Origin of the sequence: Hallella colorans (assembly GCF_003096815.1) — a bacterium.
Taxonomy (GTDB): domain Bacteria; phylum Bacteroidota; class Bacteroidia; order Bacteroidales; family Bacteroidaceae; genus Prevotella; species Prevotella colorans.
Window position 1 is genome coordinate 1 of the sequence record NZ_QENY01000009.1, and the last position, 114,500, is coordinate 114,500.

The 114,500-nt window shown below is 45.2% G+C and carries 84 protein-coding genes, 3 tRNA genes and 5 pseudogenes; 51 read left to right on the plus strand and 41 right to left on the minus strand.

All coding sequences use genetic code 11. The annotated features are described in order from the left end of the window. Positions 1 to 197: 197 nt before the first annotated feature. Together C7379_RS12925 and C7379_RS13195 are read right to left on the minus strand one after the other, a co-directional pair. Positions 198 to 413 (minus strand): annotated as a pseudogene (locus C7379_RS12925) (IS1380 family transposase); the annotation flags it as partial. 10 nt (positions 414 to 423) lie between these two features. After that, positions 424 to 609: pseudogene (locus C7379_RS13195) on the minus strand (IS1380 family transposase); the annotation flags it as partial. 1,174 nt (positions 610 to 1,783) lie between these two features. Between C7379_RS13195 and C7379_RS05765 the strand changes: the two are divergent. From C7379_RS05765 to mnmE, 3 genes are read left to right on the plus strand one after another with little or no spacing between them, the layout of a single operon-like run. Beyond that, on the plus strand, positions 1,784 to 2,935 hold the full coding sequence (locus tag C7379_RS05765; RefSeq protein ID WP_133241874.1) for an OmpH family outer membrane protein: 1,152 nt from the start codon (positions 1,784 to 1,786) through the stop codon (positions 2,933 to 2,935). Positions 2,936 to 2,982: 47 nt separating this feature from the next. Continuing rightward, a complete protein-coding gene (locus tag C7379_RS05770; protein ID WP_116616425.1) occupies positions 2,983 to 3,855 on the plus strand; it encodes a nucleoside phosphorylase in 873 nt (290 codons plus the stop codon). A gap of 28 nt (positions 3,856 to 3,883) precedes the next feature. Beyond that, entirely contained in the window at positions 3,884 to 5,290 is a 1,407-nt protein-coding gene (gene mnmE, locus C7379_RS05775; protein WP_116616426.1) for a tRNA uridine-5-carboxymethylaminomethyl(34) synthesis GTPase MnmE, read from the plus strand. A 249-nt stretch (positions 5,291 to 5,539) separates the two neighbouring features. Here the strand turns inward: mnmE and C7379_RS05780 are convergent, their stop codons facing one another. From C7379_RS05780 to C7379_RS05800, 5 genes are all read right to left on the minus strand, one after another. Beyond that, positions 5,540 to 7,114 (minus strand): Rne/Rng family ribonuclease, encoded by a 1,575-nt coding sequence (locus tag C7379_RS05780; protein WP_116616427.1) that lies wholly within the window; start codon positions 7,112 to 7,114, stop codon positions 5,540 to 5,542. A 211-nt stretch (positions 7,115 to 7,325) separates the two neighbouring features. Then, complete coding sequence (locus C7379_RS05785; protein ID WP_419185305.1) at positions 7,326 to 7,712, minus strand: HU family DNA-binding protein; 387 nt, start codon at positions 7,710 to 7,712, stop codon at positions 7,326 to 7,328. A 139-nt stretch (positions 7,713 to 7,851) separates the two neighbouring features. Next, positions 7,852 to 7,925: transfer RNA gene (locus C7379_RS05790), tRNA-Arg, on the minus strand. A gap of 30 nt (positions 7,926 to 7,955) precedes the next feature. Beyond that, positions 7,956 to 8,029 (minus strand) — tRNA-Arg (locus tag C7379_RS05795). Between the two features lie 80 nt (positions 8,030 to 8,109). Further along, positions 8,110 to 8,733 (minus strand): OmpH/Skp family outer membrane protein, encoded by a 624-nt coding sequence (locus C7379_RS05800; protein WP_116616428.1) that lies wholly within the window; start codon positions 8,731 to 8,733, stop codon positions 8,110 to 8,112. A 345-nt stretch (positions 8,734 to 9,078) separates the two neighbouring features. On the opposite strand from C7379_RS05800, the gene C7379_RS05810 reads away from it, so the two are divergent. Continuing rightward, a complete protein-coding gene (locus C7379_RS05810) occupies positions 9,079 to 10,536 on the plus strand; it encodes an aminoacyl-histidine dipeptidase (RefSeq protein ID WP_116616430.1) in 1,458 nt (485 codons plus the stop codon). A 5-nt stretch (positions 10,537 to 10,541) separates the two neighbouring features. Then, positions 10,542 to 10,907 (plus strand): hypothetical protein, encoded by a 366-nt coding sequence (locus C7379_RS05815; protein WP_133241875.1) that lies wholly within the window; start codon positions 10,542 to 10,544, stop codon positions 10,905 to 10,907. A gap of 264 nt (positions 10,908 to 11,171) precedes the next feature. Here the strand turns inward: C7379_RS05815 and hisC are convergent, their stop codons facing one another. Then, positions 11,172 to 12,206, minus strand: coding sequence for a histidinol-phosphate transaminase (hisC, locus tag C7379_RS05820; protein WP_116616432.1), 1,035 nt, complete (start codon positions 12,204 to 12,206; stop codon positions 11,172 to 11,174). A gap of 231 nt (positions 12,207 to 12,437) precedes the next feature. On the opposite strand from hisC, the gene C7379_RS05825 reads away from it, so the two are divergent. Next, entirely contained in the window at positions 12,438 to 13,610 is a 1,173-nt protein-coding gene (locus C7379_RS05825) for an MltF family protein (protein WP_116616433.1), read from the plus strand. Between the two features lie 95 nt (positions 13,611 to 13,705). Here the strand turns inward: C7379_RS05825 and C7379_RS05830 are convergent, their stop codons facing one another. The 6 genes from C7379_RS05830 to C7379_RS05855 form a co-directional block, all read right to left on the minus strand. Next, positions 13,706 to 14,794 (minus strand): ABC transporter permease, encoded by a 1,089-nt coding sequence (locus C7379_RS05830; protein ID WP_116616434.1) that lies wholly within the window; start codon positions 14,792 to 14,794, stop codon positions 13,706 to 13,708. After that, on the minus strand, positions 14,791 to 15,885 hold the full coding sequence (locus C7379_RS05835; protein WP_116616435.1) for an ABC transporter permease: 1,095 nt from the start codon (positions 15,883 to 15,885) through the stop codon (positions 14,791 to 14,793). Before C7379_RS05835 ends, C7379_RS05830 begins: the two co-directional genes overlap by 4 nt. 15 nt (positions 15,886 to 15,900) lie before the next feature. Then, positions 15,901 to 17,370: an ATP-binding cassette domain-containing protein gene (locus tag C7379_RS05840; RefSeq protein ID WP_116616436.1), complete on the minus strand. Its 1,470-nt coding sequence runs from the start codon at positions 17,368 to 17,370 to the stop codon at positions 15,901 to 15,903. Positions 17,371 to 17,376: 6 nt separating this feature from the next. Continuing rightward, positions 17,377 to 18,270 carry an HlyD family secretion protein gene (locus tag C7379_RS05845; RefSeq protein ID WP_116616437.1) on the minus strand — a complete coding sequence of 298 codons (894 nt, stop codon included), beginning with the start codon at positions 18,268 to 18,270 and terminating at the stop codon, positions 17,377 to 17,379. A gap of 1 nt (position 18,271) precedes the next feature. Further along, positions 18,272 to 19,519 (minus strand): TolC family protein, encoded by a 1,248-nt coding sequence (locus C7379_RS05850; protein WP_116616438.1) that lies wholly within the window; start codon positions 19,517 to 19,519, stop codon positions 18,272 to 18,274. A gap of 867 nt (positions 19,520 to 20,386) precedes the next feature. Beyond that, positions 20,387 to 21,226 (minus strand): hypothetical protein, encoded by an 840-nt coding sequence (locus C7379_RS05855; RefSeq protein ID WP_116616439.1) that lies wholly within the window; start codon positions 21,224 to 21,226, stop codon positions 20,387 to 20,389. A gap of 183 nt (positions 21,227 to 21,409) precedes the next feature. Here C7379_RS05855 and C7379_RS05860 point away from each other — a divergent pair, with 183 nt between their 5' ends. From C7379_RS05860 to rplT, 6 genes are all read left to right on the plus strand, one after another. Beyond that, positions 21,410 to 21,988, plus strand: a complete 579-nt coding sequence (locus C7379_RS05860) for a hypothetical protein (RefSeq protein ID WP_116616440.1) — start codon at positions 21,410 to 21,412, stop codon at positions 21,986 to 21,988. A gap of 6 nt (positions 21,989 to 21,994) precedes the next feature. Then, entirely contained in the window at positions 21,995 to 22,816 is an 822-nt protein-coding gene (locus C7379_RS05865) for a tetratricopeptide repeat protein (protein WP_116616441.1), read from the plus strand. Between the two features lie 204 nt (positions 22,817 to 23,020). Next, entirely contained in the window at positions 23,021 to 24,079 is a 1,059-nt protein-coding gene (locus tag C7379_RS05870; RefSeq protein WP_116616442.1) for a bifunctional 3-deoxy-7-phosphoheptulonate synthase/chorismate mutase type II, read from the plus strand. A gap of 401 nt (positions 24,080 to 24,480) precedes the next feature. Then, complete coding sequence (gene infC, locus C7379_RS05875; protein ID WP_116616443.1) at positions 24,481 to 25,182, plus strand: translation initiation factor IF-3; 702 nt, start codon at positions 24,481 to 24,483, stop codon at positions 25,180 to 25,182. A gap of 79 nt (positions 25,183 to 25,261) precedes the next feature. Beyond that, the gene (rpmI, locus tag C7379_RS05880) at positions 25,262 to 25,459 is read left to right on the plus strand and encodes a 50S ribosomal protein L35 (RefSeq protein WP_116616444.1); all 198 of its coding nucleotides are present in this window, start codon (positions 25,262 to 25,264) and stop codon (positions 25,457 to 25,459) included. A gap of 39 nt (positions 25,460 to 25,498) precedes the next feature. After that, complete coding sequence (gene rplT, locus C7379_RS05885; protein ID WP_116616445.1) at positions 25,499 to 25,843, plus strand: 50S ribosomal protein L20; 345 nt, start codon at positions 25,499 to 25,501, stop codon at positions 25,841 to 25,843. A 197-nt stretch (positions 25,844 to 26,040) separates the two neighbouring features. Here rplT and C7379_RS05890 read toward each other — a convergent pair whose 3' ends face one another. The 3 genes from C7379_RS05890 to C7379_RS05900 all read right to left on the minus strand — a co-directional run bounded on the left by C7379_RS05890 (position 26,041) and on the right by C7379_RS05900 (position 35,120). Further along, positions 26,041 to 28,572 carry an ATP-dependent Clp protease ATP-binding subunit gene (locus C7379_RS05890; protein ID WP_116616446.1) on the minus strand — a complete coding sequence of 844 codons (2,532 nt, stop codon included), beginning with the start codon at positions 28,570 to 28,572 and terminating at the stop codon, positions 26,041 to 26,043. 136 nt (positions 28,573 to 28,708) lie between these two features. Beyond that, on the minus strand, positions 28,709 to 31,669 hold the full coding sequence (locus C7379_RS05895; RefSeq protein ID WP_116616501.1) for a PD-(D/E)XK nuclease family protein: 2,961 nt from the start codon (positions 31,667 to 31,669) through the stop codon (positions 28,709 to 28,711). Positions 31,670 to 31,751: 82 nt separating this feature from the next. Next, complete coding sequence (locus tag C7379_RS05900) at positions 31,752 to 35,120, minus strand: UvrD-helicase domain-containing protein (RefSeq protein WP_116616447.1); 3,369 nt, start codon at positions 35,118 to 35,120, stop codon at positions 31,752 to 31,754. 27 nt (positions 35,121 to 35,147) lie between these two features. Between C7379_RS05900 and C7379_RS12835 the strand changes: the two genes are divergently transcribed. The 5 genes from C7379_RS12835 to C7379_RS05925 all read left to right on the plus strand — a co-directional run bounded on the left by C7379_RS12835 (position 35,148) and on the right by C7379_RS05925 (position 40,109). After that, a complete protein-coding gene (locus C7379_RS12835) occupies positions 35,148 to 35,324 on the plus strand; it encodes a hypothetical protein (protein ID WP_207773401.1) in 177 nt (58 codons plus the stop codon). A 571-nt stretch (positions 35,325 to 35,895) separates the two neighbouring features. Continuing rightward, positions 35,896 to 36,843, plus strand: a complete 948-nt coding sequence (ftsY, locus tag C7379_RS05910) for a signal recognition particle-docking protein FtsY (RefSeq protein ID WP_036892119.1) — start codon at positions 35,896 to 35,898, stop codon at positions 36,841 to 36,843. A 4-nt stretch (positions 36,844 to 36,847) separates the two neighbouring features. Continuing rightward, positions 36,848 to 38,179, plus strand: a complete 1,332-nt coding sequence (gene rimO / locus C7379_RS05915) for a 30S ribosomal protein S12 methylthiotransferase RimO (protein ID WP_116616449.1) — start codon at positions 36,848 to 36,850, stop codon at positions 38,177 to 38,179. Then, complete coding sequence (locus C7379_RS05920; RefSeq protein WP_116616450.1) at positions 38,176 to 38,454, plus strand: HU family DNA-binding protein; 279 nt, start codon at positions 38,176 to 38,178, stop codon at positions 38,452 to 38,454. The genes rimO and C7379_RS05920 overlap by 4 nt, the downstream gene beginning before the upstream one ends. Before the next feature lie 14 nt (positions 38,455 to 38,468). After that, complete coding sequence (locus tag C7379_RS05925; protein ID WP_116616451.1) at positions 38,469 to 40,109, plus strand: HU family DNA-binding protein; 1,641 nt, start codon at positions 38,469 to 38,471, stop codon at positions 40,107 to 40,109. 102 nt (positions 40,110 to 40,211) lie between these two features. Here C7379_RS05925 and prmA read toward each other — a convergent pair whose 3' ends face one another. After that, complete coding sequence (gene prmA, locus C7379_RS05930; RefSeq protein WP_116616452.1) at positions 40,212 to 41,072, minus strand: 50S ribosomal protein L11 methyltransferase; 861 nt, start codon at positions 41,070 to 41,072, stop codon at positions 40,212 to 40,214. A 177-nt stretch (positions 41,073 to 41,249) separates the two neighbouring features. Here prmA and C7379_RS05935 point away from each other — a divergent pair, with 177 nt between their 5' ends. The 3 genes from C7379_RS05935 to C7379_RS05945 all read left to right on the plus strand — a co-directional run bounded on the left by C7379_RS05935 (position 41,250) and on the right by C7379_RS05945 (position 45,474). Next, on the plus strand, positions 41,250 to 42,227 hold the full coding sequence (locus tag C7379_RS05935) for a hypothetical protein (RefSeq protein WP_116616453.1): 978 nt from the start codon (positions 41,250 to 41,252) through the stop codon (positions 42,225 to 42,227). A gap of 34 nt (positions 42,228 to 42,261) precedes the next feature. Continuing rightward, positions 42,262 to 43,821, plus strand: a complete 1,560-nt coding sequence (locus tag C7379_RS05940) for an OmpP1/FadL family transporter (RefSeq protein ID WP_116616454.1) — start codon at positions 42,262 to 42,264, stop codon at positions 43,819 to 43,821. A 165-nt stretch (positions 43,822 to 43,986) separates the two neighbouring features. Further along, positions 43,987 to 45,474 (plus strand): glycoside hydrolase family 10-like protein, encoded by a 1,488-nt coding sequence (locus C7379_RS05945; protein WP_116616455.1) that lies wholly within the window; start codon positions 43,987 to 43,989, stop codon positions 45,472 to 45,474. Positions 45,475 to 45,533: 59 nt separating this feature from the next. Here C7379_RS05945 and C7379_RS05950 read toward each other — a convergent pair whose 3' ends face one another. Then, the gene (locus C7379_RS05950; RefSeq protein ID WP_243406726.1) at positions 45,534 to 47,528 is read right to left on the minus strand and encodes a DUF5686 family protein; all 1,995 of its coding nucleotides are present in this window, start codon (positions 47,526 to 47,528) and stop codon (positions 45,534 to 45,536) included. 260 nt (positions 47,529 to 47,788) lie between these two features. Next, positions 47,789 to 49,270, minus strand: a complete 1,482-nt coding sequence (gene proS, locus C7379_RS05955) for a proline--tRNA ligase (RefSeq protein WP_116616457.1) — start codon at positions 49,268 to 49,270, stop codon at positions 47,789 to 47,791. 191 nt (positions 49,271 to 49,461) lie between these two features. Between proS and C7379_RS05960 the strand changes: the two genes are divergently transcribed. The 3 genes from C7379_RS05960 to C7379_RS05970 all read left to right on the plus strand — a co-directional run bounded on the left by C7379_RS05960 (position 49,462) and on the right by C7379_RS05970 (position 53,569). Beyond that, on the plus strand, positions 49,462 to 50,130 hold the full coding sequence (locus C7379_RS05960; RefSeq protein WP_116616458.1) for an OmpA family protein: 669 nt from the start codon (positions 49,462 to 49,464) through the stop codon (positions 50,128 to 50,130). 63 nt (positions 50,131 to 50,193) lie between these two features. Further along, on the plus strand, positions 50,194 to 50,913 hold the full coding sequence (gene mtgA, locus C7379_RS05965) for a monofunctional biosynthetic peptidoglycan transglycosylase (RefSeq protein WP_116616502.1): 720 nt from the start codon (positions 50,194 to 50,196) through the stop codon (positions 50,911 to 50,913). A gap of 139 nt (positions 50,914 to 51,052) precedes the next feature. Next, positions 51,053 to 53,569, plus strand: a complete 2,517-nt coding sequence (locus C7379_RS05970) for an ATP-dependent helicase (RefSeq protein WP_116616459.1) — start codon at positions 51,053 to 51,055, stop codon at positions 53,567 to 53,569. 212 nt (positions 53,570 to 53,781) lie between these two features. Here the strand turns inward: C7379_RS05970 and C7379_RS05975 are convergent, their stop codons facing one another. From C7379_RS05975 to C7379_RS13200, 4 genes and pseudogenes are all read right to left on the minus strand, one after another. Then, entirely contained in the window at positions 53,782 to 54,486 is a 705-nt protein-coding gene (locus tag C7379_RS05975; RefSeq protein ID WP_116616460.1) for a phosphatase PAP2 family protein, read from the minus strand. Then, complete coding sequence (locus C7379_RS05980; protein ID WP_311438073.1) at positions 54,486 to 56,159, minus strand: LTA synthase family protein; 1,674 nt, start codon at positions 56,157 to 56,159, stop codon at positions 54,486 to 54,488. Before C7379_RS05980 ends, C7379_RS05975 begins: the two co-directional genes overlap by 1 nt. A gap of 176 nt (positions 56,160 to 56,335) precedes the next feature. Beyond that, the gene (locus tag C7379_RS05985; RefSeq protein ID WP_116616462.1) at positions 56,336 to 56,971 is read right to left on the minus strand and encodes a WG repeat-containing protein; all 636 of its coding nucleotides are present in this window, start codon (positions 56,969 to 56,971) and stop codon (positions 56,336 to 56,338) included. 540 nt (positions 56,972 to 57,511) lie between these two features. Beyond that, a pseudogene (locus tag C7379_RS13200) lies at positions 57,512 to 57,625 on the minus strand (transposase); the annotation flags it as partial. 154 nt (positions 57,626 to 57,779) lie between these two features. Here C7379_RS13200 and ettA point away from each other — a divergent pair. The 4 genes from ettA to C7379_RS13085 all read left to right on the plus strand — a co-directional run bounded on the left by ettA (position 57,780) and on the right by C7379_RS13085 (position 62,864). Next, positions 57,780 to 59,477 carry an energy-dependent translational throttle protein EttA gene (ettA, locus tag C7379_RS05995; RefSeq protein ID WP_116616463.1) on the plus strand — a complete coding sequence of 566 codons (1,698 nt, stop codon included), beginning with the start codon at positions 57,780 to 57,782 and terminating at the stop codon, positions 59,475 to 59,477. 335 nt (positions 59,478 to 59,812) lie between these two features. Further along, a complete protein-coding gene (locus tag C7379_RS06000) occupies positions 59,813 to 61,477 on the plus strand; it encodes an AMP-binding protein (RefSeq protein ID WP_116616464.1) in 1,665 nt (554 codons plus the stop codon). Between the two features lie 760 nt (positions 61,478 to 62,237). Continuing rightward, a tRNA-Met gene (locus C7379_RS06010) sits at positions 62,238 to 62,313 on the plus strand. Between the two features lie 419 nt (positions 62,314 to 62,732). Beyond that, a complete protein-coding gene (locus C7379_RS13085) occupies positions 62,733 to 62,864 on the plus strand; it encodes a hypothetical protein (RefSeq protein WP_262500759.1) in 132 nt (43 codons plus the stop codon). Positions 62,865 to 62,922: 58 nt separating this feature from the next. Here C7379_RS13085 and C7379_RS06015 read toward each other — a convergent pair whose 3' ends face one another. Next, positions 62,923 to 63,861, minus strand: a complete 939-nt coding sequence (locus C7379_RS06015; protein ID WP_116616465.1) for a ribose-phosphate pyrophosphokinase — start codon at positions 63,859 to 63,861, stop codon at positions 62,923 to 62,925. Between the two features lie 171 nt (positions 63,862 to 64,032). On the opposite strand from C7379_RS06015, the gene nspC reads away from it, so the two are divergent. From nspC to C7379_RS06035, 3 genes are all read left to right on the plus strand, one after another. After that, positions 64,033 to 65,214 (plus strand): carboxynorspermidine decarboxylase, encoded by a 1,182-nt coding sequence (gene nspC / locus C7379_RS06020; protein WP_116616466.1) that lies wholly within the window; start codon positions 64,033 to 64,035, stop codon positions 65,212 to 65,214. A gap of 172 nt (positions 65,215 to 65,386) precedes the next feature. After that, positions 65,387 to 66,679 carry a serine--tRNA ligase gene (gene serS / locus C7379_RS06025; RefSeq protein ID WP_116616467.1) on the plus strand — a complete coding sequence of 431 codons (1,293 nt, stop codon included), beginning with the start codon at positions 65,387 to 65,389 and terminating at the stop codon, positions 66,677 to 66,679. Between the two features lie 375 nt (positions 66,680 to 67,054). Next, positions 67,055 to 69,448 (plus strand): bifunctional dihydroorotate dehydrogenase B NAD binding subunit/NADPH-dependent glutamate synthase, encoded by a 2,394-nt coding sequence (locus C7379_RS06035; RefSeq protein ID WP_116616469.1) that lies wholly within the window; start codon positions 67,055 to 67,057, stop codon positions 69,446 to 69,448. Positions 69,449 to 69,606: 158 nt separating this feature from the next. Here the strand turns inward: C7379_RS06035 and C7379_RS06040 are convergent, their stop codons facing one another. The 5 genes from C7379_RS06040 to C7379_RS06060 form a co-directional block, all read right to left on the minus strand. Then, positions 69,607 to 70,059 (minus strand): YqaA family protein, encoded by a 453-nt coding sequence (locus C7379_RS06040; protein ID WP_116616470.1) that lies wholly within the window; start codon positions 70,057 to 70,059, stop codon positions 69,607 to 69,609. Continuing rightward, positions 70,032 to 70,973 carry a hypothetical protein gene (locus C7379_RS06045; RefSeq protein ID WP_116616471.1) on the minus strand — a complete coding sequence of 314 codons (942 nt, stop codon included), beginning with the start codon at positions 70,971 to 70,973 and terminating at the stop codon, positions 70,032 to 70,034. Before C7379_RS06045 ends, C7379_RS06040 begins: the two co-directional genes overlap by 28 nt. 190 nt (positions 70,974 to 71,163) lie before the next feature. Then, positions 71,164 to 72,432, minus strand: coding sequence for a phosphoribosylamine--glycine ligase (gene purD / locus C7379_RS06050; protein ID WP_116616472.1), 1,269 nt, complete (start codon positions 72,430 to 72,432; stop codon positions 71,164 to 71,166). A 130-nt stretch (positions 72,433 to 72,562) separates the two neighbouring features. Beyond that, on the minus strand, positions 72,563 to 74,773 hold the full coding sequence (locus C7379_RS06055; protein ID WP_116616473.1) for a S9 family peptidase: 2,211 nt from the start codon (positions 74,771 to 74,773) through the stop codon (positions 72,563 to 72,565). Further along, positions 74,760 to 76,376, minus strand: a complete 1,617-nt coding sequence (locus tag C7379_RS06060) for a THUMP domain-containing class I SAM-dependent RNA methyltransferase (RefSeq protein ID WP_116616474.1) — start codon at positions 76,374 to 76,376, stop codon at positions 74,760 to 74,762. The genes C7379_RS06055 and C7379_RS06060 overlap by 14 nt, the downstream gene beginning before the upstream one ends. 951 nt (positions 76,377 to 77,327) lie before the next feature. Between C7379_RS06060 and rd the strand changes: the two genes are divergently transcribed. Further along, complete coding sequence (rd, locus tag C7379_RS06065) at positions 77,328 to 77,489, plus strand: rubredoxin (RefSeq protein WP_081935274.1); 162 nt, start codon at positions 77,328 to 77,330, stop codon at positions 77,487 to 77,489. Positions 77,490 to 77,690: 201 nt separating this feature from the next. Here rd and C7379_RS06070 read toward each other — a convergent pair whose 3' ends face one another. From C7379_RS06070 to eno, 5 genes are all read right to left on the minus strand, one after another. Continuing rightward, positions 77,691 to 78,881 (minus strand): FprA family A-type flavoprotein, encoded by a 1,191-nt coding sequence (locus C7379_RS06070; protein ID WP_116616475.1) that lies wholly within the window; start codon positions 78,879 to 78,881, stop codon positions 77,691 to 77,693. Between the two features lie 35 nt (positions 78,882 to 78,916). Beyond that, positions 78,917 to 79,516: an NADPH-dependent FMN reductase gene (locus C7379_RS06075; protein ID WP_243406727.1), complete on the minus strand. Its 600-nt coding sequence runs from the start codon at positions 79,514 to 79,516 to the stop codon at positions 78,917 to 78,919. Positions 79,517 to 79,681: 165 nt separating this feature from the next. After that, positions 79,682 to 80,248, minus strand: coding sequence for a glucosaminidase domain-containing protein (locus C7379_RS06080; protein WP_116616477.1), 567 nt, complete (start codon positions 80,246 to 80,248; stop codon positions 79,682 to 79,684). 92 nt (positions 80,249 to 80,340) lie between these two features. Further along, entirely contained in the window at positions 80,341 to 81,456 is a 1,116-nt protein-coding gene (locus tag C7379_RS06085; protein ID WP_116616478.1) for an HAD-IA family hydrolase, read from the minus strand. 231 nt (positions 81,457 to 81,687) lie between these two features. Beyond that, entirely contained in the window at positions 81,688 to 82,998 is a 1,311-nt protein-coding gene (gene eno / locus C7379_RS06090) for a phosphopyruvate hydratase (RefSeq protein ID WP_116616479.1), read from the minus strand. Positions 82,999 to 83,277: 279 nt separating this feature from the next. On the opposite strand from eno, the gene C7379_RS06095 reads away from it, so the two are divergent. Then, the gene (locus C7379_RS06095) at positions 83,278 to 84,564 is read left to right on the plus strand and encodes a histidine-type phosphatase (RefSeq protein WP_116616480.1); all 1,287 of its coding nucleotides are present in this window, start codon (positions 83,278 to 83,280) and stop codon (positions 84,562 to 84,564) included. Continuing rightward, positions 84,561 to 85,520: a DNA/RNA non-specific endonuclease gene (locus tag C7379_RS06100; protein ID WP_243406728.1), complete on the plus strand. Its 960-nt coding sequence runs from the start codon at positions 84,561 to 84,563 to the stop codon at positions 85,518 to 85,520. The genes C7379_RS06095 and C7379_RS06100 overlap by 4 nt, the downstream gene beginning before the upstream one ends. Position 85,521: 1 nt before the next feature. Here the strand turns inward: C7379_RS06100 and C7379_RS06105 are convergent, their stop codons facing one another. From C7379_RS06105 to C7379_RS06115, 3 genes are all read right to left on the minus strand, one after another. After that, the gene (locus C7379_RS06105; RefSeq protein ID WP_116616504.1) at positions 85,522 to 86,211 is read right to left on the minus strand and encodes a tetratricopeptide repeat protein; all 690 of its coding nucleotides are present in this window, start codon (positions 86,209 to 86,211) and stop codon (positions 85,522 to 85,524) included. A 74-nt stretch (positions 86,212 to 86,285) separates the two neighbouring features. Continuing rightward, positions 86,286 to 89,090, minus strand: a complete 2,805-nt coding sequence (gene uvrA, locus C7379_RS06110) for an excinuclease ABC subunit UvrA (protein WP_116616505.1) — start codon at positions 89,088 to 89,090, stop codon at positions 86,286 to 86,288. Between the two features lie 209 nt (positions 89,091 to 89,299). Further along, positions 89,300 to 90,028 carry a T9SS type B sorting domain-containing protein gene (locus C7379_RS06115; RefSeq protein WP_116616481.1) on the minus strand — a complete coding sequence of 243 codons (729 nt, stop codon included), beginning with the start codon at positions 90,026 to 90,028 and terminating at the stop codon, positions 89,300 to 89,302. A gap of 1,221 nt (positions 90,029 to 91,249) precedes the next feature. Here C7379_RS06115 and rpsF point away from each other — a divergent pair. The 5 genes and pseudogenes from rpsF (at position 91,250) to C7379_RS06145 (ending at position 95,830) form a co-directional block, all read left to right on the plus strand. Further along, positions 91,250 to 91,594, plus strand: coding sequence for a 30S ribosomal protein S6 (gene rpsF, locus C7379_RS06125; protein ID WP_036892713.1), 345 nt, complete (start codon positions 91,250 to 91,252; stop codon positions 91,592 to 91,594). A 2-nt stretch (positions 91,595 to 91,596) separates the two neighbouring features. Beyond that, a complete protein-coding gene (gene rpsR / locus C7379_RS06130) occupies positions 91,597 to 91,869 on the plus strand; it encodes a 30S ribosomal protein S18 (RefSeq protein WP_116616506.1) in 273 nt (90 codons plus the stop codon). A 15-nt stretch (positions 91,870 to 91,884) separates the two neighbouring features. Next, positions 91,885 to 92,466 (plus strand): 50S ribosomal protein L9, encoded by a 582-nt coding sequence (rplI, locus tag C7379_RS06135; protein ID WP_116616483.1) that lies wholly within the window; start codon positions 91,885 to 91,887, stop codon positions 92,464 to 92,466. Between the two features lie 233 nt (positions 92,467 to 92,699). Then, positions 92,700 to 93,587 (plus strand): ACP S-malonyltransferase, encoded by an 888-nt coding sequence (gene fabD, locus C7379_RS06140; protein ID WP_116616484.1) that lies wholly within the window; start codon positions 92,700 to 92,702, stop codon positions 93,585 to 93,587. A 92-nt stretch (positions 93,588 to 93,679) separates the two neighbouring features. Further along, positions 93,680 to 95,830 (plus strand): annotated as a pseudogene (locus C7379_RS06145) (alpha-amylase family glycosyl hydrolase). 204 nt (positions 95,831 to 96,034) lie between these two features. Here the strand turns inward: C7379_RS06145 and C7379_RS06155 are convergent. Then, complete coding sequence (locus C7379_RS06155) at positions 96,035 to 96,763, minus strand: SDR family NAD(P)-dependent oxidoreductase (protein ID WP_116616508.1); 729 nt, start codon at positions 96,761 to 96,763, stop codon at positions 96,035 to 96,037. 114 nt (positions 96,764 to 96,877) lie between these two features. Here C7379_RS06155 and sppA point away from each other — a divergent pair, with 114 nt between their 5' ends. The 9 genes and pseudogenes from sppA to C7379_RS06195 all read left to right on the plus strand — a co-directional run bounded on the left by sppA (position 96,878) and on the right by C7379_RS06195 (position 106,460). Beyond that, positions 96,878 to 98,644, plus strand: a complete 1,767-nt coding sequence (sppA, locus tag C7379_RS06160) for a signal peptide peptidase SppA (RefSeq protein ID WP_116616486.1) — start codon at positions 96,878 to 96,880, stop codon at positions 98,642 to 98,644. Positions 98,645 to 98,859: 215 nt separating this feature from the next. Then, positions 98,860 to 100,059: a tetraacyldisaccharide 4'-kinase gene (gene lpxK / locus C7379_RS06165; protein WP_116616487.1), complete on the plus strand. Its 1,200-nt coding sequence runs from the start codon at positions 98,860 to 98,862 to the stop codon at positions 100,057 to 100,059. After that, a complete protein-coding gene (locus C7379_RS06170) occupies positions 99,944 to 100,753 on the plus strand; it encodes a purine-nucleoside phosphorylase (protein ID WP_116616488.1) in 810 nt (269 codons plus the stop codon). Before lpxK ends, C7379_RS06170 begins: the two co-directional genes overlap by 116 nt. 114 nt (positions 100,754 to 100,867) lie before the next feature. Continuing rightward, a complete protein-coding gene (gene thiL, locus C7379_RS06175) occupies positions 100,868 to 101,980 on the plus strand; it encodes a thiamine-phosphate kinase (RefSeq protein ID WP_116616489.1) in 1,113 nt (370 codons plus the stop codon). A gap of 89 nt (positions 101,981 to 102,069) precedes the next feature. Then, a complete protein-coding gene (locus C7379_RS06180) occupies positions 102,070 to 102,273 on the plus strand; it encodes a hypothetical protein (protein ID WP_116616490.1) in 204 nt (67 codons plus the stop codon). A gap of 67 nt (positions 102,274 to 102,340) precedes the next feature. Beyond that, positions 102,341 to 102,505, plus strand: a pseudogene (locus C7379_RS13205) (IS256 family transposase); the annotation flags it as partial. Positions 102,506 to 102,890: 385 nt separating this feature from the next. Beyond that, positions 102,891 to 104,945, plus strand: coding sequence for a molecular chaperone HtpG (gene htpG, locus C7379_RS06185; RefSeq protein ID WP_116616491.1), 2,055 nt, complete (start codon positions 102,891 to 102,893; stop codon positions 104,943 to 104,945). Positions 104,946 to 105,095: 150 nt separating this feature from the next. Next, on the plus strand, positions 105,096 to 105,746 hold the full coding sequence (gene nth, locus C7379_RS06190; RefSeq protein WP_116616492.1) for an endonuclease III: 651 nt from the start codon (positions 105,096 to 105,098) through the stop codon (positions 105,744 to 105,746). Positions 105,747 to 105,749: 3 nt separating this feature from the next. Further along, positions 105,750 to 106,460 (plus strand): DUF2461 domain-containing protein, encoded by a 711-nt coding sequence (locus C7379_RS06195; RefSeq protein WP_116616493.1) that lies wholly within the window; start codon positions 105,750 to 105,752, stop codon positions 106,458 to 106,460. 3 nt (positions 106,461 to 106,463) lie between these two features. On the opposite strand, the gene C7379_RS06200 is transcribed toward C7379_RS06195, so the two are convergent. Together C7379_RS06200 and C7379_RS06205 are read right to left on the minus strand one after the other, a co-directional pair. Next, positions 106,464 to 107,708 carry a clostripain-related cysteine peptidase gene (locus C7379_RS06200; RefSeq protein WP_116616494.1) on the minus strand — a complete coding sequence of 415 codons (1,245 nt, stop codon included), beginning with the start codon at positions 107,706 to 107,708 and terminating at the stop codon, positions 106,464 to 106,466. A 1-nt stretch (position 107,709) separates the two neighbouring features. Next, positions 107,710 to 110,403, minus strand: a complete 2,694-nt coding sequence (locus C7379_RS06205) for a valine--tRNA ligase (RefSeq protein WP_116616495.1) — start codon at positions 110,401 to 110,403, stop codon at positions 107,710 to 107,712. Positions 110,404 to 110,522: 119 nt separating this feature from the next. On the opposite strand from C7379_RS06205, the gene mazG reads away from it, so the two are divergent. The 4 genes from mazG to C7379_RS12840 all read left to right on the plus strand — a co-directional run bounded on the left by mazG (position 110,523) and on the right by C7379_RS12840 (position 113,862). Further along, positions 110,523 to 111,419 (plus strand): nucleoside triphosphate pyrophosphohydrolase, encoded by an 897-nt coding sequence (gene mazG, locus C7379_RS06210; RefSeq protein ID WP_207773402.1) that lies wholly within the window; start codon positions 110,523 to 110,525, stop codon positions 111,417 to 111,419. After that, positions 111,416 to 111,997 carry a lipocalin-like domain-containing protein gene (locus C7379_RS06215; protein WP_116616497.1) on the plus strand — a complete coding sequence of 194 codons (582 nt, stop codon included), beginning with the start codon at positions 111,416 to 111,418 and terminating at the stop codon, positions 111,995 to 111,997. The genes mazG and C7379_RS06215 overlap by 4 nt, the downstream gene beginning before the upstream one ends. 25 nt (positions 111,998 to 112,022) lie before the next feature. Next, a complete protein-coding gene (locus tag C7379_RS06220) occupies positions 112,023 to 112,937 on the plus strand; it encodes a ribonuclease Z (protein ID WP_116616498.1) in 915 nt (304 codons plus the stop codon). Between the two features lie 709 nt (positions 112,938 to 113,646). Next, positions 113,647 to 113,862 carry a hypothetical protein gene (locus tag C7379_RS12840; protein ID WP_133241876.1) on the plus strand — a complete coding sequence of 72 codons (216 nt, stop codon included), beginning with the start codon at positions 113,647 to 113,649 and terminating at the stop codon, positions 113,860 to 113,862. Positions 113,863 to 114,500 lie beyond the last annotated feature (638 nt).

A 114,500-nucleotide genomic window follows, 5' to 3' on the forward strand; every position in this document is an offset into this window, starting at 1 on the left:
ATGGTTAGAAACCGCAAAACATTCACCCCTGAATATAAAATCTCAGCATAAATTGAAAATAATGGTCAAAACATTTGGATATTAACATAGAAAGCAGATAATTTGAACTTGAAGCCCCCACTTCTGCCTACAATATCCTCTTACTCCACAATGTGACTTGAGGCAATACACAATATCATTCCCATAAGTTGTAGGCATTATCCAAAATCAGTCTGGAAAACATCTGCGTAAGCATTATTACAGGTATAGATATTCAGCACATACCGCTTTGATGTCCTGATCCACTTGGCTGGTACAGAGATATACCTGAAGACAAACGCTTTTATGCGACTTGTTGCATTGAGTCCGAACTTCTTTACGTCAAGTCTTTGAATAATGGCCTTGTAAAAGTTACGGATTATACCGACTATCAAATCGCCAATAACCGCCACAGAAGTAGATACTCATGAGAGAACGGATGATTTCGCTGTACTGATAACCGAACGATCCACACCTTAGACCGAGGGTTGAGTCGATTACAGATGATAATGTGGAGTCAACTTGCTCCATGATTGAAAATAATCCCCCAAAAGGAGTGAGTCTCTCAGATTTAATTTGTATCTTCGCCATGTCTATCGTCGGATTCTCTTGTTTTTTTTTGCAACACTAAGATAAGTGAAAATTCTGACATGGCAAAATCCTGAGCAACTTTTTGTTGCTCAGGTACTTAAAAAGTTTAATTTATAATAGTGTTACGGAATTAAGGTTTACAAATACAAATTTTATAAATGCCTTACTTGCTCTTAGTACTATAAAGAGAATGCTGCAAAGAAAACCGCACACTGCACTTACGCTTAAATTTCATGTTGCAATGTATGGAAAGTAAAAAAATAATCTTACTTTTGCAAATAGTTTGAGACATGCGTTTTCACTCTATTAAAACAATACGATAATGCAAAATAACAAGCTACAGGCATACCACACGCACCATCACCATCACAGACATGGTGCAAGAACATTTAATGAGCGACAAACATCCGCGAAAAAAAGAAGGGCAATACTATCCAAGGTACTGTTTGCTACCGGATGCGTTATTGCCACTGCGATTGTCATAGCCGTTTTTTGGCTCTACACCAACGAATAAGGTGTAGCATGAAATGGATGATGAAATAATCTGACAAAAGGCCTCAGGATTTTTGAATATTTAGGAGCAAAGGGGTTGTCGCTTGCAAATAAGCGAAAAATGAGAGTTTTTCACAAGTGCTTGTAGATCATTGTGTTGTAACGATAAATTATATTTCTCTTTGAGAAAGTTTTCTTGCCGTACTGCCATTGTTGCCTAATGGCACCGTGATTAACCCTTATTTTTCATGTAAATACTGCTTAAACGGATGGCGTTTAATACGTAATCACCCTGCCTTGAGATACGAATCGAAATAGATACAACAAAATCACACTCCATTGTTCCATCGTTTGGGCGACAAACTTAACCATTGTTTCCACGGAATGCCAATTTTGAGGATGCCATTTTTTATGATTGTTTTTTGACAAAACAGCCGGTGTAAGTTTTGCCGTCAGCCAACGCGGGCGCAAAATACAAGGCGCGCCTTGCCAATCATTTGGCAAGATTATGACAGGGCAAACATAAAATTGTAGGTCTCAAAGACCCGAGCTCGAGCCCTGGCAATGGCAGGGACGTGGCAATAATGGAAAGCAAAATCATGGGTTAATATTTCTAAAATAATAAAGGTTGACTTGATCGCTATGCGAGAAATTATTTATCTTTGTTATCAAAAGGATGGAAATGAAGAGATACCCTATCTGTTTTTTTATCGTAATCATGTTGGTGGGAGCATTGAACGCTTCCGCGCAGAAAACGCGACCAACATCAGCGAGACATACGTCGAGCGCAACTCAGGCAGATACGCATAGCCTTAAAATATTTAAAAGCATGTTGCCGGCTACGGCCAAAGTCATGTTTATTGATAGCGTGGTGGTGAGCAAGGCTGCTTTTTTATCCAAAATACCTCTGAATAAAGATATTGGGCAAATAACAGTGAAACAAGATGGCAATGCGAAACAGGCATTCGTGCAATTTCAGAATGATTTTGGAGGCCGGCGTATTTATGCGGATGGCGACACCACCGGCACTTCGCTTTACAGTCAGTTTCTGTTAGGTGATGGCTGGAGCAAGCCGTCTGAAATCGCGGACATTGATGGTGATACATTCACTTTTCCCAACTATCCTTTTTTGTGCGCTGATGGCACAACCATGTATTTCTCTGCTTGCGGCCCAAATAGCATAGGCAAACGCGACATTTTCGTAACCACGTATGACAGTGACAGGGGGCGTTGGAATGAGCCTCAGAACTATGGGTTGCCATACAATTCTACCGCAAACGACTATATGTTGGTCATTGACGACGTAAATTCGTTGGGCTGGTTGGTCACCGACAGATTTCAAACGGACGACAAGGTTTGCATTTACACTTTCGTTCCCACCTATCCACGGCTTGATTTTTCTGCGGATAACCTTACAAACAACCAGCTTGAGCAATTTGCCAAAATCACCGATATTAGTAGCACGTGGTCTTTCGGAGATCGTGACGAGGCCTTGGAACGGCGAGACAACATGCTTAAAAAAAATCAGTCTCTTTCAAAATCTGAGACCGAGGTGCCGTTTGTCCTTGACAACAAAAGAATTATTACTTCGCCAACTGAATTAAAATTTTTAGGAGCGCGAAAATTATTCAAGCAATGGCGAGAACTTAAATCCATGATTAAAAAAACGCAATCAGACTTAGATTTAACGCGCTCGGCATATTCAAGGGCAAACGACGCCGACTTACAATCGCTGGCCCGAAAGATCGGTCAACTTGAAAAAGAGCTGCAACAGCAATATCGCGACATCCATCTTATAGCCAAAAAGATTAGACAAGAAGAGCTCCAACCATAAGGATGGGGCAATGTAAAATATAGTTTGAAAAACCAAATTTAATAGATATGAACAATTATTTTGCCGAATCCGAATTGATTATTAATAGTGACGGATCTATCTTTCATCTGCACTTGCGTCCGGAACAAATGGCGGACAAGATTATCCTTGTGGGTGATCCTGGGCGAGTGGACAGAGTGGCCTCGCATTTTGACACCAAGGAATGCGAGGTGAACAATCGCGAGTTCCGGTCAGTTACTGGAATATATAAAGGCAAACGTATCACCGCGCAGAGCACGGGAATAGGGTGTGATAACATAGATATCGTGCTCAACGAAATGGACGCGTTGGCCAATATCGATTTCAAGACCCGGACCGCCAAGCCTAAACTTAAGTCGCTCACGTTCGTCAGGGTGGGCACATGTGGCGGATTGCAGCCCAATACGCCAACAGGCACTTATGTGGCATCGGTTAAAAGTATCGGGTTTGATGGCTTGATTAACTTCTATGCCAACCGTGACAAACACTGCGACGTCGCTTTGGAAAAGGCGTTCAAGGAACACGTGGGGTGGAAAGATACAATGGGGAACCCTTATGTGGCGCCAGCTGACAAGACGCTTTTGGACCAAATCGCGGCAAACGATATGGTTCGCGGATATACGGTGGCATGCGGAGGATTTTTCGGGCCACAGGGCAGACAGTTGCGCGTGCCATTGGCAGATCCAGATTTGAACAAAAAAATAGAGTCTTTTGAATACGATGGATTGCGCATCACCAATTTTGAGATGGAATCAAGCGCGGTCGCTGGTCTGGCTAATCTGATGGGGCACAAGGCCTTGACATGTTGCATGGTGATTGCAAATCGATTGGAAAAACAGGTTAACAGTAATTACAAAAACTCCATTGACGATCTTATCGTAAAAGTGCTCGACCGCATTTAACAATAAACGACACGGGCCCTTCTCATCAATGAACATTTTAGACAATGACACTATCGTAGCCTTGGCAACACCCTCGGGTGGTGCCATTGGCGTTATAAGGCTTAGTGGGCCATCGGCTATCGCCATTGCCAACAATCTTTTTTGCGCCACAAGAAAAGATTGCACTCTCTTGGAGGCAAAAGGTAATACGCTGCAATATGGTGTGTTGCGCTCAAAGGATGGAGAAGAGCTCGACGATGTCGTGGTGAGCGTGTACCGAGCCCCACACAGCTACACAGGCGAAGACTGTGTGGAGATAAGTTGTCATGGCTCGGCCTACATACTCCAACAGGTGTTACAAAGTCTTGTCGCCTCGGGCGCGCGCCAAGCGAGGCCGGGAGAATACACGTTGCGAGCTTATCTTAATGGCAAGATGGACTTGTCGCAAGCCGAGGCCGTCGCGGATATTATCGCGGCAACTAACAAGGCTACGCACAAACTCGCCCTAAGCCAACTAAAAGGTCATTTTAGCGGCGAATTGGAAAAACTGCGCGCGCAATTGCTGAAATTGACCAGCTTGATAGAACTTGAGTTGGATTTCAGCGACCACGAGGAACTTGAATTTGCTGATCGCGGTGACTTGAAAAAACTTGCCACGGCCATACATAGCCGTCTCTCCACCTTGGCCCGCTCTTTTGAAACGGGCGCGGCGATAAAAAAAGGCATCCCTGTTGCCATTATTGGCAAGACCAATGTTGGCAAGAGCACCCTGCTCAACAAACTTTTACACGAAGACAAAGCCATTGTTAGTGACGTGCATGGCACCACCCGCGATGTTATAGAGGATACGATAGATATACATGGCGTAACTTTTAGGTTTATCGACACGGCAGGATTGCGAAAGACACAAGACAGGGTTGAACGTATAGGCATAGAGCGCACATATCATAAAATGAGCGAAGCCGCCATCATCTTATGGGTTGTTGACGCAGCCCCGACCGCTTCGGAGTTGGAACAACTGATGGGACACGCCAAGGATAAAAAAATCATTATCGCTCACAACAAGATAGACTTGTCTTCTCGCAAGGATAATCTTGTGGGCCTTATAGAGACAGATTGTTCCGCCTGCCCATCCAATGTGACACATGTTTACATCAGCGCCAAGCATGCGATAGGGCTTGATACCTTGGAACAAAAGGTCTATGAAGTGGCGGATATTCCTGAAATAGACGAGAACTCGGTGATAGTAACCAATACACGTCATTATGAAGCCCTCACGAAAGCAAAAGCAAGTGTTGAGCGTCTCATCGAGAGCATGGACATGAACCTGAGTGGAGACCTGCTTGCCGAGGACTTGCGCCAATGCCTTGATGAGTTGGCGGAAATCACAGGTGGGTCCATAACTTCCACGGAGGTGATACATAATATATTCAATCACTTTTGCATCGGCAAATAGTTTGATTGTAAACTGTTTGCGACAGATTGCCGACAACTATGCGGAAGTCGTCGGTAAATGAAACTATAATGACGAGTGGGAAAGCGCTGTCTCCCGGTGAGGAATTTGCAAGAGATTGGATTGTGATTGCGGCAATAGGTATGCCGTATGCGAAAGCGCGTGTAAGGTGATGTGAGTGGGCTGTAAATACGAAAGCAGGAGATAAATGCCCACTGTTGGTATTTATCTCCTGCTCAATTATTAGATTTCTTACTTTGTTTCTATCTCTTCTTTCATGTCAATGAATTCTCCTCTTGAATCGTAGAATTCATATTGCAAAAACGCAAGTTTCTCTGAAGAGATGACACGCACTCCAATTCCATATTTTAATTGCCACTTACGTTTGAGGCTGAGTATGCCTTGATTTATGTAAGCTGCTACATACGGATGAACGTGCAAGTAGAATTTCTTGACGCCAATCTTGTTGACTAATTGGTCAATTTTTCCTTCAAGCTGGTCAGTGAATAAGATGCTCGCCCTGATTTTCCCAGTGCCGTTACAAGTGGGGCATGCCTCCTCAACATTGACATCCATGGCAGGACGCACACGTTGACGAGTTATTTGCATAAGGCCAAATTTGCTCAGAGGCAGAATGTTATGACGTGCTCTATCTTTTTGCATGGCTTTGCACATGCGTTCGTAGAGCATTTGTCGATCCTCCGCCAAATTCATGTCGATAAAGTCTACTACAATGATTCCTCCCATATCACGTAGCCTGAGCTGCCTGGCCAATTCATCGGCGGCACCAAGATTGGTATCCAATGCTGTGCCTTCTTGTCCCTTTTCGTTTTTTGAACGGTTACCACTGTTCACATCCACAACGTGCATTGCTTCGGTGTGTTCGATGATTAGGTATGCTCCGTGAGCGTAATTCACCGTCTTGCCAAAGCTTGATTTGATCTGCTTTGTAATGTTGAAATTATCAAAGATAGGTGTTTTTCCATTATACATCTTGACGATGGCTGCCTTTTCGGGGGCTATCATGGAAACGTAATCCTTTACTTCTTTGAAAATATCCTTGTCGTTAACAAAAATGCTTTCGTAGCTTGGGTTGAAGAGATCTCTAAGCAAGGCAATGGCCCTGCCCTCTTCTTCATATACGAGTTGTGGTCGGTTTTGTGTCTTTTGAACTTTAACAATGGCATCTGTCCAATGTTTTGTTAAAATCTTAAGTTCCGAATCAAGCTCCGCTACTCGTTTGCCTTGTGCTACGGTACGTACAATTACACTGCAACCTTTTGGTTTGATACTGTGGATGAGTTGTTTAAGCCGTGCTCTTTCTTCGCTTTTTTTTATCTTTGAAGATACGGAAACCTTGTCGCCAAAGGGTATAAGAACAAGAAAACGACCGGCAAAACTTAGCTCGCCGGTAAGCCGGGGCCCCTTGGTGGATATCGGTTCTTTGACGATTTGTACTAAAACTTCTTGTCCTACCTGCAAAGTTTGTTGCACGCTGCCGTCTTTTTTAAGGTCGGGTAGGTGAGAGGCTTTGCTAAAAGAAAAGAGTTTTTTTCTGTCGCTCTGTACCTGCTTTAGATATTTAGCGTAAGAGTTGAATTGACTTCCTAAGTCAAGATAATGCAAGAAAGCGTCGCGTTCGTAACCAACATCAACAAAGCATGCGTTCAAACCCGGCATGAGTTTTTTTACTTTCGCAATGTAGATGTTTCCTACCGAGAAATTTATCGAACGAGGCTCGTTCTGATATTCCACCAGTCGCTTGTCTTCCAAGAGAGCTATGGAAATCTCTTTAGGTTTTGCGTCGATAATTACTTCACTTGTCATTTCTTGGACATTAAACTATAAAAAGTAAGGGGGCTTGCCACCGAGGCTTCCCCCTTCTCATAGCAAATCAATGATTATTTGCTCTTATGACGATTTTTACGCAATCTTTTTTTGCGCTTGTGGTTGGCCATCTTGCGGCCCTTCTTTTTTTTACCGTTTGGCATAACTGTAAATTTTAATGTTATTTTAATAATATTATGTAGGGTATTCCTTATTCGCCTTTCATTTCATCAACAAATGCTTTCGCAGGCTTGAAGCTGGGTAAATTATGTGCTGGAATGGTGATGGTGGTGTTTTTGCCGATATCTCGCGCTGTCTTAGCGGCACGACGCTTAATGATGAAACTGCCAAATCCGCGCAAATATACATTCTCTTTTTTGTCAAGCATGCACCTTTTGACTGTTTCCATAAAACTTTCGATTACAACAGCAACCTCTTTTTTTTGCAATCCAGTTTGTTCTGTGATTTCACTGATAATATCTGCTTTTGTCATTTCTGATATATTTTTTATTTGATATTGTTGATATTCCTTTGTAATTGAATTGCAAAGGTACAAGATTTTCTTCTTATTTGGAAATTTATTTTGTTTTTTTTTCATTTATAAGGTTAGTTTTTGTGTTTGAGAAGTTGCTTGTTTTCAATTTGTTACCGAATTACGGTGGTGGGTGGATGGAGTTGGCTTGTAAAGTAACGAAAATAAAAAAGAGCTGCACTATAATTGGCAGCCCTGCTTTTTGTGACTCCGGCGGGATTCAAACCCACAACCTTCTGATCCGTAGTCAGATGCTCTATTCAGTTGAGCTACGGAGCCAATATATGACATGTAAACTTATATAAGAAGTGACTCCGGCGGGATTCAAACCCACAACCTTCTGATCCGTAGTCAGATGCTCTATTCAGTTGAGCTACGGAGCCTTTCTTAATAAGCGGTTGCAAAGGTACGATAAAAAAATAATACATCCAAATGTTTGGAATGTTTTTTACCGTATTATTGTTTATTTCTTATCTTTGTCGCTACTTGATTGAGCTTTACCTTTATATGATTTATTTAAGCCAGCAATTACTTCGTTTGTAATGTCATAAGCCTTGTCTGCATATAACAGATTGTCTCCTTGTTTGGCGAAAATCATGCCATATTTCTTATCTTTGTTATATGCGGCAAGATAGTGTTGTAGTGAGTCGTGCAATGCTTTGTTAAATTTTTCTGTTTCTGCTTGAAATTCACTGCTAAGCCGTTGGTTTAGCACTTGTAAGTCATTGTTTTGTTTTTGCAATCCTATTTGAACCCTTTCGGCTTGCTCTTGTGTATAAGCGTTTTGTTGTATTTTTTGCTGGAAGTTTGCGGCAGCAACTTGCAATTGTTGTTGTTTTGAAGCTAAGGTTTTTTGAATATTATTACCTTTTTGCTCGAGTATTTTGCTATATTCTTTGCAGAATTTATATTGTGACATTATAGAATCTACCTCTACATATGCCAATCTGTTACTTGGTGCTACTTTGTCAGTTGTGTTAGAAGTTGCTTTGTCATCCATTTTGGATTTGCTTTTGTCACAAGACGATATTAAGATTGTTGACACAGTGACCATAGACAGGATGGCGAAAAGATTTTTTGTTTTCATATTTTGTTTTCTTTTATTCAATTACCATATATAATAGGTATAATACTTAAAATGCTTGCTTATTTTGGATAGCCTCCTTGTCTTGCGTCAACACACAATGTATACCACGTTTTTTCATGGCAGCATTGTCGTGTATATGTTGAGAATCAAATTTGCCATCTTTCCTAACGATTATCTTGATAGATAGCAAAGCAACGGAAATAGCAATTATTAACATGCCCAAGAGTATGGATCCTATCATTTTTATTATCTTTGCACAAGATTAAGTGTTTTAATGGTTGCAAAGTTAGTGTAAAAAGACCATATCGCAAAAGAAAAATAGATAAACCTTTAAAAAATAAGATTATGGCAGAATTAAAACCCGCTCGCGTATTCGAGCAGTTCGCTAAGATTAACCAAATCCCTCGTCCCTCAAAACATGAAGAGCAAATTATTTCCTATCTACAACAATTTGCCAAAGAGCGCAATTTGAGTTGTGAAGTAGATAAGACAGGCAATGTAATTATCAGAAAACCAGCCAGCAAAGGTCTTGAAAATTTGGCCGTGACGGTGTTGCAAAGCCATATGGATATGGTTTGTGACAAGTTGGTTGATGTGGAATTTGACTTCCACAAGGATCCCATTCAGACCTATGTTGAGGGAGAATGGCTGCATGCCAAGGGCACCACTCTTGGAGCCGACGACGGTATTGGTTGTGCCATAGAACTGGCCATCCTCGATTCTAATGACATTGAACACGGACCATTGGAATGTCTCTTCACACGTGATGAGGAGACCGGACTCACGGGTGCGTTTGGTCTTGAGGCAGGCTTTATGTCAGGAGAATATCTTATCAACTTGGACTCTGAGGACGAAGGGCAAATATTTGTGTCGTGCGCTGGCGGTATCAACACCACCGCTTCGTTCAATTTTGAACGTGAAATGGCCCCCGAAGGTCATTTCTTTTTAGAGGCTTCTGTCAAGGGATTGATAGGTGGTCATTCTGGTGATGATATTGAGAAAAAGCGTGCCAACGCCATCAAGATACTCGCGCGGTTCCTTTATATGCAGCAAGAGAAGATGGATTTGCGCCTTGCGCAGTGGAATTCTGGTAAGATGCACAATGCCATAACACGTGATGGCAAGATCGTTTTTGCCGTTCCGTCTGATAAGAAAGACGACGTGAAGGTAGATTGGAACGTTTTCACCAAGGAGGTCGAAGACGAGTATCACGTAACAGACACCAACATGGTTTGGTCTTTGAAGAGTGCCGATGCGCAAACTGTGATGCCAAAAAGTGTCAGCAAAAATCTTATATTGGCTTTACAAGCACTCGACAATGGTGTGTTCGCCATGTGTCAAGATAAGGCTCTCGAGTGGATGGTCGAGACCTCAAGCAATGTGGCAAGTGTTCAGAGTGAACAGTCCAAGGTGGTCGTTGTGTCGAGCCAACGTTCAAATGTGATGAGTAATTTGCGCAATATGGCCAATACCGTTAAAGCCACTTTCCAGCTTGCCGGCGCTGAGGTTGTGCAAAATGATGGATATCCGGCATGGAAAATGAATCCTAATTCTAAACTTGTTAAGATTACGGTGGATGCTTATAAAAAGCTCTTTGGCAAGGAACCCATAGTAAAAGGCATTCATGCTGGTCTTGAATGTGGTCTGTTCTCTGAGAAATATCCTAATCTCGACATGGTAAGTTTCGGTCCTACTTTGCGTTTTGTTCATACTCCTGACGAACGTTTACACATCCCAACTGTGCAGATGGTATGGGATCATTTGCTTGAAATATTGAAAAATATCCCTCAGGCCAAAGCATGATCGAATTGAAACATAAGAAATATATCATTGGTATAGTCTTGTTCTCGGCCCTGTTCATGGGCTGTGGACAAGACCATCAAGCACGCTCTTTGATCAAGGATTTCGTGAAGTCTGATATGTCAATCGAAGATTTTGATATCTTGCAATGGTCTGATATACAGTCCGCACACTTTGTCTCAGACTCCATTATACAGGTTATGCGCCAAAGGGCTGTGGAATGTAGGCAGGTAAAACCATCTACAAAATACCATCAAAGAACGGACGATTTAAAATTTATCCATGTCAAGTATGTTACTCACAAAGATACTGTCAAGCAAACATTTTATTTGGATGACGCTATGACTGGCATTGTAAGTTTTAAAACCGACTAAACAAAAAACACCCCAATCCACAGTATCACTACTCAGATTGGGGACTTTTTAACCTTTTAAAAACTAACCTTAACCTATTGAAATGAATCTATATTGCAAATATAAACATTTTATTCGTTTGTTTTGTCAATATTTCAGTAAACTTTCATAGGTATTTATCATTTTTTAAATTTATATGCTAAAAAAGCTCTTTTTTCGCTTTTTATATACTTATTATTGCAAATATTCATCATTTTTATTTCCTGTACCGGATCGTGCCATGGCTTAAAATTGTCTCAGAGCACCCAAAAGCTCAGAATTTTCACTCTTTGTTCCAACGGTGATGCGCAAACAGTTTTCGCATAGCTCCACTTCGCTTTTGTTTTTCACAACAATCCCTTTTTCTATCAAATATTTGTATATAGATTGTGCGTCGGTCATTTTGGCCAAGAAAAAATTGCTGTCTGATGGATATACACGTTCGCATATAGGCAAATATTCAAACGCTTTCATCAATTGGCTGCGTTCTTGCAGTAACATTCTAACCCATTTTTCAACATCTTGCCTGTGCTCAAGGGCCTCGATCGCATGGCGTTGCGTCAACATGTTTATGTTATAAGGGTGTTTCACCTTGTTAAGCAATTTGATAATTTGCTTATTGGCAAAGGCCATGCCCAAACGTATGCCGGCGCATCCCCAAGCTTTGCTCATGGTGTTGAGCACTATAATATTGGGATATTTTCCTATCTCATTGCGAAAGACTTTCGCTGGCGAAAAGTCGCTATAAGCCTCATCTATCACGACGATACCGTCAAAGCCTATTATTATTTTCTCAATTTCCGTTTGTTGCAGGTTGTTTCCCGTAGGATCGTTTGGGCTGCAAAGCCAAATCACTTTCGTGTTAGCGTCGCATGTTTCAAGCATTTTTTTTGCGTTGAGCTGAAATCCCTCGCTTAGCGATACGGCTCTGTATTCCACGTCATTGATATCCGCGCATACTTTGTACGTGCCGTATGTGGGTGCGATAGCCACTACGTTGTCTCGTCGAGGCTCGCAAAACACACGATACACCAAGTCTATTACTTCGTCGGTTCCATTCCCCAAGAAGATATTTTCTGGAGCCACGCCTTTTACCTGAGATAGCGTGCCCTTGAGTTTTGTCTGCCAAGGGTCTGGGTATCGGTTGTGAGGCTTGTTGTAAGGATTTTCGTTTGCGTCCAAAAATACGCGCGCGTCATCTTTGTCAGGCTTGTTCAATGATGTTTCATCAGGTGATAACAGCCAGATGTTTTTACGCACCAATTCTTGCAATGCTTTCATATATCTCGTTTTTGGGTGTTGCTAATATATCGTCGCTGCCTTGGTCCGTGTGTTCTATTAAACACGTTGACATGATGTTCTGCCCTTTACCCATTTGGCTTCACTTGATGTAGTGTATGAGAGTTGGGGCAGAATGATATTTTATTAATTATCTTAAAAAACTATGCAAATGTACTGTTTTTTAAGCTATTATGCAATAAATGTTGTACTTTTGTGGCCAAATAAGTTTGTATGCGACATTTAATTCCAACGTTTTTTCTGTTGCTATCCTTTGCTTTAGCGTCTTGTGATAGTCAGCAGCGGTCTGAAGTTACGCCTTGGGGAACCCAAATCGGTGTCGACTCCATACCGCAAGGAGACTCGTTTGGATTTGATGACATTGTAAGCAATGGCGAGATGATCGTGCTTACGATGTCTGGGCCTGATACCTACTTTGATTATCATGGTCGTGGAATGGGCCTACAATATATGCTATGCGAGAAGTTCGCTCAGGCTATCGGGGTTTCTTTGCGTGTCGAGTTGTGCAAAGACACCACCGAGATAATCTCTCGCCTCAAGGCTGGTGATGGTGATATCGCAGCCATCCAGTTGCCCCAGTCCATCAAGGGGCTGAGTTTTGCCGGCGCGCGTGTCGACACTTTGAAAACCGCTTGGGCTGTCCAGAAAGGCAATGCGGAATTGGTAGATGCGCTAAACCAATGGTTTAAGCCACAAATGATAGCCGAGGTCGCTCAGCGAGAGCGTTTTCTTCTGTCCACCAAGGCTATCAAACGCCGAGTCTATTCGCCCATGCTCGATCGTGCGGGCGGTGTAATCTCACGTTTCGATCACTATTTCAAGTACTACGCGTCTTTGGCCCGGTGGGATTGGCGGCTCATGGCTGCCCAGTGCTATCAGGAGTCCACTTTCGACCCCAATGCTCGTTCATGGGCGGGTGCTTGTGGGCTCATGCAGATTATGCCGGGCACGGCCGCCCACTTGGGCTTGGAGAAAAGTCGCCTCATGGAACCTGAAGACAATATCGCTGCCGCTGCCAAATACATCAGGGAGCTCAACGGCTTGTTTCGCGACGTGCCTGCATCTGAGAGAGTGTCATACGTTTTAGCCAGCTACAACGGTGGCCACTATCATGTACGCGACGCCATGAACTTGGCTCGAAAATATGGCAAGAATCCTAACCGCTGGGCTGATGTGCAAGAGTTTATTCTAAAACTCAGCTCACCTACTTTCTATAAGGACAATGTTGTCAAGTATGGCTACTTGCGTGGCTCAGAAACCGTGGATTATGTTTCCAAGATTCATGCGCGCTGGGCTCAATATCGAGGCGTGGCCCGGGGTGGTGGATTTTCTTTTCCCCAAACCATGCCTGAGAGATCCAAGCGTGGCAATAGATGGCACATTTGATGTGTGACCCACTACAGTCAAGGTACGAACGATAAGCTCGTATCGTTATAGAGCGTTATTCAATATGGCAAAACATGGCGCTCACAGCAATAGCCTCAGCGTATTTTTTTGTAGCTCACCACGGCCCATACGTTAATGATGGCAGCAAACAACAGCAATACCAATACATTTCTGGCTATGCTTGTTAATCCACCTCCACGAATAAACACGGTGCGCATGCCATCTATAAAATAGGACACAGGGTTTAGAATTGTCATTTTGCGAGCCCAATCGGGCATGCTCGAAACAGGTGTGAACAGTCCACTAAGCAACATCACGAACATGACAATAAAAAACATCACGAACATAGCTTCTTGCATGGCCTCACTATAGTTGGATATGATAAGACCTATCCCGCTGAAAATTAAGGCTAAAATCATGGACAAAAGATATACCAAAGCTATATTTCCTGCAGGATAAATGCCGTATGCCACCCAAGCTAAGATAATACATTCTGTCAGCACAAACAGTGCGATGAGCCAATAAGGTATCATCTTTGAAATAATAAACTCAAATTTGGTCACAGGCGTTACATTTATCTGCTCGATGGTGCCAGTCTCCTTTTCACTTACAATGTTAAGGGCCAGCAGAAAGCCGCACAACATGATAATCACTAACGACATCAAGGCTGGTATCATAAACAATTTGTAGCTTTTGTGTGGGTTGAACAGTGGCATCGTAGAGAAAGGGAGTGATATGGGCTGAACCTGATTTTCCTGCAAGTTTTGATTTATGATATTGGTCAGATAGGCCGACCCCATACCACCTTTGGTGCCATTCACGGCGTTGGCGGCGATGAGCACCTGTGCTCCTAAGCCGTTTATTTGCTTTAACTCATAATCTTTTGGTATCACCAATACCACGTCGGCATCGCTGCGTTCTATGTCTTTCAGGGCTGCGTCGTAGGAGGCAGCAGTACCAGTAAATTTAAAATAAGGAGACGAGTATATGCGCTGCGTCAGCCTTTGAGACGTCATGCTATGGTCGTGGTCCACCACAGTAATGTGGATATTCTTTACCTCCAAGTTTGTTATCCATGGGAAGATGAGCATGATAGCGATTGGAAAGATCAAGATAAGTTTTGGTATGAACGGATTATTCCGTATCTGGATAAACTCTTTTTCTATGAGATAGCGCAACGTCATGACAATCTTATTTTAAACTTCTTAAAAGCAATGGTCAACAACAATAGCGTCATGCCAGCCAGTACTAACAGCTCCTTGTAGATCATCTCCACACCCACGCCCATGATCATGATTTTTCTGACAGCTGACACATACCAGCGAGTTGGTACGATGGCAGACACATATTGCAACAAGATGGGCAAACTCTCGATGGGATAAATCATGCCCGAGAGCATGGTGCTGGGCATAATAAGTAGCATGCCTGATATCAACAAAGCTACAACTTGTGTTTTGGCAGCCACGCTAATGAGCAAGCCCAATGATAACGAAAGTATGATATAGAGCAGTGAAACGCCAGTGATAGTCAGGATGCTGCCTGCAATGGGCACCGACAAAACAAATTTGGAGATGAGTAAGATGCAAGTTAAAATCAAGATTGACAATACAAAATAAGGCACTGTCTTGGCTATCATGATATAGATAGGTTTGATGGGCGACACTAACAACACCTCCATGGTGCCTCTTTCTTTCTCGCGCACAATACTTACCGATGTCATCATGGCGCAAATTAACATCAAGAGCATTCCCATGATGCCAGGAACAAAATTGTAGGCACTTTTCATCTGTGGGTTGTACAACAGTTTGATATTGGCTAATGGTTGGTTTGAGGTGTGGCTGTCATTTGTCAGTTCGTCCATGATGATCTGTTGTGCGTAGTTCACTTGTTGCTCGGCCATGTTGGGATCGGTGTAGTCTACAAGCATCTGTACTTGTGCTTGTCGACTGAAACGATTGTTGGCAAACCCATTAGAGAACGCTATTGCCATGTTCACTTTGTTGTCTGCCAACAACTGCTTAGCCTCAGCGGTCGTTCCAACAGTGTTTGTAATGACGAAATACTCAGAGGCGTCAATGCGCTTTGCCACCTCATTTATACGCTGATCCATTGTCGAAGTGACGATAGCCACTTTTACATTTTTAACGTCGCTTGTAATGGCAAATCCGAAGATAAGCATCATTACGATGGGCATGCCAAACAAGATGAGCATGGTACGTTTGTCGCGTACGATGTGCTTGGTTTCCTTGACAACGAATGATATAAACTGTTTCATCGCTATATTTATTGGCTATTCTCCACGAGTGGCTTCGCGAGCCAGCAGGGTAAACACCCCGTCCATAGTTTCTTGCCCATAGGTTTGTTTTAGTTCGAGTGGCGTGCCATGAGCTCTAATTTTTCCATCCACCATGATAGATATCCGGTCACAGTATTCAGCCTCGTCCATATAGTGTGTGGTTACAAACACTGTGATGCCGCGTGCTGCCGCATCATAGATAAGTTTCCAAAACTGCCGACGTGTAGCTGGGTCCACGCCACCCGTTGGCTCATCGAGAAACACCACGTCAGGTTCATGGAAAATGCTGACCGAGAATGCTATTTTTTGTTTCCAGCCCAAAGGCAACGATTTGACCAGCGAGTTGCGATGCTTTTCAAAATTCAGCCGTCGGAGCATCTCGTCCATTTTTCTTGAGATATCGTCAGCGTGCATGCCGTATATGCCCCCAAAGAGTTTTATATTCTGTGCCACAGTCATGTCTTCGTATAGCGAGAAGCGCTGGCTCATGTATCCAATGCACTTCTTGATTTGTTCAGATTGTCGTCTGATGTCAAATCCTGCCACTGTGCCCGTTCCTTGGGTTGGCTTGCTAAGCCCTGTCAGCATGTGCATGGCTGTGGTTTTTCCTGCGCCATTTGCACCCAAAAATCCAAAGATCTCACCTCTACGCACGGAAAATGATATGTCGTCTACAGCGTGGAACGATCCGAAGGCCTTAACCAAATGGTCCACCTTTATCACATCATCTTCATTTTGCGCTTGATTCGTTGTTACATGTTGAACGTGTTGCAAACCCGGTGGGTTGAAAATATCTGCAAACTGGGTTAAAATAGCGTCGGGCGTATCAATGGCCCTTATTTTGCCTTGGTCTAAAAAGGCCACTCGGTCACAACATCTTATCTCGTCTATATAGGGTGTGGCGGCCACAATGGTGATGTTTCTTTGTTTCAAAGATTTCAGCATTTGCCAAAGTTCTTTCCTTGAAACAGGATCCACACCCGTTGTTGGCTCGTCAAGAAAAAGCACAACGGGTTGATGAATCAATGCGCAAGACAGAGCCAATTTTTGTTTCATGCCCCCTGACAGGGCGCCAGCCTTTCTTTTTTTGAAAGGTTCTATTTGGGTGTAAATAGCTTTTATCCCATCGTATCCAGCCTTGACCGTGGTGCCAAACAGGTCTGCAAAAAAATTGAGGTTTTCTTCTACCGTCAAGTCTTGGTACAGCGAGAATTTCCCAGGCATATAGCCTACGCGTTGCCTGATAGCCTTATATTGTCTCACTACATCGTAGCCATTGATACGTGCGTTGCCCGAATCTGGAAGCAAGAGCGTTGCCATGATACGAAATAGAGTGGTTTTGCCTGCGCCGTCAGGACCAATCAATCCAAAAATTTCGCCTTGGTTGACACATATTGAAACATCGTCGAGGGCTTGAACAGCGCCGTAACGCTTGCTTACATGGTTTATATCTATTGCGTTCATCAATGATTATATGTTCATTCCGCCATACATGCCAATCTTGATGCGACCGTCATTTTTCACAGCTATCTTAACGGCGTACACTTGGTCAGCCCGTTCATCGTCTGTCAAGACAGTTTTTGGGGTGAACTCTGAGCGTGGCGAGATCCATACCACTTTGCCCGTATATTCTTGGCGTTGGTTGTCGCCGTAGTCGCTAAACACTTTCACCTGTTGCCCTATCTTTATTTTTCCTAACTGGCGGTTGGTGATATAAGCTCGCAAAAAAACATTCTTGGTATCGGCGACCTTAAATAGGGGCTTGCCTATTGTGGCAAACTCGCCCTGCTCTGCATACTTTTCCAATACAGTGCCAGATATGGGCGATGATATGTGGCACTTCTTAAGCTGATCCAAAATTTGATATTTTTGTATCTCGTTCGCACTTATTTGTGAGTTGAGGGTACGGTTGTTGCTATTTAGGGATGATAGCTTGGCGTCAAGTTCGCGTTTCAACACGTTGACAGCAGATGTAGCGTCGTCAAGCTGTTTGCGGTTGGCAGCTCCATTGTTGACCAATGTCTCAAAACGTTTCTGTTCTTTTTCGGCATTTGTTATTTGCTGTCTGAGAGCGGCTATTTGTGTGTTGATATTAGGTTTCTGGTTGGCGATGGAGGCTGTGCTTGCACCTATCTGTCGAGCTTTTAACGCCAACTGAACTGTGTCAATAAGGCCTACCTGCTCATCTTTGCCGATGGTAGATCCCTCTGTGACATTGAGTTGCATCAGCCTGCCATTTTGTTCGGCAGAGACTATGATCTCTGTGGCCTCAAAAATGCCAGTGGCTTCGTATGGATTTTCTTTGGATGTGCAGGCTGACAGTAGTGCCGCAATGCTTATGATTGCTATTTTTCTCGTTTTCATGTCAGTTGTTGTTGATATGCTTGAGTTGATAAATTGCTTGCAAAAGTTGAATCTCGTGTATGGATTTTTGTTGCCGTGCCTCGCTCACGGCATTTACGTCGCGCAGCATCTCATTGACGGTCTCAATGCCATTTTGTACCTTTGTCATGGCTATGCGGTGTATATTTTCACGTAATTGGATTATACTGTCGTCTTGTTTTATTTTTTGGCGCAGGTCATCTATACCACCTATTGCAGCCTCATTTTGAATGCGCATGTTAAAAAGAAAGGTCTCTCGTTCCTTGTCCACGATTTGTTTTTTTATGCCAAGGTTTCTTAAATCATTTTTTCGCGTGTAAAAAGGTGAGATTTTCCATGTCAAGGTAATGCCTCCTGCCACCATGCCCGGGTTCATCATATCCATCACTTTGTTGTGGTACATGGCCATAACAAATGCGCTTAGGGTGGGTATGAGCTTGGTGTCAAGGGCTTTGCGCTGTGTGTCGAGCAATTGTTGTTGGGCCAAATAATATGACATCTCTGGTCGTTGCGTTGCGTCACCCATTGACGGTATAGCTGTGGTGGGCTTGACAAGATGGGTGTTTTGGTCCACATCTTTGCCAATAAACAGGCCAAGCATGCGGGCATAGGCTTTTCGAGAGGTGCGAAGGCTACCTTCCTGCTGTATCGCGCGCAGTTGCTCCACCTTTACATTATCTATGTCAGACTGGTTGGCCACCCCACCATTCATCATGGCTTGCACTGTGCTGAGGCTCAAGTCAAGATCGCTCTGCATGATTTTCATCTGCTTAAGCTGCTCATCTATCATTAAAATGCTAAAGAACAGCTCGTCCACACGACTATTGATATCGTACAAACGCACGCTCAATTGATTTTTATTCACATTAGTCTGTGCCATCTCCACTTTCTTTCTCGCGCACACTGCGCCCCCGTCATAAACCAATTGGTTGACCTGAAGGCTGCCGTTTAGCAAGTAGTTTTTCATGTCGCCCATGCCCATCGCGTCCATTTGTGGCGTTTGCTTGATAGGGTCTGTGAAGCCGTTGGCACCAAAACTAAACTTCACCTCGGGCAGAAAAGCTTTCACGGCATTAGATAAAGTGTACGTTTGGCTTTGCTGTATCAAGTCATATTGTTTGATCAAAGGATATTGAGCTCGAGCCAACTCGTGGCATCGCTCCAAAGTAAGCTGTGCGAAACATGGCGTGATGATGAGCGATAGCAAAAGTATAGACAATGTTTGTTTCATGTGATCCACGTTTAGTCGTGCTTGCAAAGTTAAAAAAAAGATTTATTTTTTTATTATTTCTTTGATATTTAATGTTTTGCAGATTAAAAATACTTACTTATCGCTATGGGTCGTTTATTGTAAGATGCCGCTGCACGAAACAATTTTTTTTGTCACGACAGCAAATAATGGCTGATATCTTTTCACGATATAGCAGCTATTGGAAGTTTTTTAGCTTTTAAAAAAAGCATTCCTAAACATGAGTATAGAGTTTTTTCCCCAAGAAGAGGATGTTATATAGACAGACTGGCAAAATGTCAAAAGAGGGTAATAAAAGTGGGATGTGAAAATCTTTTTTGTTGGAAACAAAGAGTCTAAGATGTCATCTTATATTCATACATAGTGAAATATAAGCTGTGAATGGCAGATGTTGAAAATAGTTTAATTCATGGTTTAAGAGCCGCATATTTCAGAAACTTTGACCGTTTGGCATGAAATACGCCTAAATTTGGAGATTTTGCAACATTGTGTCATTCAGCACTTTGCGGGTGTGTCATTTTCTATGCGTGAATGACCGTTGCTTGGTAGTGCCGTGATTAAGCCCTAATCATCGTGCAATGAGTGCTTAAAGGCAAGACCATTAGTGATTATTTGCGTCGTGTTTAAGTGTTAAACGAAAGGCGAATGGTACTTAAATGCAACCCCGAAACTTGAACAAGGCACATAGCTTGAATATTTCTAACTCAAAACGTGCCTAATCGTTGGTTTCGCTTTAAGAACTTAACGAAAAATTATTGACCATTTTTTAGGACAAATATGGGATAAACCTTCTAACAATTAAGTTGCGATTTTGCGCATGAATATACATTAGTTGTCGTGCCATGCGTCTTATTTAGGTGATGGGTAGTTGTATTTGTAGCGGTCGGGATATACCGTCCGAGTGTTGGGATACCAGTTTTTCTCCACCGAAACCTCTATGGAGAGCGTGGGGTTGGGAGTCCATCTCACTGTCGCGCCCAATTTGTCGCCCAACCCATTGTACATTGATGGCAGCATGCCGTATAATCCACGCCCCCAATAATAACCACAGCCCGCAAGACCATCGTTCACGATAGATTTTTGGCCATAGATGTATCCAGCCCAATGTTCGTCAAACTGATAGCCCAATTGGCCATACAGTCCGCCTGAGGTGTAGCTGTTTCCATTCCAGTTAATATGGTCGAGATAGCCACCTGCGGCCACCCACGCCCGTTTGCCCAAAGGCTGTAGCCAAGTGGCATTGATGTTTTGCGCGAGGCCGGCGCCGCTTGGCGCGCGCTTGCCGAACATGGCAAAAGCGCTCAAACTTAGGCTCACGTTGAGTCCTTGGTGCATGCCACCATAAAGATAGTGATAGGGCCATGATACGGGATAGACGCGGGGGGCGCAAGAAGGGCTTGAGCAAGGCTTGCGTTTGCAATGGAGAGAGTCTGCCACGGTGGTTCCGATCGTGCTTGTGCCCTGACAGCTGGTCAAGTCATGCGGCTCTTTTGCCGTGGGCACAGCTGCCTGAACATGTGGCGACGCTACCTGTGGCACCATGCCCATGGGTGGGGCAAGCGTGGCCTTCGAGCTCATGGCCATGCCGGGCTTCATGGTGTTGAGGGTGGAAAGCTTGTCTTGCTGGGCATGCCCCAATGTGACTGCAATGAGGCACCACGCCATAACATAATATCTTTTGATGTTCATGTTCTTAATTTTTGATAGCGGCTTGCGAGAGCGATATGTTGTCGCAAATATACAGAAAGTTGTTGATAGCGATGTGTCGGTTTAGTTTTTTTATTATACTTTTGTATAAAAATCGCTAAAACGATACCGTAGCTCGTGCCACATTGGTTAACTTTGTAACGATTCTAAAAAACATGTACGTGTATGAAAAAACAATTAACGGTTTTGTTGTTGGCACTCATTCTTGCTAATTCTGCCAACGCCCAAGTGTACAAGGACATTAAGCAGACACCCAAAGAGCGTTTGAACACACTGTTGAGAGATATAAAGCGTGGTATACAAAAAACCGGTGACAGTCTCAATGAATTATTAGGTTACGACAGTAGTCGTGATAAAACATTGGTGGAGATAGATGGCGTGATGTACATGCCGGTGTACACCACCAACCGTTTCACGGCAGACTCCACGGGAATGTATGTGGCGTGCCGAGCCGATTTTATGCGTCGATACAGCCATGCGAATGTCATCTCGACTGTCATTCCACAAGAGACATGGGACGAGACAGTCATCAAGGATAACAAAAAGGTTGTGATGTATAAGCGCAGTGTATGGTGCTATGTGTTGGCCAAGGATGGTGAGGATGGCTATATAAACGCCCGATACGCGTTCAAGCAACTGCGAAAGCCCGGACAGAAATGGCTGACACCTGAGGGTTATTGGCCTAAATTTGAGCGCGCGGACGCCATTCCTAACGCTCATTACAAAAAATTGAAAAAACAATAAAAACTAATGAACTTCTTGAGAAAACTTTTTGGCAACGACAACATGACTGCCGAAGAGGCTGAGCGAGAACGCCAAGCCAAAGAATTTGACGTGCTGAAATATGATGGCGTGGCTGCGTTGCACCAAAATGCGCTGCCTTATGCCGTCAAGTGTCTCACCCATGCGCTCGAAATAAAAGATGACGCTGAGACGCGCGACTATCTTGCGCAAGCATTGATTAGAAGCAACAATATGGAGGCCGCGTATGAGCAGCTAAGCCGTTTGGCCTCTCTTGAGCCTGACAATGTGCGTATCTGGCTGCGCATGGCAGACGTGGCTTACATGATGGAAAACTATGATGCCATGACAGATGCATGCGAGAAAGCTATCGGGATAGATAGCGAGAACGCCATAGCCAACTATTCTTACGCGCGTGCGTATATAGGAAAGGATAGGTGCGCCGATGCCATCGGCTATCTCACCAAGGCTATCAGCGTGTCTGAAGACAACCCCTTTTGGGAGGCTTGCCTGCTTCGGGGGCAAACCTATCTGAAGATGGGTAATATCGAGCAAGCCTCTAAAGACGCCGACAACATGCTACAACAGCTTGGTGACAACGAGGACGCACTGCTGCTCAAGGCGCGTTGCGTGACCGCGGAGGATGACAAGACGGCGGCTATGAGCTATTATGGCAGAGTTATAGATGCAAACCCATTTTGTGCCGAGGCTTACGAGAAGAGAGCTACCCTAAGAGAAATGACGGGTGATAACACTGGGGCGCAAGCTGATAGAGATGCCTTGGCGGAGCTGGTCGCCCATAACAGACCGGACGAAAACAAGCAGGAATGATGGCATGAAGGCCAACTTGCGCGACGTCTTTTGTTTCTGCCAGTCTGCCATCATGACGCAAAAGACTTGTGGGCTGCACGAATGATAAGAGATCGTGAAATGGCCGTAGAGGAGATAAGATCGTGATGGCAATAAAAAAGAGAAGAATAAATAGAAAAGGAGCCGTTCGATCTTCGACTACCTACCTTAAAATAAAAATAGGATATGGAATTAACATCTTTGAATTTGCCCTGTGACAGGGAGCGTCCCTTTGTTTTGGCGGGGCCGTGCAGCGCCGAGACAGAGGAGCAGGTGATGGCCACGGCCAAGCAATTGAGAGATAAAGGTTGCCACATGTTTCGTGCGGGCGTGTGGAAACCACGTACCAAGCCCGGAGGATTTGAGGGCAATGGCGAGCTGGCTTTGCCTTGGCTCAAGCGCGTGAAAGAGGAGACGGGCATGCTTGTGGCTACTGAGGTGGCCAAGCCAGAGCATGTGGAGCTTTGCCTGAAATATGGCATTGATATTCTTTGGATAGGCGCTCGCACGGCCGCCAATCCTTTTGGCATGCAAGATGTGGCCGACAGCCTGCGAGGGGTCGACGTGCCGGTGTTGGTGAAAAACCCAGTCAACCCTGACTTGGAGTTATGGATTGGGGCTTTGGAACGGCTCTATCAGGTAGGAGTGAAGCGCATGGCGGCCATACATCGGGGATTTTCCAGTTACGAAAAAAAAATTTATCGCAACCTGCCCATGTGGCAAATACCAATGGAATTGCATCGCCGCATACCCAACTTGCCACTTATCTGCGACCCCAGCCATATCGGGGGGCGGCGTGAACTGATAGCGCCGCTGTGCCAACAAGCCATGGACATGGGTTTTGATGGGCTTATCATAGAGAGCCATTGCAATCCGGATGAGGCATGGACCGATGCAAGCCAGCAAGTAACGCCTGATGTGCTCAATTGCATTTTAGACCTTCTTGTGGTGCGCAGCGAGACTGACGGCACGGAGGACATCAAGCTGCTGAGGCGCCAAATAGATGAGTATGATAACCAGATTTTGGAGCTATTGGCCGAGCGAATGCGTGTATGCAGAGAGATAGGAAAATATAAGAAAGAACAAAATATGACGGTCTTCCAACCCCATCGCTATGGCGAGATATTGGAAAAGCGGGGTGCGCAGGCCATGTCAAGTGGATTGGACGCTGAAAATGTAGCCAAAATTTTTGAAATTATCCATCAAGAAAGCGTAAGGCAACAATTGGAGATAATTAACCAATAAAACGCTTGATGTGGACGCGCGGGCAAGGCCTACGGTCTTTGCCATTGCGTTTGTCCAACATTTTAATATTCATTCGCATTGCGTTTATGGCTCAAACATAGCATGTTTTGATACTAATCGCATGGCCATTGAGCCCTAATCGCCATGCGAATAATATCCAATGGCCACGCGTTGAAAACAATATTTCGGTAAAATATCTCATTTGTCTTGTTTTTTCAATATAATTGTGATAGTGTTTTTCGTTTGAACGGATACCACGCTTAATGGGAGTGGTTAATATAAAAATATTTGATTTTTTTGTCGAAACATTTGCATGGTTGCTATATTTTTGGTAATTTTGCACGCTGAATCAGGACGTTATGCGTCTGGTCATAAATATGTTAAGCTTTTAAAATAGTTGAATGAAGAAAGGCAATATGAAGAATCAGTATCGCGTGAATGGACAGATACATGTCCGCGAGGTTCGCGTGGTCAGTGACAATGGTGCAGAAGTGATGCCAACTCGCCAAGCGTTAGACTTGGCTCGGCAGCAAGGCGTAGACCTTGTAGAGATATCTCCTAACGCCCAGCCACCTGTTTGCAGAATCATCGACTATAGCAAATTCCTTTATCAGCAGAAAAAGCGACAAAAGGAAATGAAGCAAAAACAGACCAAGGTTGAGGTTAAGGAGATTAGATTCGGACCTCAGACCGATGATCATGATTATAATTTCAAGTTGAAACACGCCAAAGGGTTCTTGGAAGAGGGTAACAAAGTGCGTGCCTATGTTTTTTTTAGAGGTCGTTCCATCTTGTTCAAAGAACAGGGAGAGGTGCTGTTGCTACGTTTTGCTAACGACTTGGAGGAGTATGCCAAAGTGGAGCAGTTGCCTAAACTTGAGGGCAAAAAGATGTTCCTCTACCTTGCGCCGAAAAAGGTTAGCGTCGTGAAACAGAGCCAACAAAAAAGAGACAGATTGGCCGCTGAGCAGGCCGCCAAGGAAAAAATCAAGGCAGAGGTTGCTGAGAGCGCCTCGAGAAACGGTTTGTTAGACAATGCCAAGGGAGGCGAGAGCTTGAAAAATCTCATAAACGAGGATCAAAATCCTGATCGCGAAGAGTGACAATGAAGCAAAAACTGAGTGGAAGCGCCAGGTATATGCGTAGCCACCTTTTATTGATAACAATTTAAATTAACAAAAAATGCCAAAAGTAAAGACTAATTCCGGTGCTAAGAAGAGATTTAGTTTCACCGGTACAGGTAAGATTAAACGCAAGCATGCTTACCACAGTCACATTCTGACTAAGAAGACTAAGAAACAAAAAAGGAATCTTGTGAAATCAACATTGGTTGACAGCACAAACTTGAAGCAGGTACGCGACTTGCTCCGTCTCCGTTAATTATTAACTTTTTAGTCGAACGTTTAAAGAAGGAAAATTATGCCAAGATCAGTTAATCATGTTGCTTCAAGAGCAAAAAGAAAAAGAATTCTGAAGCTCACTAAAGGTTATTATGGAGCTCGCAAGAATGTCTGGACGGTAGCCAAGAACACCTGGGAGAAGGGTTTGACCTATGCTTACCGTGACCGTAAAAATAAGAAACGCAATTTCCGTGCGCTTTGGATACAACGTATCAATGCCGCCGCGCGCATTCATGACATGAGCTACAGCCAGTTGATGGGCGTCCTGCACAAGGAGGGAATTCAAATTAACCGTAAGGTTCTAGCCGACCTCGCTATGAACAATCCCGAGGCTTTCAAGGCAATCGTGGACAAGGTGAAATAGTCTGCCACGCAAAAAAATAATAAAGCGAGCGCCGCGAACGGCGCTCGCTTTTTTTGTGGCGTTTCGTTTCGCCATCGCCATCGTCCGGGGCGAGCCGACTTGTCTTGGATGGTGGCGAACGAAAAAAAGAATATCCGCCAGTCGTGTCGCGCTCAATGCAAACACGCTGACGGATAGTTGATATTATCAGGAAGCCCTTATTTAAATGTTAGTTCGCTTTTACCGGGAGCTTTGCCAATGGAAATGGTGTGCCCCGGTTTAATATCTCCTGAGAGTATACGCTCGCAAAGGCCGTCCTCTATATATGTTTGAATGGCTCTCTTGAGTGGACGGGCTCCAAATTGAATATCATATCCCTTGGTGGCCACAAAATCTTTGGCCTTCTCTGATATCTGAACGTTATAGCCTAAATCGTTGATACGCTTGATGAGGCCGCGCAGCTCGATGTTGATAATCTGCTTGATAGCGCCCAAATCAAGTTGGTCGAATGTGATAATTTCATCCAGCCGGTTGAGAAATTCGGGCGAGAACTGCTTGTTCAAACTTTTTTGAATGACCGAGCGGGCGTATTCTTTATTGGCCTCGCTCATGTCCGTGGCATTGTCTATACCGCCTGCGTTAAACCCAACGCCACGGCCGAACTCTTTCAGTTGGCGAGTGCCAGCGTTGGAGGTCATGATGATGACAGTGTTGCGAAAGTCCACGGTGCGTCCGTTTCCGTCGGTCAGCCTGCCCTCGTCCAGCGCTTGCAGCAACAAGTTGAAGACATTGCCGTGCGCTTTTTCTATCTCATCGAGCAGCACGATGGAGTAGGGGCGCCGACGCACTTGCTCCGTGAGCTGTCCGCCTTCTTCGTACCCTACATAGCCGGGAGGCGCTCCTACCAGCCTCGACACGTTGAAGCTCTCTGTGTACTCGCTCATGTCAATGCGAATAAGCGCGTCTTCAGAGCCAAACATGTTTTCTGCCAATTTCTTTGCTAAATATGTTTTGCCAACTCCTGTCGGGCCAAGAAACATGAACGCGCCGATGGGATGGTTGGGCGAGCGAAGCCCGACACGGTTGCGCTGAATGGCTTTTACCATTTTTTCGATGGCTCTGTCCTGCCCTATGACATCTTTCTTGAGAGTGTCGCCCATTTTCACCAAGCGTTCACTCTCGGTTTGCGCCATGCGCTGAAGGGGTACACCTGTCATCATTGAAACCACGTCTGCCACCTCCTTGTCTGTCACCACCTGTCGTGTGTCAGCGTCGTCTTGTCTCCATTGCTGTTGCATGTCTTGCAACTTCTGTTCCATTTGAGTCTGCTTGTCACGAAAACTGGCGGCCAACTCAAAATTCTGACTGTTTACCGCTTGGTGCTTCTTGGCTTTGACACTCTCTATCTCTTTTTCAATTTCGATAATCTCCTTTGGCACCTCTGCGTGCTGCAAATGCACTCTTGCCCCCACCTCGTCCATTGCGTCAATGGCCTTGTCCGGGAAAAATCTGTCGGTGACGTAGCGTTCCGTGAGCTTGACGCATGCGTTGATGGCATCCTCTGTATAGGTGACATGGTGGTGTTCCTCGTACCTGCTTTTGATGTTCATGAGGATTTGGAGAGTCTCTTCTTTTGTGGTGGGCTCCACAAGCACTTTTTGGAAACGTCGCTCCAACGCGCCATCTTTCTCAATGGAGTTTCTAAACTCGTCGAGCGTGGTGGCTCCTATGCACTGAATGGCGCCGCGCGCTAACGCTGGTTTCATAATGTTGGCGGCATCCATGCTCCCCGGGGTGGACCCGGCGCCGACAAGTGTGTGTATCTCATCGATGAAGACTATGACATCCTTGTTCTGCTCCAATTCTTTCAGGAGCGCGCGTATTCGCTCTTCAAACTGCCCCCTGTACTTGGTTCCGGCCACTATTGCGGTCATGTCAAGGCTCACAACACGGCGGTTAAACAGCATCGGGGAAGTGCGGCGCTTGGATATCAGCTGAGCCAACCCCTCTACGATGGCGCTTTTTCCTACGCCGGGCTCACCTATTAATATTGGGTTGTTCTTCTTGCGGCGACACAAAATCTCTATCACCCGTTGTATCTCCTTTTCGCGTCCGACTACGGGGTCGAGCTTGCCTTGGGTAGCGGCGAGCGTCAAGTCGGTGGAAAAATTATCCAAAACAGGTGTGCTGCTCTTGCCTTGAGACTGAGCGGTGGCGGTAGCGTGCCGTTTGTATCCACTTTGTTGGCTCTCCATGTTGGAGTCTTCGAAATCTTCCTCTTCCTCGTCAGGCAGGTCCAATCCGTCTGTCATGGGTTTCTTTTGTAACAATTGGAACATCTTCTCGTAAGTCAAGTTGTTTTCCTCCAGCACCTCTTTGGCTCCATTATCCAAGTTGTCGTGCAATATGGCAAGTAGCAAATGCTGAACGTCTACCGTTTGGGTATGCAAGATTCTCGCTTCGATCACGGCTAATTTCAATATGTTGCTGGCGTGGTCGTTTAGCAAAATGTCTCTTGTTTGAACGGTCATGTGTTGCTGGCTATCGCGTAAGCGTTCTTCCAGTTGGTATTTGATGTTGGGAACGCTGATAGCCAACCTTTCGAAAAGATCAGTCACTGGGCCTTCCTTTTCTCTGAGCATACCCAGCAAAAGGTGTTCTGGCCCAACAAAACCGCTGGTCAGGCGCGCTGCCTCTTCTCTGCTAAAAGCAAGTATCTCTGATATTTTGGGCGAAAATTGACTGGTCATATTTGGTTTATCCTTTCTCTAATTCTTACTTAATGAGTACTGTTTTTCCTATGAACGTGCAAGTACCGTGCCAAAAATATATTTTTCTTCCCACTCGTATAAATGTTATGATGTTGTGATTTAGGTTCGTTGGCATTTACAGTCCACATATATCCCGGTATGGGCAGCAGGCGCATCGATTGCCGTCCTCGGTCGGGGTGAACGGAATATCCGTGTTAAAAATCTCTCCAAGGAGCAATTTCAGCCTCTCCATGAACTCTTCGTATTTGGCGTCAATGTCGTCTATCACTTCGTATTTTTTGTTTCCGACGTTGAATTTCAGGGTTGGGTCGTAGTTGCTTGAGCTTGCCTGTCGTATGAAGAAGAGCGCGGGCGCCACTGGATGTCGCCCCTTGTTGATAATCTTTTGACTTTCGTTTCCATGGCGCACGATGCACGCGTACAAGAAGGCTTGCAGATAGTAGGTCGTGTGTTTTGAGTCTACATATGCTGGGTTGAAGATGTCTTCCACGCATGATGGCAATGCTCCCAGCGGCGTTCCTGTTTTGTAATCCACCACGCGAATGACGGCTTGGCCGTTTTTTTCTAACTGATCTATGCGGTCAATTCTGCCGCCAAGTCTTATGCGCCTATCCGATCCTTGCGCGCGAAATGTCATTTTGTCATAGAAATCGCCCTCCAATGACAGTATGTTAAATGGTGAAAGCTCCTTGTCAAGCGTTAAAAGTCGCTCTATGTAAAAGCTCACAACCTTTTTGTTTATGCGTTGCAACCCATTGTATTCAGGGTCGAAACTTGGCTTGTTTACCTTGAACAGCTCGTCCCTGAACGCTTGGTTCAAGTGTCGTTCCATGCGTGGTTTGTTTGCCAATAGGCTTGAAATGCCATCCTTGGTCAAGGTTTTTTTGCCGTTGTCAGACAAGTCTTTGTAAATCAATTCGGCTGTCCTGTGGAAAAGGTTGCCAAACATCACGTTGTCGATTTGGTCCGCGTTATCCTCTCTCTCTTCCCTTAGCTGGCATATATTGTAGTAGAAAAATTGCAATTGGCATCTCAAATAGCGATTGATGTCTGATGGGGAGAGGTGCTCTATGGCATCGAGGATGGCACTGGTCGCGCCGTCTTTGTCTATGGCCTTGCGCTGAACGAGTGTCGCGCTTTGGCCAGATTTCAGAGTCTTGCGGTGAATGTCGTGGCGCCCTTTGTCCTCCACCATGAGCTGGAGCATGAACCTGCTCATCTCACTTTGGCGCCCGTCTTCCGTGGAGTTGTTGTAAGTGAAGGTCACGTCGCGCGCTCTTTGCAGCAGCGAGTAAAAGTAGTAGGCGTAGATAGCCACCTTGTTTTCCACGGTCGTGAGTTCGTAGCCCGCCCGGATGGAGTGTGGGATGAAAGACGTGTCGTTCACGTTTTTGGGTAAGTTGCCCTCGTTGCACGACAGCAGCAGCACATGGTCAAAGTCCAAGTTGCGTGTCTCGAGCACGCCCATCACCTGTATTCCAAGTAGCGGCTCGCCGTGAAATGGTATCGTGGCGCTTTGTATCACCTGCGTGATGAGCCGTTGGAGTATGAGCGTGGAAACTATTTGCTTGCCGCTTTTTTCGTCTATGTTCCCATAGGTCATGCCCATTTCCGGGGTGCAAGGCACCATGATCTCGTTCAGCCGATTGATAATCGTGTACATTCTGAAAACCGATTCCTGCGTCAATGGGTCGGCTTCGTCTTTGGCCCCCATGCCCACGCGCTTGAGAATGTTGGCAATCCATGGCAGCAATGGCAGCCTGCCATCGTCTGGCTCCATCTCCGCGAACAGTTCCGCCATTGCCTCGTCATAGCCATTTGTCAATTCTTTCCTGCTCGGGTAGTAGGTATGCGCGCTTGCCAATTTGGTTGCGAGAATGGTGCAGTCGGCGGATATATATTTGGCATAGGGGTGTCTCAGCGTTTTGACGACATGTCTCAACAGGTATTTGTCCGTGTTTTTGACGGTCCCTTTCAGCTGTAGGTTTATCAACGTCTGCACCAACGTGCTCACCGGCGAGACCGACAGTGGGTAGCCGGTAGTGATGTTTACGTTCTCCACCTCGTCTGGCAGGCAGTGTATGACGGTTTTCAACAAGCGCTCGTCTCCCAGCACTATTGCCGTGCGCGCGCCGTCCTTGATGCGGTCGCCCTGCCTCAACCATTCGGCCACATAGCGCGCTTGGATATTCTCTGTGGGCGCCGAGATATATGATATGTCTTTCGGGGCGTCCATGTTGTGGTATATATCCTCGTGGACCAGCCCGCGAGAAATGCGCTGTCGCGATAGCTCGTTGGGGAATTTCTCCATGTATTGGGTCACGAATTTTCCTGCCTCGTTGTTTTTTTCCGCGTAGTAGCTGTCATAATCCCAATAAAACTCCGCTCGCCCCTCGTCCCTTAACCGGCTGAAGAGACGTTGCTCCACCTTTTGAAGCAAGTTGAACCCCACAAAAATATAATGCTTGTGCTGAAAATCAATGGTCTCTTTCTCCACGACTTGCCTGTATAGCATGCCTTCGTACGCGTAGCCCTCCCCCATCAATTTTTCTCGATAGGCGCGGTAAATGTCGGCCAAATGTCGCCAAATGTCATTAAAACGACGTTGCATTTCCGTTTCGTCGAGCACCTTGCCAAAGAATTTTTCCAAGCTCTCCCGCTGTTTCTCGCTCAAGAACGAGAAGTCTTTCAATTCTTGCCACGCCTCAAGATTGATAAACATTTTCTCGGCGTCAGCCATGTTTTTGTCCACGTCGTCAAAATCAGACAGCAGCAATTGCCCCCACGAGTAGAAGTGATCCAATGGCTCGTCAGACCCCATCACCTCGCAAAATGTGTTGTACAATTTGAAAACCAACGATATTTGGTCGGGCACCTGCCATTCAGAGTGACGACGAAAAAGGTCGCTTATGGTGATGTAAGCGGGGCTCCAAAGAGGTTTTCCCAGCTCATCGTATAACGCTTGGTTCATGAACAGCGAGGCCCGCTTGTTGGGAAACACGATCGCTATGTCGCTCAGTCCCTCCGGGTGCTTGGCCAGTATGTCCTTGGCCACGTATTGTAAAAAAGATTTCATCATCCAGTTCTTATGCCATTTCAATGTTGCCCGTACCCAAATAAAAACTTGTCAACCGGGCCAATGCGGTTATCTTGTCGCGCTATACCTCGTCACCTTGGCCCGGTTTCACCCTTACGGTGCGGTTGGGCTCTATGTACCACAAATATCCGGACACATTGCCGTAGCCCATCTCGCGCAACAAGGCCATGTATCCCCTTACCTGCGCGTGGTGCCTGCTCATCTCCTTGCCTGTCTTAAAGTCTATCACGATCATCTCCTCCTTATTATATATCACGCGGTCTGGACGGTTTTTCTTGACATTCCCGTTGCTTTTGTCGTATGACAAGATATTGCGCTCGTTTAAAACTTGCCATTCGGGGGTGAACCATCGAGCTACTTCCGGCTTGGACAGTCGGTCGTCAATCATCGCCTTGAGCTTCTGGCGCGTCATGGGCTTGCCGTACAACACGCCATCAAACTCCAACTTGTCTATAGCCTCGCTCACGTCGTCGGCAGTCACGATCGAGGCCAGTAGCGCGTGCAATATGTTTCCCGTCTGGATATATGACTGTCTTCTCTCGTTTTCATCCAAATCGTCTTGGGGCGTCACGAAGTTAACGCTGTCATTGCTTTGCCTGAAAATGGCCTTGGTGTCATAGTTCTTGACAGGTATTCTAACCCCTTGCTCGGCCTGCTCAAAAACGTTGCTCGTGGCTTTTGTCTTTTCCTCTCGCGCGGGGCATAGGGTTCCAAACTGAAACGTTGTGACATCATCCTCGCCGTTTTCCAAGGTGTGCCCCGGAAGTATGTCGGCCAATTTGACCCTTGGCCCATCTTTGTCAGCGTCAATTTTTTCAAGTGGGTTGGGCCCCTCGAACTCGAGTACCTTGCCTATTAAGGTAGAGGGGTATTCCGCTCGGCCTTTTTTCCCAAACACGAAGAGATTGCAACCGGCGCGCGTGAAAGCCACGTAGAGCAGGTTCAGGTTGTCCACAAGGTTTTTCAGGTGCTCGCTTTGATATTGCTCGCGGTATATGGAGCCCATCAGCTTGTTGGTGTAAAAATTCACGGGCACCAACGGCAGCTCGTTGTAAGGGGCATGTTTGGGAGCCACCCATAGCACGTCGGTGCTCATCTCTGTCTTCCAGTCGCAGAAAGGTATAATCACGTTCTCAAACTCCAATCCCTTGCTTTTGTGTATGGTCAACAGCCTCACGCCATCCACCTCGTCGCTCTGAATGGATTTGTCTGCTATGTTTTCATCCCATTCTTTCAAGAAGTCGTCTATGCCTGCCACGTATTCTTGCGCGAAGTCGGAGAGCTTGTCGAAAAAGGCGCAAACGTATGCGCTCTGCCCTTCCAGCTCTTCCAAATTGAAAATATGATACAGTTTCTCAGCCAAATCCACAAGTGGCGTGGACAGGAGTTCGTCCCAGCGGCGTGTCATTTCTTGTGGAAGCTGCTCGTAAAGCTCGTTTTTCCCGGCAAATATCTCGCTGTCTGGCACGCGCTCGGCATTGCCTTTTATTTTGCGGTAGGCTTTCACGAGCGCGGCGGCGGTGAGCTTGTCGTTTGGGTTTGCCAGCAAGCGCATAGCCCTTACGATGGTGTTTACGGCAAGCGAGGCTCCGAGTCGGAACGCCTCGTCAGACACCATGGGCACCATCGTGGGCTCACCGTTCAGCTCAATGGCGTTTTGTTGGAAATAATTGGCAAGCATCCTGATATGCTTTCGATTTCTGGCGAGGATGGCTATTTTCCCCGGGCGAATGCCGGCCGACAGCAACTCTTCCAGCGTGTGGCCAACCTCCATGATCATTTGTGTCTCGTATTCCTTGGCAGGTATCAACCGAATGGTCACAGACCCGGCGGCGCTCTCGTCCATTTGGGCTTCTTTGGCCGACACACGCTGCACCACGTCGCCATACGCGCGCGCTGTGTCTTGGGCCTCGAGCAGCAAGGGCGATGGAGCGTCGCCAAGCTCGAGGGTGGCTATGGCGTCGTCGGTGGACAGCCGTGACGCTATTTTAAAAAAGACATTGTTAAACTGTATGATGTTTCGTTTGGAGCGATAGTTGGTGCTCAAGGTTTTTATCTCTATCCTGCTGTCGTTTTCCGGCGTGAGGTTTTGCAGCAGGTGCCAGTCGCCATTGCGCCACCTGTAAATGCTCTGTTTCACGTCGCCAACTATCAGTGAGCCGTTGTTGTGCGCGAGACAATCGTCCAGCAGCACCTTGAAATTGCTCCATTGCACGGTGCTGGTGTCTTGAAACTCGTCTATCATAATATAGCGTAGCCGCGCGCCTATCTTCTCGTAGATGAACGGAGAATCTTGTTTGTCTATAAGATCGTTGAGCAGTTTTTGGGTGTTGGAAAGCGGATAGTTGTTATTGTCGGCGTTGATGCGTCTCACCTCTCTCTCTATCCTTCCGAGCAATCTCAGCTCATTGATGTTGCCCAATGTAAGATCGACCGACCTTACCACTACGCTTTGTCGCTCTCGCTCCTCTTCCGTCCGACGCAAGAGCGGCCCTATCTCGCTGATTATCACTTGGCTGGTTGGATTGTCCTCGGTGCCTTTCCTGACCAAGCAAATGGGGTCCTCGATGGCTTTGGCCACATACGAGTTGGGCATTTTGTCGTCCGTGAAATTGCCTGCGGCTATCTTGGCGTAATAACCGGGCACGCCTTTGCCGCCTTGGAAGAAGTCTTTGTCCGTGATGAGGCGCTCGTCCACTATTTTCCGATACTCTGCGGCTAAGGCTTCCATTGTTTTGTTGGCCTCGGCTCTCATGGTCCTGAGCTTGTTGGTGTATCGCTTGAAGAACTCAGGGTCGTCCATGATGCGCCTTAGCTCTCGCTGGTGCTCTTTGTAAAAATCCTTGAAGATATTCTTGCCGAAGTTTTTTATTTGCCCAATGACATTCCAATTTTTTTCGTCGTCTATTTTTTCCGTGACAAAATCCATGACCCACGTGAGCAGTGGGTCGTCGTCGCCGCTTATGTTCTCAATGATATTGTCCACGGCCCGCTCTTCCACCTCGCTGTCGTTCAGGGCCACCGTCAGGTTGGCCGTCAGCCCAAGCTCCCGCGCGAGATTGCGCAATATGCGCTGGAAGAAGCTGTCTATGGTCTCCACCTTGAAATAATGGTAGTTGTGCAGCACAAGATCCAAAGCCTCCTTGGCTCTTTGGCGTATCATGGTGTCTCCCATCTTTGGAAACGCCTGCCGCATGCAGTCCATGTAATCCTCAGAGTCTGGCAGCGCGTTGCCTATGCCGTAAAGTTGCCCCAATATGCGGGTCTTCATTTCCTCGGTTGCTTTGTTGGTAAAGGTCACTGCCAGAATGTTGCGGTAGTTTTGTGGGTTTAGCACAAGCAACTTGATGTATTCTACGGCCAGCGTGAAGGTTTTGCCACTGCCGGCACTGGCTTTGTAAATGGTGATGGGTTTGGTTGACTCTGTCATGAGGCTGATTTGCGCGGCTGCGATATTATGATGACAAAGGTAGCTTTTTTAGTTGGAATGGCCAAAAATGCCAGCTCGCTATTTAGCCCTTGCGCCCACGGAGGGTATGGCGTAATTCGTGGCGCGACGTTTCCGCATGGAAATTGTCATGAAAACTTCACTAAAAACTTGTCATGGAAAAAAGATGAAATAGAGAAAAATTAGCATCAGTTTGTAAATAATAAGTCAGACCGCTTCTCTTTTTTCATCGTTCATTTTCCCATGGAGCACTATTCGTATTGTCTTTCGTACCTATTCGCATTGTGTTTAAGCATTTTTGGCGTGTCGTTTAAGCGCTAATGCTGGCTCGATAAGATACCAAACGCGGCGACATCAGAAAACTATTTGATATGTTTTGAGTAAATATCCGCATAACATTCTTATATATAGCCATTTAATAAAAACTCTAATTGCTGGCTTTATTTTGAGAATTTGATTTGTTATTTTCAAGCAAGTGAAGCACGAAGAGGTCTTTGTCATATTTTTTCGCACATGTATGCCCTGCGCCACATTTACGCGTAAAGGCTATGTCAGAATGCTGTCGCTTGCCAAAGGCCTGGCCTTGGTGCGCATCTCCAAAACCCCCTTTGATGTGGGGTGGGTTTGTTACCGTTTACCAACAAGGGCTTCATCCAAAAGCTGGATATTCAAGTGCGCTCGTTAACTTTTTGTCAGAACCATCGGATAACTCGATAATTTTTCGTAAGTTTGCATATTAAACTGATAGAATTGTCACATGGGATTATTCGGATTATTCAACAAGAAAAAAAAGGAAACGCTCGACCAAGGGTTGGAAAAGACCAAACAGAACGTGTTTAACAAGTTGGCGAGGGCCGTGGCAGGAAAGTCGCAAGTGGACGATGACGTGCTCGACAATCTCGAGGAGGTGCTCATTTCCTCTGACGTTGGTGTGGACACAACCTTGAAAATTATCGGGCGCATTGAGGCGAGAGTGGCTCGAGACAAATACGTTTCTACGTCAGAGCTTCACAACATATTGAAAGACGAGATAGCCTCGCTGCTCACCGAGAACAGGTCTGAGGATAATGACAATTGGGATTTGCCCGCCGACCATCGCCCATACGTCGTGTTGGTGGTGGGCGTGAACGGCGTGGGCAAAACCACGACAATAGGAAAGCTGGCCTATCAGTTTAAGGCGGCGGGCAAGAAAGTGTACCTTGGTGCCGCGGACACTTTCAGGGCTGCCGCCGTGGAGCAAATATCCATTTGGGGAGAGCGCGTGGGGGTGCCGGTCGTGAGGCAGCAGATGGGGTCAGACCCGGCCAGCGTGGCGTTTGACACGCTGCAGAGCGCCAAGGCCAACGGCGCCGACGTGGTACTCATAGACACCGCAGGCAGGCTGCATAACAAGGTGGGGCTGATGAACGAGCTTAAGAAAATAAAGGACGTGATGAAAAAAGTTGAGCCCTCGGCGCCCGACGAAGTGCTGCTCGTCTTGGACGGCAGTACCGGCCAAAACGCTTTTGAGCAGGCCAAACAGTTTGCCGCCGTGACGCAAATCACGTCATTGGCTATCACCAAGCTCGACGGCACCGCCAAGGGTGGGGTGGTGATAGGCATTTCAGACCAATTGAAAGTGCCTGTGAAATATATAGGCTTGGGAGAGAAAATGGAAGATCTGCAACTCTTCAATCGCAGGGAGTTCGTGGACTCGCTATTCTGACAGGATGAAGAAAAATAGAATAGATATCATTACTTTGGGTTGCTCAAAAAACCTTGTAGACTCGGAGACGCTCATGCGCAAGTTTGAGAACTTGGGCTATGAGTGCGTTCACGACCCCAAGCGGGTACAGGGAGAGATAGCCGTTATCAACACTTGCGGCTTTATAGAAGCAGCCAAAGAGGAAAGCGTGAACACCATCCTTGAGTTTGTAGAGGCCAAGAAAGAGGGACGCTTGGGGCAACTGTACGTTATGGGATGCCTGTCGCAGCGTTACAAATCGGATTTGGAGGCGTCCATACCAGAGGTCGACAAGTTTTATGGAAAGTTTGATTACAAAAACCTTTTGGCAGACCTTGGGCCGTCGACCGTGCAAGCCAGTGAGCCCACCACGTTCATGGAGCGGCGTCAAACGAGCACGCTGAGCCGAAAAATTACCACGCCCAAGCATTACGCTTACGTCAAAATAGCCGAGGGATGCGACCGCCACTGTGCCTATTGTGCCATACCGCTGATCACGGGCAAGCACGTGTCGCGAAGCATCGAGGATATTTTGCGAGAGGTGGAGGGTCTTGTCGCCGACGGCGTCAAGGAGTTTCAGATTATCGAGCAAGAGCTTACCTATTACGGCGTAGACCTTTACGGCAAGCCCCGTATAGCGGAGCTTGTGAGTCGTATGGCTGATATCAAGGGCGTAAAATGGATTAGACTACACTACGCCTACCCAAACCAGTTCCCGCTGGAGTTGTTAGACGTGATGCGCGAGAAACCCAATGTATGCAAATATTTGGACATAGCGTTGCAGCACATCTCGGACAACATGCTCACACGCATGCGCAGGCATGTCACCAAGGCGGAGACGGTGGCCTTGGTCAAGAAAATACGCGAGGCTGTACCCGGCATTACACTCCGCACCACTTTGTTGGTGGGATTTCCCGGCGAGACAGAGGCCGATTTTAGAGAACTGGTCGATTTTGTTCGCGACACGCGCTTTGAGCGCATGGGAGCCTTTGCCTATTCGGAAGAAGAGGGTACCTACTCGGCCCTCCATTACGCTGATGACGTGCCAGAAGAGGTAAAGCGTCGACGCATAGATGAGTTGATGAGCGTGCAGCAGAATATCAGCAAAGAGATAGAAGCCGCAAAAGTAGGCAAGACACTGAAAGTGATCATAGACCGGCGAGAGGGCAATTATTACATCGGGCGAACGGAGGCGTGCTCGCCCGATGTGGACCCCGAGGTGCTTATTCCGGTGGGGCGTCGAAGGCTGAGAACCGGATTTTTTTATGATGTGAAAATAACCGATAGTGAGGAATTTGACTTATACGGAGAGGTATGAATAACAAGGAATTTATCGCGGACTTGGCTCAACGGGCTGGATATACGCAGGCCGACACACAAAAAATGGTAACGGCCTTGGTAGAAGAAATGGGAGAGCGCTTTGAAAATGGCGACAGCGTGCAGGTCACCAACTTTGGAACCTTCGAGGTAAAAAAACGCTTGGAACGTATCGTTACCAACCCGGCGACGCAGCAACGTATGCTTGTGCCACCCAAGTTGGTGCTCAATTTCAAGCCGGCCGCATTGCTAAAGGAAACTTTAAAAAACTCATAATAAACGTGTAGAGCATGAGCAAGTTATATAATAGAGACCTGGCCAAGGTGCTTGCCGCAAAGTTTAAGCTTGACAGAGGCGCCGCGGAAACGTTTGTCAACTGTTTTTTTGATTCCATAAACGATGGGCTTAAATACGATAGACAGGTGAAAGTGAGAGGGCTTGGCACGTTTAAGGTTACGGCTGTGGCCGCTCGCAAGAGTGTGGATGTGAACACGGGAGAACCCATCGTCATAGAGGGGCGTGACAAAATAAACTTCACCGCGGACACTTCCATGCGCGATCAGGTGAACCGCCCATTCGCTCAATTTGAGACGGTGATGGTGAATGATGGGGTGAATTTTGATGAGATAGACGAGAAATTTGCCGAAAGTATGATAGAACAGGATGACAGCGAAGAAAGTGATGAAAAAGATGTAGCGAAAAATGAAGTTGCTAAACAAACGGAGGAACTATCTGGAGATGAGACGCCAAACTTGGCGTTGACTGCCGGAAACGCCTCTGACAAAGAGGAGGCAGGCAAGACAGAGAACGCGAGTGTGGATGAGGCTGAGGAGGTTGTCGACGAAGAACGGGGAGTCATGCTTAACGAGACAAGCCCCGACGCAACGGAGAGTGAAACTGTGCGAGACTCGGGGAGCGACCCTTCCGCGTTTGAACCTACGAAAGACGATGCTGAAAAATCTTTTGCTGAAGAAGAAGACTTGCCGTCGGAAAATGGGCATGACGATGATATTATCGAACATTCGGGCGACCAACTAACTCTTTTGAACCAAGACGACGTACAGGAGGATTGCCAGAAGCAGGCTGTAACAACTGCGAAAAGCGAGATGGAGAGCGCCGACATGCAGGATGGAGTACAGCCAACAGAACTTGATAAAATAAACTCTTCACTCAAAATGGATGCACCCGTAGAGGTAGAAGAGGCGGTAAAAACAGATAGCGTAGAGCTTGAATTGGTAAAAAAGCGAGCGACAGAGCTACAAGAGGCGATGGGGCGTCAGCACAAGTTTGTAAAATTGTTGGTTGTTGCGGGAGTCGTTTTGTTGGCTGTTTGCATAGGCACCATTGCTTATTTAAGTTCACAATTGGCCAAGCGTGACAATCGAATACAACATCTTGAAGCTGAGGAGAATATGCCAGTTAATACCTATTATGGTGACACGGCTTCTCGAGCCGTGGCTCTTGAGCACTTAAAAAAGCAGGAAACGGCTGATAGCATGAAAACGGCGGCGGTGCTGTCGGAGTCTCAAAAAGAGTTGGCAACCCCTGTCGCGACAACGAAGCAAAAAGATAACTTGGAAAAATTGTCCTCAAACGCTAATAAAAAAAGACAGTTATCAAATGATGCGAACGTGGCACAAGCCGAAAAAAAGAAATTGCCTGCCCAGTCTGACGAAAAGTCAAAGCGTCAAGTGCAAGTCTCCAATGTCTCTAACTATGACAAGGATGCGCGAGTGAGAACGGGCGCATACAAAATTATAGGCATTGACCGAACGCTGACTGTACGTAAGGGACAAACCTTGCGCGGCATCAGCAATGCGAACCTTGGCCCGGGAATGGAATGTTACGTTGAGGCGGTAAATAATGGCCGCACGGAATTTAAAGAGGGTGAGAAAATAAAAATACCCAAGTTGCAACTGAAAAAACGCTAAACGCGCGGGCTGGTCGCCATTTTTCCATGATGAGCTCAGGATGGTGGCCTTGGTATTTGCGCGTCAGTGTTTACAGGTGGGATAAGCATTGTCGGCTGCTGGTCAGTGTATTAACGTGAGGCAGCACCAATCGTCCTCAGTCAGTCTGTGCGCTTCGCGCAATTTTAGTTGCGCCGCTTTTTCTAAAATAATTTTGGCATCTTCTTGATAAAAGCCGCTGAGAATGAGTTTGGCGTCGGGGGTCATTATCTTGTTAAACGTAGGCATATCCTGCAACAATATGTTGCGGTTTATGTTAGCCATGACCACATGAAACGGCTTGTCCATGCCGTCAAGCACTTTGCTGTCGCCATGAAGCACGGTCATATTGCCTACGCTATTCTCTTTGGCGTTGTGCGTCGCGTTGCTCACGCACCACTCGTCAACATCATAACCGAACACTTCTGCCGCGCCAAGTTTTGAGGCCGTGATACCAAGAATGCCCGTGCCACAGCCACAGTCGACCACTCGTTTGCCTTGGATGGGGATGCCAAGAAGCGAGCGTATCATCATGCGCGTGGTTTGGTGGGTGCCCGTGCCAAACGTTTGGTGGGGCAAGATGGATATGGGAACCGCGCCGTTGGGAACTTGGGGCGACTCTCGCCGCGTGTCGTATATCACAACCTTGTCGTCAATGTTAATAGGTTCAAAGCCCGCTTTTTCCCATTGCTCGTTCCAATTTTTGCTCTCGACACTATGTAATTGGTAGGTGACTGTTGTGTGCTCGAGTGGGAAGTCGGCAATGTTAGCATCTAACAATGACTGTTTTAACGCCGTTTTTTGAACGTAACCATTCAGTCCCCGGCTCGTGCTCTCAAAGGCTTCGAACCCTGCTTCGGCCGAGATGTCGGCTAAAAGGTCGCGTGCCACTTCTAAAAGAGCGGACTCGCAATTGATGGTAAACTCCGCAACTATATACTCCATGCTAAATCTTAAATTATATTGCAAATTTAAACAAAATAGGGAAAAACCTACCACGGTTTAGGGTTTTTCCGTATATTTGTAGAAAAATAAACGGTATGTTTGTAGCGTTAAAATGGGTTGACAAGGAAGACCCATCAGTGAAAACAATGTAATATATAAAATGTAAGGAGTGAGAATATGAAAAAGTTGATGATGCTTTTAGTCTTTGCAGGAGCGTTTTCCACACAAGGCATGGCTCAAAGTGACGATCTATACTTCGTGCCTGAACGTATGCCTAAATCTGTTGAGACAACCTCCTCTAACGACAAACCGGCTTATTACCGCGGCGCCGACTGCGGTGTTGACGAGTATAATCGCGCGGGCAAGTTTCGTAGTTACTATCAGAAGATAGGAAACGACTCATTGGGCAACGACATTATTGTGATGCGAAATGGTAAGGGTGTCTACCCTGACACGTCATACGTGGATACAATGTATGTCTATTCTGACGCGCCACAGTTTGACGACGATTATTTTTACACTCGCAGGATGAGCCGCTGGGACGATTTTTATGACCCTTGGCTGTATGGTTACGGGGCATGGCGTTACGGATGGTACAACCGATGGTACGACCCGTGGTACTATGGATATAGAGGTTGGTACGATCCTTGGTACATGGGATATTACGGTGGTTGGTACGATCCTTGGTATTATGGATATGCTGGATGGTATAGCCCGTATTACATGAACTGGTATGGACGGCCCTGGGGATGGTATGGAGGTGGTTACGCTCGTGTGAGAGAGGGTAATCCGAGTGGCTTGACGGGCGACCGTACATGGAGTTTTGAAAATAGAGGCCCTGCCACTGGCTATGGAAGATTTGGTAGAGGGTATAGTTATAAAAATGGCGCAAGCACAAGCACCTATACCAATCGGAGTGCGCGAAATCGCTCTTTTGGTAGAAGGACAAACTCGACGTGGCCCAATACTATGAACAGTAGAAGCAATCGGCCATTCGATCAAAGCAGGAGCGTAACACCATCATACGGCAGTGGTTCGCGTGGTTTTGGTGGTACATCAGGCGGTAGCTTTGGCGGTGCCCGTTCTGGCGGTGGCGGTTTTGGCGGCGGACATGCCCCAAGTACTGGCGGCGGACACTTTGGCAGGGGAAGATGATAATAATAATACTTTAAAACATATACTGAAAACGATGAAAACGAAATATATTGGGTTAGCAGCTATGGCCTTGTTATCAATCCCTATGGCTGCCCAAGAAACCTATCAAGACACGAAATTGGTGGACAAAGACCTTAACGGAACCGCTCGTTATGTTGGTATGGGTGGAGCCATGGAAGCTTTGGGCGCGGACATTTCAACCATTAGTACCAATCCTGCGGGCTTGGGACTGTTTCGGTCAAGCCAATTCGCGATATCTGGTGGCATGGTTGCCCAACAAGATGCCACGACGTCTCCAGCATACGGTAGGCTTGGAATAGATATCAAAGGTAATAAAACCAATGCGAGCTTTGACCAAGTGGGATTGGTTTATTCGATGAGATCTGGACGATATAAATACTTGAATGTGGCTTTCAACTACCACAAGAGTCGCAATTTCGACCAAATACTTACTGCCGGGGGTGCCTTGAGGAATGCGTCGCAGAACAAACTGTCGGCTGTAAAATACCCTTTCGCGGATAACTATAACTGGAATGGGGTGGACGCTAACTATAAAAGTTTGATGTCACCAGTACTTGATGATAAAGGCAAACAGGTGGGGATGGATTACCTCAATGGCACGGCTTACCTGTTTGGACAGTATCAAAAGGGATACATTGGCGAATACAGTTTCAGCCTTAGTGGCAATGTCAGCAACCAATTGTATCTTGGTGTGACGTTCGGTTTGCGAGACGTGAACTATCGAAGCAATAGTTTTTATACGGAGAATTTAGAACATAATGCTGATGTTCGCACATGGGAGGATTTACAAATAGATGGTAATGGCTTTGACATCAAGGCTGGTGCCATATTCCGTCCGGTGGAAAACTCACCTTTCCGAATAGGCGCTTATGTCCACACCCCTACGTGGTACGACTTGAAATTGAGAGGCGCCAACGATATTACGATGAGGCAGGATAAGCAAAGCGTGGATAAAGGCCAGCAGGCTGAATATGATTTTAAAGTGTACACACCGTGGAAATTTGGCGTGAGCTTTGGACATACCATTGGCCAGCAAGTTGCCATTGGTGCTACATACGAATACGCTGATTATGGCACCATGGACAACCGTGTGAATGATGGTGGCTACTATGACTATTGGGATGGCAGGTATTATGAGAATACGATTAGTGATAATGGCATGAATGACCACACGAAGGCAACGCTAAAGGGTGTTAGTACCATAAAATTGGGTGCCGAATATAAGCCAACAGTTAATGTGGCAATCAGATTGGGTTATAACTATTTGAGCCCGATGTTTGACAAAAATGGCTTTCGTGACGGCAGTATATCCTCGCCGGGAAGTGCTTATGCCACATCGACAGACTACGCTAACTGGGGCAGCACTAACCGATTCACATGTGGAATGGGGTATGCCGTGAAGAAATTTTACGTTGATTTGGCCTACCAATACTCACAAACAGATGGCACTTTCTACCCATTCATGAGTTATTACGCGGAGAAATCCAAAGAGAGCCAAAGCAATATCGTTGACGGTGTGAGCGTAAACAACAAGCGCCATCAACTGTTGCTAACGTTAGGATATAAGTTTTAGGCTAAGCTATCAGTATGTGATGCTCGATGATAAATATATGCTGTAAAATTCATATTTTTATATTTTAGATTTACATTAAATATTTTTTTTATAGGATATGTCGTGAGACGTGTCCTATTTTTTTTGTAACTTTGTCTATAATTATTTTTATTAACCGATATACAAATGACGAAACGACAATTCGTTCTCATCATCCTGATGATGACATTATTGGTGTGCCATGCGCAGAAACGCCAGTTCAGGGGAGCTTGGATACAAGCCGTGAACGGGCAATTTCAAGGTATGTCAACGGCAGCGATGCAACAAACACTGGTTTATCAACTTGACGAGTTGCAAAAAGACGGCGTGAACGCCATCATCTTCCAAGTGCGACCGGAGTGCGACGCGCTTTATGCCAGCAAGATAGAACCATGGAGTCGGTTTCTAACGGGGGTGCAAGGCCGCGCCCCACAACCGTATTGGGACCCATTGGAATGGATGGTAAACGAGTGCCACAAGCGTGGAATGGAGCTGCACGCGTGGATAAATCCTTATCGCGCCAAGACTAAGGGCACTAACCAATTGGCTGTGAACCATGTCGCAAAGTTGCGTCCAAACTGCTATTTCACATACGATAATCAATACATTTTAAACCCCGCGCTCAAAGAGAATCGTGATTATATCTGCATGGTGGTTGATGACATTGTGAGCCGTTATGACATTGATGGGCTCCATATTGATGATTATTTTTATCCCTACCCAGCTCCGGGGCAGTCCATACCAGACCAACAATATTATATGACTGACCGTGGAGGTTTTGCCACCATTGGCGATTGGCGAAGAAACAATGTCAACCTGTTTGTGAAACAACTGTCTGAAACAATCCATAAACGTAAGCCGTGGGTTAAGTTTGGCGTGTCTCCCTTTGGTATTTATCGTAATAAAAAAACAGATCCGGTGAATGGTTCTGAGACCAATGGCTTGCAAAACTATGACGACTTGTACGCAGATGTGCTGCTATGGGTGAACAATGGGTGGGTGGATTACTGTGTGCCACAGATATATTGGCAAATTGGACATCCTACGGCAGACTATGCCACGTTGATAAAATGGTGGGATAAGCATGCGTCCAACCGGCCACTTTTTATTGGGGAAGATGTTGAGCGCACGACCAAATACGCTGACCCTTTAATACCTACCAGTCACCAACTGCCCGCGAAATATAGATTGCACCAACAAACGCACCATGTGAACGGAGTGGTTTTGTGGTACGCCAAAGCCGTGGTAGATAATATTGGTAATTACGGATCGGTTTTACGCAATTATTATTGGAAATATCCTGCCCTGCAACCCCGTATGGAGTTTATAGATGACAAAGCTCCCAAGAAGCCGCGTAAGCTAAAAGCATTGTGGACCAGTGACGGTTATTTTTTGTTCTGGCAAGCGCCAAGGGGAAAAAAATGGAATGATGTCGCTACAAAATATGTGGTTTATAAATATGACGCAGGTGAAAAGATTAATATAGAAGATGTGTCTAAGATAGTGGCAATAACAAGCCAGACATTTATTAAATTGCCTTATGACAATGGGAAAACCAAATATACCTATGTGGTGACTTCGATTGATAGGATGTCTAATGAGAGTAAGGTGAAAAAGAAAAGGGTAAAACTTTAAATGATCAATATCACAAAATAAAAGTGTTAAGGCATGGCGGAATTATTTCCATGGTGTATTTACCAATGCCTGAAAAGTTCAAAGCCAAACTTGCACCCAAACGTCGTGTTGCCTTTACCATTGCTTACAAATACACCGCATGAGAACAAACGAGTGGTAAATCCATATCCAAACTCCATGTACGGATGTATGTTTTTTACGTCCAATACGGACGCATAAACACGCTCCATCTCCATAAATCGCCCTATCCAAGGTAGCCAACTCAAGAGCAGCATAGGACTTTCGTAGGTCACATTAGATCGGATATAATATTCAGAAGTGTTGTAAGTCTCACTCCGCAGCAACTCAAAATGTCCGCTCCAGTCATCGTTCCATCCTCCTGGAATATTGTTCTCTTGAAAATTCTCATAGTTCAGGAAGTAAGCGTCATCATCTTTCCAAGTGTAAAAGCCAGTGCCAAACCGCATTTGTATCGACTTTAATTTATGAATTCGATAGATGTATTCGGCGTTGAACTCACAACGCTCGTAAGCGGTGTTCGACTTGAACAAACGCTTAATGCTCCTGTCATAATCGGCCGTGAATATGGGGCCCCTCCATCCCCACGGACGATATTGCAGCTGTATGAGCGGTGCCAAAGACCGATAACGCCATTGTCTGCCCAACAACTCGAAAGCCTTTCGGTTAACAGCTACTCGTTTTTGATAGAGAACACCTATTTGTAGGCCAAATTTTTCAGATATTTCGTTATTGTATATAAGCCGAACGTCGGTTTGCTTAAATTCGTTCAGCAAATCAAAGTTGGGTAGGTTTAGCCCTGTGGTATCAGGGTATTGTTGCTCGACACTTCGTTTGACAGACTGATGGCTAATGTGATTTCCATTGCCAATCTCTAACTTGAGGAAGCCGTTTCTTCGTTTGTTAAAAAAATAATAAACAGGTAACCGATAATAAAACTGTTGCATCTTAAAAGCGTATCCAGCCATCATACGTGCCGAAAACTCACTGTTGGGCGTGAATTGATAGCTTATGCGTATGTCTGTTTTATAGGTAAAGCCGCGTCGATGGTCGTAACCCATATACAAAGGATTGAGCACGGGGTCCAGACGAATATACCCTTGGTTGTTGATCCCGAAGTTTGTCTTTATTTGGTTGAGTACATTGTCGCCAATCATGTCCCACAAAATGATTTTTGCCCAATCTTTCTTCTTGGGCTGTGTATTTTTTACAGCTGCTATGGAGTCGTGTTCATGCTGTTGTGTAAACATACGTTCGTACAATGCAATATCACCTTTTGTCAGTGTGTCTGGTCGTACAAGGCACATCTTTTGGAAGTCGTTTTCATTGCCAATGCTATCTTGTATCATTTGAGGAAGATTGTAATAAGCAAGAAAATTGGCTGTCACTTTGTTGCCTATAAAGCAGAAACGTGTTCTCAAAGCGCATTTTTGAGGTATCAGAGAGTGATATCCCGAATTACCCATTTGTATGTTGAGCTTAAAGGATATCATGTCAAATTCACCACGGATGTCACATTCTATGACCCGCCCTGACGTGATATCAACAGAGGCTTCGCCAGTGATTAGTTGTGTGTTCTTGCGTTTTGGTTTGAAAATGACACGCGCTATGCAGCCATTAATATGCTCGATGGCGTAATGGTAGAAATGTCTATTTTTCCAGTTGAATGGTGATATGATGTTGCCATCGATAATCGTCTCGTTGTAAATGGCAGGTGTTAGATACTTGGCAAGGATTGTCATGGCACTTCGCCGATGGGGTATCGTTGTTGTTCGAAGAAGCAGTTTGGATGTGTAATCTCCGTTTTTTTGCAACACAATACGACTGTATGTTTCGCCAATGTATTCCCTTTCGCCACTATATGCGATGGCATACACGCTTGGTACCAGCATGAGAGTGGGATTTTTTCGCTCTACATTCAGTTTGAAGCGGGTATAGGCATACGATGTGTCTTGCCTGATGGCAGTACTGTCGATGGAAGAAGCATACTGAAAGACACGACGCATGATGTCGCTTCTCGAATGTTCTGCGGACATTGCTGGCATGCAACATGATACGATTAAGATTAAAGTTAAAGGTAATCTTGCCATATCTCTTGCGTCTGAAAGTCTTTTTTCTTTTCGGTTAATATGGGAAAGGTTTTATAACAGCAGGTGCGCGTATGCCATATATGTGGCGTATTATTGTGTTAGCTGTTGTGGTATTTGCAAACAGTCCACAATAATCGAAAAGTTATTGTGGACTGTTTATCATGTGACATACGCTGCGATCTCAAAGAGTTAGTTCATTCATGTTCTCAATATGAGCGTGCGATGATGACACGACATTTAGCAGGTTTCCCGCTAACCATATCTACGCCTTCTGTCTGCTCGTAACCAAAGGGCACACATCGGATGGTGGCTTGCGTGTCTTCCTTGATTTTTGCCTCTGTTTCGGTTGTTCCATCCCAATGGCACAAGAAGAACCCACCGTCTTTAATACGCTCTTTGAATTCCTCGTAGTTATCACATTCATAGATATGGTTGTCGCGATATTGACGAGCTTTCTCAAATATTGTCTTTTGAATGTCAACAAGTAAGTGCTGTACATGATTTGCAACACCCTCAAAAGGCAAGATTTCTTTTTCTAAAGTGTCGCGTCGCATTACCTCGACAGTACCATTCTCGAGGTCTCGGGCACCCATAACAAGCCTGACGGGCACACCCTTCAGCTCATAGTCGGCAAATTTAAAGCCAGGACGCTTGTTGTCAGAATCGTCGTATTTAACGCTAATGCCCATTTTTGTCAATTCCTCCATCAGAGGGTTAATCTTTGCCGAAATAGCCTCAAGTTGCTCCGCATTCTTGCTGATTGGGATAATGACAACTTGTATTGGAGCCAATTTTGGCGGCAGCACCAGGCCGTTGTCATCAGAGTGAACCATAATCAGCGCACCCATCAAACGGGTTGAAACTCCCCAACTTGTGGCCCATACATACTCGGGCTTGTTCTCTTTGTTCAAGAAGGTAACGTCAAAACTTTTGGCGAAATTTTGTCCGAGGAAATGACTTGTCCCACTTTGCAGAGCCTTTCCATCCTGCATCATGGCTTCGATGGTATAGGTGTCTAATGCTCCTGCAAATCGTTCCGTTTCGCTCTTAACTCCTTGTACCACAGGTACTGCCATCCAATTCTCCGCAAAGTCGGCGTAAACGCCCAGCATTTTTTTTGCTTCTTCTTGCGCCTCTTCTGACGTGGCGTGAGCCGTATGCCCTTCTTGCCACAAAAATTCTGACGTGCGCAAAAAAGGCCTTGTCCGCATTTCCCAACGCATAACGTTGCACCATTGATTGCAGAGGATAGGAAGGTCACGATATGATTTTATCCAATTTTTGTATGTGTTCCATATCATTGTTTCCGACGTTGGACGGATAATCAGTTCCTCCTCGAGCTTTGCCTCCGGATCCACGGTGATGCCTTTTCCATCCTCAGTGGCCTTGAGGCGATAGTGAGTAACCACCGCGCTCTCCTTGGCGAAGCCTGCAACGTGCTCGGCTTCTTTGGCGAAGAAGCTTTTGGGGATGAGCAAGGGAAAATAAGCGTTTTGCACACCTGTGGCCTTGAACATCGCGTCAAGAGCTGCTTGCATCTTTTCCCATATCGCATAGCCGTATGGCTTGATAATCATACATCCACGAACAGGCGATGTCTCGGCGAGATCTGCCTTCATCACCAAGTCGTTATACCACTGACTATAATTGTCAGCGCGCTTGGTTAAGTCTTTTAATTCTTTTGCCATTATTGTGTTTTGTCTTATTTGTAAAATTCTTTTTTAGGGATTTTCCTATCATAAAGTAGGCTAATTCCCATGATAATAATCTTTTTAATATCTAAATTTGTCGCAAAGTTACTAAAAAAAAACATTATTATAGGGTTTCCTATTAAAAAAAGGACTAACTTTGCATAAAGACATTTTAAACAAAATTGATTATGAAAAAAATTAAAATCGCAACAATGGGTTTATGTATGCTCACCATTTTTAGCTGCTCAACTAAACAGGGTACGGGTTCTCTTATCGGTGCTGGCGGTGGAGCATTGCTCGGTGGTATTATAGGCAAGATAGCAGGCAATACCGCTGTGGGAGCTGCTATAGGTGGAGCCGTGGGTGCAGGCACTGGCGCTATTATCGGAAGACACATGGACAAGGTGGCTGCAGAGACGGCATCGCAGGTAGAAAACGCCAAAGTGGAGGAAGTAACCGATGCCAATGGTCTGAAAGCCGTTAAGGTAACGTTCGATTCTGGCATCCTTTTTAATCTTAATCAGGCTTCGTTAAACAACACCAGTAAGAACGAGTTGGCTAAATTCTCTAAGGTTTTGAAGAAAAACGCAGATTGCCATGTTGATATCTATGGATATACAGACCGTTCTGGCAACGATGCCATCAATGTGCCATTGAGCCAAAAACGTGCACAGAGCGTGGCCGATTATCTCAACGCGTGTGGAGTAAGTCGCTCACAATTACAAAACGTTGAAGGCCGAGGAAGTCAAGACGAGATAGAGAACAAACGCGTTTCGCATGTTAACCGTCGAGTGGAAGTCTATCTATATGCCTCCAAGGCGATGGTTGACGCAGCAGAATCTGGTAGGCTTAACTAAATCTTTTCATAATAATACTGTTTGTTGGGGATGCGTGCGCCATGGCTCGCATCCCCCTTTGGCATGAGAATATTGATGAAAATCATACGATGGGCTTTGAGCTTGTTTTTCGCTTCTACGATATTGGCGGTGGTGGCCATACGTTTCATACCCGTATTTGTCACACCATTGATGGTGATACGTTGCTTCCAAAACGGCAATCTCACCATGCATCACCGCTGGATACCCTTGGATGAAATGTCGCCCCATATGCCAGTGGCCGTAATGGCAAGTGAGGATTCACGATTCTTGCTACATCATGGCTTTGATCTTGATGCCATAGGCAAAGCTGCCAAGCGCAATCTTTCGAGCTCAACGACCCACAAATACGGTGCCAGCACCATCTCTCAACAAACAGCCAAAAATGTTTTTTTATGGCCTGGAAGGTCGTGGGTGAGAAAGGGCTTCGAGGTCTATTTCACGGCGCTGATAGAACTTTTTTGGAGTAAGCAACGCATCATGGAGGTTTATCTCAACTCCATTGAGATGGGCGATGGTATCTACGGCCTGTCGGCTTGTGCACAATACAATTTTGGAAAATCCGCCCGCGATCTATCTCGCAACGACTGTGCGCTTATTGCGGCTACGCTGCCCAATCCGCGTCGTTTCTCGTCTAAAAACCCCAGTGGATACATGCGCCTTCGACAACGCCAAATCAAGGCCAACATGAGATACATACCTTCTTTTCCAAAGGAGGGAGAAGACTATGATCCTCACACTGCCGTTGGGGGCACATACCGATAGGGTCACAACATAAAAAAGTTTGTAAAAAGGATATAACACTCCATGTTTAAGCAGATCGGCCTTTGGATTAAACATGGCATCCATATAATTATTGTGCCTCCAAGCGCATACCACACCATAATTTGAAATATAATATACGATGCTTACAGAACAAGAACTTCTCACCCAGCTCAATGAAAGCCAGCGCGAGGCTGTCACCTATTGCGATGGACCACAATTGGTCATAGCGGGGGCTGGTTCTGGGAAAACCCGCGTTCTCACTTATAAGATAGCATGGCTCTTGGCTCATTACGACATCAAGCCATGGAATTTGTTGGCGCTTACCTTTACCAACAAAGCCGCCAAGGAGATGAAATCGCGTATAGGCCAATTGGTAGGCGACGAGCGAGCACGCTATTTGCAGATGGGAACATTTCATTCCATATTCGCTCGCATACTACGCGCGGAAGCTCAATCCATAGGCTACACTTCTGATTTTACCATATACGATGAGCAAGACTCGCGCTCACTGATCAAAAACATTGTCAAGACCATGGGTCTTGACGACAAGACATACAAACCAGTGGCTGTCCATTCTGCCATATCAATGGCCAAGAACCGGCTGTGCCTGCCCACACAATACGCAGACGATGGAGAGCTGCTAATGCGTGACAGGCAGCGCAATATGCCGGAAACATTCAAGATCTATGTCACCTATCAGCAACGTTTGCGACAGGCCAACGCCATGGATTTTGACGATTTGCTAACCCTGACCCACCAAATGCTCAAAGGAAATCCAAGTCTTCGAAAAAAATACGCAGAGAGGTTCCAATATGTTTTGGTGGATGAATACCAAGATACTAATTTCGTACAACAACAAATTGTGACCTTGTTGACCAAGGACAACGGGCGCGTATGTGTGGTGGGCGATGACTATCAGAGCATCTATGCTTTTCGTGGGGCCAAGATAGACAATATATTGAATTTTAAAACCATATATCAAGGAGCTAAAATTTTTAAGCTGGAGCGCAACTATCGTTCCACGCAGATGATCGTGTCGGCTGCTAACTCGCTGATGAAGCACAATGAGCGGCAAATTCCCAAAGATGTTTATAGCAAAAACGAGGAGGGCAATAAGATAACCGTTTGGGAGACTATATCCGACAAACGCGAGGCGGCTATCGTATGCCAAGAGATCAAACGCATTAAGGCCGAGGAGCGATGTGCATGGCGAGATTTTGCCATTTTGTATCGTACCAATGCTCAAAGTCGGCTATTCGAGGAGGAAATGCGCAAGCCCGAAGTGGGCATGGGCAACCATTACCGCATTTATGGAGGGCTAAGCTTTTACCAACGCAAAGAGGTGAAAGACTTATTGGCTTATTTTCGGCTTGTTGTCAATCCGAGTGACGAGGAGGCTTTTCGTAGGATAATTAATTATCCTACACGTGGGATAGGTGACACTACGTTGCAAAAAATTGTTGTCGCGGCACAAAAAAATGGCGTAAGTCTATGGGAAGTAATTTGCCATCCAGAGCCAAATGATCTAAGTGTCAACAAGGGAACTTTAGGAAAACTATCTCATTTCCAATCCCTTATCAATGAATTCATAGAAAAAAACAAGACGATGGACGCTCTCACGTTGGGAAACGAGATAGTGGAGCGATCGGGTATCAAGGCTGACCTGGCCACCGATCCCACTGCTGAGGGCGATAGCCGGCGCCAAAACCTTGACGCGTTGCTGTCCGGGATAGCAGAGTTCGTGGCGTCACAACAGGAGGATGACCATGCGAACCAAGTTGGATTGGCAGACTATCTCTCCACCGTCTCGTTGATGACTGACATAGACAATGATGACAATTCCGAAGATAAGCTCACCATGATGACCGTACATGCTGCCAAGGGACTGGAGTTTCAAACTGTGTTTGTCGTTGGGATGGAGGAAAATATTTTTCCCAGTATGATGTCTACGGGCAATCTCAAGGAACTGGAGGAGGAGCGTCGCTTGCTATATGTGGCCATTACTCGCGCTAAAAAACATTGCTATCTCACATGGGCGCACACGCGATGGCAATATGGCAAGATGAACAGTTTCGTCAATCCAAGTCGTTTTTTGGAAGACATAGACACCAAATTTACGGCGAGCAGGACGGAAAGCGGCCGATTGATGGGTGACTTTCAAGACAGCGCTCGTCCGTTATGGAATGACGATAGCAAATCGAACCTATACGGTCGACATTCTTATGGGCGGTCCACGGCATATTACCAGCGCAACGCGGGGATGCAAAACTCTCACCCTGTGGCCAATCAGTTCATGGCCGACCCCAAGCCTAAGCTAACGTCTCCTCATCGCCCCGAGCAAGCTGTTAACCCATTCTCACCATCTTTCCAAGAGAAATTAAAGCAGGCAGGCAGTTGGAATCGTGTGTCCAAAGCTATGGCCAATGGAGTTAAGGCGCATACTGACGCCACCACGTCAAAAAACATTGCAACCCCACACCTTGCCAATTTGGACAGTCTCAAGGAGGGGCAAGTGATAGAGCACCAACGTTTCGGTCGTGGTGTTATTGTCAATGTAGAGGGCAATGGAGAAAATACCAAAGCAACAGTAGACTTTGAGACCACTGGTAGAAAGCAACTCCTGCTTAAATTTGCCCGCTTTACAATCGTGGGATAATCTTTTTTTGTGGGGCGTCACTGTTTGTCGTCGAGACAAAAAAAGATACAGACAATATCAGGTGTGATTGGAAAAGTCATGCGAGGAACAGTCCAAAAGCACCAGCAATCGTTTGCTGTCAGATAGGAACTCCTCTATGCTCCAATGTATTTGATTCGCATGGAGTTAGAGAGATCTGGTTGCAATTAGATCATTGTTCCCCATGAGGATTGTTATAAAGAAGCAATATTAATAAATATAGACACTAATGCGAATATTGTCAGCGTAAACAAATATACGATTGATGGCAACCGCATGAAAAGATTTTTACGTTGATGGTTTACGAAAGTCTGTGTTATGTCTTTATTATATTTTCTTAGAAGCAAGAAAATAATGGTGGCATTGATAAATCCCAGAGACATACCAGCCAATGTGTCGCCCAAATAATGTACACCAAGGTAAATGCGTGAGTAGCACATGAGAATGGCCCAAACTATCATTGTCAAATTGAGCAATCGATTTCGAAAAATAAATGTGAGAAAAAAGACTAATCCCCAGCAATTGGCCGCATGGGCGGAGGGAAAGCCATAGTAGCCACCTCTGTATCCACCGACGATATGTATCATGGATGATATGGGGTTGTCCAAGTTGGCAGGGCGCATGCGTCCTATAGCATGACGTAATACGGAGGAGCTCATTTGGTCGTTCATGAATAGAAGCAAGACCATCGCAGCCAAGCAAATTGCGCAAGGTTTCCAATGAAAATTCCGAAACATGGCAATCATAAGCGACAAATAAAAGGGTATCCACACAAATTTGCCAGAGTACAACATCATGAAGTTGTCCCAGTAAGGCGAGTGTATACCATTGATTAGTAATGTGATGGATGTATCCCAATCTATGAGCGCTTGAAATATGGAGAGTGCTTGAACTGTCATTATCTTGATGCAATATCGTCAAAAAGTATCTGTGTATAGGCTTTGCCTAAGGATAGGTTTTGGCCTTTTCTATTTCCAATGTCAACAACGGCCTTGTCACGATGGTGGTCGTAAATAAGCTCGTTGTCATCATTGATAAACCCAAAGCCATCGTTAATCATAAAGTAAGCGAAATGTGGTGTCAATTCGTTGAATATATCCTTGCTGAACCTCAAGTCGCGATGTGACAAGCCAAGTTGGGACAGCAATGTGGCGGCTATGTCCTGTTGGGACGCGTAGGTGTTTACTGTCGTATGGCTCGAAATGGCGCCACCTGTCCAGATCATGGGTATGTGGTATCGCCATGAGGCAAAATTATCTATGTCGTATGGCCAAGCCCCCAAGTGGTCGGGTACCAATATTACCAAAGAGTTGTTCCATCTGCGTGTTGATTTAAGGTGCTTGACAAATGCGCCCAAACAACTATCTGTGTACAGGAAAGCATTCAAAGCCTTGTCTTTGAGACGATGACTGGGTACGTCAAATGGCTCGTGGGAACTGGATGTCTGTATGACGTGGAATATTGGTTTGGCAGATCGCTCTTCGCGCATGTCTGCTTGCACCCGCCTGAAAAGCAAGTGGTCAGGAACTCCCCATTTGCTCATTCGGTCAGAAACTGGGAAATTTACATCTTCCACAATGTCATTAAATCCTTGGTTTACCAAGAAAGACCGCATGTTGGTAAAATCCGCGTCTCCACCATAATAGTATTTCAAAGACCAACCAGCTTTCTTTAAATGCTCAGACAAGGAAGGGATTGCCGCTGTTTTATTGGGGAACTTCATCAAGCTCACCGTGGAGGGCGATGGATAGCCTAAGAGAATGGAGACTAATCCACGATCTGTTCGAAAGCTATTGGCATAGAAACGAGAGAAATACAACCCTTCTTCTTTCAGCTTATTTAGGTTTGGCGTAACACCTTTTGTCTTCATTATGGTGTCAGAGAAACTCTCGAGAATGACCAAATAAATGTCAGGTCGTTTCGTGGTAAGCATGGTTTTGGGCGCAGAGCTTGATGGTCGTGTCAGCGTTGATGCCAATTTGCGAGCCATGTCATTGTCCATGAAACGATACATGTTGGCAAAATCTTTTTGATGCGCCAGACTTTCCATCAGAGAGAAAAGTGGGTTGACAGCGGCATGGTTTAGCGTTTGGTTATCCGAAAAATACACTCTGCCCGTGTTCATGGATGAAACAGAGATGCCTCCACGAATGGGCAAGAACAACGACGCTACAAATAACAACATGATTATCGATGTCCACATGCCCAAATGCTTGAAAATCGTAAGGTCAAATGATTTTCGCAAAAATCTGAACAGCCAGCATGTCAAAAGAAACACGCATAGCGTGCTAAACAATCCTAACAATGCTTGCCACCACTCCACACTGGCTATTGCGTCTGTGGGAGAGGAGGTGATAAAAAAAATAGGTGTCGCGTCTAATGGAAATCCCCAATATTTATAGAGCGCGCAGTTTGCCGTGAAAGCCAACGATACGATGATGGCGCAGATAGTAACCCAGCATCGGTAGAATTGTAAGAAAAGTTGAGCGCCACGTTCCGTATGGAAGATACGCAGTGGAAGTCCACTCAGCAGCAGCAATAAAGCGGGCATGGTGGAGAGATAAGCTGCCATAGATATATCAAGTGGCAACCCATGCCATGTCACTGACAACACATGCGAAAATCCTCTATCGTAGACAAGTAGAAATACAATTTTTTGCGAGATAAACACTAATAGCCACAGCAAAAAAAAGCATAGTAAGAAAAGTAATTTTTTTCTTAAAATCGAAAAGGATTTCAACATCTTTTTTATTCAAAGGGCCAAAATATTATTTTACCATCTCGATGCAATTCAAACCATGGTTCTTCGTCTCTCAAAGAAATGTCATCATATTCAAATGGCGCGACAATCGTGTCGTTGTAATCTGAGAGCACCAGTCCCATTTTGCCATCCTTTTCTGCAATAATGGGTATAGTTCGCAAATCGTCTACGTAGACATATGGCGTGCGTAGAAAATCGTATTGTGGAGAAATCAATATTTTGCCTTGATGGTCTTTGATGCCATATTTGCCGTTTTGCTCAAAGACTTTATGAAATTGTAGGTATTTACCTTTCATTCTATCCTCGTAAAATCGCATTGTTTCTTCGTGGCGTAACATATCACAAAAATATGGGTACGAATCGCAAAAATTTGCGAAAGCCCTTGCCAAGAGCATACGCCAATCTAAATCGTTAACAACTTTACGATTGAGATCGATATATTTTGCCATGGCGTCTTCGCGAGCTGGAATATCAAGTTGGCTTATACGATGCTCAAACTTCTCCAACATAGAAAGAGATCCATGCATTGCTTTGATATAGCGATGTATTTGACGCCCCATCTCTGCACAAAAAAACTTATCGACTCGTTGTATTTCTATTTCTTCTCTAAATATTCCTTCCATAGTTATCACTCTAAAAAAGATAGAGAAATATATTTCCCTTAAAATTAGTTATACTGCAAATATACAAAGATAACTCCACAATGCCAAGAAAACATTGTGAAATGTAAGTAGAAACCAAATATTTTCATGCTGTATGAAGGTCTCCGATAATGCTTTTCTTTATGGTATAAAATGGCGAACCTTAAAAGTTGGCCTGCCCGATATTTGGTGTGATAGGTATTTCTTTCTATATAACAGATAGTTACAGAACAAGATTCCAAAGAGAGAACTTTTGCACAGCCAATTTATAAAACAGAAGTTCGTAAGCCCTTATTTACGTGGTATAAAGAATTGGCTACGGCACTTTTACCTTTGAGACTATAGACCCTTCATGCTTGTTAGATTTTTAGACAAGGAACGACATTGTTATCTTAGGTTCTAAAAGTAAGCCATTGCTTTTAATTTCGGAAGACCTAATAAATTATCCCATTATTTGGGTATCAACATAGAAAAAGTATGATTAGCATGACTTGTGCCATTTGAGATAGTGGCACTTCGTCAATATTTTCTTATGTCAGTATGTTTAATCATATATTTTTCAATCATTGCATCAAAAAACTTCCGGAAATCGTCAGCCATACAAAATATTTCAGTAACTTTGTCCTCGGTGATCATAGTGATTTTTGTTTTTAATCATTTGTATTTCAATACCTAAAAGTTATAATAAATATCGCTAACCACTAAATTAATAGACACTTATAATTCGCCGAACTTACGTTAAGTATTATTTTATTGTTTGGATGGTGGCATAAAAGAAATGTAAAATAAAATGGCAGCAACAGACGAAAAAAAAGTAATTTTCTCAATGGTTGGGGTTTCAAAGATTATTCCCCAAAACCAAAAACAAGTTTTAAAAGATATTTATCTCTCGTTCTTTTATGGTGCTAAGATAGGCATCATAGGTCTCAATGGGTCTGGTAAGTCTACGTTGATGAAGATTATCGCGGGCATAGAACAGCCCACAATGGGTGAAGTGGTGTGGAGCCCCGGCTACAGTGTAGGTTATCTGCCGCAAGATCCACCACTCAACGAAACCAAAACCGTAAAGGAGAATATTATGGAGGGCATGCAAAAAGCTTATGATGCTCTTGCCGAATATGATGAAATAAACCAAAAATTTGGTGAGGAGCAATATTACAGCGACCCGGACAAGATGGAGGCGCTGATGAAGCGGCAGGCCGAGGTACAAGATATAATAGACGCTACAGACGCATGGAACATGGATTCAAAACTGGAGCGTGCTATGGCTGCGCTGCGCTGCCCGGCGGCCGACGAGCCTGTCACGCATCTCTCTGGTGGTGAGCGCCGACGCGTTGCACTTTGCCGACTATTGCTGCAAAAACCTGACGTGCTGTTGCTCGACGAACCTACTAACCACCTCGACGCTGAAAGTATAGATTGGCTTGAGCAACATCTGCAACAATACGAGGGTACGGTCATCGCCGTTACCCACGACCGATATTTCCTTGACGACGTGAGCGAGTGGATTTTGGAGCTGGATCGGGGTGAGGGCATTCCTTGGAAGGGCAACTACTCTACATGGCTTGAACAAAAAACTAAACGCTTGGAGCAAGAAGAGAAAACAGCTTCAAAACGGCGCAAAACATTAGAGCGAGAACTTGAATGGGTGCGAATGGCACCCAAAGCACGCCAAGCCAAGGGCAAGGCACGTCTCAAGTCGTACGATCAAATGCTCAATGAGGAGCAAAAAGGGCGTGAGGAGAAACTCGAAATATTTATACCTAACGGCCCTCGATTGGGCAATAAAGTGATAGAGGCTCAACACGTGAAGAAGGCTTTTGGAGATAAGGTGCTGTTCCGCGACCTTAATTTTACGTTACCGCCTAATGGTATCGTTGGCGTGATTGGCCCTAACGGAGCGGGCAAAACCACTCTTTTTAGGTTGATTATGAGACTTGAGAAACCAGACGATGGCACTTTCGAAATAGGTGAAACTGTGAAATTGGCCTATGTGGACCAACAACACAAAGATATTGATCCCAACAAGTCGGTCTACGATGTTATATCTCAGGGCAACGAGTTGATTAGAATGGGGGCGCGCGACATCAATTCGCGAGCCTATCTGTCTCGCTTCAATTTCTCTGGCACTGACCAAAACAAGCTCTGTGGCGTGCTTTCGGGTGGCGAGCGCAATCGGTTACAGTTAGCATTGGCATTGAAACAAGGGGGCAACGTGCTATTGCTTGACGAGCCTACAAATGACATTGACGTGAATACGCTGCGTGCGCTCGAGGAAGGTTTGGAGTCGTTTGCTGGCTGTGCGGTTGTCATCAGTCACGACCGATGGTTCCTTGACCGTATCTGCACACATATTTTGGCATTCGAAGGTGATGGCGAGGTGGTTTATTTTGAGGGAGGCTATTCTGATTATGAAATAAACAAGGCTCGACGTTTGGGCAACGAAGAAATAAAGAAAGGACGTTATTGCAAGCTCATGGCTGATTGACGAAGCTGTTTCGGCCAGTCTAACCATGTTTTAAATCAATGGCGTTTTAAATTCTTTTCAAAAAAAATGAAGGAGTTATTTTTCATTAAGGCAAAAAGGTTTGCCCCAAACTGAAGATGTTTACATTCGTATACACGCTGGCCCCTTCTTTTAGCTAATTAGACTTTAAATGCCAGATGAGAATTGATTAATGGTGTAAATACTATTTTTCGATATTCAACGTCTTGAATTATATGCTAAAAAAAATGTGCAATAAATATGTAATTTACTGCACATTTTTTTTGGCAATGTGCACTTAACATCGTATCTTTGCACAAAATAAAGATGATTGTGCAATGAATAAAGTGCCAAGTTTCAATGCTCTGATTGAACGCAGCATCATAGAAAATTGGAAGCGTGATGCCCTAACCGATTATAAAGGTGCCACTCTTCAATACCATGATGTGGCGCGAAAAATAGAGAAGTTACACATTATGTTTGAGAACTCCGGCGTTAAACGCGGAGACAAAATAGCACTTGCAGGTAGGAATAGTGCGGCATGGGCAGCGGCATTTTTAGCTGTGTTGACATATGGCGCAGTTGCGGTACCTATACTTCATGAGTTTACAGCAGATCAGATACATAACATAGTAAATCATTCTGAGTCTAAATTACTCTTTGTGGGAGACGTCGTGGCCACGGAAATAGATGGTACCAAGATGCCACATCTTGAAGGTATCATATACATACCAGATTATTCGCTTGTGCTTTCTCGTACGGATAAACTCACATACGCAAGAGAACATCTCAACGAACTTTTTGGCAAGAAATATCCCAAATATTTCCGTCAGGAACATGTGAAATATTATCACGATACCAACCCTGATGAGTTGGCACTTATCAATTATACCAGCGGGACCACAGGATTTTCCAAGGGCGTCATGTTGCCATATCGTGCGATGTGGAGTAATTTTGACTTTGCGAACCACGAGCTTGGCAATGTAATTAAGCCGGGTGATAACGTGATTAGCATTCTGCCAATGGCCCACATGTATGGTTTGGCCTTTGAGTTTATCTTTGAATTTATGTTGGGTTGCCACATCTTCTATCTCTCTCGTGTGCCATCCCCCCTTGTCATTGCACAGGCTTTTGCAGATGTCAAACCCAAGATCATCATCTCCGTACCTTTGGTTATCGAAAAGATCATTCGCAAGAAAGTGTTCCCGAAAATACAAGATCCTAAGATGCGTTTGTTGCTAAAGGTACCAGGATTAAACAAAAAGATATTCGAACGTATAAATGAAGAAGTATCCAAAGCTTTTGGTGGCAATTTTTACCAAGTTATCGTTGGTGGTGCTGCTTTCAACCATGAAGTTGAGAGTTTTCTTCAACAAATAGGTTTCAGATATACGGTAGGCTATGGCTCTACGGAGTGTGCACCTATAATCTGCTATGCTGATTATAAAGATTTTGTACCGGGCTCGTGTGGCAAGGCAGTTATTCACATGCAAGTGAAAATAGATAGTCCTGATCCCCAAAATATACCGGGAGAAATCATGGCAAGGGGGCTCAATGTTATGCTCGGATATTATAAGAATGAGGAGGCCACAAAAGCGAGCATAGATTCTGACGGATGGTTCCATACAGGAGATCTCGGACTTATGGATGCCGAAGGCAACGTCTTCATAAAAGGTCGCTCCAAAAACATGTTGCTTGGGTCGAGTGGTCAGAATATCTATCCGGAGGAGATAGAGGATAAGCTTAACTCGATGAACCTCGTGTGTGAGAGCGTTGTAATTCAAGATGGCAATAAACTCATTGGTTTGGTCTATCCAGATTTAGAGGAAGCACAGAAGCTTGGCTACAACAGGGAAAACATTTTGGATATTATGGAGGAGAATAGAAAACAGATTAACGAGCAGCTTCCTGTCTATTGTCGTATAGCTGAAATAGAATTGCATGACGAAGAGTTTGCCAAAACACCTAAAAGATCTATTAAACGCTATCTATATATGCGATAATTTTTGTATGCAATAAACTTTTTTTTTGGAGAAAGAGGATTTAGAATACTGTCTTGCTTGTCGGCAGTTGCGTAGGTTCCCGTTGCGCTGTGCCAAACGGAACAATGGGTTGTGGGTGTAGCTGTGGCTCATCTGACTGCCTGCCTTACCGTGCTGTGGGAGCGGTGCTTTGTTCTTTCACGCTAAGCGCGTTGCTAATGGCATCATAGCTGTAGGTATTGTCTATGATAGTATCAGCCTAAGCATTTTCTTTTACAACCACCCTCTTGTGGTTGCGATATTTTTGAGCACAAGATAATTTTGCTGGAAATAAGCGAAAAACAAGCGATTTCCAAACACCTGATAATCAGTACGGTGTAAAACAGAGAGAAAATTGTGGTTGCGATTGGATAGAGAAGGCCGTGCCATTACTATCTAATCGCAATGCGGTTACGCTGTTGAGAGCTTGTAAAAGGACAGTGTTCGTGGCGCCATCACTATTTTATCGCAAGGCAGACCCCTTGAAATGGCGTTGCCTCCACCTTTTACTCGTTGGAATAATGCCATTTTCTCTTCCAGAATAAAAAATTGGAAGTGTTAAAAAACTCAGAAGAATTTTGATAAAAACGGCAAAAGGCTGCGCATTTATTTCTCAAAATAATGATGCCACTATTGACTTAATTTAGAAAAAAATTTAAATTCGTTTGGATATATCATATAAATGTTGTACCTTTGCATCGCAAACGAGAAAAGGATAACAAACATTCAATTCTCTTATTATCGCGGAGTGGAGCAGTTGGTAGCTCGCCAGGCTCATAACCTGGAGGTCGCATGTTCGAGTCTTGCCTCCGCAACCAATAACGTCCGGATAGCTGAATAACAAAGGCTTCCGGACGTTTTTACATTTCCAAGGCAAACGTTTTCAGACTATATTTGATAGATCTCAAGTTATTAATTTAGGTCTTAGGCAGTCATAGCGTAGGCCCTAAAAGTTGCCAACCTTTTGTTTGTTTTCAATAATCTGCCTAATCAAATATTCAGATTCTGTATTTGTGATTTGTGCCACAACCGCCACTACTTCTATGATGATGGGCCATATTTTCGGGTCTATGGTTTCCTTTCACGACCATGGCGACAGAGTTTACCGGGACTTTTTCTTCTATTAAATCATGACAAAAGCCTCAAACAACATTGTGAAGCCTAAATTTAGACGTGCCCAAGAAACATGATTATCCCTTGTTGAGAAAGCATTCGTTTTCAAACGAAGTACTCGTGTGTGAAGATAACAGGGATGCTCAAAGACATTGAGATGACGCCATTCCTTATCAACTGTATCATGTGGGGAGATAGTACCGTCCCTTTGGATGACAAGAACTTGGCGCCACGTTCAAAGTCTATTCAGATATGAAGCTTGCAAGCGTTACTGCCGTCAAGAAGACGAAACGAACGCTTGCTATAAAATAGTGCTATACTAAATATTGTGAGGATATACTCTCGTTGTTCACCACACGACGTATAGTCTCTGCTATCATGTCGGCTACGCTCAGCTGCACTACCTTGGAGCAACGTTGCGTGTATGGAATGGAATCGGTAAACACCATTTCCTGCAACGCGGATTTCTGTATACGCTCGTTGGCAGGGCCACTCATCACACAGTGAGAAGCACACGCACGCACACTGGTTGCACCTGCTTCTAACATAACATCAGCAGCCTTGGTGATCGTTCCGGCCGTATCTACCATATCGTCGATAATAACTACATTTTTACCTTTTACCTCACCAATAATCTGCATGCTCTCCACAACATTGGCGCGCGCGCGTGTTTTATTGCACAAAACAAGCGGACAACCAAGATATTTGGCATAAGTGTTAGCGCGTTTAGAACCGCCAACATCGGGCGATGCTATTACAAGATCTTTGAGATGAAGCCCTTGCAGATAGGGAAGAATAACCCCAGAAGCATACAAGTGATCCACTGGAACATCAAAGAAGCCCTGAATTTGATCAGCGTGTAGATCCATAGTGATGAGCCTGTCAATGCCTGCCACTCTCAAAAGATCTGCCACCAATTTTGCACCAATGCTTACACGAGGCTTATCCTTGCGATCTTGACGAGCCCATCCAAAGTAAGGAATGACCGCGATGATATGATTGGCTGAAGCACGCTTAGCCGCATCGATCATCAATAAAAGCTCCATGAGGTTGTCTGAGTTGGGGAATGTGCTTTGAACCAAAAAAACATCTCGGCCTCTGATAGACTCCTCGTAAGAGACAGCAAATTCGCCATCAGAAAACTTGGTAACCACCAAATTGCCCAATGGGCAGCCCAAACATGCACAGATCTTCTCGGCAAGGTATCTGGAACGTGTACCCGAAAAAACTAAATAAGAGTTCTTTTCACTCATGTTGATTAGTGTTTTATATAAAATGTAGATTTTGGCTTCTTAAATAAACGTGGGCTTTGTCAACGTTTGAATATCCATATCAATGTAATTCGCTTGCAAATGTATGAAAAAATGTTTGAATGGGCAATATAATTTGAAAATAAAAGCTAACTTTGCACGAAACGAAAAATTATGAGAGTGAACCTCACCACTTTTGAGCAGTTACATCAACCGGTTTATGTGTTGGAAGAAAGTAAACTCAGAAGAAATTTGGAGCTTATTAGCAGAATAGCCAAAGATGCAGACGTGGAAATTATATTGGCTTTCAAGGCTTTTGCATTATGGAAAACTTTTCCTATCTTCAGGGAGTATATTAATACTGTGACAGCCAGCTCTTTAAATGAGGCGAGACTGGGCTATGAGGAATTTGGCCATTTGGTTCACACCTATTCGCCAGCATATACTGACTACGAAATAGACGATATAGCCAAAATGTCCACTCATTTGACATTCAACTCGTTGAGCCAAATGGACAAGTATGCGGCAAGGATAAAGAAAATAAACCCCACTGTAAGCCTTGGCATTCGGGTAAACCCTGAATACAGTGAGGTTAAAAACGTGCTTTACAACCCATGCGCGCTGGGTACTCGTTTTGGTGTTAGAGCGGACAAACTGCCCGAACAGCTCCCCAATGATATTGAAGGCTTTCATTGTCATTGCCACTGTGAGAATGGCGCGGATGTCTTTCAACGTACACTGGCGCACTTTGAAGAGAAATTTGCCAAGTGGTTCACGCAGCTTAAATGGATAAATTTTGGTGGTGGACACTTGATGACGCATGCTGATTATGACGTGGAGCTGTTAGTGAAAATACTACGTGATTTTCACAAACGACATCCCTCACTTCACATTATCTTAGAGCCCGGTAGTGCTTTCTTGTGGGAAACGGGCCCATTGGTGAGTCAAGTCGTGGACATTACAGAAGACAAAGGTATCAGGAACGCCATTCTTAACGTAAGTTTTACGTGTCACATGCCCGATTGCCTTGAGGGCCCTTACTGGCCTGATGTTAGAAATGCACAGACGATAGAGAGCCGAGACGGTGCCTTTGCGATGAATGCCGAATTGCGACATGTCTACCGTTTGGGTGGCTGCTCATGCCTGGCTGGCGACTTCATGGGGTATTGGAACTTTGATCATGAGTTGCAATTGGGTGAGAATGTCATATTCGAGGATATGATACACTACACAACTGTGAAAACAAACATGTTTAACGGAGTGTCTCATCCATCGATAGCTTTGGCACATCCAAATGGAGAATTGGAGTTTCTGCGTCAATACAGCTACGAAGATTATAAATTCAGGATGGATTAAAAGAATCGCTATTCATATTTAGTGTGTAGGGGGGTACATAGCAAGTGATATAATTACAAAAGTAAAGCATGATTTGATTGTTTGACACTAAAACAACGGCATATATTTGTATACTCATGTTTTTTTTGTATTTTTGCCCATAATATGATAAAATTTTAAAACATAGCACATTATGCTGACATTAAAACTCATCAGTGAAGAAACTGAACGTGTAATCAAAGGCTTGGAGAAAAAGCACTTCGAGGGTGCTTGTGAAACCATTGACAAAGTTTTGCAATATGATAAAACACGGCGTGAATCGCAGCAACAAGTAGATACCATCAAGCAACAACAAAAACTCTTGGCCAAGAAGATAGGCGGCTTAATGAAAGAAGGCAAGAAGAAAGAAGCCGATGAAATAAAGGGTCAAGTGGCTATAATGAAAAGCCATGAAAAAGAGTTGCAAGAGGCTATGGACATGGCCCAAAAAAGTATGACAGATCTTTTGCTTCAGATACCCAACGTTCCTAATGATGATGTTCCTGAAGGCAGAGATGCCAACGACAATGTGGTGGTAAAAGAAGGTGGTAATATTCCCGATTTGGGTGAGGACGCGCTTTGCCACTGGGATTTGCTGAAAGCGTATAAATTGGTAGACTTTGATATGGGCGTGAAAGTTACCGGCGCGGGTTTTCCCATTTACGTGGGCAAGATGGCAAGGTTTCAACGAGCACTGGAAGCCTTCTTTTTAGACGAGGCTCGCAAGGCCGGTTATCTTGAAGTTCAGCCCCCATATTTGGTCAATGAGGCTTCGGGATATGGCACAGGGCAACTTCCTGACAAGGAAGGCCAGATGTACTATGCTCAACTTGACAACCTATACTTAATACCAACCGCAGAAGTTCCAGTAACCAATATTTTCCGAGACGAGATACTCGAAGAGAAAGATTTGCCCATAAAGAGATGCGCTTATTCCGCATGCTTCCGACGTGAGGCCGGCTCTTATGGCAAGGATGTGCGTGGTCTCAATCGCTTGCACCAATTTGACAAGGTGGAGATTGTTCGAATAGACACACCCAAGCACTCTTATGAAAGTCTTAAAGAAATGCTTGATCATGTAGAATCGTTGCTTCAAAAGTTGGAATTACCCTACCACATTTTACGTCTTTGCGGTGGAGATATGAGCTTTACCTCTGCCATTTGTTACGACTTCGAAGTGTGGAGCGCGGCGCAAAAAAAATGGCTTGAGGTTTCCTCGGTATCCAATTTTGAAAGTTATCAGGCTAATAGATTGCATTGTCGCTATCGCCGTGAGGATACAAAGAAAACAGAACTTTGTCACACGCTAAATGGCTCGGCGCTCGCATTGCCTCGCATTGTGGCCTCCATAATAGAAAACTATCAAACCAAGGGAGGAATACGTGTGCCTAAAGTTCTTGTTCCCTATTGTGGCTTTGATATGCTCGACGACCAAAATTTTCAGTAGTAAAGATAATGAGATTTTGGACACACATTGTTATAGTTATATGTGCTCGTCTGTTTCACAGACAGAATGGCATGGCGCAACATAGGGTGGGCACGCTAACGCTTAAACATTATGCTGGACAGAGCTATGCCTGCATATTTAATGGTGACCTCAACTTCAAAAAAAGCATAACCGCTGGTTTAGATTTGGGAAAAAAGATAAGACAAACACTTTACAGTAAGCAGTGGGATTGCCTATGCACCTATGGGTGGATTTTGGGGAAAAGTTTGATTTATGAAAAACACAATCAGAACTATTCGTTTTGTATCATCCATCAGCCATGATTTCTATAAATAGGAAATATATGTACCCTTAATCGCTAATACGAAAACAGTTATGAATAAAATTATTCGGAAAAAGCATTTTTCAGAAAAAGTTTATTGCTTTGAGGTGGAAGCACCACTTATCGCTAAAAGTTGCAGACCTGGAAACTTTGTTATAGTTAGAGTAGATAAAAAAAGCGAACGAGTTCCATACACCATCGCAAAAGCCGACGTAGAAAAAGGCACTTTGACTATGGTCATTCAAGAAGTTGGACTTTCTTCCACCAAATTTTGCAAATTAAATGTAGGAGATAGTGTCATTGACATTGTTGGGCCCTTAGGCTCTGCGTCAAAAATCGAGAAGTATGGCACTGTCATTTGTGCAGGAGGTGGCATTGGCATCGCTGCCATTCTGCCCATACTCACAGCATTGAAACAAGCTGGCAACCGTGTTATATCTGTATTGGCTGGGCGGACAAAAGATCTTGTCATTATGGTGGATGACGTGAAAGCCTATAGCGACGAAGTGATCATCATGACTGACGATGGTTCGTGGGGACAAAAAGGCGTAGTGACAGTAGGCGTGGAACAAGTGATCAATAGAGAGCATGTGGATAAGGTTATTGCTATTGGGCCACCCATGATGATGAAGTTTACATCGCTCACTGCAAAGAAATATGGCATTCCAAACGATGTTTCCTTGAATACAATTATGGTTGACGGTACTGGCATGTGTGGTGCCTGTCGGCTCACAATAGGTGGCAAAACTAAGTTTGTATGTATAGACGGCCCAGAATTTAACGGCGACTTGGTGGATTGGGATGAGATGATGAATCGAATGGGGACATTCAAGAATGTGGAGCAAGAGGAGATGGCACATTACAACGAAATGTCTATGCTTCATTCTTCTGAAATTCCTGAAACAATGATTGCGCAACCAGGTCAAGAAGATGGTGGACAGGCGGACAACAATACATCATATCTTGCACCGGCCGGTCCAGCAGAAGAGGGGAGTGTAAACGAAGATTTAAAGGACAGAAATGCACAATGGCGAAAAGATTTGCGCTCGGCGATGAAAGCAAAAGAGCGTATGGGTATTCAACGAGTAAATATGCCGGAGCTTAACCCCGAGTATCGTGCGACAACGCGTTTGGAGGAGGTGAACCAAGGTTTAACTCCTGAAATGGCCATGACTGAAGCCAAAAGATGTTTAGACTGTGCCAAGCCTACATGCGTAGAGGGATGTCCGGTGAGCATAGATATTCCTTCTTTTGTAAAAAATATAGAGCGAGGTCATTTTGCCGCGGCTGCAAAAGTGCTGAAAATGACATCCGCCTTACCTGCCGTATGTGGTAGGGTTTGCCCACAAGAAAAGCAATGCGAGAGTAGGTGCATCCATTTGAAAATGAACGAGCCTGCGGTAGCCATCGGGTATTTGGAGCGATTTGCCGCAGACTATGAACGCGAAAGTGGACTAAGCGACATTCCAAAGACCGCACCAAGTAATGGTATACGTGTGGCTGTAGTTGGATCGGGCCCAGCTGGATTGAGTTTTGCCGGTGATATGGTGAAAAGAGGATTTGAGGTCTATGTGTTCGAGGCATTGCATGAGGTAGGCGGCGTTTTGAAATATGGAATACCCGAATTTCGTTTGCCCAATAGAATAGTGGATGCTGAAATTGATACATTAAAAAAATTAGGCGTACATTTCCAAACAGATACTATTATAGGAAAAACTATCAGTATAGACGAACTTGAGGAGAAAGGATTTAAGGGTATCTTCGTGGCGTCTGGTGCTGGGTTGCCTAATTTTATGGGTATTCCCGGCGAAAACTTAATCAATGTAATGTCGAGCAACGAATACCTTACACGCGTAAATCTTATGGATGCTGCCAACCCGGATACCGACACCCCTATCATTCTTGGCAAAAACGTTATTGTTGTTGGTGGTGGCAATACGGCAATGGATTCGTGTCGCACGGCGAAACGACTTGGCGCAAATGTCACATTGGTATATAGGCGATCGGAAAAAGAAATGCCTGCTCGTTTGGAAGAAGTGAAACATGCCAAAGAAGAGGGCATTAATTTCTTGACTCTCCATAATCCTAAAGAGTATATAGGTGACAAAAATGGACGCGTATGTGGTGCTGTGCTTGATGTAATGGAACTGGGTGAGCCAGATGCTTCTGGCAGAAGGCGTCCTGTGGTGACAGGTAAAACCGTCCATTTGGATTGTGACCAAGTGATTGTGTCTGTTGGCGTATCACCTAATCCTCTGGTACCAAAGTCAGTATCAGGCCTTGAGTTGGGGCGGAAAAATACTATTGTTGTTAACGATGGCATGCAATCATCCATCTCTAATATCTATGCTGGAGGAGATATTGTACGTGGTGGAGCCACTGTCATTCTTGCCATGGGAGACGGACGGCGTGCCGCTAAAAGTATGGCAGAACAATTATTATCTTAAAATGGTCAATCCGGACTGACGTATAACAAACTCATCTCGTGTCATTATATATGATAGTTCGTTAAATTTCGAGATATGAGCTATGCGAATAGGTGGTGTTAGGGTCTGTGTGTAAAGTGCTTTCCCAAATTCCACATAAACGAAATGGTGCGGTCATTTTAAATAATCATGCCTGCACTATATACTAACAGTATGTATCTCAGGGCTTTCCCAGCGGTTATGCTGAATATGCTGATAATAAGATTAGCGCGCATAAGCCCAAGCGTTACAGTGATGGCAGAACCGATAATGGGCAGAAAAGCGAAGAAACCCATCCATGCGCCATACCCAGACATAAAACGCTCAGCTTGTTTAAGTTTATCAGAATTAACGTGGAGATATTTCTCTATCCATTCGAGCTTACCCAAGCTGCCTACAAGATAGTTGAACATGCCTCCGGCGACATTGCCTATTGTAGCATAAACGATAAGTTCGGTGGCGTTCAATCCGGTACCCAATAGTCCGAGGATCACCACCTCACTACTGAAAGGGAAGACGCTCCCAGCCAGAAATGCTGAGATCAACATTCCCCAATAGCCATAGTTTATGAGAAAATCGTTAAAGGCATCCATAAGTTATAAAAGGTGATTATTAGTGCCAAAACGATAATGGCATAAAAACAAATGTTAGAAATCTTGGTATGTGACAATGCCAGATAATGACCAATGAGCGGCGAGGTGGTCAGGATGGCTAAGCCCAACAGCCTATCAAAGTGTTGCGGTTGCAAAATTATCAGGCAGAAACAGCACAAATCAATCACTATGAAAACCTCGTAAATCATACGTGTGCGAATCTTGTCCAAATAACTGTACATCAAAAAGTGGGTGGCACCTATAATGGCCAAGGCGGCAATGAAGATTGCAGTGACAATGCGATGCTCATCAATCGTGGTAAAATCAAGCATTGGACCAACTTGTATTAGCTCGATGAAATGGCGCGGAAAGAAATTCAAATCGCCCACATATATGAAATAAGCGGCAGCAAACCAGTAAGGGCTCGCAATGCCTAACAATGTGGCAAAAAATGTTCTCGCACTAAATGCCATGACATTTGTGGCTAAGAGAATCCATAAAATAGGTAACAGGAACAACACTTGCGCAAACGCGATACTGGCTATTCCCAAGGCGAAAAAAGCAAAAAAGATGTGATTGGTTGCCGTAGGGTTTTGGTATGCCTTGAAGAAACACAAATAAAAACCCACAAACGCTGTTACAGCTACCATAGAAACAATGTCAGCCATGACAAAGTTTGACATGATGATCATCACCAGAAAAGAACATGACACCATGCGGCTGTATATGCGAATGAGCGAGTTGGCATTGTTGAGTTCGACAAGCATTAACGTTGACAATCCTAACAACAGAACTTGCCCCCATAGCTGACATGTTTGCATGCCGATAAAGATACATAGCAATGCCACGTAGATCGCGGTTGCGGGAAGTGTCCATCGAGACTGCGCTATTTTCGTTTGACTGCGTGTTAACATCTTTCTATGGTTTTATTCAAAACGAGTAATGTTATTGGTTGGTCGTGGTGAGAGGTTTTGTTCGCTCCCATTGACAATTCCGCCAAATCCTGAACACTTAAAAAATGATTATACGACAATCATAAAGCAATTGCCACCATCTAATTAATAAACGGGTGGGGTGGTGGCATGTCAGTAAAAATGGGGGATTTTAAATATCCTGGCCGATGTCGGTCCTGAAATATTTGTCAGTGAATTTGATTTTTTTAGCCTCTTCAAAACATTTTCGCAATGCTTCTTCCTTGTCTTTGCCATAGGATGACACCGCCATTACGCGTCCACCGTCGGTAACGATTTGCCCATTTTTCACCGATGTTCCAGAATGAAACAAAACACTGTCCTTGACATTCTCCAATCCCGTAATGGGGTAGCCTTTCTTGTAGGACTGTGGATACCCGCCACTGACCAGCATGACACAAACGGCCGACCGTGGGTCTATTTCAATCTCTTTTGTGTCGAGATTGCCATTGGCAACACCTTCGAAAAGGTCTACGATGTCACTCTTAAGGCGTAGCATGACAGTTTCTGTCTCTGGATCGCCCATGCGACAGTTATATTCTATGACCATCGGGTCGCCCCCAACATTGATTAATCCGAAGAATATAAATCCTTTATAGTCTATGTTCTCTTTGGCAAGACCATCCATAGTGGGGCGGATAATGCGCTTTTCTACCTTGTCCATCCATTCCTTGGTGGCAAAGGGTACGGGCGAGACGCTTCCCATTCCGCCTGTGTTCAAGCCTGTTTCGTGTTCGCCAATGCGCTTGTAATCTTTGGCCTCTGGCAATATTTTGTAGTTTTTCCCATCTGTAAGAACAAACACTGAACATTCCACGCCAGTGAGAAACTCTTCTATAACAACTTTGGCAGATGCCTCTCCAAACATGCCTCCAAGCATCTTGCGCAACTCTTGTTTGGCCTCGTCGAGCGTAGGCACTATCAAAACGCCCTTGCCAGCGGCCAAGCCATCGGCCTTGAGCACGTATGGTGGTGTTAGTGTCTCGAGAAATTTGATACCGTCATCAATGGTGTTGGCATCAAAGGTCTCGTAAGCAGCCGTGGGGATGCCGTGTCGCTTCATAAAAGACTTGGCAAAATTTTTACTACTCTCAAGTATGGCTCCTTGTTTGGATGGACCAATGACGGGTATCGACTTGGTGCGGCTATCATTTTTGAACGCGTCATAAACACCTTTTACCAAGGGAGCCTCTGGACCAACGACAACCATGTCAACATCGTAATTGACAACAAAGTCTTTTTGCTTATCAAAGTCATCGATACCTATGGGCACATTCTCCCCAACGGCGGCGGTACCCGCATTACCCGGAGCGATATACAGTTTTTCACATTTGTCGCTCTGCGCTATCTTCCAAGCCAAGGCGTGCTCACGGCCTCCGCTTCCTAAAAGTAGTATTTTCATATTCTTGGTGTGTTTTAATATCGGTCTGGCGGTCTAAATAGGATGCCATTCCTTTTATCGCCGCTAATCGGAGAAAGTTAATGTAATTGTCGCCGAAATTTGAAATTAATGACAGTCGTCAAATGTATCTCTATTTTAGATAGTCGTCAAAATAGCGCGAAATGCGCTCGTGCAAGTGCGTGGATTGATGGCCTCGCATGTTGTGTGGTTCACCCGGATATACAAAGAAATCAGGTTGCGTTCCTTCTTGAATGCACTGTTTGATGAAAGTGAAAGCGTGCTGTGGAACTACGACTGGATCGTTAAGGCCAATGATAATCTGAAGTTTCCCTTTGAGGTTTTTGGCCTTTGGCAAGAGGCTTGACTGTTCGTAACCCGCCGCGTTGGTTTGTGGCGTATCCATGTACCGCTCTCCATACATCACCTCGTACCACTTCCAGTCTATCACAGGGCCACCCGCGACACCCACTTTGAAAACGTCTGGATGGGATGTCATCATGTTAATGGTCATAAAACCACCAAAGCTCCAACCATGCACTCCCATTCTGTCAGCGTCCACATAACTGAGAGTCTTTAAGAAATCAACGCCTTTCATTTGGTCTTTCATCTCCTCAATGCCAAGGTGACGGAATGTAACCTGCTCAAAATCCTTGCCTCGATTTTCACTGCCACGATTGTCAAGGATGAACAGTAAATAGCCTTTTTGTGCCATGTAGGTTTCCCAAGACCTGCTGCCATAGTGCCATTTGGCGTCGACATTATGGGCATGAGGGCCTCCGTACACATAGATGATGGTAGGGTATTTCTTGTTCGGGTCAAAGCCTATGGGTAGCACCATGCGATAATACAGGTCGGTGACACCGTCAGACGCTTTGATAGTTCCGCATTTGTATTCGGGAATATTGTAGCCCTTCCATGGGTTGTCAGCCGTAAAGTAACGACGCTTTTGATTGGCTTTAATGCCCACTATGGCTATGTTGTTCGGAATGTCAGGAGTGGAATAGCGGTCTATGATGTAAGCTCCAGACCCACTTAAATAAGCGTTGTGCCACCCTTTGCCATTCTCGTCGATAAGCGTACGCTTGCCAGTCTTTACGTTGACAGAATATATATTGCGCTGAATGGCACTACGCTCGTTGGAAGCGATGATGACGCTCTTGGTGGTCTGGTCGAAACCTAACAGTTGCATTACCACCCATTGGCCACTTGTGAGTTGCTTGATTTGCTTGCCATGAATGTCAAAAAGGTACAGATGGTTATAGCCGTCCTTTTGACTTTGCATGATAAATTTGCCATTGTCCCACGGCAAGAAAACAATCGGATTGGCAGGCTCCACATATTTTGAGTCTGTCTCTCGGTAAAGCTCGCTTATTTTTTTGCCTGTTGTGGCATCATAACTAACCAAGCGACAATCATTTTGGTCGCGGTTCAGCTCAAACAGATAGATGGTCTTAGAGTCGGGAGCCCATGCTGGATTGGTGAAATATCGGTCGGTGGGGTCGCCAGTTTGCAAGTAAATCTTACGCCCGGTGCTTATATCATATACGCCGATTGTTACCTTATGCATGGCCTCGCCAGCCATAGGATATTTCTCTGGGGCGCAGGTCGCTATCCTGCTTTGGCCTTTGGACGGTTTCCAATCAGCATCTTGGATGTCGACAAGTGGATAATCCGTTACCATGCTTTGGTCCATTCGAGTAAACGCTACCTTGTTACCGTCTGGACTAAAGAAGACGCCTTTTTTATATCCAAACTCGTCACGATGTACGCTTTGCCCATAAATGATGTTACGACTACCATCCTCAGATAGTTGCGCCGTTACGCCATTGGCTTGCCGAACAAAAAGATTGTAATTGTCGTGTTTGGTATAAGCCGTGCATTTTGAGATAGGGTTCCACTCCAAGACATTGATACCATCATTGGTTTGCGACCACGTTATCTGTTTCGTTTTGAAGTTTAATAGCACTTGCTTGGAATTGTATTGCAGGAGCACCAATGGTTTGTTGGCATAGGGGAACTGTAGGTAATAAAGAGAACGAAGTCCTTTCCCCGAAGGCTCGCCTAAGCATTGGTTTACTTGGTCAAGCGTGAACAGCAAGGTTTCTTTTGCAGAACGCTTGTCGACGACATAGCATTTATCAAGGTCCAAGCGCACCAACACGTCGCCCCACCAAGTGGTGAAACGAGTCTTAGGTGTCATGTTGTGATAATTGTTTCCGCCGAAATTAAGATCTTCGAGGGTAAACTGTTTTAGCGTTGCCTGTGCTTGGGCATCTTGTGAAAAGTTTATCATAGATGTTAGAACCAATGCTCCCACCGCAATCCAACTATTCATCTTCATGGTCAAATGTTTTATATTTGTTAGGTTTGATTTCGCCTTGTCGTGATGCTCTTTTGAAATCTTTGCCATCATATGATTTAAATCCACTGTCGTGTCGACGTGGTTTAAAATCGTTCCTATCGTCCATGGCGTTTCTTTTGAACTTTCTTTCACCGCGTTTGTTGCGTTTGTTAAATGGGAAAGCCCCTTGTTCTTCTCCAAAATTACGTCGATTGCCACGTGGCCTGTCCTCTTTCCATTGCTTGCCCTTGCGGCCGGAGCTCTCCCAAGAGTCTTCATGCGAGGAGTGATTAAATGAAGATTTGCCGCGGAGCAGGGAGTGGAATTGGAAAGAGCGAATGTCTCCTTCTTCGTTTGAAGCCTCTGCCTCAAGTCGTTCCTTGAACTCACGATTTTTCTTGAAGCGATGCTTTTGGGCCATTTCTCGTTTTTCTTCTTCGGTCTTTACAACGCCACCTTCTTCCCTGAACGTTTTCATTTTCCCGTCAAAAAGTGTGTATTTCCGAAATTCGCACTCCAAGCTACCATTATATACAGGTATCTTGATGCTGGGTTTCAGACCGATTTGCTCGAAGCATTCTTCACGATAACTCAATATCCATGCGTCATTGCCACCAAATTCGTGTTTCAGTCGCTCGCCAATCATCTTGTATGTCCCTAATAAGTTGGGGGTGGATATACGCTCCCCGTATGGCGGATTGGTTACGATAATACTTTTTTCGGCTGGCCTTTGAAAATCTTTGAAATCTTGATGCTGTATGGTAATATCTTTGGATAAGCCCGCCGCCTTGACATTTTGTATAGCGGTATTTACGGCCTTCATGTCAATGTCATAACCATATATGTGATGTTCGAATTCGCGTTCCTGCGTTTCATCGTTGTAGATTGCGTCAAAAAGGTTTGGGTCGTAATCATTCCACTTCTCAAAAGCGTATTCTTTCCTGAAGACACCCGGCGAGATATTGCGTGCAATAAGGGCTGCTTCGATGGTTAAAGTGCCAGACCCACACATGGGATCTATGAAGTCTGTGTCACCCGTCCAACCTGTCATCATAATCATTCCAGCTGCCAAGACCTCGTTCAATGGAGCCTCGACACTCTCCTGCCTATAACCTCGACGGTGCAGGCTCTCTCCACTGGAGTCTAAGCATAAGGTGGCATCGTCTTCTGCAATGTGTATGTGAAGTTTGATGTCTGGATTACTTACGGATATATTGGGACGCTGGCCACTCCTCTCTCTAAATTGGTCAACGATGGCGTCTTTCACTTTGTAAGTGACAAAACGAGAGTTTCGGAACTCGTTGGAATACACAACTGAGTCTACAGAAAAGGTTTTACCTTGCTGAATATACTCGCTCCAATCTATTTTTTGAACTTCTTCATACACCTCGTCCGCTGAACGTGCCTTGAAGTGTTTGATGGTTTTTAAAATTCGTATGGCAGTGTGCAACTGGAAATTAGCACGGTACATGGTTTCCTTATTGCCTGAAAACGATACCATACGTCTGCCTATTTGTACATTGTTTGCACCCATGTGGGTGAGCTCTTGTGCCAAAACTTGCTCTAAACCCATGAATGTTTTGGCGATGAGTTCAAATTCCATTTTCTTTGAATTGTCTATTATAATCTTGCGTTTATGCTTTTATTGTACATATTATTGTATATATGTATATGGCGCCAAATCACTTTGGCAGCCATGTCTTAGCCCACAACGGCGCCATTTTCTAATGACATACTGCCCTGTATGAGTGGTGTATGCCATAGATAATAGGCAAAGTTAATAAATTCTATGCAAAGGAATAAAGGATTGTATATAAAATTTTAAAACTATTTTTTATGTTTTTATTTTATAGAGACAGCTCGTTAGTTAAAAATTAAGCGTAAACTCTGAAAAACACTTCTTTCGTTGTAGTAATATTTAGCTGAGAATATAAATACTGATAAACCGGTCGCTTATCATGGACTTAAGTGTAGTGGCAATGAGCGCAGAGTTTACAGTTTCTTCCATACCAAAATATTTGCGACCGTTTGCTAAGAGTGTCTCCGCATGTAATTCATTTTTTTTTCTAAAGAATTGATAAACAGTATAAACTGTTATTTGTGCCGATGGCAATTGGACCACGAATTAGATAGTGGGTTATTATAACGTCAATGGTTACATGATGGTTTTCGTTGAGAGGATTTATAGATATATACGAGTGGATGGGGCACAAAACAGTAAGTTTCAAAAGAATTTTCACCATAGTCTGGAAGCATCGCAAACGCCTTATCGGAAGATGCCTGCCAATCAAGGAACGTGTTAGTATAGAGGAGTGTCCGTTTGAGGCTGAAGGAACAAACTTTAGATATTGGGAGATAGACTTGATGCATACAATTTGATTTTTATGAAATAAAAGTCGTTAATCTTCTTGGGTTCCTAAAAAAAAATAATTATCTTTGTGGTGTTGGATGCAATGTGTCTAATGTGTAAAATTTATTTTTACCGATTTTAGATAGAGTCTTTATAAATGAAATTACGAAGTTGAATACATATTATTAATTAAACAAAACTATTATGAAAAAGTACGTATGTGATGTTTGTGGTTATGTGTACGATCCAGAGGTAGGCGATCCAGATAATGGTATCGAAGCTGGAACTGCTTTTGAGGACCTTCCCGAGGATTGGGTTTGCCCAGAGTGTGGTGTAGGCAAAGAAGACTTTAGCCCTGCTGACTAATCCTCAGGCCAACTTACCCAAACACCTTTCCCGAATGGAGTTTTCGGGCAAAAGGATAATAAAAATGGTTTTACCGTTAGATGTTTGTCATCTGGGGTAAAACCATTTGTTATTTTGGTGTATTGCTATTTTTGACGCGTTACGTCTTGGATGTTTTTTGTTTTCAGTAGAGCTTCATCCTTAAGGGTTGCGTCGCAAAATTTATTCTTCATTCAATAGTTTCTTGGCCATACTTTGTCCAAGTGCTACGCATTTGGCTCGTACATCCTCATTCATCGACTGTTTCATCTCTACGGGCTCGCCCACGGGCTCAAAATGAAACTTGTTCTCGTTCCAGTCCTTTAGGATGGAAACAGCTTTGCTGGCCCAGCTAAAACTGCCAAACCATCCCATGTATCGGTTTTTCATGTCACGATTGGCAATGGCAGAAAGCAGGTGTTCCATCTTCGGGTATATGCTATTGTTGTAAGTGGGTGCGCCAAGGATGAGCCCTTTGTATCTGAACATGTCTCGCAGAACATAAGAGTAGTGGGTCTTGGATAGATTTATAAGGCTGATATTTTCTATGCCAGCTTGTGAGGCAGCTTCTGCTATGACTTCTGCCATATGCCCAGTGTTACCGTACATCGTGCCATAGGCAATAACGAGACCTGGTTCCGCGTCATATTTGCTCATGCGATCATACATATCAACCACCTTAGGCAGGTGTTTGTGCCATACGGGGCCGTGTGTGGTGCAGAGATAATCGAGCTGTACGCCACTAATCTTTTTTAGTGCGTTTTGGACAGGAGTACCATATCTGCCCACAATGTTAGAGTAATAGCGAATCATCTCCAACCAGTATTTTTCAGTGTCAATATGGTCATCGAGTATACCACCGTTAAGTGATCCAAAGCAACCAAAGGCATCGCCAGTGAACGCAACGTTGACATTTATGTCGACAGATACCATTGTCTCGGGCCAGTGAAGCATGGGCGTGAGGTAGAAATTGAGGGTGTGACGGCCCAAAGATAGGGAGTCGCCATTCTTGATTTCTATTGCTCCGTCAGTAATTCCGTAGAACCCTTTCATCATGTCGAAAGTCTTTTTGTTGCCTATAATTTTCACATCGGGGTAAAATTTACGTAATAATGACAGTGAGCTGCTATGATCAGGCTCCATGTGATGGATAACCACATAGTCGATGGGGCGGTCTCCAATAACCTCGCGTATATTGGCCAAAAACTGAGGGTAAAAATCGATTTCAACGGTGTCCATCAAGCAAACTTTCTCATCTACAACTAAATATGAGTTGTAGGTAACACCTTCTGGTATTGGCCATAAGCCCTCAAAGAGTCGTTTGTTCAAATCGTTGACACCAACGTAATAAACTTGATCGGCTATTTTTTTCATCTTTTAAATCTATATTTTAAATTGGAATATTCTATTTAAGCTATGAAATCCAAAAATGTTTCAACTTGTTTTTCAAGCTCTTGTTGTTGTTCTTCTGTTAATTTTAGTTCATTTTTTTTCCAACTTTCAGAGCTAAGTGCTACACCGGTCTGTGGTCCCGGCATCAGATTGACATTCATGGTCTTGAGTAGTTCTGTTAATTTGGCTCTGCATTTCTGTGTCGCACCAGCTCCACCTGCGCCACTAAGGGTAACTTTCTTGCCAGTCATGGGCATAGGTGAGGCATAATCTCCGGCTACCAATGGGCGAGAAAGCCAGTCTAAAATATTTTTGACATGTCCGGGATAGCTGTAGTTGTATTCGGGACAGAATATCCAAACAGCATCCGCACGAGAAATGGTGTCGCGTAGTTGAGTTACCGCAGTGGGGGCTGGAAACTCTATGTCTTGATTAATAAGTGGTACATCATGATAGTCCAGATAGCTGATATTGGCACGTTTGTCAATTATTTTCTCAGCTATTTTGGCCAAAGAACGGTTAAAAGAGAGTTTTCTTAAGGAGCCTATAATAAACAATATATTTTTTTTCACTGCTGTATTGGTAATGAATGATAATTGCTTGGCAAAATTACTCAAATTCCATTATATAAGCAAGCAATCGTTTGATTTTTACGGAATTAACTTTCCATATACTTATTTTTAGGTATATGACAAGTGCTACACGTTATTTTTGGGGTATAGAGAGCAAGCATGGTATGAGGAGGTGGAAAAATTAGAACGTCCTCCATTGGGCAATATGGATTATAATTTTGTGGATTGTGCCAATTCTTCCCGTTTGGCGAAGAGTGTAGGGGCAAGCCTTTTCTGTATACGGCGCACTTTATAAGTGTATCGTTTGTCTTCTGCGTAGCCTATTCGGTTGAGAAAAGCGTAATAGTCGCCGCCCGAATACTTATATTGTACGTCATCGCGGTATGCCCTAACCGACTCCTCCCACGTGTCGAATATGTAGTAGCTGCCATCGCTCGGATGACGCAAGCCAAATAGATTATGGTTGATTAGACACTGCTCGCTGGTGAAGTGCCCCGTTTCTAATATGGCCTGCGCCGCTACAATATATTTGTGTTTCACACCATACAGCTCGAGCACCGATAGCAAATTGTCTATGGTGAGTTCTAAACATGTGTCGTCTCGGCCCTCGTCATAGCTCTTAGATGTTTGCATACGTTGTAAGATGGCGCATTGTTGATGTTCCTTTGGGGAGACAGGTAATGCGTCGGGCAGGCATTGAGCTTGTCCTGTTGTAATGAAAACACCCAACAAAAGGACAAGCAACACTCGTTTTTTCTCAAAAATATAATTGCGCATATAAGATAAATAACGGCTCCCGTATGGGCTTTATTTGATTTCTTCTGCTTGGTTTAATATAATTTAACGGTCAAAAATCAGTAGCTTGCTTGTTAGAATAGCATTACTTTCTCAAACGCGATACGTTCGGTTTGCTTGCCATCGCGTTCATAGTAACACATACCGCAACGTTTAAATCCTGTGTTGTCAAGAAAGTGAAGCATTTCCACGTTGTCGTGGTTGGTGTCTATACGTAGGCTTTTCACGCCTCGCTGGCGACATAAGCGTTCAGCCTCGGTGAGTATGAGACGAGCCAATCCCTTGCCTCGATTCGACATGGCTACTGCTAATCGGTGAATGGTAGCATAAGGAAGAGTGGACTTCCACTTGCCTTTCAGACGCTCATAAGATGGCTCAACGCCAAATATCACAGCGGCGTAACCAACCGTTTCTCCATCAAGTCGAAGAGCGTAACCATTGCCTTCCCTGATGTCTTGCGCTATTTTTTCGCGCGGTGGGTATGATGTGTTCCATTGTTTTCGACCATTGGCCTCCATGTCAATGGCGCTTTGATGAACTATTTCCCATGCCAATGTCTCGTCTTTGGGCCATGCTCGCTCAAAGTTGTAAGGCAAAAGTAGTGGTCTCAGTTCGTGTAGCATGGAAGGGGTGTCTTTGAAAACGATGCCATAAAAGCCTGCCGCCCGCGCGCCCTCTATATTCTCGGGTTTGTCGTCGATAAACACACACTCTTCGGGCAACACGTCAAATTTGTCCAAAAAGCATTGGTAGATGTCGGCGTGAGGCTTCAGCATGTGCACGTCTTTGGAGATTAGCGAGTCTTCAAGTTGCTCAAAGATGCTGAATTTATCCATCACCTCATATACTTTGGATGACCAGTTGGAAAGCCCCAGCAACCTGTAACCTTTCTCCTTAAGTTCAACCATGACCTCGCGCAACCCTTCCGACTCCTGCGTGAATATTTCGATATAGCGTTGATTGAGCGCGTCAAGTGCGTTTCGGTATTCTGGCCATAGCCGTTTTTGCCAATCAATATAATATTGAGGCTCGTGAATGCCACGGTCCATTTCATTGTTAACCTCTGCTGGAAAGACGTTTTCCAAGAACCATTTGGCTTTGGACTCGTCGCCTAAAACTGACGTAAAAAATGCGTGGAAATCGTATTGCACCAGCACCCCGCCGAAATCGAAGACAATATTTTTAATCATAGTTATGGAGTTTGTGGGTTGAAAGTGTGAGATAAGCTGTTGGCGATGATGTATAATGAGGGATTATCCGTTTCTATTCATTAATCATATCGCCACGGTCAATGTTTATGTTGTCTTGTGGTAGCTCATCGATCATGATTTAGAACCAGTTCTATTGAATTGCTAAAAAAGGCACGCCCATGGTAGACGTGCCTTAATTTATAATGGTATAATGGATTTACCACTTTCTGATCACTTCAATTTGTTGTAACCATACTTGCCTGAGCAGCATAGCTCTTCCTCGATGCGGATGAGCTGGTTGTACTTGGCCATGCGGTCTGTGCGGCTCATGGAGCCAGTCTTGATTTGGCCAGAGTTGGTGGCCACGGCAATGTCGGCAATCGTTGTGTCCTCTGTTTCGCCCGAGCGGTGAGAGGTTACGGTAGTGTATCCGTGGCGATGAGCCATCTCGATAGCGTCCAAAGTCTCTGTCAGCGATCCTATTTGGTTCACCTTGATCAAGATAGAGTTGGCAACGCCCATCTTAATTCCCTTTTCAAGGAATTTCACATTGGTCACGAACAAGTCGTCACCAACGAGCTGGCAGCGGTCGCCTATCTTGGCTGTGAGTTTCTTCCAGTTGTCCCAATCGTTCTCGTCGAGGCCGTCCTCGATAGAGTCGATAGGATATTTGGTGATTAGTTCCTCAAGATAGGCTATTTGCTCGTCGGCTGTGAGCTTCTTGCCGTTCTTGGTATCCTTGGGCATGCCGTCTTTAAGTTGGCGATAATCGTAGAACCATTGTCCGTTTTCTTGTACGGCAAATTCTGATGCGGCGCAGTCCATGGCAATCTTGACGTCCTTGCCCGGCTCATATCCTGCGTCTTTGATAGAGGCCACGATGGTGTCGAGTGCGTCCTCAATACCGTCAAAATTAGGAGCGAAGCCACCTTCGTCGCCTACTGCGGTGGAGAGCCCGCGTTTCTTCAAGTTCTTGGCCAGAGCGTGGAATACCTCCGCGCCCATGCGGATAGCCTCTTTCTCGTTGGGTGCGCCTACAGGGCGAATCATGAACTCTTGGAAAGCGATGGGAGCGTCAGAGTGAGCGCCACCGTTAACAATATTCATCATAGGAACGGGCAAAGTGTAGGTGTTGCAACCACCGATATAGCGGTATAAAGGAAGGTTCAACGCTTTAGCGGCTGTATGAGCGATGGCCAAAGAAACGCCGAGAATGGCGTTTGCGCCCAATTTGCTCTTTGTTGGAGTGCCGTCAAGCTCAAGCATTTTATAGTCAAGTTTGCGTTGCTCCAATACACAGCAACCCTTTAAAGCGGGGGCAATGATGTTGTTCACATTCTCGACAGCTTTAAGAACGCCTTTGCCACCAAAGCGTTTCTTGTCGCCGTCGCGAAGCTCGAGAGCCTCATTCTCACCAGTAGACGCACCTGATGGTACGCTGGCACGACCCATTACGCCGTTTTCAAGCGTTACTTCTACTTCTACCGTGGGATTACCACGAGAGTCGATAATCTCACGAGCATGTACTTTTTCAATTTTCATTGTTATACCTTTTATGTTAGTTAATATAAAAAAAATCTCTTTTTATGTTGATACAAAGATACATTCAAATTTCGAATTGGCCAATTTTTAACTGTTATTATTTCTTGCTTTTTGTAAAATTTTTGATTTAAGTTCATTCTTATGCTATCCGTTGTAATTAGCTTAATGGCAGATGTTATTGGGGATAGAGGATTGTTGCACGAAAATATTGTTAAAATACATAAATCGTTTGGATGGGCAAAGGCCATTGTTTATTTTTGCAATACTATACTGTTAAATATGAAAAGAGCGTTTTTTTGTTTCTTATGCTTGTTTGCCGTTTCCCTGATAACAGATGCCCAACAGGCTTGGTATGATATTAAAAACAATCCCAATTTGGCTGGCAGCAACTATGTGGCTTACCATGGGCCACACAAACGGCTCGCCCCTACCCCTAAAGGATATGAGCCATATTATATCAGCCACTATGGCAGGCATGGCTCACGTTATCTCATAAACACCTCCGACTATGACAAACCTTTTTTTGTCTTGTCACGCGCCGACTCATTGGGCAAGCTGACATTGGCCGGACGGGAGGTGTTACGGAAAGTGGGGTTGATACGAGAGGAGGCTAAACTTCGCGGTGGCGAGCTTACGTCGTTGGGCGTTCAGCAACACCATGCCATAGCCCGCAGAATGATATTACGCTTCCCGACTGTTTTCTCGGGTGACGCCAGCGTAGACGCTCGTTCCACGACCGTCATTCGTTGCATACTCTCCATGGAGAGCGCGTTGCAAGAGTTGGTCGCCCACAACCCACATCTGCGTGTTTGCCATGACGCGAGCCGTCACGACATGTATTATATGAACGACCAAAACAACAAGTATTGCGATCTTCGAGACACTCCGCAAACTCAAGCCATGCTGCGAGCTTTCCAATCCAAACATGTTAATTACAACCATCTCATGCGATATCTTTTCAACGACAGCGCCTATGCCGGTCATATTGATGCCGCTGATATGGGCACGCGATTGTTCAACCTTGCCGCCAATGTGCAGAGCACGGAGCTGCGCCACCAAATTTCATTATGGGATATTTTCACCGACGAGGAGCGATACTACACGTGGCGGTACAACAATGTGGGGTGGTACATTTACAGTGGTCCATGTAAACAAGTGGATGGGGCGGGTATGTACACCCAAGTCAACTTGTTGAAAAATATTATCTTCACGGCCGACAGCTGTTTACTATTGCCACATCCTGGCGTCACGCTTCGCTATGGGCATGAGGTCAACGTGTTGCCGTTGGTGTGCCTGCTCAATCTTAATGGATACGGTGAGACGGTTGACGATTTGGAACAATTGGACATGCGTGGATGGAACAATTATGATATTTTCCCGATGGCTTGTAACGTACAATTTATTTTCTACAAGCCTCAAAAGGGCATGCCTACCGCTGCCAACGCCTTGGTAAAGGTGTTGCTCAACGAAGATGAGTGTACGCTTCCAATACCTACGGATTGCGCGCCTTATTATCATTGGCAAGATGTACGGGCTTATTTTTTAAATAGAATTTCAGGCAAATGAACAATCATTTCATATCCACGATAGCGCTTTTGATTATAGTATGGAGTGTGTCGGGATGCGGCAATTGCTCCGGCAAACTATCACCAGAGGCGGAAAGGTCTATGTATGATTTGTCGAATGGGGCTACATCTACGGAATATGAGAATGAAACAGAGGCTGAACAACCGAAGCAACCGAAACGGTCAAATGATGGTCGAGACCAAGAGACGAGGCTAAGAGATTGTCGGCCAGACAATCGAGACGAGGGTATGGCACGTGTCGAGACTGGCGAAAGTCTTGCTTGGCCTGCTCGGTTGACAAATGTTCCGGAACAGGTTTTACGTCGCAAGGCTTATGTGTTATCTTTCAATACAGAGACATTGCTGCCCAATTGGGTGGCGTGGAAGCTCACGAGCGAGGAGACTGACGGGCCATGGAAACGCAAAAGCGCGAAGTTTCATGAAGATTTTGACATCGACCCTAAGTACCAAGTGTTTCCTTCCGATTATAACCGGTCGGGGTATGACCGAGGTCACATGTGCCCAGCAGGCGACAATAAATGGGACAAGGAAGCCATGCGAGAATGTTTCCTTATGACCAATATTTGTCCACAGCTGCATAGTCTCAATTCTGGCGATTGGAATAGCCTTGAGATACAGTGTCGCGATTGGGCTCGGCAATATGGCGAGATTTATATTGTTTGTGGCCCCATTTTTTTTAAAAAATCCAACAAGAAGATTGGCCGACCACGTCGCGTCACAGTCCCTGTGGGATTTTTCAAAGTCATTCTGTGCATGAAGGGCAGTCCAAAAGCCATTGGCTTTGTTTTCAAAAACGTGCCAGGACATCACGCGCGAAACGAGTATGTGAACACTGTTGACGACGTGGAGCGTATTGTCAATATGGATTTCTTTCCCGCTTTGCCCGACCGTATAGAGAATAGGGTGGAGGCCAAGGCCAATTTGGACGATTGGTAACTTATTCTCGCTTGCACTTGTCAAACCATTTTCCAAGGGCTGCCCTTGGCATTCCGAGTTTCACCAATGCTTCAAGATCCTGTCGCGCTTTACCCAGTTGCCCAAGCCGAATGCGTATGTCGGCTCTTGAGAGCAGATAATCGGTATTGTTGGGCGCAAGCTCTATGGCTTGGGTATAATCGTATTCTGATAGCTCCAACATGCCTTGCTCTTCTTCCATGCCCGCTCGAGCGGCCCAAGCGATGGCCGATTTGGGATATGCGTTCACCAATTGGTTGATACCATCGAGCGCCTCGGTGTAGTGTTTGTCTTTTTGGTTGAGCAACGCCAAGCCCAAAGCCCCCTCAAAATGCCCTGGCACTATTCGCAACAAGTGTTCATAATCCAATCGGGCGAAGCGATACCGATACAGTCGCTCGTTGACATAGGCACGGTAAAAAAGTGCGGCAATGTTGTTGGGTTCTTGCTTCAACACATAGCTGTATTCGTCCAACGCATATTGCCATTGCTCCAACCGTACATTCCAACCGGCTTTTCTCAATCTCAAGTCAACAGAATCGGGATGATAGGCCAGCGCTTCGGTGGCTGCCGTCAAACTGTCGCGCAACGCGCTCTTGTCGTTTTGCGACCACACTGGCAGCGTTTGGCACAAGGCAAACGATAAATAAAATATAATTTTTATTAGTCTCATAACTATTTCCGTGCAGCCCCTTCTCTCACCCTTGGACTTTGCCTTTTGCATAGGAGGGCGAATAGAGGCAAACGTTATATATACTTAGGGGTAAATCCTCGCTTGCTTTTTGCCACTTCTTCCGGCGTGCCTGTGGTAAGAATCTCACCACCCCCGCGACCGCCCACGGGGCCAATGTCAATAATATGGTCAGCCAATCGGATTACATCCAAGTTGTGCTCGATAACTATCACAGTGTTGCCTCTGTCCACAAGTTTCTGCAACACATCCATCAAAACACGTATATCCTCAAAGTGCAACCCAGTGGTGGGCTCGTCAAGGATATAGAGCGTCTTGCCCGTGTCGCGCTTGGCCAACTCGGTGGCCAACTTCACGCGTTGGCTTTCGCCGCCCGATAGCGTTGTGGAGCTTTGCCCGAGCTTGATATATCCCAATCCAACGTCTTGCAGTGTCTTTATCTTTTGCAGAATGTTAGGCACATTCTCAAAAAACTCCACGGCTTGATTGATGGTCATGTCCAACACGTCGGCTATCGATTTGCCTTTGTACCTCACCTCTAAAGTCTCTCTGTTGTATCGTTTGCCATGGCACGCTTCGCATGGCACCAACACGTTAGGCAAGAAATTCATCTCGATGGTTTTGTAACCATTGCCACCGCAAGTCTCGCATCGACCACCTTTCACGTTGAAAGAGAAGCGTCCGGGCTTGTAACCCCTGATCTTCGCTTCGGGCAAGTTTACAAACAAATTCCTGATATCACTGAACACACCTGTGTAAGTGGCAGGATTTGAGCGTGGCGTACGTCCTATCGGACTTTGGTCCACGTCCACCACTTTGTCTATGTTGTCCACACCTGTCACTTTGTCGTATGGCATCGGCTTTTTCAACGATCGGTAAAAATGCTGTGAAAGGATGGGCTGCAATGTCTCGTTGACGAGGGTAGACTTTCCTGATCCTGACACGCCGGTCACCACGACAAGTTTGCCCAAAGGAAATTCCACGTCCACATTTTTCAGGTTATTGCCGCGCGCGCCGAATATCTTGATGGCCTTGCCGTTGCCCTCCCTGCGTTTGGGTGGAATTTCGATAGCGCGCTCTCCGTTGAGATACTGGGCTGTAATGGTATCGGTCTTGAGCATGTTGGCAGGCGTGCCTTGAAACACGACCTCTCCACCTTTGCGACCGGCACGAGGCCCTATGTCTATGATCCAGTCGGCCGCCCGCATCATGTCCTCGTCGTGCTCCACTACGATCACGGTGTTACCCATGTCGCGCAGCTCTTTCAAAGATTTGATAAGTCGATGATTGTCGCGTTGGTGAAGTCCGATGCTTGGCTCGTCGAGGATGTACAGCACGTTGACCAATTGCGAGCCTATCTGTGTGGCCAACCGTATGCGTTGGCTCTCGCCGCCTGACAAGGAGGCCGCCTGGCGGTTCAGAGAAATATAGTCGAGTCCCACCTCCAACAAGAAATTGACACGCGCGCGCAACTCTTTCACGATTTCGTGCGCGATCACTTGTTGCTGCTTGTCCAAGTGTTCCTCCACGTGCTCCAGCCAATCTTTCAGTTCTGATATGTCGAGATTTGACACCTCCGATATATTTTGTCCCCACATTTTGTAAGACAGTGCCTCGCGTTTCAGTCTCATGCCCTTGCACTCCGGACACTCGGCGTTGGCCAAGAACTGTGTGGCCCATTTGCGTCCCGCCTTTGAGTCGTCCGCCTCCATGACTGTGCGCAAGTATTTTATCACCCCGTCAAAGGGTACGAAGTAGTCTGTTGAGGTATGCACCACGTTCTTGTCTATGCGCACATCCTCGAGCGTTCCATCCATGATCTCGCTTACAGCGTCTTGTGGTATGTCTTTGAAAGGCGTCTTGAGCGTGCATTCATATTTTTTAAGTATTGCCTCTATCTGCCAGAATATCATCTGGTTTTTGTATTTTCCAAGTGGCACTATAGCTCCCTCCCTGATGCTAAGGCTTTTGTCTGGTATCACTTTTTTCATGTCGACGACGCTCACATAGCCCAAACCTTTGCATCGAGGGCATGCCCCCTCGGGTGAGTTGAACGAGAATATATTGGGCGCTGGTTCGCCATAAGACAGTCCTGTCACGGGGTCCATCAACCGTTTGGAGAAGTTGCGCGCCTCGCCCGTCGCCTTGTCCATAATCATGACAACGCCGTCTCCTTGTTTCATGGCCACTTGCACGCTGCGTTTGAGCCGCTCGTCATCCTTGCCACTCACTTTCAGCTTGTCCACCACCACCTCTATATTGTGGTTTTTATAGCGATCCACCTTCATGCCTCGGACAATCTCTTTCATCTCGCCGTCCACGCGCATGTAAAGGTATCCTTTGCGGCGCATGCTGTCGAAGAGCTCCCGATAGTGGCCCTTGCGCTGCCTTACAAGTGGCGCAAGTATGTAGATGGCGTGCCCGTCATAGTCTGTGAGTATCATGTGGAGGATCTTTTCCTCAGTGTATTTTACCATCTTCTCACCACTCAGATAGCTATACGCCGTGCCGGCGCGCGCATAGAGCAGGCGCAAATAGTCGTATATCTCGGTCGTGGTGCCCACCGTGGAGCGTGGGTTCTTGTTGGTGGTCTTCTGCTCTATACTGATCACGGGGCTTAAACCGGTTATCTTGTCAACATCGGGGCGCTCCATGTTGCCAAGGAAATTGCGTGCGTAAGCGGAGAAAGTCTCAATATACCGACGTTGTCCCTCGGCGAAAATTGTGTCGAAAGCCAACGAGGACTTGCCCGACCCTGACAGGCCGGTAATGACGGTGAGCGAAACGCGCGGAATGTTTACGTCTATATTTTTAAGGTTGTGCACCCTCGCTCCATACACGTCTATCCACGATCCATTCATAGAAGGTTCGCGTGTTGGCGTTGGCGTGTGGGCAACGCTGTCATTGTCGTTGACCTTTTCTATCTGTTGGCGTGTGAATTTTGGGGTCTCGTCGTTGTCCTGAGTGTTTGTGTTTCGGATCATTTCCAATGTAATGGTTGTTGCTTGGGTAAAGTGATAAAATGTGGTGGCAAGCCATCGTGGCTCCGCTTAGAGAAGAATGTACCGTGTCATGGCAGCTCGCTGCCGCCTGTGCCCTCTGTGTATCCTCTTAGCAGATTTACGTCTCGTTTTATGTTGTACGTTCGCCCATCGGCGCCTTTGGCCCTGACTAACACGTAGTAAACACCTTGACTTACGTTCTTGCCTTTGTACTTGCCATCCCATCCACCCGCAGGATCATCCCATGAATATATTTTTTGCCCCCAACGGTTGAAGATGGTGGCCTTAAACTCGATCAAACTCTGGTAGCCGGCCTTAGCCTTGTAAACGTCGTTAATGCCGTCGCCATTGGGCGAGAAAGCGTTTGGCATTTCCAGTTTGCTCTCATATATTGATACACTGATGGGTGTACCCTCCGATGTCCAGTATTGGTTGGTGTAGGCCACGCTGTCTGTTCCCTGCGTGAAAGTGGCCCACAACTCTACGAGGTGAGTGCCTGCCTCTACAAAATTGAGCGTCGTGTTTGGCTCGTATCTTATGAGATAGCAATGATCTCGATCACCCTCTTTGTAAAAGTGCCATTCGTAATGGGCCGTCCATCCCTCCGTGTGCTCAGCGTTGGCCATAAAAGTGACGTTGAGTGGAGCCGACGCGGCGATGGTCGTAGTGGTCTGCTCGTTACCCTCGGCATCGGTATAGGTGCCGGTAGGCGATATGGTGGGCGATGTGTTTTGCGCTGTCAGTGACGTGGCAAAGACTGCCATAAGCGCGAGTAGTGCGTGTTTTCTGATTTCCATGTTGTATAGGTGGTATTTGCAAGCAAGCCTTGGCATAGCTCGCGTCTTGTCTCGATAGGCAAGGTAGAGGAAAGCCAGTGGGCGTGGTAAGCCGCACGACTAAGCGTGTTTGCGTTTTGCTACAAGTACAATGCGAAAGATGACAAAGCGTCACCCACTATGTTTGTGTTAGTCTCCGCAGTGGTGTCTCGTGAGAACCGTAGGCGGACTTTAATATGCAAAGTTAGCTATTTTAGATAAGAAACGCGGTATGTGTCAAGTTAAAAGATTTTTAAAAGCATGAGAGGGTTGTGCATGTACTCTGTCAAGACCGTATGGCCATCGTTATATGATTATAATTTCTAACCCCTATTTGTCTCTCGGTCTATGTGAAAAAATATATTGAAAAATTTTGATAAAATGGCGTTTGTACATCGTTTATTTGCAAACGAGATAACATGTGGGCGTAAATATGCCAAATATGAGCGATTTTTGTAAGTCTCAGAAACGCAGCGTGTTATGCAAAATACACCTTGGTGAACTGTAAAATGCGTTGCGGATAGTTTGTCTTTAGACCTTATTCGGGTGTGGATTGATGCCTAAACACGAACCGTTTAGGTATTTGTCGCGATGCGAATAATGCCTTTACGTGGTGCCAATAAATACTAATCGGCGCAACGACACGTGGTGTGGGGCCTTGCGATGTGCCCATGGGCATACAAAATAGATGCTTTTCTTTGCTAAACGCATGGTTAGCCGTTCTATTTCTGTATAATAAAACGTTGTGTTTTTTGTAATAAATATTTTACAAAAAGTGATGATGGTTATCGCGCTTGAAATATTTCGAATGTCTTGATAGTGAGATATCAATAGTCGCTTTTGCTTTTTTCGTATTTGATAAAGCCCCAAATACCAGCAATAATCATAATGGTTGGTAAGAGCAACACGTTGTGGTTGGTGAGCCCAAAAGCGAATAGCAACGCTAAAAAAAGAACCCCTATATATACAAGAGGAAGCCCCAAGTAGAACCTATTCTTTTTAATTCCACTCACAATAACATGGTATAATTTAGCCGCGATATTCATAACGGCAGCAAAATTACGAAAAAAACACGCTTTTATACGTCCAATTTATGTTAAATAGCAAAAAAACAGTGGTTGTCAGCTTGTTGTGTAGGAAAAAAATATTACCTTTGCACACGCATTTTGCAAATTAACATTTTAATTCATTACAAACAGTAATATGAATCATTACGAAACCGTTTTCATTTTGACTCCCGTTTTGTCTGATGAACAGATGAAGGAAACGGTCGCTAAATTCAAGAAACTGCTCACCGACAATGGTGCTGAGATTTTGAACGAAGAGGCCTGGGGATTGAAGAAGATGGCTTACGCTATTGAGAAAAAATCAACAGGTTTCTATTGCCTGTTGGAGTTCAAAGCTGAGCCAACAGTAGTAGATGTTCTCGAAACAGGCTATCGCCGCGACGAGAAAGTTATTCGTTTTATGACCGTGAAGCTCGACAAGTATTCGTCAGCGTATGCTGAGAAACGTCGCGCTAAATGGGCAGCAAAAAAGGAGGCATAATTATGGCAGAGCAGAAAAAATCAGAAATTCGTTATTTGAACGCTCCTTCTATTGATACAAAGAAGAAGAAATATTGCCGTTTCAAGAAGAGTGGCATTAAGTATATAGATTATAAGGATGCTGAATTCTTGAAGAAATTTTTGAACGAGCAGGGAAAAATTCTTCCCCGTCGCATTACAGGCACATCATTGAAATATCAGCGTCGCGTGGCCCAGGCCGTTAAACGTGCTCGCCAGATAGCCCTGCTTCCTTATGTAACCGATTTGATGAAGTAAAAAAGGAGGGTAGAAATGGAACTTATATTGAAAGAAGACATCATCGGTCTTGGATACAAGAACGATATCGTGAACGTTAAAAACGGCTATGGTCGTAACTACCTCATCCCTACGGGCAAGGCTGTTATAGCCTCTAAGAGTGCCAAGAAAGTGCTTGCCGAAAACTTGAAACAGCAGGCTGGGAAACTTGCCGCTCAAAAAGCTGAGGCTGAGAAGCGCGCCGAGGCCCTCAAGGACGTGGCTCTGGAGATAAGTGCTAAGGTGGCCGCAACGGGTCATCTATATGGCTCTGTAACCGCTGCCACTGTAGCAGAGGAGCTTGCCAAGAAGGGCATAGAGATTGATCGTAAGATTATCACCATGCGCGATGCTCGCAAAGTGGGCGACTATGAGGCCGTGGTACACTTCCACAAGGAGGTTGAGGTAAAGGTGCCTGTTAAGGTAGTGGCAGAGAATAAGCCAGAACCTGTTGCCAAAAAAGAGGAAAAACCAGTAGAGGCTAATGCTGATGAAGCACAAGCTGACACGGAGGAGAGTACCAAACTGGCAGCAGAGGAGACAACGGAAACAGAGACAGAGGCTCCTGCAGCAGAATAATTAAGACCTATACTTTAAGTACTGTAAAACAAGTATATGTAATGATCCCAATCACTTTATTGAAGTGATTGGGATTTTGCGTCTTCAAGAATGGGCTTTTTTCTTTATCGTTTTGCCTAAGGTCGGTTTAAAAGGTTTGATGGCTCGATATTAATTAATACATAGCACGTTGCGTCAATGTATATTTTTTTGTATCTTTGCAGGCATAAAATCAATTTTAGACTATTTGTAATATGAAAGCATTTGTATTTCCCGGACAGGGCTCACAGTTTGTAGGAATGGGTAAAGAACTCTATGAGAGTTCGGCTCTCGCCAAGGAATTGTTTGATAAAGCCAACGAAATTCTTGGATTTAATATCACCGACACCATGTTCGCCGGAACGGACGAACAGTTGAAAGAAACCCGCGTCACTCAACCTGCAGTTTTCTTGCACAGTGTGATTTCCGCTTTGTGCATGGGCGACAAGATGGAAGCCTCGATGATGGCAGGACACTCGCTGGGTGAGTTTTCGGCGCTTGTTGTGGCGGGAGCGCTTAGCTTTGAAGATGGCCTTCGGTTGGTGGCCGCGCGCGCCAATGCTATGCAGAAGGCTTGCGAGGCTAATCCGGGCATGATGGCCGCTATTATTGGATTGCCTGACGAAAAAGTAGAAGAGGTTTGCCAAGAGGTGAGCGATGGTGGCAAGACAGTTGTGCCGGCAAACTATAACTGCCCCGGACAGCTGGTTATCTCTGGCGAAAACGAGGGTATCATGGAAGCGTGCGACAAGCTGAAGACTGCTGGCGCTAAACGCGCGCTGCCGCTTAAGGTTGGCGGAGCGTTTCACTCACCACTGATGCAGCCTGCCAAAGATGAGCTTCAGGCCGCCATAGAGCGCACGACTTTCTCCGATCCTCAATGCCCCGTGTACCAAAACGTGGACGGGAAAGCCCATGAAGATGCCGCTGATATTAAACGTAATTTGATAGCCCAACTTACAAGTCCGGTGCGCTGGACGTTGAGCGTGCAAAACATGATAGCCGCGGGCGCGGACGATTTTACTGAGTGTGGCCCCGGCAAGGCGTTGCAAGGAATGATAGGGCGTATTGATAGGGATGTGAATGCCCACGGCATGGCCTAACCTTATTATTATATATAAGGGAGATTGCCAAGTATATTGTTTAGTGGCAATCTCTCTTTTTTTTCAAAAGAAACGTCTCGGGCACTGATTTAATGGACAAGAAAGTAATAATTTATCAAGTTCTTCCTCGGTTGTTTGGAAACGCCAACCCTCGCCGTAAGCATAGTGGAACACTCAAAGAAAACGGAGTGGGAAAGTTGAGCGACTTGGATGATACTCGGCTGAAAAGTGTGCGTGACATGGGATTTACGCATATTTGGTACACCGGCGTCATTCGTCATGCCACTGCTACAGACTATACCGGTTTTGGAATACCATGCCAACACGCATCCGTCGTGAAGGGATTGGCCGGTTCTCCATACGCTATCACAGATTATTATGATGTGGATCCAGACTTGGCGGATAATGTAAGTCATAGAATGGAAGAGTTTGAAAGTTTGGTAAAACGTACCCATAGGCTGGGCATGAAGGTAATCATAGACTTTGTGCCCAATCATGTAGCAAGGGAATACCAATCCATTGGGCATCCTGAAGGAGTGGACGACTTGGGAGAGAAGGATGATACGACCAAGCATTTCTTTGCTCAAAACAATTTCTATTATTGTCCTGGACAAACATTTCTCCCACCGGTGTCGCCACGGGAAGGAGAGGAGCCCTATATCGAACGCCCTGCCAAATGTACGGGAAATGACCGATTTGACAACAGGCCAACCGTCAATGACTGGTACGAGACGGTCAAACTAAACTATGGTGTGGACTATTGTGATGCCGGAGGCCGTAGCGAGCATTTTTCCCCATTGCCTGACACATGGCGGAAGATGGAGGACATCTTGCTTTTTTGGGCAACTAAAGGTGTGGATGGCTTTCGCTGTGACATGGCGGAAATGGTACCAATGGCATTTTGGAAATATGCCATCGAAGCCGTAAAAAGTCGCTATCCTAAAATCATTTTCATAGGAGAGGTGTATGATGCCAACCAATATCGAGCCTTTGTTCATGTGGGATTTGACTATCTTTATGACAAAGTGGGCATGTATGATTGCGTTAGGGACATTATATGCGATAGACGATCGGCAAGCTCTATCACCCGCTATTGGCAAAATGTGGACGATATAAAAGACCACATGCTCTATTTCTTGGAGAACCATGACGAGCAACGCATAGCGAGTGAATATTTTTGTGGCGACGCTTTCAAAGCCATTCCGGCTTTTATCGTCATGGCTACGCTCTCAAAAGGCGCCTTGATGGTTTATGCAGGGCAGGAACTTGGGGAGGAAGGAATGGATTCGGAGGGATTTTCTGGCAAAGACGGACGTACTACCATCTTTGATTATTGGCATATAGAAAAGCTGTACCACGGGTATTTCGATACGTCGCGTTTAGAAGAGGAATCAAGGCTTTTGCGGCGAGAATATCAGCAAATATTGCGGATAGCAAGAACCGAGCAAGCTGTGGCGAGGGGAGATTTTTTTGACCTGATGTACGTGAATCTACATTCGCCCAATTTGAATCCTCGATATCACTACGCCTTTATGCGCAAACATGAGAAAGATGTTATACTGGTTGTTGTTAATTTCTCGGACGAACAAAGCAAAGTTGGGATTACAATTCCCGCGCACGCTTTTGAGGTTTTGGGATTGAAAGAGGGCGCTTTTAAAGCGATTGATTTGTTGGCAGGAGACACTGTTGAAGTGAACTTGCAAAAGGACGGGATGATTAACATGGACGTTAAACCACATTGTGGAAGAATAATTAAATTCTGTATTTAAATGGAAGACTGCACATATTTGTCTAACATGGATGGTCATGACGATTTTCCACCTGCGCGGACGGCTGAGTATCTGCTCAACCAAGTGATGGTATCTCTGTTTGGTTGTGAATGTTCGAGTAATTCACAAATTGAGCGTAAGAAGAGCAATATGAGTTTTGTCCTTAATCGTAAACCAGATAAGAAGGAGGAAAAAAATATTGAGCTACGGATGAATGAGCTTATTTCCGCGGATATGCCGGTCACCTACGTGTATATTGATCGTAAAGAATTGCACGAAACAGAGTATTTTGAAAGGTTGTCTAAAGAAAACGCTGATACTTTCAAATGTGTAAAAATTGGTGACCTTGACGCATGCCTCGCCATAGGAAAATACGTTCGTTCTACCGGGCAAATTGGTAGATTTGAAATTCTTGGAACCAATTGGAACCAATCAAAAATGACTTATCGTATTCGTTTCAAGGTTATTCCTTGAGATATCCTCGATAGAATTTTTGATTTCAAATATAATAATGCGCCATCTTTCTCACTCACACATTCTTTCTTGTCTACTTCGACGTGTCTCGTTTCGTCGGTTTGTGTATTATATCCTATTAATTCAGCCAATGTCATTCGACGGTCAAAATTTTGACTTGACTGGTCGACATATTTAAGAATGGCAATGGTTTATGCCTGTTTTCTACTTTATTAATTGGAGTCTTCGCCAAATAAATTGAGGTGTGAGGCGCCAAATGGCAACGGCAATTCGCCATTTCCAATCTATCACCCTGACGTGCATGCCATGGCTCACGGCTGCCATCATCTCGTCAACCACCTCGTCAATGGTCATGGTCATTGGAAAATGTGAGCCACGTATAAGGTCTGTGTCTACAAAACCGGGTCGGATATCCGTGAACTTAATATTCAGTTTGCGCGCGTAAGAGAGTTGTTCCAACGCTTGGATATAATTGTTTTGGAAAGCCTTGGTGGCACTGTAGCTTGGCACCAACGCTAAGCCACGCGTGCCAGCTACACTTGATATCACCGCAATGTGCCCACCATCATGACTTGCCATCCACCTGAAGACTTCGCCTACCATTCGCGTGAAGCCCACGGCGTTGGTCTGAACGGTGTTTAACTCAATCGTCGGGTCAAGTTGCATGTTTTTCTTTCCAATGCCCGACACATGAAAATATAGGTCCACGCCACCTATTTTCTCAATCAAGGACCGCATCTCGCTGGCTGCGTTTTCGCTTGTCACATCAATACATGCCGCGATGGGAGCACTCTTTCCTTGTACTTGTATGGTTTGTAATGCATCCATTCGACGTGCAGCCACGGCTACCGTCCATCCTTCTCGAAGCAGTCTGATGGCGACTTCGCGTCCCAAGCCAGAACTGGCACCCATTACTATTGCTTTTCGTTTCATGTTACAAAAATAAGCAATTCCCACAAGAAAAACAAGCAAAATGCACGTAACTTTCAAAAAAATACTGTATATTTGCATCAAATATCAACTTTTAAAAACGATATTACCAAGCAGATGAAAGACTTTGTTAAGTATGTGGGCGCGACCGTTGTTGGCCTATTTGTTTTTGGTATCATTCTCACGGCATTGGGAATGATGAGTTTGGTGGGCATTGTTGCTTCGACAGAAGCCACCCAAAAAGTAAAAGATAATACGGTTTTGGTGTTGGATCTTAATGGCGTCATGGAGGAGCAGGGCGACGAAAACTTCAAAACCATGTTGGTGGGAACTAACGCTATGGGCATGCGAGAGACTCTCTCTGCCATAAAAAAGGCCAAAGACAACAAGTGTGTTAAAGGAATCTTTCTTAATGCGGGTTTTTTGCAAGCTGACATGGCGCAGCTGGAGGAATTGCGCGCCGCGCTTGCTGATTTCAAGAAAACTGGCAAATGGATAGTGGCCTATGGAGAGGTGTATTCTCAGCAATGCTATTATTTATGCTCGGTGGCAAACAAAATCTACATGAATCCACAGGGTACCATAGATTGGCGTGGCATTGGTGGGCAGTTGGCTTTTGTTAAAGACGCATATTCCAAGATTGGCATTAAGATGATACCTGTGAAATGTGGAAAATATAAGAGTGCTACGGAGATATACACCGAAGACCGCATGAGTAAACCCAGTCGTGAGCAAGCGGAACGATATATTAATGGCTGGTGGCAGACGATGTGTCAAGCTGTAAGCCAAAGTCGTGGTATCAGCGTAAAAGCACTCGGAGAATATGCTGACCGTCTCATCTCTTTTGATGACCCTAAAAATATGGTGAAATACAAACTTGTTGATGGTTTGCTTTATAATGACCAAGTGAAAGATGTCGTAAAGAAGATGTTGAAGATAGACATGGATGACGATGTCAACCAAATCTCGGTCAATGCGATGATGAATGTGTCGGATAAATCCGAGGGAGATGAGATAGCTGTATATTATGCTTACGGTGAAATCATTGACGATAGGGCGCCGCAAAACGTTTTCAAGGGACAGCAATGTATCGTGGGTAAAGATGTGTGTAGAGATTTGGCAGCACTTGCCGATGATGATGATGTGAAGGCAGTGGTGCTCAGAGTGAACACCGGCGGTGGATCTGCTTATGCCTCTGAGCAGATATGGCATCAAGTGGAGCAGCTCAAAGCTAAAAAGCCTGTGGTTGTTTCGATGAGTGGTGCCGCTGCCTCTGGAGGTTATTATATCAGCTGCGGAGCCAATTACATCTATGCGGAACCTACTACCATTACTGGCAGCATTGGCATATTTGGGATAATACCGGATTTCTCTGAGCTGATGACGCAAAAGATTGGTATAAAATATGACGAGGTGAAAACCAATCGTAACAGTACCTTTGGTGGTTTCAAACCCATCACTGGCGAACAGTTAGGTCTCTTGCAAACCTATCTGGATCGTGGATACATGTTGTTTAAAAGTCGTGTGGCAAAAGGTAGGCACATGTCGATGGACAAAGTGGAGGCCAACGCCCAAGGACATGTGTTTCTGGGTAGTGACGCCATCAAGTTGGGATTGGTAGATGGCTTGGGAGGCTTGGACAAAGCTGTGGCCAAGGCTGCGCAGTTGGCTAAGGTGGAAAATTATTACACGGCAGACTATCCCGCCCCAGCCAGCATAATAGATCAGTTTATGGATGTCGCAGAGACAAAGGGAGACAACTTGCTCAATGACAAAATAAAAAGCACGTTGGGTATATTCTATGAGCCATTCATGCTCATGCAAACGGCAGAGGCTCAGAGTGAGTTACAGGCCCGGATGCCTTTCTTTATCAAGCTGAATTAACAGGTAGGGTGTTCATAAAATTTATGGTTATCGTATTTGTGCCTGTTGCTCTGTTGAATTTTTACCTTGAAACGTGAATGACGTCTGTAACATGACAGATGAAAATCGTTAGAGTGACGAAGAAAAGCTATGAAGATAAAGGCAAAGTGAAAAAAGGGAAAGATAAACTTTAGGTTTAATTTTGATCATCTTTTTAAAAGCACTGCATATCAAACATGCGCACAGAGGGCGATCTTATCAAAATTAACGATTGGCTGTTGCCACTGAGCTGGCTTTACGGCATAGGCGTAGGTGTGCGAAACTATCTTTTTGAGATAGGTGTTCTCAAACAACGATCGTTCGATATCCCAGTAATCTCCGTAGGAAATATAACGGTAGGTGGCTCGGGCAAGACGCCCCATGTGGAATATATAGTGAGATTGCTTAGGGATATTGCAAAGGTTGGCGTATTATCGCGTGGCTATAAACGAAAAAGCCATGGATATGTTTTGGCCCATGAAGATACGCCCTTAAATGACATTGGCGACGAACCATGGCAAATGAAGCAGAAGTTTGATGACATATACATGGCTGTGGACAGGAGTCGTTGCAACGGTATCAACCGGCTGATGACAGATCCAGAGACCAATGATGTGGATGTCATCGTGCTTGACGATGCCTACCAACATAGGTATGTGAATCCGGGTATTAACATTTTATTGGTGGATTATCATCGACTTATCATTTATGACAAATTGTTACCGGCTGGTCGCCTGCGCGAACCTATGAAAGGAAAGAATAGGGCGGACATGGTTATCGTGACCAAATGCCCCAAAGATTTAAAGCCAATGGAGTTTAGGGTGCTAACTAAGGCTATGAATCTTTTCCCTTACCAAGATTTGTTTTTTACGTGTGTTGACTATGATTGGCCGCGACCTGTTTTTGTGGATTGTGCTGAGCCTGTCAATGTAAACAAACAAAAACCTTTGGCTTTTCTATCTAAAAAAAATGTATTGCAAGTCTCTGGCATCGCTTCCCCGGAACAGATGGAGAATGACTTGCGTGCCAAATGTCGCACTATCACATCGTTGAAATTTGGCGATCATCATTCTTTCACGCCGAAAGATATCGATTTGATTAACGTGACATTTGATAATTTGCCCTCACCTAAATTGGTTATTACAACAGAAAAAGACGCCTCGCGATTGATTAATACGGATGGACTTTCGCCAGAAGTGAAAGCGCATATATATGCACTTCCGATTAAAGTGAAGTTCTTGCAAGGACAAGAAGAGGCTTTTAACACTAAAATAATAAGCTATGTACGCAAAAATTCAAGAAACAGCATCCTGGTTAAGACAAAGGATGAGAACAAACCCCAAGACCGCAATCATTCTGGGGACAGGTTTAGGACAATTAGCTTCAGAGATAACTGACACCTATGAGTTTTCTTACAAAGACATACCCAACTTCCCCGTGTCTACCGTTGAGGGACATGATGGTAAGCTAATTTTTGGCAAATTGGGTGGAAAAGATATCATGGCCATGAAAGGACGTTTCCACTTTTATGAGGGATACTCCATGAAAGAGGTAACATTTCCTGAGCGTGTCATGCATGAGCTTGGTATTGAGACGCTCTTCGTAAGCAATGCGGCTGGTGGTATGAACCCAAATTTTAGCATTGGCGACTTGATGGTCATTACTGATCATATCAACTTCTTTCCAGAGCATCCATTGCATGGGCCTAATCTTCCCACTGGCCCGAGATTTCCGGATATGCACCAACCTTACGACAAGAAATTAGTAGAATTGGCAGATGGTATTGCTAAAGAGAAAGGCATTAAGTTGCAACATGGTGTATACGTGGGTGTTCAGGGGCCTACGTTTGAGACGCCAGCTGAATACCGCATGTTCCATATTCTTGGTGGCGATGCCATTGGTATGTCTACTGTGCCAGAGGTTATTGTGGCGCGCCACACTGGTATAAAAGTGTTTGGAGTAAGTATAATCACCGATTTGGGAGGCTTCGACGTCCCCGTGGAAGTTAGTCATGAAGAAGTGCAAGAAGCGGCCAATGCCGCTCAGCCTAAAATGACGGAGATTATGCGTGAGATGATCAGCCGGTCATAGCTGATATAAACATAGACAGAGTAATGTAATTACGGATAGTGACATGCTTCCGAAATATTATTTTTCCCATGTCTTGTTCATATTTTCACTTCATTCTTTCACTTATTTTTTTCAATGGAAATATCAAAACTCGGTGAGTTTGGGCTTATTGACCATATCACCAAAGACATTACCTTAAAAAACAAGTCTTCTGTTTATGGTGTTGGAGATGATTGCGCTGTAATGCACTATCCTGATACAGAGGTTCTTGTCACGACAGATATGCTCATGGAGGGTGTTCATTTTGACCTCACTTATATTACCATGCAGGAGTTAGGGTACAAAGCTGCTGTTGAAAATATTTCGGATGTTTTCGCCATGAATGGCACACCACGACAGATGACGGTCTCATTGGCCGTAGGCAAACGATTTAAGGTAGAGGATATCGAAGATTTTTACAGGGGACTTAAAGGGGCTTGTGATAAATGGAACGTAGATATTGTGGGGGGCGACACTACATCCTCGTTTACAGGGTTGGCGATCAGCATCACCTGCGTGGGTGAAGCTCGAAAGTGCGACATAGTCTACCGGCACGGCGCAAAAGAGTCTGATCTTATTTGTGTTACAGGCGACCTTGGCGCTGCTTATATGGGTTTGCAACTCCTGGAGCGGGAGAAAGCCGTCTATTATCACCAAGTTGATGACTTGAACAAAAAAATTCGCAAGGCCAAACAAGAAGGGAACGATGCGTTGGTGAAGCATCTGCAAGAACAGGGTGCACAATTAGCGAGTTTTCAGCCTGATTTTGCCGGTAAGGAATATTTGTTGCAACGGCAGCTTAAGCCCGAGGCTCGGGGAGATATCATTAATCTCCTACGAGAGCATAACATACAGCCAACGGCCATGATGGACATATCGGATGGGTTAAGCTCTGAACTTATACACATCTGCAAGCAGAGCCATTGTGGTTGTCGTGTTTATGAAAAAAACATCCCTATAGACTATCAAACGGCTGTGATGGCAGAGGAATTGAACATGAACGTTATCACGGCGGCCATGAATGGCGGTGAGGATTATGAACTCTTGTTCACATGTTCTATAGGCGATCATAACAAGTTGAACGAATTGGAGGAGCATGGTATCAAACAAATAGGTTATATCACAAAAGAGGCTTTGGGAACACGCCTTGTTTCGAGAGATGGGGAAGAGTTTGATATTACGGCTCAAGGGTGGAACCCTTTGCAATAGATATCCATACTAAAGGTTGTCATTTGAATTGTGTCATACACTATAATAACAAATTTATAATTTCTTAGTTATGTACAGCGCGATATAATTTGTACAATGACACCAAAGAGTACACAAAGATATTGGCAGCCGCAGAAGAGCATTTCGAGTCTGGTAAGCCATTGTTTGGCAAAGCCGTGGCTTTCCATCAAGTATTAGCGGACTTCCCCAAAGCCGCTAAGGGGTGTGAGATAGAGAGCCATCATGTCATGACCAAACCTGTAAGCGGCAATCGCCTAATGGTAGATGTGTAAGCAACTCCAAAGGGAATTTGTGGATTTGCTGAACTGTTCTTTTCAACAAACCATGTCCATCTGTTAGATCATCTACGCCACCAATACCGTGGATGGTTACCACCGCCAAGTTCGTAAAATCATAAAGACCAATGGCGTCTTTCCGACAGACACTGAGCTTTGCAAGCTTGCCTGTCTTGCCTATCGCAATATCCGCGAGAAAAGGACCATGCCGACAGCACACTTGGGGTAGATGTTGTAGCAATCAGCCATAATGCATAGAGAAAGATTCGAGACAATGTAACTTTGCGTTGCGGCGACTTCCTCATCGTCGAGACGCGATAAAAAACCGTGTCTCGACAAACGAGGTTAAGACATAACAGAAAAACGACTTGACACAGTTGAGTTGGCCAACCTATGAGAAATGGCAAAACGTATGCTGACGAGTGGAATAGTTAATTAGCATAACTTCTGTCTAATAAGACTAAAGTCACAATAAAGTATATGCCCAAACAATAAAAAACTGCAATATGGGGATTTGTTATCATAGGGCTTGCAATTCGCTACGGACTGGGGCGAAAAGTGTTTGGCATGTTTTTTGCAAACTATCGGGTGGATAAAGAATAAATTATATACGTATGAAAACTGGTAATATTGGGGTTACGACAGAGAATATTTTCCCCGTTATCAAAAAGTTTCTCTATTCAGACCATGAGATTTTTTTGAGGGAGATGGTGGCCAACGCGGTCGATGCCACCCAAAAACTTAACACGCTCGCTCAAAAAGGTGACTTTAAAGGAGAAAAAGGCGATATCACGATACACGTAATTTTGGACCCAAAGGCAAAGACACTGACTTTTAGGGACCGTGGCATTGGTATGACCGCTGACGAAATAGACAAGTATATCAACCAGATAGCATTCTCCGGCGTTACTGATTTTCTTGACAAATACAAGGATGAGGCTAACGCGATTATAGGTCATTTTGGATTGGGTTTCTACTCCTGCTTTATGGTTTCCGACCGCGTGGATATCATCACCAAGAGTTATCAAGCGGGAGCCAAAGCCGTGAAATGGAGCTGCGACGGCTCGCCTTCGTACACCATTGAAGACGCTGACAAGGCCGATCGTGGCACGGATATTGTGCTGCATGTCGCCGACGATTGCAAAGAGTTTCTCGAAAAAAGTCGCATAGAGCAATTGCTTAACAAGTATTGTAAGTTCATGGCTGTGCCAGTGGCGTTTGGCAAGAAAACCGAGTGGAAAGATGGCAAGCAGGTTGAAACCGAAGAGGACAACATTATAAACAACGTTGAGCCACTGTGGACCAAGACGCCGGCCACGCTCAAGGACGAAGATTACAAGGAGTTCTATCGCACGCTCTATCCCATGCAAGACGAGCCGTTGTTCTGGATACATCTTAATGTGGACTTTCCGTTCCATCTCACAGGCATTCTTTATTTCCCACGGGTGCAGAATACCATTGAGTTGCAGCGCAACAAGATACAGCTCTATTGCAACCAAGTGTTCGTAACTGACCAAGTTGAGAATATAGTGCCAGATTTCTTAACCTTGCTTCATGGAGTTATCGATTCTCCTGACATTCCGTTGAACGTCAGCCGGAGCTATTTGCAGAGCGATGCCAACGTGAAAAAAATATCCACATATATCACCAAGAAAGTGGCCGACCGCCTGCAACAAATATTCAAGGCCGACCGCAAGGACTTCGAGTCTAAATGGAATGACTTGAAATTGTTCATCCATTATGGCATGCTGTCGCAAGAAGACTTTTACGATCGCGCCAAAGATTTCGCGTTGTTTAAAGACGTTGATGGCAATTTCTTCACTTATGACGACTACAAAACGCTTATTAAGAGTGAGCAGACCGACAAGAATGGCGATTTGATCTACCTGTACGCCACCAATAAGGACGAACAGTATACATATATCTCCAATGCCAAAAACAAGGGATACAACGTGTTGTTGTTTGATGGCCAGCTTGAAGTTCCTATGATCAACCTATTGGAGCAAAAATTTGAGAAGTCGCGTTTCAGTAGAGTTGACGGAGACATCATAGACCGCCTCATCGTGAAAGAAGACGCCAACAAGACAAAAATAGAGCAAGCGGATCGTGACAATTTGTCAGAGTTGTTCCGCTCTCAAATGCCAAAGATAGACAAAGCCAATTTCAACGTAGAGGTGGAGTCGCTTGGAGAGAATGCCTCGCCAGTAATTATCACGCAGAGCGAGTACATGCGTCGTATGAAAGAGATGAGCCAATTTCAGCCTGGCATGAGTTTCTATGGCCAGATGCCCGACAGCTACACAGTGGTGTTAAATGCCGACCACCACTTGGTGAAAAATGTGTTGGACAATGCCAATAAGACCACAGCCGACAGTTTGAAACCTGTTGATAGTGAGCTGAAAGGCTTAGAGGCTCGTCTTGCGGCACTTCGCCAAAGTCAAGACAAGAAAAAACCGGAGGAAATATCGCAAGAGGAGAAAGACGATGTGCAGAAGACGGAGAAAGCCGTCAATGAGCAGCGAGACAAACGCAACGGGATACTCGCGGATTATGCCAAGGGCAATGGTATCGTGCATCAGTTGATAGATTTGGCCCTTTTGCAAAACGGTATGCTTAAGGGCGAGGCGTTAGACAAATTCTTAAAACGCAGCGTAGAACTTATCAAATAGTTAGGCGCTCATTGCAATAAAGGGGAGATGCAATGTATGTCATGTCGCTTACGGCGCGCGATGTCTCTTGCGGCATCTCCTCTTTTTTTTATAATATGGCGATATTGCCATTTGTGGCGATAACAGTAGCCAGAAAACATAGAAGATAGCATGAAAAAAAAGGATAGGTATCAACAGGTGTTGGCTTATTTCAAGGAGCACAAACCCATAGTGGGAACAGAGCTACAGTTTGGTTCTGCGTTCCAATTGTTATGTGCCACGTTGCTGTCCGCGCAATGCACCGACAAGCGAATTAACGAGGTTACACCTGCGTTGTTTCGTCGTTACCCCACATCTGGAGAGATGGCTCAAGCGGAGCCTGAAGACATTTATGAGTATATCCGTTCGGTGAGCTATCCCAATGCCAAGTCAAGGCATCTTGTTGAAATGGCCCGCATGATAGAGTCAGACTATGATGGCGTGCTACCCTCCGATCCGAAAGAGTTGGTCAAGTTGCCCGGTGTAGGTCGAAAGACGGCCAACGTGTTAATGGCCGTGTGGTTTGGCAAGGCTGCCATGGCGGTCGATACACATGTATTTCGTGTGGCTCATCGTTTGGGCTTGGTACCCAAGACGGCCAATACACCGTTGAAAGTGGAGCTATGCCTCATGCGTGACATTCCTCGCGAGGATATTCCCAACGCTCATCATTGGCTGTTGCTGCACGGACGCTACGTTTGTCAAAGCGCGAAGCCTAAATGCGAAGTATGCCCGTTTGATGCGTTTTGCCCCAAACGGCTGGAAGGAAGTAAACTACAATAAACGATGAAAACAAAGAAAATACTACAGTTTCTATCAGACATCACTGCCAACAACAACCGAGAGTGGTATAAGGAGCATCAAGAAGAATACATGGAGGCGCGCCAATCGTTTGAGGATGGCGTGGCAAAAGCCATTGCCGCTATCAGCGTTTTAGATCACTCGGTGGCCCATCTTACGGTTAAGGACTGCACCTACCGTTTTTATCGCGACACACGTTTTTCGCCCGACAAGTCGCCTTATAAGCGACATTTTGGCGCTTATATATCGGCGCATGGCAAGAAAAATTTGCACGCTGGCTATTACCTGCACTTACAACCCAACCGTTGCCTTTTGGCCGTTGGGGCCTATTGGTTGCCCACCAACATATTGACCGCTATGCGAAATGAGATTATGGGCAATATCGACGAATGGCGCGAGCGCGTGGAAAACGAGCGTTTCGTAAAATGTTTTGGTTATGCTGGCGAGGGCGTTTGGAGTGATGACCACATCGATCCTAAAGGCTTCGGCCTTGCGCATCTTAAGACGTCGCCGCGCGATTTTCCCGCCGACTATGAGTTTATACAGTATCTACGCATGAAAGACTACTGCGCTTGGCAAGTCGTTCCAGACGATTTTTTTGAGGGAGACGCATGGCCAAAGCAGATGGTTAGGCTCTTCGAGGTGGCCAAGCCAATGATGGACTTCACCAATAGTGTCATTGACGATTATGAGTGACGCTTAGTGTGTGGCTTTCCACCAGCTGGTTTTTCGCCGCCCCTTGGTGGCAACCGAGTTCCTACTTGGATCTGAAATGGTCAGTCCTGAGTAGGATTTCACTTTTATTTTCACTGGCTCCCAATATAAAAAAGAATAAAGCGTGTCTGTGTTCGATTTGGCTCTTACCACCCTGTCCATTGTGGCGCGAAAATCACTTTGCAGATTAGGGTTGTCGCAAAGGCGTGTTACATAGTCGCCTAAATCGTAAAAAATGGGCGTTTTAAATCCATCCAACACTTGCAAGCTGTCCATTAACGCTTCGTTCAAAGTATACCGTTTGTTTATTTCGCGCATGATGGTGGCCAAAGCCTCCACCTCTCGACAGTCCACAGCGCTAAGCGCGCCGTAAGGGTAGGTGTATTTTGAATAATAATCGTGAAAGGCAGAGACCACCTCGGTGTAGGCCGGTGTGGCATTGGCCAATGATTTCCAAATGGCTTGATACGGCATGCCTTGAGCCATCACTTCCGAGGTAGAGCCTATTAAAAAGTTAGTGGCGTTGCGTAATTCGTAAGCGGTCTCAACATTAGCCATGTAACAGTCGTCAAACAAGATAAACTGCATCTTCATTCCAGCGTTCTGAATGCCTGCGGCAAGGTCTGTTATGTCTATGGCATTGGTCATGCTTGACACACTTCCGAAAAATCTTGTGGTGGGAAAGTAACCTGATTGATGACCACTTGACGGCATACGCTTGGCTTGCGGAGCCTCTACCCATACATGTTTCTTGGCTTGATAGGGGTAGCTTTTCCAGTCGCTTTTATAAGTCCAGCCACATCCGTGGCACCCAATCATCATGGCATAGTTGAGCGCGTAGGCGTTTGCTTTCACGTCATTGAGTATCTGCGCGATGCCGGCGGGCGTGGTATAATCGGTGCCCGTATATGTTTTGACGTTTTTGTGCGCTATCTGTTTGTTCTCGTATGTCACCTCATAAAGCTCTGATTTGGTGGCCGATCTGCTGATAAATACCATCAATCGGCCTGTCATTCCTTTGTTCTTGACGATGCTTCCTTCTATGCTGTTTAAGTTTTCGAGGAATATTCTGTACAGTCCAGCGTTGGTTTGACTGCCTGACCACGGCATGAATACCAACACGGTTTGCTTGTTCACCTCGTTGATGTCCATGGGGTCGTCGCTGCCGCATGCTGTAAACACTGTGCTTGTGACAACCCAAAATAGGAGAATATGGATGATTTTTCTCATTTCATGCGTTTTTAAGAGCTACGATCGACTCTTTAAGCATTGCTATTTTCTTCTCTGAGTCGCTCTGTTTCTTGCGTTCGCGCGCCACTACATCGGCAGGGGCGTGAGCCACAAACTTGTCGTTAGCCAGTTTTTTCTTGATGCCCATGAGGAAGCCTTCCAAGTGTTTCAGTTCTTTTTCCTGTTTCTCAATCTCGGCGTTCACGTCTATAAGGTTACCTACTGGCACGGCAAATTCGTATGTGCCTACCATGAAAGCGCTGCTGTCCGCGGCTTTGTCGCTCACCACTTTGATGTCGCTCACGTTTCCCATCTTGGCGATAATGCTGTTGTAAGCCTCGTAATGGTTGCGCCCCACAGCCTGCAATTCAAGCTGTTCTTTTTGCGCTATGTTCTTCTGGTTTCGCACGGTGCGTACCCCCGAAACCACTTGTTTCACATATTCCATGTCAGCGCACAGGTCGTGGTCGGTGGGGTGAAGGGTGCCAATGTCCATCGTGGCGTCCATAATGCTCTCCCCATTTTTGCGATCAAAGATATGTTGCCACAGTTCCTCGGTGATAAAGGGCATGAAAGGATGGAGCATTTTGAGCAGGTTCTCAAAGAAATCCAATGTAGCCTCGTAGGTCACCTTGTCAATGGGCTTGCCGTATTCTGGTTTCACCATTTCCAAATACCAACTCGAGAACTCGTCCCAGAACAAGCGATACACGGTCATTAGCGCCTCGGATATGCGGTAATTCTTGAATTGGTCGGCCAGCGTGGCGTTCACTTCTCGCAGCTTTGCGTCAAACCATGCCACCGCGAGGTTGCACGCCTTGGGCTGTTCCATGTCGGCGGCCTGCCATCCACGCACCAATCGAAAGGCGTTCCATATCTTGTTGTTGAAGTTTCTACCCTGTTCGCAAAGCGTTTCATCGAACAGTATATCATTGCCGGCGGGCGCCGAGAGCATCATGCCCATGCGCACGCCATCGGCTCCATATTTATCGATGAGCTTCAATGGGTCGGGCGAGTTGCCAAGGCTCTTGCTCATTTTTCGGCCGAGATTGTCTCGCACAATACCCGTGAAGTAAACGTGCTTGAATGGGAAAGTGCCTCGATACTCATAGCCTGCCATGATCATTCGGGCCACCCAGAAGAAGATTATGTCTGGGCCGGTCACCAAGTCGGAGGTAGGATAATAGTATTTTATCTCCTCGTTGTCCGGATGATTTATGCCGTCAAACACCGAGATAGGCCACAACCAAGACGAGAACCATGTGTCAAGACAGTCGCTCTCTTGTGTCAAATCATTGGCCGTCAGAGCCGGGTTTTGCTTCTTGGCTTGCTCCAAGGCCTCCTCCGCGCTTTTGGCCACCACGAACGCGTTTTTGCCCGACGCGTCCTTGAAATAGTAAGCTGGTATGCGATGCCCCCACCATAACTGCCTTGAGATGCACCAATCTTTGATGTTCTCAAGCCAATGGCGATAGGTGTTTTTGTATTTCTTGGGATAAAACTCTATCTCGTCGCTCATCACTGGCTCGAGGGCGATGTCGGCGAAATGATTCATCTTGAGAAACCACTGCGTCGAGAGTTTGGGCTCTATGGGCACCTTGGTGCGCTCCGAGAACCCCACCTTGTTGTCGTAGTCCTCTATTTTTTCCATCAGTTGGGCCGTCTGAAGGTCCTGTGAGATTTGCTTTCTCACCTCCATGCGGTCTTGTCCCACGTAGAGACCGGCCGCCTCGGAGATAGTGCCGTCATCGTTAAAGATATCGATGGTCTCCAATCCGTGCTTCAATCCCAAGGCATGGTCGTTGGTGTCGTGCGCGGGGGTCACCTTGAGGCACCCTGTTCCAAACTGAATGTCCACATAATCATCTTCGATCACTTGAATGACGCGATTCACCAAAGGCACCACCACATGCTTGCCACGTAGCCAAGTGTTCTTGATGTCGTCCGGATTGATGCACATAGCCGTGTCGCCCATGATGGTCTCGGGCCGTGTGGTGGCCACCACGGCGTAATATCCCTTGCCGTCTTGGTGTATCACGTTGCCGTCGTCGAGCCGTTTCACGCTGGCTTGGTCCTCTTGGGCGACATAATATTTCAAATAGAACAGCTTGGAATGCTCATCTTTATAGATTACTTCCTCGTCAGAGAGGGCCGTTTGCGCCTGCGGATCCCAGTTCACCATGCGCACGCCACGATATATCAACCCTTTCTTATATAAGTCTACAAATACATTGATGACACTTTCCGAGCGTGTCTCGTCCATGGTAAAAGCAGTACGGTCCCAATCGCACGAGCATCCCAACTTTCGCAGTTGCTTCAATATTATGCCACCATGCTCATGCGTCCACTCCCATGCGTGCTTCAGAAACTCATCGCGAGAGATATCGGTTTTTTTGATGCCCTGTTGCGCGAGCTTGCCCACCACCTTGGCCTCGGTGGCGATAGAGGCATGGTCTGTGCCAGGAACCCAGCAAGCGTTCTTGCCCTCCATGCGCGCCCTGCGCACCAAAATGTCTTGTATCGTATTGTTCAGCATGTGTCCCATGTGAAGCACGCCTGTGACGTTGGGAGGCGGAATGACGACGGTGTAAGGCTCGCGCCCATCGGGCTTGGAACTGAAAAAGTTATTCTTTAGCCAATACTCATACCATTTCGACTCTACCTCTTGAGGGTCATACTTACTTGCTATTTCCATTGATGAATGTCTTATGTATCTGATTTATTCGTATAAAAACAATGCAAAGTTACGAATTATCCACCTAAAAGCCGTAACTTTGCATTAAAAAGATACTTAAAGTGCATACACGAGAAGAAATGTTGGCAGCTTTCGGACGGCTGCTCGACGTGCAATACCGTTTGCGCAAAGAATGTCCTTGGGACAGAAAGCAAACTTTGGACAGCCTTAGACCCAACACTATCGAGGAGGTTTACGAACTTGCCGACGCGCTGTCCAAGCGCGATAGCCGGGAGATTATGAAAGAGCTCGGCGACGTGATGGAGCATGTCATGTTCTACTCGCTCATAGGCGACGAGAACCGTTCGTTTGATATAGCCGATGTCTGCGACCACGAAGCCGACAAACTAATGTTTCGCCATCCGTTTATTGATTGGCGCGAGTCAAGTGGTGATTGGGGAATAGAAAATGAGCCTTTCGGCGTTTCCAATCCTGATATGAAAATCAACGACCAAGGCCAAGTGGTCTACAAGGCTGATGAAACCTCGACAGGCGACACTCCAGAGACAGCCGGGCAGGTGGAGCGAACGTGGGAGCAAGTCAAGCAGCGAGAGCGGGATGGCAACGCGAGCGTGCTGAGCGGCGTGCCCCAAGCCTTACCATCGATGATCAAAGCGTACCGCATTCAGGACAAGGCTCGCAATGTGGGCTTTGACTGGGAAAAACGCGAGGACGTGTGGGATAAGGTGCGCGAGGAGCTTCGAGAGTTGGAAACGGAACTGAACAAAGAGGACGTGGAGCGATCGGAGAGCGAGCTTGGCGACTTCATTTTCAGCGTTGTCAACGCGGCGCGGCTATACCATCTTAACCCTGACAATGCCTTGGAGCGTACCAATCGCAAATTTGTCAGCCGTTTCAACTATGTGGAGCGCAAGGTGAAAGCCTCGGGGCGACAGATGGGAGAGGTTACATTGGCAGAGATGGACACTCTCTGGAATGAGGCCAAACTACATGAAAATAATAATGACGAGATATGAAAACATATTATTTTAAGGCAAAATTTAGTTTTGCCGTAATTTTGTTTGGGGCGTTATTCGTATTAGGGAGCTGCCAATTTGGCTCCAAAAAAAACGCTCGGAAGCCTGCCGATACGCTTCAAGTGGACAACGCCGTAATAGACACCACCGTCTATGGCACATGCGGCGAGGGCACGGCCATGCACTCTTTAGAACTTATCACCGACGCTGGCGACAGCCTGCAATACATGATTCTTGAGAGCGCGGACGGCCAGCAAGACGTGCAGGGAGGCTTATTGGTGGGCGACAGGCTTGCGGTGATAGAGGGCAAGGGCCTGGATAATGAGCGGGTGGCCAAGAAAGTGGTCAATATCACCACGCTTCTTGGCAAGTGGACAAGCTTGGACAAAAACTTCGACATCCTCGAAGATGGCACCGTCAGGTCGAATGTCAAGGCCGAGACAAATCCTTGGACCAATTGGAAAATACTGAACGGACAACTATTGTTAAACAAGGATACCTTTGATATCGTGAAGCTTGGAAAAGACTCGCTCTACCTTGAAAACAAGCAGGGCATCTTCACTTTCAAGCGGCCATAACACCATTTGTGCCTTGAGCACCCGTATGGAACCTTTCAAGATACATATCCTTGGTTGTGGAAGTGCCACGCCTACGCTGAAACATAACGCCTCTTCGCAAGTGGTGGAGGTGCGTGGAAAATTTTTCATGGTGGATTGCGGCGAGGGCACGCAGGTGCAATTGCGCCGAGCGCATGTGGGTTTCACAAAGATACAAGCCATCTTCATATCCCACCTGCATGGCGACCATTGCTTTGGGTTGATAGGGCTCATTTCCACCTTTGGCATGCTTGGGCGCACGGCGCCACTCCATGTATACGCGCCGGCCGACTTGGGCCCCATGCTCGATGCCATGATAAAACTGTTTTGCAACAGCCTCGAATTTAACGTGGTGTTTCACGCGGTAGAGACGGGGCGTCACCTTGTTGTCTATCAAGACCGCAGCGTTACCGTGGAGACCATCCCGTTACAGCACCGCATACCATGCTGTGGCTATCTTTTTAGGGAGAGCCCCACGTTGCCGCACATTCGTCGCGACATGATAGACTTTTACAATATACCTGTGAGCCAAATCGCCAATATCAAAAACGGTGCCGACTGGGTCACTCCAGACGGCGAGATTATACCCCATGACCGATTGGTGTCGCCATCCGATCCGCCGCGCAGTTATGCCTATTGTAGCGACACGCGCTATATGCCACGGCTCTGGCAGGTGGTCAAGGGGGTCACGACGATATACCACGAGGCCACTTATGACAGTAGTTTGGCGGAACGTGCCAAGCTCTACTATCACTCCACGGCCGCGCAAGCGGCCATGGTGGCGCGTGACGCATGCGCCGGCAAACTTGTGCTGGGGCATTTTAGCGCGCGTTACGAAGACGAGAAGGTGCTTTTGCAAGAGGCGCAAGAGATATTTCCCAATACGGTTTTGGCCAACGAGGGACTGGTCATTGATGTTTAGAGCGTCAGGATACCCATGCGTCTTTTGTAAATTAAATTATCTAAAACTTGCGTGCTCCATGATGGCCATTCTACAGAAAAATAACTTGAAATTTAGTCTTTATTTTGCTTAGACGCCACCATGTTTACAATGTTGTTACGCCATTGGTATCTTATGACGTTGTGTATAGGCTGTAATGGTGTTGTGATTAGGCTTGGAACGCATCGTGTCAAAGCACTAATCACACAGCCATTAAGCACTAATCACTACAGCTAAGAAAAACTATTTGTTCTATATTTCTGCGTTGTCCCCACAAATTTCTGGTTCATAGAACGTTACAGAAAACTCTCAAAACGGCCGTATTTTCGTTCATCACCTTGCTCGCTTGAGAATAATCGAAATATAAGCGACCGTTTGTCAATATCTTTTCATTCTTTTTTCGCTTCGTTTGACGGTAAATTCCAACATGCCATATAGTCTCGATGAGGCTATTGCCCATTCTTTTTGAGATTTTCTATGCTTGTTTGTAATAGCACTTCCGAGTGGCATTTTATGCAAACCCCACGTATACAGGAACGCAGGGTGCACAGCTATGAGAAAGGTTTCTGTGAGGGAAATTCAGTTAGTTCCCTTTTGGAAATCCTCATAGGCAGTCAAATGCCAAATTCTTTTCCTTGAAAAAGGTACTTGGAAAATAATCTGATGCCTTTTCGCTTAAAAATCTGAAATAATGGGATGTATAGACACACTTGTTCCTTTCGTACCTGCCTATGGATCTATAAATTTCCTCATGGTGCTGCTTTACAGACATGATGTTACAATAATAACAGCCAACGGACCAGAATTTGCAGACCACAAGTGGTTGGCAAAAGTTTTAGATGCGGAAATATTTTTTGCGCATCTCTACTGCTCATGGGAAAAATGGGTTCATAGAGTATACTCATAAGCTCTATAGGCAACACATTCCTTAATAGGTTGATTTTAAGTAATTTAAAGATAATCAAATTAAATAATATCAATATAAAATAAACGCAAGACTAAGAAAAAAAGATGGGATTTAAAACACCACTTAAAGTTCTTTGCTTATATTTGCAAACGTGGTTGCATTTTTAAGTTGAATCTACCCCCTCAATATGTTGGAGCTTTTTTATCACGTGAAAGCGGTGTTGCGCGGTAAGGTTGTTACAATAACGAAGTAGTTTGGACGATTATGCTTTTGTATTGATCGCAATATAGACTGCACGTATCTGGGAGTAACGGGATAGTTTGTGGCATCATTAGTAATTTTATTCTCCTTGCGTGTTTCATTCTTGCTTTTTTCTCCTGCTTTCTTATATATTATAATAATGAGATTATCTCTTTTATAGCGTATTTTGTAATGATTTTGGAAAAAATGGCATATAATTCGATATTTTTCCATTAAAAGTTTGGAGGCTACTCTTTAATTGTTTACCTTTGCACTCGCTTTCCGAAATTATTTCGGTTGGCACGACAAAAGAAGCGTTCTTTGAGAATATTTACATAGACAGAGAAGTAGTACGAGAAGCGAGACGTGTCGGTCTTTGGGCTTAGTTGCCTTAATAT

Excerpts from the sequence above, each read along its gene's own strand:
- C7379_RS06085 (WP_116616478.1), bottom strand. The coding sequence starts at position 81,456 with ATGATTAAAAATATTGTCTTCGATTTCGGCGGGGTGCTGGTGCAATAC.
- nth (WP_116616492.1), top strand. The coding sequence starts at position 105,096 with ATGAAAAAAAAGGATAGGTATCAACAGGTGTTGGCTTATTTCAAGGAG.
- sppA (WP_116616486.1), top strand. The coding sequence starts at position 96,878 with ATGAAAGACTTTGTTAAGTATGTGGGCGCGACCGTTGTTGGCCTATTT.
- ettA (WP_116616463.1), top strand. The coding sequence starts at position 57,780 with ATGGCAGCAACAGACGAAAAAAAAGTAATTTTCTCAATGGTTGGGGTT.
- rpmI (WP_116616444.1), top strand. The coding sequence starts at position 25,262 with ATGCCAAAAGTAAAGACTAATTCCGGTGCTAAGAAGAGATTTAGTTTC.
- C7379_RS05975 (WP_116616460.1), bottom strand. The coding sequence starts at position 54,486 with ATGACAGTTCAAGCACTCTCCATATTTCAAGCGCTCATAGATTGGGAT.
- C7379_RS06040 (WP_116616470.1), bottom strand. The coding sequence starts at position 70,059 with ATGGATGCCTTTAACGATTTTCTCATAAACTATGGCTATTGGGGAATG.
- C7379_RS05810 (WP_116616430.1), top strand. The coding sequence starts at position 9,079 with ATGGCAGAATTAAAACCCGCTCGCGTATTCGAGCAGTTCGCTAAGATT.
- C7379_RS05860 (WP_116616440.1), top strand. The coding sequence starts at position 21,410 with ATGAAAAAACAATTAACGGTTTTGTTGTTGGCACTCATTCTTGCTAAT.
- C7379_RS06015 (WP_116616465.1), bottom strand. The coding sequence starts at position 63,861 with ATGAGTGAAAAGAACTCTTATTTAGTTTTTTCGGGTACACGTTCCAGA.
- C7379_RS05935 (WP_116616453.1), top strand. The coding sequence starts at position 41,250 with ATGAAAAAGTTGATGATGCTTTTAGTCTTTGCAGGAGCGTTTTCCACA.
- mnmE (WP_116616426.1), top strand. The coding sequence starts at position 3,884 with ATGAACATTTTAGACAATGACACTATCGTAGCCTTGGCAACACCCTCG.
- C7379_RS06100 (WP_243406728.1), top strand. The coding sequence starts at position 84,561 with ATGAACAATCATTTCATATCCACGATAGCGCTTTTGATTATAGTATGG.
- C7379_RS06215 (WP_116616497.1), top strand. The coding sequence starts at position 111,416 with ATGAAAACATATTATTTTAAGGCAAAATTTAGTTTTGCCGTAATTTTG.
- C7379_RS06155 (WP_116616508.1), bottom strand. The coding sequence starts at position 96,763 with ATGAAACGAAAAGCAATAGTAATGGGTGCCAGTTCTGGCTTGGGACGC.
- C7379_RS05920 (WP_116616450.1), top strand. The coding sequence starts at position 38,176 with ATGAATAACAAGGAATTTATCGCGGACTTGGCTCAACGGGCTGGATAT.
- prmA (WP_116616452.1), bottom strand. The coding sequence starts at position 41,072 with ATGGAGTATATAGTTGCGGAGTTTACCATCAATTGCGAGTCCGCTCTT.
- C7379_RS06000 (WP_116616464.1), top strand. The coding sequence starts at position 59,813 with ATGAATAAAGTGCCAAGTTTCAATGCTCTGATTGAACGCAGCATCATA.
- C7379_RS06080 (WP_116616477.1), bottom strand. The coding sequence starts at position 80,248 with ATGCGCAATTATATTTTTGAGAAAAAACGAGTGTTGCTTGTCCTTTTG.
- C7379_RS06105 (WP_116616504.1), bottom strand. The coding sequence starts at position 86,211 with ATGAGACTAATAAAAATTATATTTTATTTATCGTTTGCCTTGTGCCAA.
- C7379_RS06095 (WP_116616480.1), top strand. The coding sequence starts at position 83,278 with ATGAAAAGAGCGTTTTTTTGTTTCTTATGCTTGTTTGCCGTTTCCCTG.
- C7379_RS05840 (WP_116616436.1), bottom strand. The coding sequence starts at position 17,370 with ATGAACGCAATAGATATAAACCATGTAAGCAAGCGTTACGGCGCTGTT.
- C7379_RS06035 (WP_116616469.1), top strand. The coding sequence starts at position 67,055 with ATGAATAAAATTATTCGGAAAAAGCATTTTTCAGAAAAAGTTTATTGC.
- fabD (WP_116616484.1), top strand. The coding sequence starts at position 92,700 with ATGAAAGCATTTGTATTTCCCGGACAGGGCTCACAGTTTGTAGGAATG.
- C7379_RS12840 (WP_133241876.1), top strand. The coding sequence starts at position 113,647 with ATGGGATGTATAGACACACTTGTTCCTTTCGTACCTGCCTATGGATCT.
- nspC (WP_116616466.1), top strand. The coding sequence starts at position 64,033 with ATGAGAGTGAACCTCACCACTTTTGAGCAGTTACATCAACCGGTTTAT.
- mtgA (WP_116616502.1), top strand. The coding sequence starts at position 50,194 with ATGAGAATATTGATGAAAATCATACGATGGGCTTTGAGCTTGTTTTTC.
- C7379_RS05985 (WP_116616462.1), bottom strand. The coding sequence starts at position 56,971 with ATGGAAGGAATATTTAGAGAAGAAATAGAAATACAACGAGTCGATAAG.
- C7379_RS05890 (WP_116616446.1), bottom strand. The coding sequence starts at position 28,572 with ATGACCAGTCAATTTTCGCCCAAAATATCAGAGATACTTGCTTTTAGC.
- C7379_RS06045 (WP_116616471.1), bottom strand. The coding sequence starts at position 70,973 with ATGTTAACACGCAGTCAAACGAAAATAGCGCAGTCTCGATGGACACTT.
- C7379_RS05850 (WP_116616438.1), bottom strand. The coding sequence starts at position 19,519 with ATGAAACAAACATTGTCTATACTTTTGCTATCGCTCATCATCACGCCA.
- rimO (WP_116616449.1), top strand. The coding sequence starts at position 36,848 with ATGAAGAAAAATAGAATAGATATCATTACTTTGGGTTGCTCAAAAAAC.
- C7379_RS06070 (WP_116616475.1), bottom strand. The coding sequence starts at position 78,881 with ATGAAAAAAATAGCCGATCAAGTTTATTACGTTGGTGTCAACGATTTG.
- thiL (WP_116616489.1), top strand. The coding sequence starts at position 100,868 with ATGGAAATATCAAAACTCGGTGAGTTTGGGCTTATTGACCATATCACC.
- C7379_RS05845 (WP_116616437.1), bottom strand. The coding sequence starts at position 18,270 with ATGAAAACGAGAAAAATAGCAATCATAAGCATTGCGGCACTACTGTCA.
- C7379_RS06170 (WP_116616488.1), top strand. The coding sequence starts at position 99,944 with ATGTACGCAAAAATTCAAGAAACAGCATCCTGGTTAAGACAAAGGATG.
- C7379_RS05785 (WP_419185305.1), bottom strand. The coding sequence starts at position 7,712 with ATGAAAAAAAAACAAAATAAATTTCCAAATAAGAAGAAAATCTTGTAC.
- ftsY (WP_036892119.1), top strand. The coding sequence starts at position 35,896 with ATGGGATTATTCGGATTATTCAACAAGAAAAAAAAGGAAACGCTCGAC.
- C7379_RS05800 (WP_116616428.1), bottom strand. The coding sequence starts at position 8,733 with ATGAAAACAAAAAATCTTTTCGCCATCCTGTCTATGGTCACTGTGTCA.
- C7379_RS05765 (WP_133241874.1), top strand. The coding sequence starts at position 1,784 with ATGAAGAGATACCCTATCTGTTTTTTTATCGTAATCATGTTGGTGGGA.
- C7379_RS05970 (WP_116616459.1), top strand. The coding sequence starts at position 51,053 with ATGCTTACAGAACAAGAACTTCTCACCCAGCTCAATGAAAGCCAGCGC.
- C7379_RS06205 (WP_116616495.1), bottom strand. The coding sequence starts at position 110,403 with ATGGAAATAGCAAGTAAGTATGACCCTCAAGAGGTAGAGTCGAAATGG.
- C7379_RS05940 (WP_116616454.1), top strand. The coding sequence starts at position 42,262 with ATGAAAACGAAATATATTGGGTTAGCAGCTATGGCCTTGTTATCAATC.
- C7379_RS06220 (WP_116616498.1), top strand. The coding sequence starts at position 112,023 with ATGGAACCTTTCAAGATACATATCCTTGGTTGTGGAAGTGCCACGCCT.
- htpG (WP_116616491.1), top strand. The coding sequence starts at position 102,891 with ATGAAAACTGGTAATATTGGGGTTACGACAGAGAATATTTTCCCCGTT.
- C7379_RS05835 (WP_116616435.1), bottom strand. The coding sequence starts at position 15,885 with ATGAAACAGTTTATATCATTCGTTGTCAAGGAAACCAAGCACATCGTA.
- infC (WP_116616443.1), top strand. The coding sequence starts at position 24,481 with ATGAAGAAAGGCAATATGAAGAATCAGTATCGCGTGAATGGACAGATA.
- C7379_RS05960 (WP_116616458.1), top strand. The coding sequence starts at position 49,462 with ATGAAAAAAATTAAAATCGCAACAATGGGTTTATGTATGCTCACCATT.
- rd (WP_081935274.1), top strand. The coding sequence starts at position 77,328 with ATGAAAAAGTACGTATGTGATGTTTGTGGTTATGTGTACGATCCAGAG.
- C7379_RS05780 (WP_116616427.1), bottom strand. The coding sequence starts at position 7,114 with ATGACAAGTGAAGTAATTATCGACGCAAAACCTAAAGAGATTTCCATA.
- C7379_RS05950 (WP_243406726.1), bottom strand. The coding sequence starts at position 47,528 with ATGTCCGCAGAACATTCGAGAAGCGACATCATGCGTCGTGTCTTTCAG.
- C7379_RS12835 (WP_207773401.1), top strand. The coding sequence starts at position 35,148 with ATGATGACAAAGGTAGCTTTTTTAGTTGGAATGGCCAAAAATGCCAGC.
- eno (WP_116616479.1), bottom strand. The coding sequence starts at position 82,998 with ATGAAAATTGAAAAAGTACATGCTCGTGAGATTATCGACTCTCGTGGT.
- C7379_RS05925 (WP_116616451.1), top strand. The coding sequence starts at position 38,469 with ATGAGCAAGTTATATAATAGAGACCTGGCCAAGGTGCTTGCCGCAAAG.
- C7379_RS05825 (WP_116616433.1), top strand. The coding sequence starts at position 12,438 with ATGCGACATTTAATTCCAACGTTTTTTCTGTTGCTATCCTTTGCTTTA.
- C7379_RS05770 (WP_116616425.1), top strand. The coding sequence starts at position 2,983 with ATGAACAATTATTTTGCCGAATCCGAATTGATTATTAATAGTGACGGA.
- purD (WP_116616472.1), bottom strand. The coding sequence starts at position 72,432 with ATGAAAATACTACTTTTAGGAAGCGGAGGCCGTGAGCACGCCTTGGCT.
- rpsR (WP_116616506.1), top strand. The coding sequence starts at position 91,597 with ATGGCAGAGCAGAAAAAATCAGAAATTCGTTATTTGAACGCTCCTTCT.
- mazG (WP_207773402.1), top strand. The coding sequence starts at position 110,523 with ATGTTGGCAGCTTTCGGACGGCTGCTCGACGTGCAATACCGTTTGCGC.
- rplT (WP_116616445.1), top strand. The coding sequence starts at position 25,499 with ATGCCAAGATCAGTTAATCATGTTGCTTCAAGAGCAAAAAGAAAAAGA.
- C7379_RS06115 (WP_116616481.1), bottom strand. The coding sequence starts at position 90,028 with ATGGAAATCAGAAAACACGCACTACTCGCGCTTATGGCAGTCTTTGCC.
- rplI (WP_116616483.1), top strand. The coding sequence starts at position 91,885 with ATGGAACTTATATTGAAAGAAGACATCATCGGTCTTGGATACAAGAAC.
- C7379_RS05900 (WP_116616447.1), bottom strand. The coding sequence starts at position 35,120 with ATGACAGAGTCAACCAAACCCATCACCATTTACAAAGCCAGTGCCGGC.
- C7379_RS05870 (WP_116616442.1), top strand. The coding sequence starts at position 23,021 with ATGGAATTAACATCTTTGAATTTGCCCTGTGACAGGGAGCGTCCCTTT.
- C7379_RS06060 (WP_116616474.1), bottom strand. The coding sequence starts at position 76,376 with ATGGAATTTGAACTCATCGCCAAAACATTCATGGGTTTAGAGCAAGTT.
- serS (WP_116616467.1), top strand. The coding sequence starts at position 65,387 with ATGCTGACATTAAAACTCATCAGTGAAGAAACTGAACGTGTAATCAAA.
- C7379_RS05895 (WP_116616501.1), bottom strand. The coding sequence starts at position 31,669 with ATGAAATCTTTTTTACAATACGTGGCCAAGGACATACTGGCCAAGCAC.
- C7379_RS06195 (WP_116616493.1), top strand. The coding sequence starts at position 105,750 with ATGAAAACAAAGAAAATACTACAGTTTCTATCAGACATCACTGCCAAC.
- C7379_RS06055 (WP_116616473.1), bottom strand. The coding sequence starts at position 74,773 with ATGAAGATGAATAGTTGGATTGCGGTGGGAGCATTGGTTCTAACATCT.
- proS (WP_116616457.1), bottom strand. The coding sequence starts at position 49,270 with ATGGCAAAAGAATTAAAAGACTTAACCAAGCGCGCTGACAATTATAGT.
- C7379_RS06200 (WP_116616494.1), bottom strand. The coding sequence starts at position 107,708 with ATGAGAAAAATCATCCATATTCTCCTATTTTGGGTTGTCACAAGCACA.
- lpxK (WP_116616487.1), top strand. The coding sequence starts at position 98,860 with ATGCGCACAGAGGGCGATCTTATCAAAATTAACGATTGGCTGTTGCCA.
- hisC (WP_116616432.1), bottom strand. The coding sequence starts at position 12,206 with ATGAAAGCATTGCAAGAATTGGTGCGTAAAAACATCTGGCTGTTATCA.
- C7379_RS05830 (WP_116616434.1), bottom strand. The coding sequence starts at position 14,794 with ATGACGTTGCGCTATCTCATAGAAAAAGAGTTTATCCAGATACGGAAT.
- C7379_RS05980 (WP_311438073.1), bottom strand. The coding sequence starts at position 56,159 with ATGGCAGCTTATCTCTCCACCATGCCCGCTTTATTGCTGCTGCTGAGT.
- C7379_RS05945 (WP_116616455.1), top strand. The coding sequence starts at position 43,987 with ATGACGAAACGACAATTCGTTCTCATCATCCTGATGATGACATTATTG.
- uvrA (WP_116616505.1), bottom strand. The coding sequence starts at position 89,090 with ATGAATGGATCGTGGATAGACGTGTATGGAGCGAGGGTGCACAACCTT.
- C7379_RS05865 (WP_116616441.1), top strand. The coding sequence starts at position 21,995 with ATGAACTTCTTGAGAAAACTTTTTGGCAACGACAACATGACTGCCGAA.
- rpsF (WP_036892713.1), top strand. The coding sequence starts at position 91,250 with ATGAATCATTACGAAACCGTTTTCATTTTGACTCCCGTTTTGTCTGAT.
- C7379_RS05855 (WP_116616439.1), bottom strand. The coding sequence starts at position 21,226 with ATGAACATCAAAAGATATTATGTTATGGCGTGGTGCCTCATTGCAGTC.